Genomic DNA, 115343 nt, shown 5'->3' with positions numbered 1-115343 from the left:
TGGTGAGCGGCTACTGGCCGAGCCCGAGATGGCCGCGTTCGTCCTGGCCCACGAGGCACATCACGCTCGCCGCATGTCACGGACCCTGCGCCGGATGCTGGGCGCGCCGCTCCTGGCCGGATGGCTGGCGCTGGGCCTGACCGTCCCCCCGCACCTGCTGGCCCTGGTCGCGCCCGCCGTGTGGGCGGTCGCCACGGGGGTGCAGTGGGCTGATGAACTCGCCGCCGACGTCGCCGCCGCGCGCGGCACCGGCCCCGACGTCGCCCGCCAGTACTGGGCACTAGTCCGCAGCGCCCGCACACGGCCACACGGGGTGTCCAGGGTCCTGACCGTGGTCGCGCGGTTGTTCTCACCCCATCCGCCCTTCTCCCTGCGGGCGGCGCTGACCGCCCGCATCCCCCGGAAGGCACGTTGACGACGAGCGCTGGCGGGCTGGCCCGGTCGGGATGTGCCGCTGCGCGAGGCCCCGGCCGATCCCTAAGAATCAGCCGGGGTTCCCGGTGTCCGGACGCCGCTCAGTTTGGACTGATCTGAGACGCCACGTCGTCTGGGCCAAGCAGTACCGCAGGTGCTTGTGGCTCACTACTCGGCCAAACCTGGATGAAGTGGGTCTCCAGCGGACTCTCCAGCTTGCTGTGGCGCAGCGCTACGGCCCTGTCACGAACGTGAATCCGCAGGCGTCCACGTCCTGGCGGGAGCTTCATTCCACCAGAACCAGCGCTATAGGTGCTGACTACAGCCAGGCCACCGTCTGCTGTGACGATGTCGCGCTCGACGATCATCTCCCAGCCCGTCTCAAGATCAGTTGACCGCTCGGGCAGGCTTTGAAGTCGGAGGGTAACAGGACCCCACTGGGTGCCCGTGAAGATCGCCACCCAATTGGACTGCCCAGTGGTGAGACCGTCTTGTGGATCCAGCCAGTCACCTCCGCGTCCGCCCGATGCTTCGATGTAGTACTGGCCGTCCTGCACTGGAACGACATACGTTCGCGGATCTTGATGTGGAGACGTCATGTCACCAGGATTGCCTACCGTCGTTCAAGACAGCTCGTACCCAGAAAGGATCTCCGCCGAGGATTCGGTTCTGGTTGTAGAAGGTACTAGTCAGCCCCCTGCGAGTTGTTGGACGACAGTGGGACTGTTCTCCACTTCTCACGGCCGCAACCACGGGGATGGTTCGTAGAGGTCGTGGAGGTCCACGCGCGGGAACTCTCGTCGGCCCCGCACGCGGGAATGGTTCAGCTGAGTGACCGTCCGCGTGTTCCGACGGTTGTCGTCGTATATGCACTCTCGCCAGGCCGCGCGGGGTCTGTGCTCGTGAGCGGCGCCGGTTCTGCGGTGTATAAATCGACGCCTGCTTCGCCGTTTCAGCAAGGATGCCTCAGATGTCATGGCAAGCTCGACGCCCCTAATCCCTGGCATCTCGCTGGCCCAACGCCTTTGCGGCAGAGAACCGTGAGTACCGGTCCGTTGCGTGATTGACGAGGTCGTTCGCTCCGGTCACCTCGGCTTTGTCGTCCACCTATGCGTCCGTGCTATCAAAGGCGCCTTCCTGGAACACTTCTATTCGTAGGCTTGACATATCAATTGGAGCTGTTCCTTGATGGTGGCCGGTTCGCTGCGATTGGTTCGCCGCTAATGGGAACGCGGCGACGGAGCGGCCGGTAGGGGGAATTCAAGGAATGCCCAGACTCAGTCTCGAACCCACGATCACAGGGGTGAGCACGTCGCAGTCCTGGCATCGCGTCTTCGCGGGACGGGCAGATCAGGTTCCGCTCGCGCGGATGTTCACGGTGTTCCTGTTCGCCGATTTCGAGATCGACAGCACGGTGGGTTTCGTGGTGACCGAATTGGCCACCAATGCCGTGCGTCACACTCGGTCAGGCGAACACAAGGGCAGCTTCGCCGTCGAGTTGCTGGTCGGCGACCTGGTTTACATCGGTGTCAGTGACCTCGGCGGTCACGGGTATCCCGTAGTGCGGGAGCACCCGCGCGAGGTCTCGCTGTCGGAGAGTGAGGGTGGGCGTGGCCTGTGGGCGGTCGCGCAAATGGCCACGCTGTTCGGTATCTACGGAAGCCCGGCCGAAGGCCACACCGTCTGGGCGGGCCTGGACTCCACCGGCCAGCCCCGCGACAAGCCGCCCGAGGCCATACAGAAGCTCCCTGCCGTGGGACCGACCCGCCCTTAACGGCCGGTTCCGCCCTCAAGGCCAAGGCTGAAGAGGCCCCGCCCGCGCATCAGGCTAGACGCGGGCGGGGCCTTCGCATACTCGCGAGGTCAAGGCAAGGGGGCAACCGGGGGCGAGAGCGGGGGAGCAACCGGGGGGTTGCCTATGGGCGCCCCCCGTCCTGGCCGATGTCGCCGCAGGTCAATGCGCGTCTCGGGTGGGGCGATGGTGCACCCGGATATCCCTCAAGAGGAACATACATAGGGTCGGTTCGTTCGTGTGAAGAAACATTCTCCGATCACTCGCTCCAAAGTATTCACCGACTTCCAACATGAAGGGCCTTTTTCCTTGTGTCGCGCCAACTGTTGAGAGCATAAGTGCCGGTGGCATTGTCTCGTCTGAAGGTGGAGCGAGGCACACGCGCCGCACCGTCCGAGTCGAGATCGCCGCGACAGGGTGAATCCGGAACGCGCGAGCATGATGGGCTGGCGACTCGGAATGCCCGCACCCGTAGCGGTAGCCGAACTTGGCCCGATCATTAAATTAATGTTTACCGAGGTAAGTCTGTTCAGCCGTTACGGTGACGCAATTGGTCGGCGCTCCGTGTTGCTTTCGCCGCACGGTCGAGAAATGGTCGTGATGGCGGACGACGCCGGGCGGGAAAGTCCCGCCCAATTCGGCCGCCATTCTGGAGGTAGTGAAAATGGCGAACATCAACACCACCGTGACCGCAGGAACGGCCACCACCGCCCCGGCGGACAGTGCGACGGACGGCGCGGCGGGGGGACGTCCGACCGGGGCGGCTGAGGCCGTGTGGGACGCGCTGAACGCCGCGCCGGACGGTGTGACGGTGGCGGCGTTGGCTGAGGCGTCCGGGGTCAGCCGCGCGACCGTGACCAAAGCCCTGACGGCGTTTGCGGACGCCGGGCTCGCCGTCCGATCGCCCGGTCAGGGCACCGGTCGGGGCCGCACACCGGACGTGTGGGCCCCGGTCGCCCCCACGGCCGCCACCGGCACCAGCGACAACCACGCGGCCGCCCCGGCGGACGACAGCGGCACCGACGCCCCAACGGCACCGGACGCCACCACCGGGACGGACGCCACTAGCGGGACGGGCGTCATCTCACCGGACACCCTCGCGACCGCCATGCGGGTGCTGTCGGACGAGGCCGACCGGCGGGCAGCGGCGGCCGAATCGCTGCGCAAAGCTCAGGAAGAGGAGGCCGAACGGCGCGCACGGGTCGACGCCGAACTCCGCAAGGTGGAACAACGCGAAACCGCGCGCGTGATCCTCACCGACCTGCTGGGCACGGTCACCACCACCCTCGCCGCGATAGCGGCTGACGACGACGAGCGAATCACGCGCGGCATGGAGGACATAGCGCGCTACGCCGGTAGCGTCCGCCGCACCCAACGCGGCACCGGGACGCGCACGGCGCGCGCGACCGGAGACCGTAGCGCCCCGTCGCCGCTGCGGCCCCTGGTCGCCGGACATCTGAGCACCTACCCGGACAAAGAATTCACGCCCGGCGAGATCGCCAAAGTCCTGGACCGGTCATCCGGCGCCATCGCTAACGCGCTCGACACCCTCGTCGGGTGCGGCGAGGCCGTCCTGACCTGTGAGCGCCCCCGCCGGTTCCGCGCCGCCAACCCGGCCACCACCGAAACCGGCGACGTCGCCAACACCACGGAGTGACCGTAGGCGGGGTGGACGGGTCAGGGCCCGTCCGCCCCGTCATGACCCGGGTCTCACGACCCCACCCCAACGTGAAAGAGGCGGTCATGACGAGGGAGACGCTACATGTCCGGTGACGCGACCGGCACGACCTCGCACGACACCGAACGCGACGCCTATGACCAGGTGTTCGTCCTACTCGGCTGGGCATGGGATGTCGCGGCTGCCGCGCCAGAACGCGAAGTGTTCACCATGAGCACGTCTGAGATGGCCTCGATCGTCAAGATCCAGCAGGTGTTCAAAATCGCTGTGACCTGTGTGAACGCGGGGGCGGAGCGTGAACGCGCAAAGGGTGATCAAAACTGTGGAGCGTCCTCTTGCGGGACCACCTCACAGCTGAGATGTCCCTCCTGCGGCCGTCGTGATCACGGCTGCTCGGACTCCCGCTGTCGCGCCTTCCCGTCGCGTGACCTTCGCCGGTGGTGTGACCGGGTGAGAGGTGAGAGACCTTCGTTGTCCAAATCGTCGACGCGTTGGGTCTTTTACTTAGTGAGACAGGGGACCGGGTGACCATCACGGGTCACCCACTATGAACAGCACCAACGGACCGGCTCCGACACCCGCCACCCACGCACGACAACTCCTGCCGCTGACCGTCTGGCTATGCCCCGACGACACCACCGGCAAGCCCACCCAACCCACCGCCCAGCCACGCCCGGCACCAGCCCGCCGCGCCGCGCTCACCAGAATCTGCGACCACCGCGAACACGGCATCCCCGCCATGGCCACCGCCCACGAGGATCTCCTGTTCTTCTCCCGTGCGGACGAGACCGGTCCCGTGGGCAGCGAGGTGTCCGGACTTGATCTTCATGGCAGAGGTGTGCGGTCATACCCGGACCGGCTTGACACCGCGACCACCAGCGCCAACGCCCGGCGGCCGGGGACACGGTGACCGGGCCGCGCAAGCAATCGCGGAGCGATGGCGAGCAGCCGACGCTGACCTGGCGACTGGTCCCGGCGGACCCGTCCGTCCAGGAACAACTAGCCCGAGCCCAGGCACGCCTAATCAAGGAGGCACTCACGTGGTGGAGCAATCAGGAAGCCCAGTCCCTATCGAGGTGTTCGCGGCGGGATCGCGAAGCGTCCGTTCCCGAGGTCTGACCGGTCCGGGTGGTGGCCTCCGGTTGTCGGGGCCGCTGCGGGTGGCGTTCGCGGGGCGGACCTCGACCGAGGACAAGCAGGACCCGACCCTGTCGCTGCCGCGTCAGCTCGCCAGTAGCCAGACCGCGCTGCACACGGCGCTTCCTGGACAGGCCGTGATCGTCGCGCACTTCTATGACATCGAGTCGGGGCGCAAGGATCTCGACGCGCGGGGATTCGGGCGCGGGCACGAGCGCTTCAACATCCCCGTGCCGCGCGATGGCGGCATCCAGGACCTGCTACTTGAGGCGACCCAGCCTGACCGGCGATTCGATGCGGTGATCTGCGAGTCCGTCGACCGGATCGCGCGCCGCACCTATGTCGGAACCCAGATCGAGAACCGGTTGGAGCAGGTCGGCATCCCGCTGTGGGCAGCCGATGAACCGATCAGCCTCGGCGGTAAGCGCTCGTCGCAGGTGTTGACCCGGCGCGTCAAGCAGGGTGTTGCCGAGTGGTATGTCCTGGAGATGCTGGAGAAGTCCTGGGGCGGGTTCGAGGTCCACACCCGGCAGGGCTTCAACGTCGGGCGGCCACCCTACGGATACGCGGCCAAGAAGGTCCCTCACCCGGTGGCGGCGCGTCGAGAACAGGGAGCCACCAAACACGTGCTGATTCCCGACGAGGTGCGGGGACCGGTCGTCCAGGCGATCTTCGAGATTCGGATCGGTGAACGTGTGGGGTACCAGGAGATCGCTGACCGTCTGAACACCGATCTGGAGCGGAATCCGGCACCGGTCGCCACGGCCAAGTCCCGGACGGTGGGCAGGTGGACCTACTCCTCGGTCCGCGACGTCCTGTGCAATCCCAAGTACACCGGCTACATGGTGTGGAATCGCAAAGCGACCTCTTCGGCGGGTGGGAGAAGCAACCCGCCCGAGGTGTGGGTGTGGTCTGGGGAGCCAACCCACCCTGGCCTGGTGACGATCGAGGTCTTCACCGAGGCGCAACGGGTCGCCCGCGACAACGCGCGGGCCCGTGGTTGCCCAAGTGGTCGGAGCAAGCCCGAGAAGCCTCGGCGGACCTTTGTGTTGAGGTCCTACATGACGTGCGGCCTGTGTGGGCGGCGGATGTTCGGCAAGGAGGACTCCGGCAACACCTACTACGTTTGCAGCCCGAAGCGCTCCTACCTGCCCGAAGGGCATCCCGCCGTGATCAGGGTGCGGGAGAAACCGCTGATGGAGGGGCTGAACGAGTTCTTCAACCGTGAGATCTTCGGCGCCCACCGCCGCGAACGTTTGCAGGTGCTTCTCGCTCGGCTCGACGATGATCACCTGGATGAGCATGAGACGCAGGTCGCGATGGCCAAAGCCAAGATCAAGGACCTGGGCCGGCGGCAAGCGCGTGTACTCGATCCGCTGGAGAATCTGGAGGAGCCGACCCCGGCGCTCGTTCAGCGGGTCAACGAGCGCGCCGCCGAGATCGCCGCCGATCTGAAGGCGGAGCACGGCAGGCTGCGGGAACTCCAGGAGGCGGCGCCCGTCCGCCCGGCGCCCGAACTGCTGGATCTGCTGCCGAGCGGTCCGGTCGACCTGGAACTACTTCCCGAGCCGACGCTGCGGCGGCTGCTGGATGTCTTCGGGTTGAAGATGCACCATGACCGGGAGAAGCGCCTCGTGAAATGCGAGGTGACAATCACGTCCGAAATCGTCGATATGCAGCGGGATGTCGCGAACGTGGTGGTCGGTTCCGGTCAAGCCGGTTCCGTGTGTACCCCCTACCGGATTCGAACCGGCGCTACCGCCTTGAAAGGGCGGCGTCCTAGGCCGCTAGACGAAGGGGGCCCGTGGTGGCGGGGTGACCGCCACTCAACCTGGTCAAGTGTAGGGGACAACAGGGGGTCGCGGGTAAACGGTTAGCGGCGGCGCGGGGAGGTGCTGGTCGGGGGCTCGCCGGACGGGAAAGGGGACGTGGGGGTCGGGGGCGGAGAGGGGGGTGGGGGCTTGATGGGGCGGTCGGGGTCGGGTTCGAGGTGGCGTTCGATCTGGGCGGAGGTGAGGCCGAGGCCGCCGAGGCGGAGGTCGTCCCAGCCCTGGAGGCGGTGGGTGGCGCGGCTGAAGTACAAGACGGACAGCTCGATGGGGGTGGGCTGTTCGCGTTCGAGGCCGCGGAGGCCGGCGCCGCCGGTGGAGCCCTGGACGAACAGGCGGGTGCCGGTGGGCAGGAGTTTGGTGGAGCGGCTGTGGGCGTGGCCGGACAGGATCAGCGGGGTGATGCCGGAGAACGCCTCGCTCTCCGCGGGGTCGTGGGCCACGACGATGTCGGGGAGCTTGCCGGTCTTGCGGAGTTTGTCGGCGAGGGTGAGGCCTTCGGCGCGGAGCTGGTCGGCGCCGACGAAGTCGTCGCGGGTGCTCTTGTCGGGGGTGTAGCGGGGGTCTCCGACGCCGTAGATGCGCAGGCCCTCGATGTCTCGGGTGGTGTCGTCCAGGACGATGGCGTTCTTCTGCCGGGCGACGGCCTTCTGTGTGCCCTGGGAGTCGTGGTTCCCGCGGACGTAGACGTAGGGGACCTTGAGGTCGGAGATGGCGTTGGCGAACTTGTCCTCGGCCTTGGTGCCGTGGTCCATGAGGTCGCCGCTGTCGATGATCAGGTCGGCCTGGAACTGGGCGCTGACGGAGCGGATCACGTTCCAGGCGGCGGGGTTGATGTGGATGTCGGAGACGTGCAGGACGCGGAGGGTGGACGGGTCGGGTTCGTAGGTCGGGAGGGTGGAGGTCGCGGCGTACAGCTTGGAGACGTTGCCGACGAGGTGGGCGAGCTGGGCGCGGTAGACGGAGAAGCGGGCGGCGACGCTCTGGGCGTCGCCGACGACCTGGGGGGCGTTGGCGAGCAGGCCGGTGTAGCGGGGCTCGGCGACGGATTGGGGGTTGAAGGTGAGCAGGCCCGTGAGGGTGAGGGCGACGAGGCCCGTCGCGGACGCGGCGAGGCCGAGGAGCGCGCGGCGCCAGGAGCGGAAGAGGACCAGGGTCGTCAGGAAGGCGAGGAGCAGGGAGAGAGCGAGGGCGCGGGCGAGCATGACGGTCACGCCGTGCCGCATCTGCTCGGCGATCTGGTCGGTGACGCGGTCGAGTTCGGCGTCGTTCTCGATCAGCTTGCGGGCCTCGTCCGGACGCAGGTCGATGACGCGGGCCTCAAGGGAGATCGGGCCCCAGTGGGTGTCGAGGTGCAGGGCGCCGAGTGGGGGGAGCTTGAGGGTGGTGCCGCCGCCCCAGGACGGGGTGAGCGCGAGCTGGACGTCGGTGGGGCCGACGGGGGTCGTGGCGTGGCCGCCGAGGAGCAGACCCGCGTAGCCGCCGGCGGCGCCCACGGCCAGGACGAGGGCGAGTCTCGCCCATCGGCCGGTGAGGACGGCGCGGACCCGGCGGCCGGCGGGGGCCAGGCGGCGGGCGGCGGTGACGGGCTTGTCCACGGTGTTACGGACCCACGTCCGCGGCACAGGGTCTCCTTCGAGCAGAATGACGTTGTGATCGAGATGTCGCGCGAGGCGTTCGAGGACCTGGTCGGTACGGCCCTCGACACCATCCCATCCGAGCTGACCGCCCACATGCGCAACGTCGTCATCGTCGTTGAGGACGACGCGCCCGAGCGGGGGCTGCTCGGTCTCTATCAGGGCGTACCCCTCACCGAGCGGGGTGACTGGTACGGCGGGGTCCTGCCCGATCACATTTCGATCTACCGCAACGAGATCCTGCGGATCTGTGACACCCCGGACGACGTGGTGACGGAGGTCCGGATCACGGTGGTCCACGAGATCGCGCATCATTTCGGAATCGACGACCACAGGCTGGACGAACTCGGGTACTGACTTCCGTCGATTGCGCACTGTAGGTCACGCGAACGCCACGCAGCGTGAGTTAATGGGGAGGGACGCGCAACCCAGGGAGCGTGCGTGGCGGGAAGGCAGAGCGGTAGGCATCGGCGCCCGCCGGAGGCGCAGGCGACCTATCGCGAGGTGTTCGCGGTGGGGGAGTTCCGTGCCCTCTGGTTGGCGCAGGCGCTGTCGTTCGTGGGCGATCAGCTCGCCCAGGTCGCGCTGGCGGTGCTCGTGTACGAGCACACGAACTCGGCGTTGCTGACGGCGCTCACGTACGCGCTGACCTATCTTCCGCCGATCGTGGGCGGGCCCGTGCTGTCCGGGCTCGCGGACCTGTTCCCGCGCCGCACCGTGATGGTGGTGTGCGACGTCGTGCGGGCGGGGCTGGTCGCGTGCATGGCGCTGATGGCGATGCCGTTCTGGGCGCTGTGCGCCTTCGTCTTCGTGACGGTGCTGCTGGGCGCGCCGTTCACCGCTGCCCGTGCCGCGGTGATGCCGGACGTACTCGAAGGTGACAGATATGTGGCCGGCTCAGCGATCAACAACATCACGCACCAGGCCGCGCAGATGCTCGGGTTCCTGGCGGGGGGCGCGACCGTCGCGGTGATCGGGACGTACGGGGCGCTCGCCCTGGACGCGGCGACCTTTGGCCTGTCGGCGGTGGTCCTCGTCGGCGGGCTGCGGCGACGGCCCGCGCCGAGGCAGCGCGAGCGCGAGTCGTTGCGGCTGTGGCGCGGGACGCGGGACGGGGTGCGGCTGGTGTTCGGCGATCCCGCGCTGCGGTCGCTGGTGCTGTTCGCGTGGCTGTGCGCGTTCACCGTGGTGCCCGAGGGGCTGGCCGCTCCGTACGCGGCGACGTTCGGGGACGGTGCGATCACGGTGGGGCTGCTCATGTCGGCGATGCCGATGGGGATGGTGGCCGGGGCGTTCCTGTTCAGCCGGTTCGTCCGTCCGACGAACCGGCTGCGTGTCATGGGCTGGATGTCGATCCTGGCGTGCCTGCCGCTCATCGGGGCGGGAACGTACCCGCCGCTGTGGGGCGTCGTGCTGCTGTGGGCGCTGTCGGGGATGGGCAGCGCCTACCAGCTCGCGGCGAACGCGGCGTTCGTGGCGTCGGTGCCGACCTCCGGACGGGGGCAGGCGTTCGGGCTCGCGCAGTCGGGCATCCTCGCCGTTCAGGGCCTCGGCATCCTCGCCGCCGGTGCCGCCGCGCAGGTCCTCGGGCCCGAGACGGTGGTGGCGCTGTCGGGTGTGCTCGGGCTGTCGGCCGCCGCGATGCTGACCCTGACCTGGAACCAGGTCCGCGGCGGCGTCATCGCCGCCGTGCGCGAGAGTCTCGAACCGCAGGACGCCGCCGCGGGCGTGTCCGTCCAGGCCGCCCGCCGGTCCGCCTCCGCACCGTGATCAGACGCGGTTCTTGTTCATCGCGTCCTTGGTCTTCTGGACGGCGTCCTGGACCTTCGGGTTGTCGCCGGCCTTCTTGAACAGGTCCTCGGCGATCGAGGTGGGCGCGTCCTCCTCGGGGATGAGCAGCCAGCCGATCGCGTAGAGGGCGATGCCGGCGCCGCCGAAGATGGTGAAGACGGCGAGGCCGAGCCGGACGATGTTGGGGTCCACGCCGAGGAACCGGCCGGCGCCTGAGCAGACGCCCGCGATCATGCGTCCCTCGCGGGTGCGGCGCAGTTGTTTGCTCGTGGTGGTGTTCTTCTCCATGTCCATGTCTCGATCATGCCCCGCTCCGGCGGACTCCCACATCGGGATTCGCCCTGATTCGTCCCTGACCCGTCCCCTGAACGGAGGACCTTCGGCCCTGGCCGTACCCTGACGGCGACATCCACCGCCCGCCAGAGCGGATTCCGCGCATGGACGCGCCCGGACGGTGCTCGGTGGCCACGGGCAAGGCCATCGCCGGCCTCGATGCCTTTCGGTGACCGGCCGGCCAGCTCGCCGTCCAGGTCAGGAGAAGGAGCTGGGTGCTCCCCACGAGCCCGGCGGCCGGCTGGAGACGCCGTTCGGTGACGGGCCGGAGGGGGCCGCGCCTGCCGGAGGCAGGCCCGCCGGAGGTGGTCCGGCCGGAGGCGGGGCCGAGGGCGGGAGCGGTCCACGGGCCGGGCCCGGACGGGGCGGCGAGCCGGCGCCGCCCTGGACGTGGCCGTTGCCGGACCCGTTGCCGTTGGACGGCGGCCTCGCGGGCGGCCTCGCGGGCGGTGCCGCATGCGGGTCGACGTGGGGGAACTGGTCGGCGAGCAGGTAGGCGTCGATGTTGGCCGGGACGTTGCGCAGCTCGCGGTTGCGCCACTCGTGCAGGACGGCCTGCGCGATCTCCTCCTCGGCGCGGACGGTCTGCTCGACCATCCGGGGGATGGCGGCGTCGCGCGCCTCGCGGAGCAGGCGCGCCTGGGTGATGATGTCCTCGGCGTCCAGGATCTGCGCGTTCTGCTCGCGGCGGGAGCGCTCCTGCGCGACGCGCCGCTGCCGGTGCTCCTCGATCTCCAGGATCTCCTCGTAGAGGTTCTTCTTGGGGACGAGGGTGAGCAGCAGCTTGACGAAGATCGGCAGGCATTCGATCGAGGTGAACAGCAGGAGCAGCAGGATGTGCGCCCAGAACAGGGTGCCCTGCTGGTCGGTGAGCTCGTCCATGGCCTTCAGCCGCAGGAGCAGGCCGTCGGAGTCGGCGTTCCGGGACGCGAAGCCGTCGTCCAGGCGCGTGCGCTGTCCCTGGGCGGCGGCCAGGTCCCTGCGAACCTGCGGGAGCCGCTGGCGGGCGGTTTCGACGTTGCGTTGCCTGGAGGTGACGCCTTCGCGTTGGAGGACGCTCTGGCGTGCCGCGATCTGGCCGCGGATGCGCTTCAGTTCGGCCTCGGCGTCGTTGAGCTGCCGCTTGCGCTGGGCGGCGAGGGGCCCGTCGCCCGCCTTGCAGTCGCCGCCGCGTCCGCCCAGCTCGCAGACGAGCTGTTCGCGGGCGTCGGTGACGCGCTTCTGCGCCGCGGCCTCCTGCTTGCGCAGGCCGGCGATGGTGGGGTCGGCGTTCAGGTCGGTGCCGGTGTCGCCGTTGCTGCTGATGATCCCTTCGAGCCGCTTGGCCTCGGCGTCCAGCCGCGAGATCCGCAGCCCGAGGTCACCGGACTGCGCCTCCCGCGCGCTGGAGTCGGCGGCCTCGGACTTCATCCGCTCCAGCTGTACCTCGATCTCGGGCTTGAAGATCTGCAGGACGAGCGGGGTGGAGATCACGATGCCGATCAGCAACGCGAAGACCAGCCGCGGCGCGGCGAGGTAGAAGGCGTGCCGCTTGCGCTCCTGGCGCTGGATGGTGGTGACGAGCCAGCGGTCCAGCATCATGATGGCGAGGCCCCACAGGACCGCGAACACCAGCGCGAACACCAGTGGCGCCTTGACCGCCATGGACAGCGCGAACGCCATGGAGACACCCGCCATCACGGCGGTGATCAGCACTGCCGCGCCGATGCCCTGATATTTGCCGCGCTCGGTCGGGCATTGCGCGAGGATTTCCGGCCGCGCGCCGGACAGCCAGATCAGCGGATGAAATCCGACAATTCGCCTATTGATACTCGTCATGGACGCTGCTTTCGGCGGGTGGCGAGAGACGGCGCGCGGAATGGCAATGCGCCAAATGCGGTAGAGCGCGTGAAGGGCACGGCCTGGGCACGCCGGCGGAGGCGCGGCGCGACGGGTGTGGCGGCAACGCGCGGAGGGGCCGTCCGGCGCCGAACGAGGGGACTGGACGCGAACCGTCCGACGCGTGCCCGCAGCCCGCGCAGCAACGGCTCGTGGCGGGCGAGCGCGTCCTCGTCGAGGGTCGCCGCGGGCGGGGTGAGGGCGGTGACCTGTGGCCGCCGGGCCGGCATGTGCGGCGGCATGCGCGGAGGATCCTCATGGGCAGGGACCATGTCGGGTGGCCATTCCTGTTCATTCGGGCGAACGGGGTGATGAGGAAACTCGTGATGACCGGCTGCGGGGGCCGAGAGGGGCAGGATAGCGCGCGAAGTTGGACAACCCTGAGTCACAGTGAAGGCACTCCCCCGAACCTGACCAGATCCGGTCATCACGGCCGAAAATACCCCAGTATCGGCCGAGAGTTTGTGTCACCTGCCATGAGACGGCGCGGGACACTCCCGTACAATCCGGCCCACTGGCAGGTGTGATCCGGTCGCCTATCCCCCCGAACGGTCGAATGCTCAACGTGGCTGAAACATGCGTGGGAACCCGCGCGCTCGGACCCGGCATGCGGTCGGTCGTGTGGGTGCAGGGCTGCCCGTTCCACTGCCCCGAATGCCTAGCGCCCGAATGGATCCCGGACCTTCCCGCGCGGAGCGTCACCCCCGCCGGGCTGGCCGCCGAGCTGCTCGCCGACCCCCGCGTCACCGGCCTGACCTTCTCCGGCGGCGAGCCGATGGCGCAGGCCGCCGGGCTCGCCGAGGTCGCGCGGATCGCCCGCCGGGACCGTTCCGGTCTCACGCTGATCTGTTTCACCGGGTACCGGCTCGAACGGCTGCGCGAGCGCCCGCCCGGCGACGGCGTGGCCGCGCTGCTCGCCGAGGTGGACGTGCTGATCGACGGCCTGTACGTCGCCGCGCGCAACGACGATCGGGGGCTGCGCGGCAGCTCCAACCAGCGCGTCCACCATCTGACCGGCCGGTTGCGGGACGCGGGCGAGGCGCTCTGCACGGCCCCGCGCAAGGTCGAGGTCCGCGTCCGCACCGGCGCGACCCTGTATGTGGGCGTCCCGTCCCGTGCGCTGGCCGCGACCTACCCGCCGGTAGCGCAGGGTGATGAGGCGAACGCGATGGGCCCGTCCGGCGTCCAACGGGAGGGCACCGGTTCGTCCGGCCCACCGAAGCCAGGGAGGAGCACGCGGTGAGCGGAGCGAAGCGGATCACGGTGGACGCCGAGGCGTGGCGGGACGCGCGTGCCGCGGCTGCCCGGCTCGGCCAGGTCCGGCGCGATGTTCCCGAGCTGATCGAGGCCGTCCGGCGGCAGCAGCGCGAGGCGCTCGACCAGGCGTTCGGCGAGGTGGAGGGACGGCAGCGGCGCGTCGAACAGGTCCTCACCGGGCTGAGCGCCGAGGCGCAGCGGTCCGAGCTGCGCACCGCGAAGCGGCTGCGCGAGCAGTCCGACCGGCTGCGCGGGCAGATCGGTTCGGCCGTGGAGCAGGTCCGTGCCGAGCAGGACGAGCGGATCCGCGCCGCGGTCGAGCGCGAGCGGGCCGAGCGGCGCGCCGAGATCCAGGAACTCGGCCGCGAGCTGGACGGCCTGCGCGCCGACCGCGACCGCGCCGCGTCCGCCGCCGAGAGAACCCTCGCCGACGCGCGGCTGATGCGCGACGCGATCCGCGCCGAGCTGCCGCACGAGCGGTTCGCGCCCGGACGGCTCGACCGGCTGGAGCGCCGTATCACGACGGCCGAGTCCAACCTCGCCGCCGGGCTCGCCGCCGAGTCGCTGAGCCTGCTCCAGGAGACGTTCCTCGACCTCGCCGAGCTGCGCGCCGAACTCGTCCTGCTCGACCAGGAGTGGCAGACGGCCCGGCTCACGGCGCTGGACGCGCTGACCGTCGTCGCCGAGCGGGTGCGGTTCTCCGCGCGGCTCCCCGCGCCGGACGGGCACGGCGAGCCGATCGACGGCCTGTCCTTCGACGTGGACCACTGGTCGGGCGGCGGCCTGGCAGCGCTGCGCCGCGACCTCGACGTCCGGATCGGCGACGTCCGCGACGACAGCCCGCTGGGCACCGAGGAGCTGCGCGAGATCGTCCGGCGGGACGCACCCGGCCTGGAGCGCCAACTGACCGACACCGTCACGCGTGCGACCGCCGCCCTCCTCGCCTCGCAGGCCCGCGTCAACGTCGCCGAGCAGGTCGTGGACGCCGTCGAGCACGCCACCGGTTTCGCCTGGACGGAGAACGCCTACGCGGGCGACGACCAGCGCGCGGCCTTCTACAGCAAGCTCCGTCATCTCAACGACAACGAGATCGTCATCGAGGTCGCGCACGAGGAGGAGGATGACGGTCCCGGCACGCTGGCTGTTCGTATCCTGTCCTACGACCGTGACACCGCCTCTGAGGAAGAGCTTGCAGAGCGCGCGCGGGAGATAGCCACGAGCCTTCGTGATCGTGGCCTGCCGGTAGGCGACCCGATGGCGGATGCTCCGCGCGCCGACCCGGCTCTCACCGACTTCGAGACCCTCCGTACCGAGCCCCCCAGTACCGAGTCCCCGAGCACCGAGGCCCTCAGTACCCGGGGCGATCAGTCCAGGCCGGACGTCCGACGGTGAGGGTGGGTCCCGCCGAGCGGCTCGCCGCGCTGCACCTGACCGCCGCCGACGGCGATCCGGTGATGATCGTGCACGGGCCGGGCGCGGACGACGCGTTCGTGGACGGCGCCTACCGCACGTACGGGATCGAGACCGCTCTCTGGGAGGCGCTGCACGCGGCCGGGTACGAGTGCGTCGTCTTCTATTCGCTGCACCGCAAGGTGTACTTCCGGGACGAGGAGTCACGGCGGCGCGCCCGCCCGGAGACGGCTCGGGGACACAAGGCCAGAGAAGGGGACGAGAAGAACCGCTCGGCGCGGCGGATGCGGTCGGGGTTCAGCGGACCGCTCGGCGATCGGGTGGTGGCCCCGGCGTCCACGGCCGTCCTCGACCGGGAGCCGGCGGGGCCGCCGGTGTCCGGCCCGCCGGTGTCCGCTGCACCGGGGGCCGGGATGACCGACGCGCACGCGGTGATGACGCTCGACCACCTCATGCGGCAGGACGGGATGCGCGCGGCGGTCGTGGTGCTGCACGCGGAGGAGGTCCTGAGCCACACGGTCGCCGGGCGTGCGCTCGCGACGGTGTTCGCCGAGTGGGTCGCCTACCGGGGCAGCGCCGGCAACAAGTGCGTGCTCGTCGCGCGGAAGGCATCGCTGGCCGAGATGTACGAGTTCGTGCGGAACGTCCGAGGTTTTCCGGCGCTGGAGGAATGGGCCAAGCAACTCGGCGCACGCGGCAGCGGCCCCGGCCGGGTCGGCGAGCCGGACGAGGCGGAACTGGCGCGGCTCGTCCACGTCCTGCGGCTGACCGGGCGACCGCGGCTGAGCGTCGGCGGCTGGGCGGAGCTGGCGCGGACCGTCCGGGCGATGGCGGCGACGGCCGAACCCGCGCGGACGTGGGAGCAGCGGCTCCGCTCCCTCGCCGCCGCGGACGTGCCCCTGGACGCGACGGTGCTGCGCGAGCGCGGCTGGGTGACGTCCGCAGCGTCCGGACAGCAGGACGTGTGGCGGCGGCTCGACGGCCTGGCCGGGCTGGACGCGGTGAAGGAGCACCTCGCCGGGATGCGGCTGCTGATCGAGGCGGAGAACCGGATGCGCGCGGAGGGGCGCGGCACCGCCGAACCCGCCGCGCACCACCTGGTCTTCACCGGCAACCCGGGGACGGGCAAGACGACCGTGGCGCGACTCGTCGGCGAGATGTACCGGGAGCTCGGGGTGCTGCGGCGCGGCCATCTGGTGGAGGCGACCGCCTCGACGCTCGTCGGCCAGTACGCGGGGGAGACCGCGCAGAAGACCCAGGCGGTGATCGACGGCGCGCTCGACGGCGTGCTGTTCATCGACGAGGCGTACATGCTCGCCGACCAGGCCGACGGGTTCGGCGGCGACGCGATCGGCGCGCTGCTGACCCGGATGGAGAACGACCGGGACCGGCTCGTCGTGATCGTCGCCGGCTACCCCGACCGGATGAAGGACTTCCTGGACGCCAACCCCGGGCTTCGCCGCCGCTTCCCCGAGGCCAACGTCATCGCGTTCCCCGACTACGACGCGGGCACCCTCGCGGGCATCGCGCTCGCGCGGCTCCGCGAGCAGGGCCTGACCTGGACGCCGGAGCTGGAGACGGACCTGCGCCGCGCCGTCGAGGGCATGCACCGCACGCGCGGGCCCGGGTTCGGCAACGCCGGGACGATGCGCGACCTCGCCGACGACGTCAAGCGCCGCTGGGTGGTGCGGACGCGGGCGGCCGTCGACCGTCCGCTGGAGGCGGCGGACGTGCCCACGCGGCTGCGCGCGCACCTGCGCCCGACGGTGCCGGAGCTGCCCGTCCTGCTCGGCGAGCTGGACGGGATGATCGGCCTCGGCCCGGTGAAGAAGGCGATCCGGGACCTGGTCGCGCAGGTCAGGTTGAAGCAGCGGCGCAACCGCGGCGAGGTCGTCGCGCCGCACCTGCTGTTCCTCGGCCCGCCCGGCACCGGCAAGACGTCCGTCGCGCGGATCATCGGACGGATCTTCCGCGACCTCGGGCTGCTCACCAAGGGGCATGTCGTGGACACCGGCCGCGCCGACCTGGTCGGGGAGTACATCGGGCACACGGCGCCGCGCACCCGCGAGAAGGTCCAGGAGGCGCTGGACGGGGTGCTGTTCATCGACGAGGCGTACGCGCTGGCCAGGGGCGACGACGGCCGCGACTTCGGACGCGAGGCACTCGACACCCTCACCCAGGAGATGGAGAACCTGCGCGGCCGCCTCACCGTCATCGCCGCCGGCTACCCGGCGGAGATGCGGACGTTCCTCGCCGCCAACACCGGGCTGCGGTCCCGGTTCAGCGTGCAGGTGGAGTTCCCCGACTACGCGCCGGAGGAACTGGTGCGGATCCTGGAATCGATGGCCGCCGCCGAGGGCTACCGGCTCCCGGTCGAGACCCGTGCCCGCGCCCTCGACTGGCTGGCGGCGGAGCGCCGCGCGCATCCGCGCGACTTCGGCAACGCCCGGACCGTCCGGGAGCAGCTGATGCCCCAGATGGAGGTGCGGCTCGCCGCTCGGACGGCGGACGCGCCCGACGCCGACGTCGACACCTTCCTCCCGGAGGACGTGCCCGATGCCGGCCGCTGACGGGGCCCCCGAGGTGGGGAGGGTACGGCCCGGGTGCCCGGTATGCGGGTGCCCCATCGCGCACGAGGAGGCGCGGTGCGCGGAGTGCCGGTGGCCGCTGCACGGCGAATGGCGGCTCGGCGCGCCCGCCCCGGACGCGCGCCGCGACTTCGAGGAGCGGCTCGCCGCCGCGCGCCGCGAGCGGGACCTGCTGGCGGTCGTCCGCGCGGGTTTCACCGACCACGCGCACGTGCGCGGCGGGACGCCCAGCCCGCAGGAGTGGGCACAGGCGAGGCGGACCGTGGACGCGCCGCCCATGTCGGACGCGCCGCTCCAAGTCGCCCTTGCGAAGGCGCTGGACCGGATGCAGCCCGGCCGCGGGCTGGTCGTCGCCGAGGTCAGCGCGGACCATGCCCTGACGGTGATCCGCGTCGAGCTGGACGAGCTGGCGATCCCGCGCGGGCACGACTCGGCGGAGACCGTCCCGTGGGAGACGGCGGTGCCGATCCTGTCCAGCGACGCCGGCGAGCGGCGGTTCCAGCTCGCGGGCGGGTTCGCCGAACTCGACCGCGACCTGCTCTGGCGGTCGCTGCGGGACGCCCTCCCACAGCGCCTGGACGAACCGGGCGACGAGGTCCTCCTCGTGCACCGGGAACTCGGCTGGCCCGTCCCCGACCGGGCGGCGCGGATCCTGCGCAAGCGCTACCCGAAGGCCACGGTCGTGCCCGCCGGAGGGGCGAGCGCGCGCGACCTGCTCGGCCCGCTGGTCGCCGCGCAGCCCGCGCGGCACGATGTGGGGCTGCTGGCCGCCGAGGTCGAGCCGGGCACCCGCCGCCTCCGGCCCCGGCTGATCCCGCTGTTCCCCGCGGGTACCCCCGCCGGGACGCGGCGCGCGGTGTCGCTGGCCCGGCCGCCCGGTGACGCCGGCGCGACCGTCCTGGCCGCCGTCGCCGCGAGCGCCGGCCACTGGACGCTGCTGGCGGCGGGCGCGGCCCCGCTGCCCGCCGACGTCGAGGTGGTGCTGGACGGGCCGGGCCGGGTGCAGATCACCGAGCCCCCGGGGTTGCGTCCGGTCACCGAGCGGCTGCCGGAGCTGCTGGACGGGCTGCCCGAGCGGCTGGAGATCCTCACCGAGCCCGTCGACCTGATCTGCGCGGTCGAGCTGGGCGGCGTGGACGAGCTGGTCCGCCGCCGGCTGGACCTGCTGCGCGGGCTGGTGTCGGTCCTGGACGCGACCTATCCCGGGATCGGCCCGGGTACCGGCGCAGGCACCGATACCGGCCTGATCCGGGTGGCGGTACTCGGGTACCGCGACCACGCCTACGGGCGCGGCAAGGAGAAGCGCAAGCCGGTCCTCGGCGGCTGGCTCGGCACACCCGCGAACGCCGTCGAGGCGCTGTCGCGGCTCCGGCCCAGCGCGATCGAGTACCCGGAGGCGGCGCCGGTGGAGGACGCCCTGCACGAGATCGCCGAGCGCCTCGCCGGCACCCGTGCCCCCGCCTTCGGCCACCCGCCGCCCCGGACGGTGCTGCTGACGGTGGGCGGCCGTCCGCCGCACCCGCCGATCCAGGGCGACGACGACGTCCTGCCCTGCCAGTTCGAGCGGAGCTGGCAGGCCGCGCTGGCCGGCATCGTCCGCGCAGGCGTCGCCTGCGCCACGGTCCTGGACAGCGACGGGTACCACGACCTGGCGTTCCGCGACCATCCCGCCTGGGACGGCCTCGCCGCGGCGGGGCTCCACGAACTGGACGACATCGACGCCAGACGGCTCGGGGTGGGGCTCGGCCTGCTCCCGTCCGCGCCGCAGACACTCAACCTTCCCCTGGCCGATCTAGAACGAGGTGCCTGGTGACCAATCCATCGCAGTTCTCCCCGCCGCCGCAGAACGCGGCCCCCGGGCCGCAGGCACCGCAGAACCCGAACATCGCCCAACCCAAGCGGGAGATGCGCCGCATCGGGCTGTGGGGCGCGCCGGAGAGCGGCAAGACCACCTTCCTCGCCGCGCTCCAGGTGGCGGTGCTGCGCAGCGCCGGGGACTGGATGCTGTACGGCGTGAACGAGGAGTCCAACGACTTCCTCGACACCCAGACCGGCATGCTGACCCAGCACCGCCAGTTCCCCGCCGCGACGAAACTCTCCAACGCGCTGAGCTGGACGTTGCGGGGGTCCACGACGCTCCCGACCGGGAAACGGTTCGGCAAGAAGTTCGACGTCGTGCCGCTGGAGTTCAACATCGACCTGCTGGACTCGCCCGGCCGGGTGTTCGCGAGCAAGGCCGTCCCGGGGGAGGCGATGGCGTCGGGCGGCGACAACCTCGGGTTCGGGGACGAGCAGGAGGAGCAGCACACCGAGGTCGACGAAGAGCAGATCATCGAGCATCTCGCGGGATGCGACGGGATCGTCTACCTCTTCGACCCGACCCGCGAGCGGCGCAAGGGCGACTCCTACAGCTACTTCCAGCGGACGCTGCTGAAGCTGTCACGGCGGGTGTTCCGCGAGCGGGGCTCGGCGGACGCGAAGCTGCCGCAGCACCTGGCCGTCTGCGTCACGAAGTTCGACGCGCCGGAGGTGTACCGGCAGGCCCGCGTCGGCGGCTACCTCACCTACGACGACACCCCGCAGATGCTGCCGCGGGTCCGCGAGGACTCCGCGGGACACTTCTTCGCCGAGCTGTGCCGCAACTCCAAGGTCGGCAACGCCGACCTGGTGCTCGGCAGCATCCAGAAGTACTTCCACCCCGACCGGGTGCGCTATTTCGCGACGTCCGCCGTGGGGTTCTACCTGGGCGAGGCCGACCGGTTCACCGAGAGCGACTACTGGAACATCAGCAAGAGCGCCGACGGCAGCGTGGAGATCCGCGGCAAGGTGTGGCCGATCAACGTGGTGGAGCCGGTGCTGTGGCTCGGCCGGGAGATGCCGCCATGGTCCAGGTGACCGCGGGCTGGGCGCTGTTCGGCAAGCGGCCCGGCAGCAGCGACGACTACGGGGTCCTGAACAGCAGCCGCGAACCGTTCACCCAGGCCGGGTTCGGCCGCATCCTGCGCCGCTACGGGCTCGGCACCCCGCCCGCGCACCGGACGGGCGAGGGCGCGCTGCCCTGGGTGACGATCAGCTGGGTCGGCGAGGCGCCCGACCGCTATCTCGGCATGTCCATCGAGGACTGGACCGAGCACCGGGACGGCTCCGGCCGCCCGGTCGCCTTCACCAAGTACATCTGCGTTCCTTACCAGGAGGTGGAGGCCGCGCCCGTCTCCTACGGGGCGCTCTACCGCGAACTGCTGCGGCTCGACCTGCCGATGGACGGCGAGCCGGGCGGCGAGCACGGCGGCGCGTCCGGCGGGCGGGTCACGCTCGTCCCGCCGGAGTACTCGCCCGCCGACCTGGCCCGCGACATCGCCCGGTTCGACCGGGGCAAGGTCATGCGGACGGCGGCGCTGCTGCTGGACGGACGGGTCGACGTCGTCCACGCGGGCGAGGCGTCCCTCCAGGACCGGCTGGCGTTCCTGGACGCGGTGGCGGCGCTGCTCCCGTACGGGTACCGGGCCGACTTCACCGGCGCGACCTGGGCGACCGGCTCCGCCGACAAGATCCGGCTGGCGTTCACCCGGCGCGCCCGCGACGGCGCCCGCGAGGTGAGCTGGCGGGGCCCGGCGGAGGCCGCACAGCTGTCCCAGACGGCGCAGGACTACCTGCGGCTGCTGAACGAGCTGCTGCGCCGCAACCGGGACCTGTCCTGGCTCGTCGGCTACCTCGCGGCGGGCGGCGAGCCACGCGACTTCGGCGAACCAGGGCACGCGCTGCGGCGCCTCGCGGACGTGGAGTGGCCGCGTGAGGTCGCACGGCGCGCCGCCACGAACAGCCCCGGTGCCGCGGGCGAGGCGCGCAGGCTGCTGCGCGGCCCCCGGCTCCAGGAGATCGGTCCCGCCGACCAGAGCCGCGTGCTGGCCTGCCTGATCCGCGACGGGCAGCCCGACGACCTGCCGCTGGTCGAGCAGCGCTGGGACCAGGCCGCCGCGACCGGCGGCACCGAGCTGACCGAGGCGCTGGCCGAGGCCGCCGCCGGGCTGCTGTGGCGGGAGGACCCCGACGGGCGGGTCTCCCGGTACGCCACGTTCGCCGCGCGCCGCCGCTTCGCCGACCCGTTCCTGTCCAGCCTGGTGCGGCGCGGGGATGGCGGCCGCTCGTCCCGCGCGGCGCGCGCGCTGGCCGCCGAGCTGATCCGCGACCATGTGGACCCGTCCGACCCGTCCTGGAGCGGGTCGCAGCTGCTCGTCGAGCTGGACCACGACCACGCGCTCGCGGCCGCGCTGCTGGCCTCCGAGCACCGCGGCCGGGACCGGACCGCCGCCTGGGCCGGCTGGCTCAGCGGCCGGCTGCGCGACATGCTGCCGCCGTTCACCGAGCTGCTGGCCGGACGCGAGGTCAACGGCGTGGTGTTCCGCGGCCTGGCGGACGGGCAGCCCGAATGGGCGTCGGCGCTGGTCCGGGTCGCGGGACGGCTCGGCCGCCTGGATCTCGTGCTGCGCGCCCTGATCGGCTGGCTCGGGGAGCGCGCGGAGGTGTCCCCGTCCGCCCGCGACTTCGTCACCGCGACGATGGCGGAGCTACAGACCGACGACCCCGGCGGCCGGGGCGCGTCCGACGCCCTGCTGATGATGGTCGGCTCGTCCCCCCGCTTCCTCGAAGAAGCGCTGGGCCGCGCCGACTCGGGCAAGTACCAGAACGGGCTCCTGTGGGCCTGGGGGAACCGTCCCCGGCAGAGCCGTCTCGGGACGACGCTGGTGAACGAGCTGACCACGGCGCTGCGGCAGCGCCCGTGGGCGGGCAGCCCCGACCGCGCCGACGGGGTCATCAACCTGGTCCGGGCCCTGCTGGCGCAGGGCCCCCAGGACTGGACGCCGCTGATCTGGGTGCTCGACCCCGAGCCGCCCGACCCCGAGCTGGTGGCCCGTCCCGCGTTCGGTGATCTCCGCCGGGGGCTGCGCGACAACCAGGCCGCCTACCAGCCCGTCCCGGCGACGGCGGGCGCCCCCGCGCCGCGGATGGCGTCGCCGGCCCCGGTTCCGGTCGGGGCGGCTTCCGGCGTGGCGGGCCACCTCTCGCCGGACGCCGCGATCGACGAGGTCGCCGACTTCTACGTGCGGGCCGCGACGGAGACCTGGTCGAGCGCGCCCACCGCGCTCAAGGCGGTGGTCGACGCGGGCCGCCCGCTCACCGCCGGGGAGGCGTACCTGGTGATGCGGCGCGTCGAGGACGCCATCGCCCACCGCTACGACCAGACGCAGGCCGACCGGCACGGGCTCCACATGGCCGAGGCGATCGTCGCGGGCGCGCTCGGCGGCGACGTCGCCGCCGAGTTCCGGGAGGTCCTCGCCGAGTTCGCCACCCAGGAGGTCGAGCACCAGCTGAAGCTGCTGGAGACGGTGGGACGCGAGACATGGGAGCCGACCGAGCGGGTCCGCACCCGGATCGAGGAGATCAAGTCGACCGTCGACCGGGTCGCCAAGCAGAGCCGCGGCGGCCGGTTCGGCCGCCGGCGCAGGTCGGACGACGGATGACCGGATGGGTGGCGGTCGCGCTGGACGTCGGGTCGGCGGCGACGAGGCTGGCGCTGTCGGGACCCGGCGGCGCCCCGGTCGTCGCCTCCCGTCCGACGCCCGGCGCGGACCTCGCGGTCTTCCTGTCCAAGCTGCTGGTGGAAGGGCGGGAGAAGGCCCCGGGCGCGATCTCCGGGATGACGGTGACGGTCCCCGAGTCGTGGCTGGACGGGACGGCCGAGGGCGCCCGCGCCTACGAGCGGCTGCGCCGGACCGTCCTGGAGGAGCTGGGCTGGCCGCGCGTCACCTGGCTGAGCCAGGCCGCCTGCGTCGCCGCCGAAGCACTGCACCGCGCGCCCGACCGGCCGGAAGCGGGTCCCGTGCTGGTCTGCGATCTCGGTGCCCGGATGGTCTCCTCCGCGCTCTGCACCGCCGACGGCCGCACCCTGCGCGTGACGTCCGTCGCGGTCGCCGAGGGCGGCGGGCACGCCTTCGACTCCGCCGTCGCCGCGACCTACACGGGCCCGCCCCCCGCCGTGGGCTTCCCCGCCCTGTTCGACGGCGCCAGGACGCGACACGGCCGCCGCGCCGCGGTCGTCCTGCCGCGCGCCTGGACCCACCCCCGCTACCGGGACGCACCCGTCTACCGGATCGGTGACACCGACCTCACCGCCGGAACGCTCATCACCGCCTTCTCCTCCACCGCCACGGCCCTGAAGGACGTCGTCACCCGGGCGCTCTCCGGCTCCACGGCCCCCGCGACCATCGCGGTCGCGGGCCGGTTCGGGGTGTTCCCCCTGGTGAGCCGGGTGCTGCTGGACGAACTGTCCCCATCGGCCCCGCCCCTGGTACTCGGCCCGGCCGCCGCCGTGCGGGGCGCCCTGCGGATCGCCTCCGGCGGCCTGTCGGTCGCCGAGCCCGCACGACCGACCGTGTCCCTGCCCCTGCACCGGATCAGGCACGGGCTGCTGGAGGTGCGGGAGGTGCCGCTCGACCCGTCCGTCGACTTCGCCGTCCAGGACGGCTACCCCGTGCTGGTGGAGGTCTCCGGTCCCCCCACGCCGTTCGGCGTCCGGGTGGACGGGCGGGAGGTGACCGTCCACCTGCCGGAGCTGCCGCCCGGCCCGTACCGCGTCGGGCTCCGCCCGTCCCACGCCTGCCCGGGCGTGCTCGTCCTCGCCCCGGCGGCCGGCGGCGCGGCCCGCCACCACCCGATCGACCCCCCGCCGGACAGGGAGCCGCCCCGATGACCACCGACGACGTCAAGGCCGCGCTCGCCGCCGCGCTCGCCGACGACGGCCCCGCCGCCGCGCTGACCGCCCTGCGCCTCGCGGCGGACTGGTCCGCCCGCGCCCTCGCCGCCGGACCCGGCGACGACGTGGCCGCCTTCCAGACCGTCGTGGCGCTGGACGACGCCCTCGAACCCCTCACCGCCATCGCCCGCGCCGTCCCGGCCCTGCTGGAGGCGGCGTCGCCCGGCCGGCCCGTCCACGACCACCTGCGGGAACGGCAGACGGAGCTGGCCGCCGCCCGGGACCGGCTGGCCGCCGACCGCGCCGCGCTGGACGAGCTGGACCAGGCCGGCCGGGACCTGGCCGAGCAGGCCGCCGAGCACGACCGCCTCCGCGACCGCGTCGCCGAACTCCGCCGCCTGCGCGCCCTCGCCGACGAGGTGGAGGCCCTGCGCGCCCAGGCCGCCGCGTTCGACGGCACGGTGACCCGCCCCGCCGAGGAGGCGGAAAGCGTCCTCGCCGAGAGCGCGGGGAATCTGCTGCGTCTGACCCGCGAGCAGCTCGCCCTGCTGAACCCGAAGGTCCGCGCCGCCGTCGAGGACGCCGTCGCCGCCGACGCCGAACTGGCCGAACTCCGCGGCCGGCTCGACGGCGCCGAGGAGCGCATCGAGGCGTCCCGCGCCGAGCTCGCGTCCGCCACGCAGGGCTTCGAAAGCCTCCGCACCCGCCACGACGAGGTCCTCGTCCCCCTCCGCGCCCACCGCGACGCCGACCGCGAACTCCTCGCCGCCCTCAACGACGGCACCCCGCCCCTGACCAAGGAGACGGGCCTGGAGCGCGCCGACCGTGAGCTGGCCGACATCGGGGAACGCCTCGACGCGATCGACGAGATCCTCGCCCGCGTCCTCGCCGACCACGTCCAGGCGCACGAGCGGGCCCGCGCCGCCCTCGGCTGGACCGGGTGACGGCCGAGCGTTCAGCAGCGCTTAAAGTCGATGCGAAGGGTTATTGATTAGACGTCGTGGACAGACCTGGGCAGACTCGTCGGTGCAGGTCACGTGCAGGTCGAGCACCGTGCAGGTCGAACAACCAAGGGAGCGGCATGAGGATCGGGATCGTCGGGGCCACCGGGCAGGTCGGGAGCGTCATGCGCACCATCCTGGCCGAACGCGGATTCCCGCTGGACGAGCTGCGGCTGTTCGCCTCCGCCCGCTCCGCGGGCCGCACGCTCCCCTATGAGGGCACCGACATCACCGTCGAGGACGCCGCGTCCGCCGACTTCACCGGCCTCGACATCGTCCTGTTCTCCGCGGGGAAGACCTCGTCCAGGGAGCTGGCGCCCAGGGTCGCCGCCGCCGGCGCCGTCGTGATCGACAACTCCTCCGCCTGGCGGATGGACCCGGACGTCCCGCTGGTCGTCTCCGAGGTCAACCCGCACGCCGTCGCGAACCGCCCCAAGGGCATCATCGCCAACCCCAACTGCACCACCATGGCCGCGATGCCCGTCCTGCGGCCCCTGCACGCCGAGGCCGGCCTCACCGCCCTGATCGTCTCCACCTACCAGGCCGTCTCCGGCAGCGGCCTCGCCGGCGTCGCCGAACTGCACGAGCAGGCCGGCAAGGTCGTCCCGTCCGCCGACCGCCTCACCCACGACGGCACCGCGGTCGAGTTCCCCGAACCGCAGGTGTACGTCCGCCCCATCGCCTTCAACGTCCTGCCGATGGCCGGCGCCATCGTCGACGACGGCCTCGCCGAGACCGACGAGGAGCAGAAGCTCCGCAACGAGAGCCGCAAGATCCTGGAGATCCCGTCCCTGAAGGTCTCCGGCACCTGCGTCCGCGTCCCGGTCTTCACCGGCCACTCCCTCCAGATCAACGCCCGCTTCGAGCGCCCCCTCGGCCCCGAGCGCGCCAGCGAACTGCTCTCCGGCGCCCCCGGCGTCGTCCTCTCCGACGTCCCCACCCCCCTCCAGGCCGCCGGCCAGGACCCCACCTACGTGGGCCGCATCCGCCGCGACGAGACGGTCGACAACGGCCTCGCCCTCTTCTGCTCCGGTGACAACCTCCGCAAGGGCGCCGCCCTCAACGCCGTCCAGATAGCCGAACTCGTCGCCGCCGAGTAACCATCCATGGCCGGCCCACCGCCGACCCCGGCCAGGGCGGCGACGCGTCGTCTCCACCGGTCATCGACCGGGGTGCGCTACTGAGGCTCCCGCCGCGAGGGTGTGGAGTTCCCGGGCGGCGGGGAGTGTCCGCGCCTGGCCGGGGAGGGCACGCAGGATCTGTTCTGTCAGATGGCGTTGCGTGGCGGGATCGGTGCCGGTGACGGCGTTTCCCGGCTGCACCGCAGTGAGAGCGTGCTCAAGGCCGTTCTCTATCTCATGCGCCTTGACGAGCCGCAGCCCGCGGATCAACTCAAGGCAGCGGGCCGCTGCCCGGCCGGTGGTCGCGAGCGACATCAGTGCGATGCCCGACTCCAAGGCGTCATCAGCCCTGGGGTCGCGGAGGAGGGAATAGACGTAGGACTCGTGCCACTTCAGGTACACCGCCCCCACGTGCCCGGAGGGGTCGGCGGTCATGCCGTCTTGTACGCCCTCCAAGGCGGCGGCGAGGTCCTGCAAGGCGGCGCGTGCCGTGGCCTTGTCTCCTCGTTCTGCCGCGAGGTCGGCGCGGACGGTGTGCGCCCTGACGAGTGCGTAAGAGGGACGGCCCCTGGAGACTTCGACGGCTTCGTCGGCCAAAGAGGCGGCGATCGATCGAGGAAGCCCTGACCAGAGAGCCCCATCCGCCTCCTTGGCTCGCACCCAGGCCGCGAGATCGGGGTCTCCGGAACGGTCAGCGGCGCGTGTGGCCTTTCCCCAGGCGACCCGTGCGGACCGTCGGTCGCCCAAGGAGTTGAACTCCATGGCCAGCAGACCGGAGAGCCCGGCACTGACCCTCAGAAGCCTGGCACGTTCGAGGGGGTGGTCATGGTGTCGTTCGAGGACTCGGCCTAGTTCGACGAGGTCGGAGACCAGGTCGTTGATCAGCGTTCCTGCATTCTGGTGGCTGTAGACATGGCCGTACTCCCAGACGGCACCCTCCCACCGGTCGATGTCCGCGCGGTCGTCGCCCAACGCGTGGTCGAGGCTCGCGAAGATCCCATCCAGGGCACCGGGGGGAATAGCAGTCCCTGCCCCTAGCGCGGTGATCAGTTGAAGTGCGGCCCGGCGTTTCACGTCGTCCCCCTCCTCGGAAGCAGGACTCCAATTCACCGTACCTGCCAGAGGGCAGGCAGGCCCTTGCCGAGGCCCGTTCTCTACGCGCGGTTTCACGACTGGAGGGGGCGGGGCGAGTGCGACGAGTTCTCCCTGGGCGTCCAGAGCATCGTCCAGAATATGGATCATCTCGCGGGAAGGCTGCCTGATGCCGTTGAAGATCCTGGAGATGTACCCGGAGTCGTAGTGGGTTCTTCTGGAGAGTTCTCCTTGGGAGATTCCGCGTTCGGCCATGAGCGCGCGTAGCTTCTCCTGGAAGATCATGGTATCTGCCCGTTCCTCGCCCACACCGATCGTCACTCCTGGCGCTCTCAACGGAGCGGAGAGTCACTGATTCCACGGTAGCTGCGACGTCGTCGCCGGGGGCGGGAACGCGGAGACGGCAGTCCCCAAGGCGGCAGGGTGAAGGGGTTCGAGTTGTCTTTCGAAGCCAGGCCATCCGCGTAGGTGGGTGGCCTGGCCTTGGGCAGTGTGGTCCGCAGCTGTGCGCTCGAGATCGTTGCTCTACCTGGACGGGTAAGCCTGTAGCGGCTGGCGTGGGTGGCGCCCAGACAATGCGCTAGCAGCGTTGCCCCCGTCCGGCGCCGGTGCCGCTTGTGGTGGCGCCATCGACCGCCCGCGAGCCCTCCGGGCGGCGTCGGCGAGGTCGATCGTGTGTCCTGCGAGCCGTGCGGGACGTTGTCGCGGTCGTGTTGCTGCTCCTTCACTCCTCGGGGAGGGATGTCGATAGATCGATGAGTTGGTCCAGCACTTGTTCCGCGGTTGTGCTTTTGTCGGGACTCTTCTCCAGCACGGACCTGATAATTGCAAGAAGGTCAGGATCGAAGTCTTTCGGCGCAGGGATGTTCGAAATTTCACGGATCGCGTCACCGGTACCGCCGCTCGCACGGTCGGGTGCCCGAATACCCGTGGCGGCGTAGAGCAGTATATTTCCCCACGCAATCAGGTCGTTCGCAAACTCATCGTCTTTACGTGATTTGTTCAGCGACTCGTCGATGATTGCGGAACCGCTGAACCCGGTGAGCCGTGGCCCGTCCGGGCTCAGCAATATCTTGTCGGCCTTGAGGTCCCGTAGCGCGATGTTCGCGTGATGTGCCGCGACAAGCAGAGTGGCCAATCCCATTGCGAGGCGGCGCACGGCGAAGCGGTCCATTGCGCCATGACGGGAAATAAAGTATTCGAGGGTGTCGCCTTCGATGTACTCGACTACCGAGTATGCTCCCGTTTTCGTCTCGGCATGATCGAGCAGGTTGCCGGCGATCATTGGCGCGGCATGTCGGGCGAGTTCTGCCTCTGCCTTGAGTTGGTCAGCCTTCCGATGGCCTTGCTCCGAACGGTCAGTTGGCAGGAATTTCACAACCACATGATTCCCGCTCGGCTGCTGGGATAAAAAGTGGAAGACCCCGTCTTCGATCCTGAGGACCTTGATGAGTACATATGGTCCCAGGGCCCGCAATCCATGAGGCAGATGCGGAACGTCCACCATGATGCATTCCCTCGTTCGGTCGCGTCTCGTAGGCCGTCCATGGACGGCCTACGTGACATACATTACCGGAGGCCGAGCGGCCGGGGGCTGACGGGGATTCCGCTCGCGGCGCAGCCGGGGGCCCGAACGTAGGTGGTGCTCAACGCGCTATTCTTGCCCACCAGCGCTGGCTGCCGCGGCTACCGCAGGTCCACTGAATGAGTCGCACACCGTTTCGCCTGCTCTGCTGAGCGATATCGAGGCACAGCGGCCTTCCGTTTTGCAGGCTGTGGACGCTGTAGATTTGATAGTATCCGTGGCCGAGGTTTCTGAGTCGCCACAGACTGTTCGCCTTCTCGTTGCAGGACCACTGAACTATCCGTGCGCCTTTCTTGAGCGAGTTGTGCTCCACGTTCATGCAGCGGCCGCTGTTCAGATTGACGAGGTGGATGAAGCCACTCCGGTGGGTTCTGCTGAGGTACCAGTACTCGTTCGCCTGATACCTACAGGCCCACTGGTCTATGGGGACTCCGTTCTTCTTGCTCCATCCGGGGACCTCGGCACAGATCCCGGAGTATCCGTTGACGAGCCAGTAATAGGGGATCGCCCGCGGCGCGCTGACAACATTGGAAGCCGGCCTGCTCGAAGGAGTCGACCTGCTGTCCGCTATTGCCGTTCCAACTGTTGGGCCCCCGTAGAAGAGGGCGCCGAGGACCGCCGCGACGATTGTCGACGAGAGCGCCCTTCGTGATCGCAAGATCTATCCTTTCTTCGCTTCTTGTCAGATTTGGGGCGGGGTCGTGCAGGCCCTCTGGCGATCTGTCCCGCCGCCACGGACCAAGTAAGTGTTCTCCACGATGGTCATCTGCCGCGCCGTGTCAGTAGATTCGCCTCACTCCCTCACGGTTATCACCTGCTTCTCCCCTATACACGCGACGCCGGGACCGTTCCGCTGCACGCCGAACCAAGATCCTTTATGACCGCCGGGTGGAGGTGCCCTGTGACCTCACAGCACGACAGTGGCTTCGTTGAGTACGTGGAAGAGGCCCGGACCGAGCTGCGCCGCAGAGCCTTCCTGCTCTGCGGCGACTGGTTCGAGGCAGATGATCTGACCCAGAAGACCTTGATGAACCTCTTACGCCGGTGGCCTCATCTAGATCATGACGGTGAGCTGGGAAGCTATACGCGTACGGTTTTGGTCCACACCTTCGTCAGCGAGCGCAGGCGGGCCAGGTGGTCTCGGGAGATTCCCTCGGACCACTCTCCGGAAGCGCCTTCCAGCGCTGATGACCAGCAACAACTCGAGAACCGGATCGTTCTCCTCGACGCGCTCTCGTCGCTCGGCGACCGGCAACGAGCGGTCATCGTCCTGCGCTATCTGGAAGATCTCACCGTCGGTGAGGCCGCCGATGCCCTTGGGTGCTCGCAATCCACCGTCCGGAGTCAGACCACCCGGGGTCTTGCGGCCCTCCGGAAGCGTCTGTGGCCCGATCAGCACCGCCAGGGTGGCGGGACCCGAGGCCGGACTTCAGGTGCTGGAGGTCGTTGAACGCCGGTCACGTCTGGCGGAGTGCTGGACGGGGCGCGCACCCGGGATGCGCCGCTCTCTCGTGACAGGCATCGTCTCTGCGGCAGTGCCGTGGAATGGGTGGGTTGGCCGGGTCTGGGACGATCGGGCACGGTGAGCATGCCCCGCAGCCCGGCGTCGACCAGCTCACCGAACCGGTCGAGCAGATCCGCTCGACCGGGCTGCCGGTGGATCTCTCGATCGAGGGGACGCCGCCGGAGATGCCCGCGGCGCTGCAACTGGCGATCTACCGGATCATCCAGGAGGCGCTCACCAACGCCCGCAACGGGAAGATCGCGAAGCGATGTCGCGCTCGCCCAGGCACGGTCAAGGGCGAGCCGCCAGGCGAGCCCTTGGGCCGGGACTAAGAAATGGAGCTAAGAGGCTCGGCGGCCGCGGACCTCCAGGGAGTCCAGGAGGGTGGCCGTGGTGCGGGCGATCTCCTCGACGGCGCGGTCGAAGGCTTCGGCGTTGTGGGACGCGGGGGCGCGGAACCCGGAGATCTTGCGGACGTACTGGAGCGCGGCGGCCCGGACGTCCTGGTCGGTCACATCCTCGGCGAAGGGTGGGCGGAGCGTTTTGATACTGCGGCACATATCCCCATTGTTACTCCTGGCACCGACAGTGCCGGGAGGGGCCCCGGGAACGGTGAAGGCCCTCGGCGCCGAGGACAGGTGGCGCCGAGGGCCCGGCGGGGGGCGGGTCCCCGGTTCTGGATGGCGGCCGTACGGGACGGGCCGAGATCGTCCCGTACGGCCGCTGCGGTCAGCCCGTACAGGTGGTGGGCTCGCCGCTGGCCGCGGGAACGCTTACCGCGTTCCACGCGTCCTTGGTGGCGGTGAAGTCGGCGCAGGTCGCCTTGCCGGCCTTCACCAGGTTGAGAGCGGCCGTGAGGGACGTCCGGCGGACGGCGCTGTGCGTCCAGCCGGAGGTCTTCATGTTGAGGGTCTCCATGAAGATCCGTCCGGCCTTCTGGATCCCGACTCCCGTGACCTTGGAGTTGTTGCAGGTCGGGCTGTTCGGCCGGCCGTTGTCCGGGTCGTTGGCGTTGGAACCCTCGGCGAGCAGGTAGAACCAGTGGTTCTGGACACCCGCGGCCGCGTGGACCTCCATGGTCGGGACGGCCGAGCTGAAGCAGCCCGGGTTGTTGCTGATCTTGGACGGGTCGGACATGTTACGGATCGGGCCGCGGCCGACCAGGTCGAGCTCCTCGCCCACCTCGTAGTCCGGCGGGTCGAAGTTGAGGACGGCGGTGGCGCCGTTGACCTGCTCGGTGACCTTCGGCTCCTTCAGGAACCACTCGGTGAGGGCGCCGAAGATGTCGCCGGTGGACTCGTTCAGGCCGCCGGCCTCGTTGCCGCCGCCGGAGCCGCCGGGGGTGTGCTGGAAGATGCCGTGGCCGAGTTCGTGCGCGACGACGTCGGTGGGGGTGGCCTGCTTGTTGTTGCCCTGGTTACGGCCGAAGTTAGCGAACTGACCGTTCCAGAACGCGTTGGCCTGGTTGAGGCCGACTCGCATGGGCCAGCCGCCCCCGTTGCCGTCCAGGCCGTTGCGCTCCAGCCAGGACTTGACCATGTCCCACTCGGCCTGCGCGCCCTTCATGGCGTCCACGCAGGCGGTCTCGAGGTCGGTGCCGACGGCACTGCCCCAGGCGTCGTCCGTGCCCGTGAAGACCGTTCCGCTCTGGTTGCCGCAGCTGACGCCGGGACGGGAGGCGTCCTTCATGGTGAACGAGGTGCCGGAGCCCGAGGTGGTGATGCTGGTCGGCTTGCTGCTGCCGCCGTGGTAGAAGCTCTGGTCGTCGTCGGCGTCGACGACCTCGTCCCACGTGCGGACGACCTTGCCGGTCCTGGCGTCGACCAGTACGTGCGTCTTGGACGGCCGCTCGGGGGCCGCGAAGCCGTACGAGCCGCCCGGGCCGAGGCCGTAGGAGCCGTCCGGCGGCGCCATCCCGTACGAGCCGTCCGGCGGAGCGATCCCGTAGGAACCGTCGGGCGGAGCGATCCCGTACGAGCCGTCCGGCGGAGCGATCCCGTAGGAACCGTCGGGCGGGGCGATGCCGTACGAGCCGCCGGGGCCAGCCAGGCCGTAGGAGCCCGGGGGACGGTGGAGTCCCTGCACCACGCTCTCGTAGACGAGGCGGCCGGTGCCCTCGGCGAGGACGGTCAGCTGCGGCGTCGAGACGCTGACGGGCTTGTCGATCTGCTTGCGCGCGATGGCCTCGGCTCGGGCGGCCGTCAGCCTCGGCGTGGTCCCCACCTTCAGTTCGGCGGTCTGGTTGACCGAAGTGCTGAGCACCTTGCCGGCGCTGTCGGTGGCGACGACGAAGTCACCGCCCCGGACGGGTAGCCCGGCGTACGTGCGCTCGTAGGAGACGTATTGGAGTCCTCCTGCCCCGGCCATCACCCCCTGCCGGATGATCTTGTCCTTGGGCGAGGTGTGGACGGGTGCCTGGCCGGCCGACACGAGCCGGTCGGCGGAGGCCGCCGCCGCCTTGGGCGACGGTGCGGGAGGCGCGGCGGGCGAAGCGTTCGCGCCAGTGATCGGGGCGGACATCGCCACGGCGAGGCCGGCGGTGATCGCCGCCGCCCCGAGCGCGGTCTGGTGTCTCACAGCGGTGCTCCTTACATGGGCCGAGGGCTCGGGCCCGCGGGGGTCCGTGCGGGAGGTTGCCGCGGGCGCCGCTGCCGCCCGGCGTTGACTGAGGAGATGACCCGCGATGTCGGTTATCGCGGATGCGGCCGGGCGGGGACGGCCGCATCCGCGAGCGTCCGTTGCGGGGGGCACGGGACGCTTGGCGCGGGTCTGGGGCCCCACGCCGTGATGGACGCTGGTGGACGTTGAACTCAACCGGGTGAGCTGGTTTCAGAAGGACACCGTGACTGCCGGTCTATGTCAACAAATCCATTTGGTACTGGAATTTCAATAGTTGTCGGTTGAGGTCTGAATGCCGCTGAAATCAAGCAATGAGCTGGGCGAACGCCGTCTCATGTGGTGATCTTGATGGTGTCCAGCCCCGCCTCGACGAGGCTCGCGGTGCCGTTGTCGGCGGCCTCGACGAGAATGCGGACCGATTGGCCCGCGTACGCGGAGACGTCGGCAGTCTGCGTCTGCCAGGCGCCCGCGCGGTCGGTGGCCGCGCCTTTCTGGTCCAGGACGGTCGTCGACCCGTTCGGCCCGACCAGCTGCACCCGCAGGTAGTCATCGGTGCCGCTGTTGTTGAGGTGGGCAAGGAACCACGAGAACGACAGGCCCTGCGCCGTCGCGGGCAGCGCGATCGGGGCGGACTGGATGCTGGTCGTGCCGCCGTCGAGGTCGTTGGTCCCCGCGTCGGAGCCGGCCGAGGCGCCGGTCACCAGCGTGTTGTTGCCGCCCGCCGCGGCCAGTTGCAGGCTCGTCCCGCTGTAGGAGGTCGCCTGCGGGGTGGCCCGCTCGAAGCCGCCGGCGGTGGCGGTGTCGGTGCCGTTCGGGTTCGCCGTCCAGCCCTGGTCGGACTCGAGGTCGTCGGAGAAGACGGTGTCGCCGCCCGGCTCCTGCCCGGCGGTGCCCGCCAGCGTCCAGATGGTGTAGGCGATCGCGTCGGAGTTGCGGTCCAGCGCGGTGTCGTTGATGTTGGACGAGGTGTCGCAGCGCGCGTGGTAGCAGCGGTCGTAGGCCTGGCCGGCCTGCCCGCCCCACTTCTGCGCCTGCGCGGAGGACTTGATCCCCTCGGCGCCGGTGAACATGCCGCCGGCGGGGATGCCGACGTCGATGAAGGGCCCGTAGTCGGAGCGCCCGTCGAAGTCGGTGTCCTCGACCTGCACCTTGATCGAGGTGAAGTAGTCGCGCAGCACCTTCTCGATCTGCGCGGAGCCCGCCGGGCCCGCCGGGCCGCTGGAGCCGTCGCCGTCGTAGGCGAGGTAGGCGGGGTTCGGGGAGCCGATCATGTCGAAGTTCAGGTATCCCTTGATCTTCGTCCGCTCGGCGGCGCCCAGGGTGTCGACGTAGTGCGACGAGCCGATCAGCCCGAGCTCCTCGGCGCCCCACCAGCCGAACCGCAGGTGCTGCTTCGGCTGGTACTTCTCGCGGGCGACCGCGAGCGCGACCTCCAGGTTCCCGGCCGAGCCGGACCCGTTGTCGTTGATGCCCGGCCCGGCGGTCACGCTGTCGAGGTGCGCGCCGGTCATCAGGACGCTGTTGGCGTCGCCGCCGGGCCAGTCGGCGATGAGGTTGTAGCCGGTGGCGCCGTTGTAGCTGAACGACTGCACCTTGGTCTGGTAGCCGGCGGCGTCCAGCTTGCCCTTCACGTAGTCGATCGAGGCCTTGAAGCCGGCGCGCCCGTGCGCCCGGTTGCCGCCGTTGGCGGTGGCGATGGACTGGAGCTGTGAGAGGTGCGCCTTGACGTTCGCGAGCGGGATGTCGGGCGCGGCGGCCTTCGCGGCTGGGGCCGCGGGCGTGGCCGGGGCCGCGGACGCGGCGCCGGGCAGGAAGCTGGACAGCGCGAGGACGGCCGTCCCGACGGCCACCGTGATGCGGGGTCTCATGAGTTCCTCCGGGAGGTCGCACGTCTGCTGGGGCAGGGTGCGGCTAGGTAGGGGTGCGGCCCGTGACGGGGAGAGCGGGCCCCGTCACGGGCCGCGAGAGGGAACGGTCAGGCGCCGGTGGTCACCGCGCGGGGCTCCGTGCGCCACATGGACGCGCCCCTGGCGACGGCCGTCGGCTCGCGTGAGCCGTCAGGCGCTCCGACTGGGACCTCAAAGGTCATCCACGACCCTTGGCCGGGCACGCGGCCTCACCGCTCTGCGCCGGGACGCTCACGGCGGCCCAGGCGGCCTTCACCGCGGTGCACTCGGCCGCCGAGCTCGGGAACAGCTCGACCGCGGCGGCGATCGTCGCGGTACGCGCACGCGCGTGGGTCCACGCCGACACCTTCTTGTTGAGGCCGCCCATGAAGATCTGGCCGGCCTTCTTGATGCCGATGCCCGCGACCGTGGAGTTGTTGCAGGTCGGGCTCTTCGGGCTGCCGTTCGTCGGCGACGAACCCTCGGCCAGCAGGTAGAACCAGTGGTTCTGCGGGCCGGCTGCCTTGTGCACCTCGGTGTTCGGGATCGAGGACGAGTAGCAGTTCGGGTCGCCCTTGGCGCTCGGGTCGTACATGTTGCGGATCGGGCCCTGACCGACCAGGTCGATCTCCTCGCCCACCAGGTAGTCCGGCGGGTCCAGGTTCGCGGGCTCGTTCAGGTAGTGCTCGACCAGCGCGCCGAAGATGTCGCCGGCCGACTCGTTCATGCCGCCCTTCTCGTTGCCGCCGCTGTCGCCACCGGGGGTGTTGGTGAAGACCGCGTGGCCGTTCTCGTGGCCGACGACGTCGAGGGAGGTGGCCTGCTTGTTGTTGGCCTGGTTGTGGCCGAAGTTGGTGTAGCTGCCGTTCCAGAACGCGTTGACCTGGTTGAGGCCGACGCGCGACGGGAACCCACGGCCGTTGCCGTTGGTGCCGTTACGGCCCAGCCACTCCTTCAGCATGTCCCACTCTTTTTGCACCGCGTACAGGGTGTCGACGCAGGCGGTCTCCAGGTTGGTGCCGCTGCCGTCGCCCCACGCGCTGTCGGTGCCGGTGAACGCGGAACCGTTCTGGCCGCCGCACTGGTGGCCGGGCCGCGTCGAGTCGGTCATCGACGTCGCGGCGGTGGCCACGTCGACCGTGCCGTGGAAGTGGCTCTTGTCGTCGGCGGCCTTGGCGTCCCGGACCTCGTCCCAGGTCTGGACGACCTTGCCGGTCTTGGCGTCGACGAGGACGTGCAGCTTCGTCTCGGCCTGCTTCTGGTGACCGCTGACGACCGTCTCGTAGACCAGGCGTCCGGAGCCTTCGGCCAGGACCATGAGGCGGGTGGTGGCCGTGTCGACCTTGCCGACCTTGGCGCGCGACGTCTTGGCCGCCTGCGCCGCGGTGATGGTGGCCTTGGTGCCCACCTTGAGCTCCTTGGTCTGGTTGACCGAGGTGCTCAGCACGCTGCCACCGGAGTTGGTGGTCACGACGAAGTCGCCGCCGTGGACGGGCAGGCCGTCATAGGTGCGCTGGTACTCGACGTACTGCAGGCCACGGAGGCCGGACGTGATGTTGGTGCGGTAGATCTTGTCCTTGGGAGCTGCGTGGAACGTCGCCGGCTGGGCGGCGACCATGCGGTCGGCCGAGGAGGCGGCGAGGGTGCGGGCTTCCGGTCCGGCCGGAGCCGCTGGCGCGGTGCGGGTCGCACCTGTGGCGGGGGCGGACATCGCCACGGCGAAGCCGACGGCCATGACGGCCGCCGCCCCGATCGCGGTCTGGTGTCTCACAGGGGTGCTCCTTCCACGGGCCCGGACAGGGCAGGGCGAATGGAGGTCCTGGGGGGAGCGCTCCGCGACACCCTTGTCTGGCCGGGCGAGGACTGGGGGTACTCATCCGGATGAGCTGTCCCGAAGTGCACCCCGCTGTGTGAAAGGTGTCAATGAATCCATTTGGTTCTGGATTTTCAATATTTACGAACTGGTTGATGGAAGTTCGGGAAACGTCTGCCTGGACAGCGGGGACGGCCCGGACCGATCCACGGCCCGGACCGTCCCGGCAGCGGAACCTTCAGTTCGTTCGACGCGTTGAAATCCCGCTGCGCACCGGCCTCACGGGGCGCGGCGATCCCGCCCGCCCGCCCGCCCCCGCGGACCCCGCGGACCCCGCGCCGGGGGGACGTCAGGGGGCGATGCGGCGGCAGAGCCAGGCGAGGGCGAGCGGGTAGCGGTAGTCGATGCCGCCGTGCCCCGCCTCGAACAGCTCGAACCGGATCACGTCCTCGGCCACCCCGACGTCCAGCAGCGCCTGCCGGAACGCCTGCGCCCCCACGTCCAGGAACCACTCGTCGCGCGTGCCGCCGTCGATCCAGATCGCCCGCTGCGACCGCATCGCCTCGGCGTGGCCCGGCACCATCCGCACCGGGTCCCACGCCAGCCAGCGCTCCCACACGTCCTGGCGCATGACCCCGGTGACCGGGTCGAACGGCAGATCCGGCGTGCCGTCCTCGCGCGCGGAGTAGCAGACGGCCATGCCGAGGACGTTGAGCAACTCCATGTCCTCGGGCTTGGTGAAGGACGTCCGGCTGTGGAAGTCGTCCCACCACCGCCAGATGTCGCCGCCGTACCTGCGCAGGTGCCGGACGCACTTCGGGAACTCGGGCAGGTAGCAGTACTCGAACAGCGCGTCGCCCGCGTGCGTCGCGAGCGCCCCGAACAGGTCCGGACGCAGCATCGGCGTGATCATCGCGCCGTAGCCGCCGCTGGACTTGCCGCTGATCGCCCGGTGCTCCGGCGCGTCCAACGTCCGGTAGTGCCCGTCCACCCACGGGACGAGTTCGTCGCAGATATAGGAGTGGTAGCGGCCCGTGCCCGGGGAGTCGACGTACTGGCTGCCGCCGTGCGCCGTCCAGGCGTCCACGAACACCACCAGCGCGGGCGGCGCCTCACCGGAGGCGAACACCGCGTCCGCGGTCTCGGTGAACGGCTGGCGGTACGGCATCCGGTTCCGCCAGATCCCGACATGCCCGGTGAAGCCGGTGATCACGTACACGGTGGGGTAGCGGCGGCCGGGATCGTCGTCGTAGCCCGGCGGCACGTAGACCAGCAGCGGGCGCTCATGCGGGTCCTTCAGCGGGTTGTCGCGCAGCAGCTCGCTGCTGACGATGTGCTCTTCCAGGCGTCCGGCGAGCTCGGCGGACCACGGCAGCATGCGCACTCCCTCATCAGAAGTTCGATGATCACCTTGACGCTAACCCAGCCCGTCACGGGGCGCCATGGCGAGCCACTACCCCTGGTCGCGCCCATTTCCCCGGAGCTTCGTCGGGTTTTGCCACTATCCCGGCAGCAAGGTGATCACTACCTTGGCCGATATGAGACCGCGCTGGACCGCCACCGCCCTGGCCGTCGCCTGCACCGCCGCGCTCGTCCCGGTGGGGGCCGCCCAAGCGTCCCCGTCCTCTCCGTCCACCGCGGCGGGAGGCGGGCACAAGGTCCGGTGCGTGTTCACCCCCACGCCCGACAACCCGCCCGCGAAGCGGGTGCACCCGCCCCGCTCCAAGGCCCGCGCCCACGGGAAGGTCGACGTCGTCCTCGTCACCAACTTCGGCGACGTCCGCATCCGGATGGACCGGGGGAACGCGCCGTGCGCGGTGCACAACTTCGTCAGCCTGACCCGGCAGCGGTTCTACAACCGCACCCGGTGCTGGCGGCTGACCAACTCACCCCGGCTCGGCGTCCTCCAGTGCGGCGACATCTACGCGGCGGAGAAGGGCGGCCCCGGCTACAAGTTCGACGACGAGCTCACCGGCAAGGAGACCTACCCGCGCGGGACGGTCGCCATGGGCAACTGGGGTCCGGACACCAACGGCAGCCAGTTCTTCCTGGTCCACTCCCGCGCGAACATCCCGCCCGCCTACACCGTCCTGGGTGAGGTCACCCGGGGCCTGCCGGTCCTCGACCGGATTGTGGCGGGCGGCATCATCCCCGGCGAGAACGGCCCCGAGGACGGCGAGCCTGCCCGGCCCGTCAAGATTCACCGCGTCTACGCACGCGGCTGACCAGGGGGTTCTTCGCACCGTCCCCATGGACGGGGAGGACGATGTCACAAAGGACCGTCCTGTCCTGTCCACCTAGAGGATGGAAGGAGAACCATGACCGACAACGCCAAGCGCCTTCGCGAGCTCCACAAGCCCGGTGACCCGCTGCTCCTGCCGAACGTCTGGGACGCGGGGAGTGCCAAGATCGTTCAGGAGGCCGGCTTCCCCGCCCTGGCCACCGCCAGCGCGGCCGTCGCCGCGATGCTCGGATACGCCGACCACGAGGGGGCGCCCGCCGAGGAGATGTTCGCCGCCGCGGGCCGCGTCATCCGCGTCGCGACCGTCCCGGTCACCGTGGACGCCGAGGCCGGGTACGGCCTCCAGCCCGCCGAACTCGTCGAGCGGCTCCTCGCGATCGGTGCCGCGGGCTGCAACCTGGAGGACACCTACGCGGGCGAGCTCGCCGCCCCCGAGACGCAGGCCGAGTTCATCGCCGCCGTCCGCGACGCGGCCGGCGACGCGTTGGTGATCAACGCCCGCGCCGACACCTTCGTCGCCCGAACCGCCGAGCCGGTGGACGGCGCGATCGCCCGGGGCCGCCTCTACCTGGAGGCGGGCGCCGACTGCATCTACCCGATCATGGCTCCCTTCGAGGCCGTCCCGGCCCTGGTGAAGGGAATCCCGGGACCGGTCAACGCGAACAACGGCCCCGACTCGACGCTCGCGGACCTCGCCGCCGCCGGCGTGGCCCGCGTCTCCTACGGACCGATGCCGTACCTGCGAGCCCTGGACGCGCTCAAGGAGTTCGCCGGCCGGGTGCTGGAGAAGGAGAACCCGTACGGCTAGTTGTTGCGTTGCCAGGTTCGGGGGCGACGGGCGGCTGCGTGGACGGCGGTGACCTGTTCGGGGGTGAGGACACGTCCGCGTCTGCGCAGCCAGCGCCGTAGCGCCTTGACGTCCTGGAGCACGGCGACGTCCGTGGGGCCGCCGCCGCGGACGGTCCAGCTCGTGGCCCCCACGAAGACGATGACCGGCCTCACCGGCACATGGTGCCCGCACGCGATGGCCAGGAGGTCCCGCGCCCGCTGGGCCTCGTGCCGCGAGTTGCGCAGGTGGTCGACCTTGACCCCGCTGACCATCATGGCGTTCTCGGCCACCCACACCTTTCCCCGCGTGGTCTTGGTGTTGACCGTGACCACTCCGAAGGGGCCGATGAGCACGTGGTCGATGTCCGCGCCGTTGCGTCCGACGGGGACGGCGTGCAGCACGTGCCACCCCTGCCTGCGCGCCCACTTCTCGATCTTGCGTCCGATGAACCGCTCGCCCTTCGCCCCCACGGCGAAGTCCCGCGCCTCGGTCCGCACGCCGAAGAGCGCCTTCGTCCGCGTCCGCCAGCTCCGTAATTCGATCGCACGGGCGCGTGCGGCGGCTCCCGGCCGGTTGAGGCCGAGGTCGATCTCCGGCGCGACCGGGTCAGTGGGGAAGGCGGTGGGAGGCGGTTCGGGGGGCTTCCTATCGTCCACGGGCGGAGCCTCTCTGTATGCTGTTACGCAAGGTGATCAAGTGACCGCACGCTGTTCTTGTGTCCTGATTCACGCGAGTTCCGGCCAGTTCACGGTAGAGCGCGGAGCACCGGACGGGCGGGGTCTCTGAGAGATCATCAACGGATGAGGTGCCTTCGGTGACACGCGTGGTGACAGGCGGTGCCGGCTTCGTGGGCCTGCACCTGGTGCGGGAGCAGCTCTTTCAGGGGCGGCACGTCACGGTGCTCTCGCATGTCCGCGGCGGGCGGGACCGGATCGAGGGGTTCCTCGCCGCGACCGGCGAACTCGACCAGCTTCCGGTGCCGCTCAAGAAGTCGCTGACCGTACTTCCGGTCGACCTTGAGCAGCCGATGCTCGGGATGTCCCGGATCGACTACCGCAGGCTCGCCGCGACCACGGCGGAGATCTGGCATGTCGCGGGCGCCGTCGATCTGCACGGCAAGGACGCGCACGTGTGGCGGACGAACGTCCACGGCACCGAGAACCTCCTGCGGCTGGCGAGCCTCTCCCCAGGCGGGACGCCGCTTCGCCATATCAGCACCGCGTTCGTCGCCGGGACGCGGCAGGGACACGTTCGCGAGGACGACGGTGAGCCGACCGAGGCGTTCGAGAACGCCTACGAGCACGCGAAGCACGAGGCGGAGGCCCTGGTCCGCGACTGGGCCGATCGCGAGGGCAGACGCGCCCTGATCTTCCGGCCCGGCCTGCTCGTCCCGCCCGGCCCGCGTACCGTCCCGGACCTTCCCGCGCACGCCCTGAGCACGCTGTACGAGGCGACGCGGCAGCTGGCCGGGACCGATGGCCGGACGGAGTTGAGGGTCGCCGCAGACCCGCGGGCCCAACTGAACCTCCTGCCCGTCGACTGGGCCGCGCGCGCGATGGAGCACCTCGCGTCCAATGATGAGGTCACGGGGGTGTCGGTCGTTCACGTGGTGCATTCCGGCAATGTGCCGGTACGGGTGATCGCCGCGGCATTGGAGGACGTGTGTTCGGTGCGGATCCGGATGACGCCGGCGATGCCCGCCGAACCCACGATTCTCGAACGAGACTTCCATCGCCAGATAGCGGGGTTCCTGCCCTACTTCCGTCATCGGCGGCATTTTGACGACACGGCTTTGCGGGAGCGTGTCACCGCGCTCGTTCCGCCGCCGAACATCGACCGGCCCTACTTGCGTTTCTGCTTCGGCGCCCCGGTCACCGCCCCCCGCACGACCGAGGCTTAACCGGCTACCGCTACCGGCCACCGCTGATTGACCTGCGGCTCGCCGGGTGATCGGGGTGGTCGTCGGGGTCCAGCTCATGCCGTCGGTGTTCCGGCAACCTCAGCTGGTCCGCTGCCCTGCTTTCGCCGCTCTGCCGTTGGCGGACGCGCAGGACTCGATCGACTGCTTGGTGTATTCGAGGAGTCGATGAAGCTCGTCCGGGTCGTCGAACAGCGTGTTCGGCGGGAGCGGGGTCTCACGGACGTACTCGATCGACTCGATCACGTAGGCGCCCCCTGGAGGCGGTCTGTCGGATCGGTCGTTCGGCACGGGTGCCGTCCCCTCTCTACTCCAGCCGGTGTTGTCCAGTGTGGGCAGCATCGTTCTCCCTCCGCAAGAGCAGTCGTCTGTAGGACCACGAGCGGACGACAAGTTGGGCAGCTATTGACAGTACGTTGACCAGGGCGATGACAAACAGCAAACCCCACCAGGACGGCAGGTGCATGCCGAATACGTCAGGTTGTACGGACGGGATGGGCTTGTCGGGTCGTTTGGTCACAAGAAACAGGCTTCCCGCCACCAGCGCGGCAATCGCGCTGCAGAACAGGGAGCAGCGGGCGGCCAGCGAGGACCGCAGGACGGCCTCCCCGTCGGCGTTGAACCCGAACCAGGACGCGGCGACCGCGGGCAGCGCCAGCAGCAGCGGCGGGATGTCGCTGTCGTTGGCGATCCCGGTCGCCTCGGCGTGCCCGATCGCACCGATGAGCAGACAGGTGACCGCGGCGGTGATCGTGGCGCTGGCCAGCGTGCCCGGCGGTGTCTCCCCGAAGGACGCCGACAGGACGAGGTTCTCCCCGCGGACCGCGGCGAAGCCCCGCATGTACAGGTGCGCGTACGACTGGCCGCGCTTGCCGCGCATCTCGAAGTAGGGCCGTCCCCAACCGGACTGGAACCGCTTGTGGTGTACCGGACATGTCCGGCCTGGGGGCAGGACCACTCCGGCGCGCGTCAGGTGGGTGCCGCAGGTGGGGCAGCGCAGCGTCTGCTCCATCAGGTACTGGGTGCCGGGGCCGTCGATCTGGAGGTGGTACGACTTGGAATTGTGCGCCAGCGCGGTGGCGACGCCCACCTTCAGTGGACGGAGCCCGAGCGCGAGGCGGAGCCGTCCCCGGGGATTGGCGATCGAGAGGGACGGGATCAGCGTCCGCTTGTAGGAGATCACGGCCCGGCCGTGGTCCTGGTGCGGTAGCACCGCGATGACGGGATATGCCTGGCTGAGCATCTGCACGAATTCCCGAAGCCAGGTCACCCGTTCGGTTCCGGCGTTTCCCGGCAGTCCCAGCAGCGCGAACGCCTCGGTGATCACCTTGTCGACGTCCGCGCGGTTACTGAAACCATAGATCAGTTCCAACAGCAGGGCCTCGGCCTGCCAGGATTTCTCCAGCTCGCGCTGCGTCCGCGGGGACTGGTCGTCCTCCCGCCGGGGCGCCGTGCAGGTGATCACCAGGAAATGCAGGGTCACCGCCATGAGTTCGGCGGTCTCCTCGAAGGACAGCACGGTGATCGTCTGTCCCTGGGAATCGGTGATCGCGAGATTGTCGATCAATTCGGGTTTGCGTACCAGCAGGGCCGGGACGTAGATCTCACCGGCGCCGTTGTCTCGTTCCTGGCCGCCGGCCGGGGGAGTGGGGAGCTGGAACTCGATAGTGACCTGCTGGCTGATGACCCGCCCCTGGAGGGAGACGGACTCGACCGTCCGCGTCCGGAAGTGCGCCGGATCGATGATCATTCTGACCAGCGAGGGCACCGACCCCAGGTTGTCCTTGCGTAGCGCCGCCCGCTGCTTCTCGAACAGTCCGGGCAGGTCGGCCTTGCCGTCATGGCCGCCGCGCTGCTCCGGTGGCGATCCCACGGCCGCCCTCTTGTGCCGCAGATTCAGCAGGAAGAGATAGAGAATGTAGATCGCCACCCCGACGGCGATTCCGATCCGCCACCCCGGCCCGTTCCAGGAAAGGCCCGCTGTCAACAGGCCGCAGGCCAGGAGTAACAGTGCGGCAGGCCAGGCCATCGCCCATGCCGTCCGCTTGTCCAGCCCCCGCGTGATCAATACGCCTCTCTCCGGGCGGCGGTACCCCGCGATCGAAGGATCAAAGGACTCCGGCGCCCTTTGAATCACGATGTCGGACAACTCATGTAGGGATGACGGCTTTCCAGCGGTCCAGGTTCACCGGAGAGAATCTCGAACGGATATCGGCGGCTGCTCAGCGCACCAGTAAACCGTGCAAAACACCTTATTTAGGGGTGGGTTCCTCGTGGCGTGCCGGTTCCGGGCTGCCCGCCTCCGGCTCCCAGCCGTGCGTCTCCAGCGCCCGTAGGAACGCCTCGACCATGACCGGGTCGAACTGGGTCCCCGCGCAGCGGCGCAGCTCCCGCTTCGCGTCACCGATCGAGCGCGGCTTCTGGTAGGGGCGCGCGGACGTCATGACGTCGAAGGCGTCGGCCACCCCGATCACCCGGGCGAACTCGGGGATCTCGTCGCCGACGAGGCCCATCGGGTAGCCGCGGCCGTTCATCTTCTCGTGGTGGTGCAGGATCCCCGAGAGCGCCTCGTCCAGGAACCCGATGTCCCGGACGATCTCCAGCCCGCGCATCGGGTGCAGCTGGACCTCGGCGAACTCCTCGTCGGTCAGCTTCCCGTCCTTGCGCAGGATCCGGGTGGGAACGCCGATCTTGCCGATGTCGTGCAGCATCCCGGCGTAGCGGATGGCCTCCACCCGTTCAGGGCGCATCCCGATCTGCCGGGCGATCATCACCGCGCCGCGCGAGACCCGGTCGGAGTGCCCGCGGGTGTTGACGTCCTTGGTCTCCACGGCCTGGCACAGCGCCGCCAGCGTCGCGTCGTAGGCGCGGCGCTGGCCGAACGCCTGCTCCAGCGCCCACCGCGCGACGTACAGCGGCAGCATCACCAGGACCGCGACGAACGGCCCGAGGTCGTCCCACAGACCCGCGATCAGCAGCCCGAACATGCCGTAGCCGACGCACACCCCGGCGAGCTCGCCGCTCTCACGCGAGAGTTCACCGGGGGCGGCCTGCCCGGCCAGCAGCAGCACCCCGGCCATGAGCGCCAGGTTGACCAGCACGAACGTGACGAGCGCCAGCGTGAAGGGCCCGATGACACCCGCGACCCAGTGGACCTGCCAGGGGCGGACCCGGTCACCGTGCGACAGGCCGAAGACGACCCCGGCCGCATAGCCGCTCACCGCGAACTGCGCGCCGTTGAACACCCGCTTCACCGGCGCGATGCCCCGCTGGACGGTGGCCACGGCGCTGGAGCCCACCAGCGCGGCGCCGACCGGGCCGAGCAGCACCACCGACGCCAGGCACACCGCGAAACTCAGCGACACCCGCGCGCCGTCGACGTGCAGGCGGGCCGGCAGGGAGTCGCAGACCAGGAACAGCACGATCAGCGCCACCAGGACGCCCGGATCGACCCCGTCGAAGGACGAGGCGGCGACGAGGCCACCGGCCAAGGCGACGACGAGACAGATGTAGAGCCATGCAGCGCGGGGGAGTCCAGGCATGCCCGATCCAGGTGAGTCGGCCCGACGGACGCGCTGAGCGTCCGTTCCATTACCGACAGTACTCCAGCCGATGGCCCCCGGCAGGCCGAACGGTCGCCTCTGCCACCTGGGGTTTCCGGTGGAGCGCGGTGGGCACGTCCCAAACCGTCGCGACGAACCGCATGGGGAACGGGGGAGGTTCTCGCAGATGACCGAGGGATGGTACGGGTCCGGGGGCATGGACCCGTTCGAGGAGATGCTCGCCCGCTTCTTCGGCGCCGGGGCGCACCGGCGGCCGGTGGAGCGGATCGGCATCGCGCGGTTGATGAGCGAGCCCGCACGCGAGCTGGTCCGGGACGCGGCGGCGCAGGCGGCGCGATGGGGCAGTGTCGATCTTGACGCCGACCACCTGCTGTGGGCGGCGACCCGGCAGCAGCGGACGCGGCAGTGGCTGGAGCGGGCGGGCGCCGACCCCGACGCCATCGCCCGCGAGATCGAGGCGACCGCCCGCCGGGGCGAACCGAGGGACGTGCCGCCCGAGCTGACCCCCGCGGCGAAGCGCGCGCTGCTGGACTCGCACCAGATCTCGCGCGCCCTCGGCTCGTCCTACATCGGGCCCGAGCATCTGCTGTTCGCGCTGGCGCTCGACCGGGGGTCCAGCGCGGGCCGGATCCTGGACGCGGCGCACGTCACCCCGGACACGCTCCAGTCCGCGGCGGGTGGCGGCGGCCAGCCGCCCGGCGGGACGGGAGGGGCGGGCGGCGGCCCGTCGTCCAGCACGCCCACGCTGGACGAGTTCGGCCGCGACCTGACCGAACTCGCCCGGGAGGGGCGGATCGACCCGGTGATCGGCCGCGAGGCCGAGATCGAGGAGACCATCGAGGTGCTGTCGCGGCGCACCAAGAACAACCCGGTGCTGATCGGCGACCCGGGGGTGGGCAAGACGGCCATCGCCGAGGGGCTCGCGCAGCGGATCGTGGACGACGAGGTGCCGGAGACGCTGCGCGGCAAGCGGATCGTCCAGCTCGACCTGAGCGGGGTCGTCGCCGGGACCCGCTACCGGGGAGATTTCGAGGAGCGGCTGAAGAAGGTCGTGGACGAGATCCGCGAGAACGCCGACGGGCTGGTGGTGTTCATCGACGAGATCCACACGCTGGTGGGCGCCGGCGCCGCCGAGGGCGCGATGACCGCCGGGAACATGCTGAAGCCCGCGCTGGCCCGCGGTGAACTCCATGTGGTCGGCGCGACCACCATCGACGAGTACCGCCGCAACATCGAGAAGGACGCCGCGCTGGAGCGCCGGTTCCAGCCGATCCTGGTGCCCGAGCCGAACACCGAGGACAGCGTCGAGATCCTGCGGGGGCTCCGCGACCGTTACGAGGCGCACCACCAGGTGCGGTTCACCGACGAGGCGCTTGTCGCGGCGGTGGACCTGTCCAGCCGCTACCTCACCGACCGGTTCCTGCCGGACAAGGCGATCGACCTGATCGACCAGGCGGGTGCCCGCGTCCGGCTGCGGTCGGGCGCCCGGGACGGCAGCCGCCGCGAGAAGGAGGAGCGGCTCGACCAGCGGCGCCGGGAGAAGGACCAGGCCGTCGCCGACGAGGACTACGAGCGCGCGACGGAGCTGCGCGACGAGATCGGCCGCCTGGAGATCGACCTGGACGCGGCGCGCGACGAGGGCGCACCCTCGGCGGTGCCCGAGGTGACGCCCGCCGACATCGCCGAGGTCGTCTCCCGGATCTCCGGGGTCCCGGTCACGCAGCTGACCCAGGCCGAACGGGAGCGGCTGCGCGAGCTGGAAGAGCACCTGCACCAGCATGTGGTCGGGCAGGAGGACGCGGTGGCGGCGGTCGCGCGGGCGGTCCGCCGGTCCCGCGCGGGCATGGGCGACCCGGACCGTCCGATCGGCGGGTTCCTGTTCCTCGGCCCGACCGGTGTCGGCAAGACCGAGCTGGCCAAGGCCCTCGCGGAGGCGCTGTTCGGCAGCCGCGACCGCATGATCCGGTTCGACATGAGCGAGTTCCAGGAGCGGCACACGGTGAGCCGCCTGATGGGCGCGCCGCCCGGATATGTCGGCTACGGCGAGGCCGGCCAGCTCACCGAGGCGGTGCGACGGCGTCCCTACGCGGTGATCCTGCTGGACGAGATCGAGAAGGCGCACCAGGACGTCTTCAACGTCCTGCTCCAACTGCTCGACGACGGCCGCCTGACCGACGCGCAGGGCCGCACCGTCGACTTCCGCAACACGGTGGTCATCATGACCAGCAATCTCGGCTCCGACCTGATCACCGGGCAGGTCGGGATGGGCTTCGGCGCGGAGGGGACCGGCGACGCCGGGCCGGACGCCGCGCTCCGCGACCGGATCATGCGCCGGCTGCGCGAGTCGTTCCGTCCCGAGTTCCTCAACCGGATCGACGAGATCATCGTGTTCCGGCGCCTAGAGGAGGGCCAGCTCCGCCAGATCACCGACCTGCTGCTGGACGAGACGCGCCGCCGCCTGCGCGCCCAGGAGGTCACCGTCGCCTTCACGACCGAGGCCGTGGACCTGCTGGCGCGGCGCGGCTACCAGCCCGAGTTCGGCGCCCGCCCGCTGCGCCGCACGATCCAGCGCGAGGTGGACGACCGCCTCTCGGACCTGCTGCTGTCGGGCGAACTGGAGGGCGGCTCGCACGTGGACGTCACCGCCGCAGGCGACACCCTGGAGTTCCACGTCTCCGCGAACGCGGGAGCAGGGGGCGCTGGGCTCACGACCGGTTGAGGACGAGCCGCGATCCGACCCGGTTCCTTTGATCCGTCGGGGCCGGGTTTCACGTGCAAGGGGTATGGGAGTCCTTCTTCGTGTTCTCGTGGCCGCGGGGCTCGCGGCCGACGCCTTCGTGCATTGGCGTTTCGCACCCGACATGGCCCCCGGGCCCAACGCCGCCAGCGGCACCATTCCCGGCGATGACCTTTTCCGCGCGCAGGCGCTCCTCGCCGTCGTGGCGGGGCTGCTCGTCCTGGTCTGGGCGCGCCGGTGGACGTACGCGGTGGCGTTCCTCGTCGCGGCGAGCGCCGTCGGCGCCCTCGTCCTCTACTACTCCGTCGACGTCGGACGGCTGGGGCCGATCCCGGCCATGTACGACCCGCACTGGTACGGCGACAAGACCATCAGCCTCATCGGGGAGGGGCTCGCCACGCTGGCCGCGCTGGTCGGCTTCTTCACGGTCCGGACCGCGGATCGGGCGCCGGCCCACACCGGTCCCGCCCTGTCCCGCTGACCTATCGGGGGAGCGTGTGTGCCACGGGGGCGGGGTCCGAGACGGTGAGGTCCTCGCCGTCCCGGACCCCCATGCGCCGCACGAACGGGGTGAGTAGGAGCGTGACGGCCAGGTTGACCAGGACCGCGAGGACGCCCGCGTAGACGGTCAGGTCCGTGGGGACGCCGAGGTGGCTCAGCGCGAACTGGGCGTTGCCCCAGTGGTGGTGGAGGACGCGGCCGGTCGCCGCCTCGACGGACGGCGTGACGTACAGCATCCAGAGGCCGCAGGCCATCCCGGCCGCCCACCCGGCGATCAGCGCCCAGCGGTGCAGCACGCGGGTGTAGAGGCCGAGGACGACGGAGGGCAGCGTCTGGAGGACGATGACGCCGCCGATCAGCTGGAGGTCGATGGAGAACTGCGGGTCCAGCAGGATGATCACGGCGACGGCGCCCGCCTTGACCGTCAGGGACGTGACGCGGGCGGCACGGGCTTCGGCGGCGGGGGAGGCGTCGCGGCGCAGGTACTCCTTGTAGATGTTGCGGGTGAACAGGTTCGCCGCGGCGATCGACATGATGGCCGCCGGGACGAGGGCACTGACGCCGATGGCGGTGAAGGCGATCCCCGCGAACCAGTCCGGGAACATCTTGTCGTACAGCAGCGGGACGACGGTGTTCGGGTCGGGGCGTCCGCCGGAGGTCATCGGCTGGACGCCGGCGGCTATCGCCATGTAGCCGAGGAGTGCGAGCAGCCCGAGGAGCAGGGAGTACGCGGGGAGCGCGGCGGTGGTGCGGCGTACCGCGCCGCGGTCGCGGGCCGCCAGGACCCCGGTGACCGAGTGCGGGTAGAGGAACAGGGCGGCGGCGGAGCCGAGGGCGAGCGTCGAGTAGCCGAGCCCGGCCGAGGGGCCCAGCAGGGTGCCGTCGGCGGCGCCGGGCGTCCCGGCGTACTTGCGGTCGGCGGCGGCGAAGACGGTGTCCCAGCCGCCGAGCCGGATCGGGACGTAGATCACCGCGGCGAGCACCACCACGAAGATCAGGACGTCCTTGACGAAGGCGATCAGCGCGGGCGCCCGGAGCCCGGACCGGTAGGTGTAGGCGGCGAGGACGGCGAACGCGATGATGATCGGCCACTCGCCGTGGAGGCCCGTGGCCTTCAGGACGGCCTGGATGCCCACGAGCTGGAGGGCGATGTAGGGCATCGTCGCGACGATGCCGGTGAGGGCCACGAGCAGGGCCAGGGTGCTGGAGCCGTGCCGCGCCCGGACGAAGTCGGCGGTGGTGACGTGCCCGTGCCGGCGCGCGACCGTCCAGAGCCGGGGCAGCACGAGCAGCACCAGCGGGTAGACGATGATCGAGTACGGCAGCGGGAAGAACCCGACCGCGCCGGTCGCGAACAGCAGCGCGGGCACGGACACGAACGTGTAGGCGGTGTAGAAGTCACCGCCGATGAGGAACCAGGACAGCCAGGACCCGAAGTCGCGCCCGCCGAGCCCCCATTCGTCCAGATGCTCGGGGTCCCCGGCGCGCCGCCACCGGGACGCGGCGAAACCCAGCACGGTGACCAGGGTGAAGGCGACGATGAGGATCGTCAGTTCGGTCCATTTCATCGCTCGTCCCTCGTGGCGCGGTAGACCAGGACGAGCAGCGCGACCGTGATCGGCACCCAGGCGAGCTGGTACCAGTAGAAGAACGGGACGGAGAACAGCTCCGGCGACCGGTGATCGTAGAACGCCGGGACGAGCAGGCCGATCGGCGGTAGCAAAAGCAAGGACTTCATAGGGCTGGGGCATTCCCGTACCGGGCCGCCGTGCACCCGGATTTCGTCGTCGTGGTGATGAACCGGGAACGCCGAATTTGGCCGTCACGCTACATCGGCACAGAGCCGTGCGGTTGACGATGGTGTTCTGGGAGATGCCTTTCGCGGACGGACGGAATTGACGATGAACGGCGCTGAAAGCCTGATGAGGACGGCCGCCGCGGCGGACGCGGACGTGTGCTTCGCCAACCTGGGGACGAGCGAGGTGCCGCTCGCCGGCGCGCTCGACCGGGTGCCCGCCATCAGGCCGGTGCTCGGGCCGCACGAGGCGGTCTGCACCGGCGCCGCCGACGGCTACGGGCGGATGGCGGGCAGGCCGGCGCTGGCCGTGCTGCACCTCGGGCCGGGCCTGGCGAACGGGCTGGCGTACCTGCACAACGCGCGCCGGGCGGGCACCCCCGCGGTGGTCGTCGTCGGCGACCAGGCCACCTGGCACGCGCCCGCGGACCCGCCGCTGACCACCGACATCGCCGCGGTGGCGGCCCCGTTCTTCGCGTCGGTGGCCGTGTGCCGGTCGGCGGAGGGGATGGGCCGGGACATGGCGGGCGCCATCGAGGAGTCGGCCCGGGGCCCGGCGTGCGTCGTCGTCCCGCAGGACCTCGCGCGCGAGGGCATCCAGGGGGCGGGTGCCGAGACCACGCCCGGACGGCGCCGTCCCGTGGACGAGGACCGCGTCGCGGAGGCCGCGGACGCGCTGCGCCGTGCGGGCCCGGCGGTGCTCTTTCTCGGCGGTGGTGCCCTCTCCCGTGCGGGCCTGCTCGCCGCCGACGCGGTGGCCCGCGCCACGGGCTGCCGCCTCGTCCACGAGACGTTCCCCGCCCGGATCGAGCGCGGTGGCGCGCTGCCCGCGCCGGAGCGGCTCCCCCACCCCTACGACCAGGCCGCCGCGATGCTGGAGGGCGCGGCGACGGTGGTCCTCGCGGGCGCGCGTGAGCCGGTCAGCTCGTTCGGCTATGCGGGACGGCCGAGCAGCTTCGTCCCCGCCGGCGCGGACCTGCGGACGCTCGCCGCCGCCCCGCAGGACTCCCTCGACGACGCCGTGGACGCGCTGGAGCGGCTCGCCGACCGGGTCGGCGGGCGGCCCGCGGAGCGGACACGGCCGACGGTGCCGCCCGCCGGTGTGTCGGGGCCGCTGACCCCGGAGACGTTCGCCGCCGCCGTGGCGGCCGCGCAGCCCGCGGACGCGATCGTCGTGGACGAATCGCTCACGTCGGGGTTCGGGTACCACCAGGAGGCGGCGGCGGCTCCCCCGCACACCTGCCTGGTGGCTCCGACGGGCGGCGCCATCGGGCACGGGCTGCCGCTGGCGACGGGGGCGGCCGTCGCCTGCCCCGACCGGCCCGTCCTGCTGATCGAGGGGGACGGCAGCGCCCTGTACACCCTCCAGTCGCTGTGGACGCAGGCCCGCGAGAATCTGGACGTCACCACGGTCGTGTGCGACAACGCCGGGTACGAGATCGTCAGGTGGGAGGTCGGCAAGGCCGAGGGGGTCGGTGCCTCCTCCGACGCGCTGCTGGCCCTGGACCGGCCGGGCCCGGACTGGGTCGGTGTGGCCGAGGGGCTCGGCGTCGCCGCCTCGCGCGCCACCACCGCCGAGGAACTGGACGGGGCGCTGCGGGCCGCGCTGGCCGAGCCCGGCCCGCACCTCGTCCAGGCCAAGATCCAGCGGGCGGGGTCGTAGGACCGACCGCATGCCCGCCCCGAGCCGGGGTAGGGCGAGGTCCTGACGGCCATCGTCGGCACGAGCGTCGACCGCGGAGGGGCGGACCATGCCGAAGCGCCGCACAGTCACCGCGACACGGAGGCCGGAGCCCGGGGAGCCCGGCCGGTCACCGACCGGGTGGCTCCGGCGGGTGACGACGCGCCGCCCGGTACCCTCGCTGGTCGCGGGTGCGGTGTGCGTCGCGCTGTCGTCGGTGTTCATCCCGCTCGCCGCGACCTCGACCGGGACCATCACGTTCTTCCGCGGCCTGCTGTCGATGCCGGTGCTGATCCCGTTGGCGGTCTCCGAGCGCCGCCGCCTCCAGCCGCCGCGCCCCCGCCGGTCCCGGCCGATGGCGCTGCTGGCCGGGGTGCTGCTCGCGGGCGACATCCTGCTGTGGAACGAGGGGATCGCGGCCAGTGGCGCCGGGATCGCGACCGTCATCGTGAACGCGCAGGTCGTGCTCGTCCCGCTGCTGGGCTGGGTCTTCCTGCGGGAACGGCCGGGCCGGATGTTCGCGGCGATCGTCCCGGTGATGCTCGCCGGAGTGGCGCTCGCCGGGGGACTGGTGGGGAGCGGCGCGTCCGGCGAGGACCCCGTGCTGGGCGCGCTCTTCTCCGCAGCGGCGGCGCTGTGCTACGCGGCGTTCCTGTTCCTGCTGCGCCAGGCCGGGGACGCGGACCGGATCATCGTGCCGGTCACGGAGTCGGCGGCCGTGTCCGGGCTGGTCGCCCTGCTGGTCGGGCCGTTCTGGCACGGCCTGGACCTCACGCCGGGCTGGGCGTCGTTCGGGTGGCTGCTGGGCATCGCGCTGACCGGGCAGGTCGCCAGCTACCTGCTCATCGGTGGGGCGCTGCCGAACCTGCCCGCCGAGGTGGGCGCGGCGCTGCTGCTCATCCAGCCGGTCGGGTCGGTGCTGCTCGGCGCGCTCATCCTCGGGGAGCGGCCGGCGCCGCTGCAATTGCTGGGCTGCGCCGTCGTTCTGCTCGCTCTCTATTTGGCGACGGTCACCTCCGGACGGGATGACAAAAGCGGCCGCCCGGAAAAGGATGCGTCACGCCGCTGACGGCATCGTCGTCAGGAGAATGAGATCTGGCCGGCGAATTCAGAATCACATGGCTAGGCGGCCATGGCTCCGCTCGGTGTAATGAACACGCACCCTTGGCTACCCGAATCGGAGGCTTTTCATGAGGGGCGTGACACGGAGGTCCTTTCTTGAAGCCGTCGGCACGACGGGCGGTTCCGGTGCCCTTTTCGGGGTGATGGGAGCGCTGGGGCTCGCGCCGACCGCGGCGGCGAACCCGGCGCCCTTCGAGCCGCCCTCGCCCGGCGACCTCGCGCGTCTGGGCGGGCCCACGCCGCGGGTGGTGGTGCTCGGCGGCGGCGTCACCGGACTGGCCACGGCCCACGAGCTGCGCAAGGCGGGCTACGAGTGCCTCGTCCTGGAGGCCAAGGACCGGCCGGGCGGACGGAACTGGACGGTGCGCGGCGGCACCGCCGAGAAGGAGATCACCGGGTACCGGCAGCGGGCCCGCTTCGCCGAGGGCGAGTACATGAACGCGGGCCCGGCCCGCATCGCGCAGTTCATGGTGACGCTCGACTACTGCCGCGAGCTGGGCATCCCGATCGAGCCGTTCACCATCGACAACTGCGACGCCTGCGTCTACTACGAGGACGCCGGGCCGCTGTCACGGCGCCGGATCGAGAACCGGAAGGTCAAGGCGGACGTGTTCGGGCACGTCTCCGAACTGCTCGCCAAGGCCACCGACCAGGGCGCCCTGGACAAGGAACTGGACCGCGATGACAGGGAACGGCTCCTGGCGTTCCTGGAGGACTTCGGCGCGCTGACCCGCGAGGGCGACCGGCTCGCCTACACCGGGACGAACCGTCGGGGGTACCGGGTGCTGCCGAACACCGGCGATCCGCCCGGCGTGATCGACGGGCCGCCGCCGTCCGTGCACGACGTCCTCGCGAGCGGGATCGGCCGCGACCTGGCGTTCGAGATCGAGTGGCCGTTCCAGATGGTCATGTTCCAGCCGGTGGGCGGCATGGACCGTATCCCCTACGCCCTCGCCCGGCGCATCGGCGCCGACCGGATCCGGTACGGCGCCCAGGTGCTGGAGGTGACCGACCTGCCGTCCGGGGTGGAGGTCCTCTACACCGACGGCGGCGGCCGTGAGCGCCGGGAGCACGCCGACTACTGCGTGGCGACCCTCCCGCCGTACATCATGGCCAGGATCCCGACGAACCTCGGCGCGGACGTGACCGCGGCCCTGGAGCGGCCGTCACGCGTCCCGGTCAGCAAGATCGGGCTGGAGTACCGGCGCCGCTGGTGGGAGGAGGACGAGCGGATCTACGGCGGCCTCACGCACACCGACATGGACATCGGCCAGATCTGGTATCCCTGCCACGGATACCACGGCCGGCGCGGCGTGCTCATCGGCGCCTACACCGAGGGCCCGTCCACCGAGGGGCTGGACGCGATGGCGCCGGCGGACCGGATCAGGCGCGCCGTCGCCCAGGGAGTGAAGATCCACGGCCCTGCGTACGCGCGGGAGCTGGTCTCGGGGTTCGCGGTGAACTGGGACCGCGTCCCGCACATCGAGACCGGCTGGGTCCGGTGGCCGTCCTGGACGGACGGCGCCTACGACCTGCTGAACAGGCCGCATGGGCGGGTGTACTTCGCGGGGGAGTGGCTGACCGGCTTCATCGGCTGGCAGGCCGGGGCGATCGAGTCGGCGCGCCGGGCGGTCACCCAGATCCACTGGCGGACGCTGGTGGCCGGCGGGCCGTGACCCGCCCGGGGCCGGCGGCCACCGGACGGGGCCTGTCGAGCAGGCCATCGTCAGTGGAGCTCAGCCGTCAGTGGAGCTCAGCCGTCAGTGGAGCTCAGCCGTCAGTGGAGCTCAGCCGTCAGTGGAGCTCAGCCGTCAGTGGAGCTCAGGCGTCGGTGGAGCTCAGGCGTAGACGTGATCGAGGCAGACCGCCGGGCCGGACGGCTCGGCGGTCAGGTACGCGGCGGCCTCCGCGCGGTGCCGGTCGGGGCTGCCGAGGAAGACCGCGTCGATCGCCGCGCGCCGGTAGAACAGCTGGGCGTCGTGGTCGTCGGTCATCCCGGCGGCGCCGTGGATCTGGACGGCCTCGGCGGCGGCCCGGCGGGCGACGTCCCCGGCCATCGCGACCGCCTCCAGGCTCGCCATCGCCGCGCCGCCGTGGCCCTCGTCCGCGCGCGACGCGGCGTGGCCGGTCAGCATCCGCGCGGCCTCGACGTCGGTCGCGAGGCCGGCGAGACGGAACGCGAGCGCCTGGAAGCGCCCGATGCTCTGGCCGAACTGGCGCCGGGTGCGGGCGTGCTCGACGGTGAGGTCGAGCGCGGCCTGGGACAGCCCCACGAGGTAGGCGGCGTGCCGGGTCCGCGCCCCGGTGAGAGCGGCGGCCCAGGCCTCCGCCAGCGGGGATCCGCCGATCCACGCCGAGCGCGGGACCGCCTCCACCGTCACGGTGGACAGGTCACCGCAGGCGAGGTCCTCGTGGCGGTCGGCATGCACGCCCGGGTGGTCGGTGGGCAGGAGCGCGCACCGGAGCCCGTCCGGCGCCGTCCCGGCGATCAGCAGGAGGTCGGCTTCGGCCGCGAAGGCGACGTGGCGGCGCACGATCCGGAGGTCCCCGCCATCGAGGGCGGGCAGCGGCGCCGGGCGCGTGAGGGTCCGGTCGCCGCGGTCGCGGGCGGCGACGGCCACGGTCGCGCCCTCGGCGATCGTCCGCGCCTCCGGGTGCCCGCGCAGCAGGTCGAGCGCGAAGAGCGTGTCGGGCAGCGGGCTCTGGTACAGCGCGCGGCCGGTCAGCTCGGCCAGGACCGTGGAGTCGGCCAGGCCGCCGTCCTCGCCGCCGGACGCGGCGGGTACCGCGAGGCGCACGGCGCCGAGCCGCTCCATCGCCCACCAGGTCAGCCGGCGCGCCTCGGCGTCCGCGGGGCACGGGGGAATCCCGGCCGGACGCGTGGACAGGCGCCGGACGGCGGGTGCCAGCTCGTCGCCGAGCAGCGGCGTGAACCGCTCGGCGATCTCCCGTTGCCGCTCGCTCGGTGTGAACCGCACGATTCCTCCTCTGGACAGGGTGAGACGGTGGGACCCCGGGCGCGCTCAGGTGAGCAGGCCCAGGCCGGTGGACGCGATGAGGTACTGCATGATCTCCGACGTCCCGGCGGACAGGGTGTAGCCGGGGGCGTCGCGGTGGCCGCTCTCCAGCACCCCCGCGCACGGGGCGCGCCGGTCGCGGGCGGTCAGCGTCGCGTCCAGCCCGAGCAGGTCGATCCCGGTGTGGGTCAGCTCCTTGAAGAGCTCGGTCGCGTACCACTTGGCCATCGCCGCGTGGACACCGTCGATCCGCCCGTCGCGCAGCTCGGTGATGACCCGCCACGACAGCAGCTCGGCGGCGCGGGCGCGCGCGTGCAGCCGGACGAGCCGCTGCCCGGTGCCCGGCTCGTCCAGCCCGCCCGTCTCGTCCAGCCGGCGGACGATCAGGTCGAGCAGCCGGCGGGCCTTGGCCTGGAACTCAAGGCCGGTCCGCTCGACGGGGATGACCTCGGTGATGACCTGGTAGCCCTCGTCCACCGGGCCGAGCACGTCGTCGCGCGTCAGCCGGACGCCCTCCAGCGTGACGTCGCCGAACGCGTCGTCGGACAGGCTCGGCAGCGGCCGGACGGTGACGCCCGGCGTCCGCAGCGGGACGACGAACAGCGTGATGCCGTACGCGGCCGCCTCGGACTCGCTGGTCCGGGCGGCGCACAGTGCCCAGTCGGCGAACTGCGACTTCAGGCTGTAGACCTTGCGCCCGTACAGGCGCCAGGCGCCGTCGCCGTCCGGTTCGGCGCGGGTGCGCAGCGCGGCGAGGTCCGAGCCGGCGCCGGGCTCGCTGTACAGGACCGACGCCGAGCTCTCGCCGCGGGCGAGCGGCGGCAGCAGCCGGCGCCGCTGCTCCGGCGTGCCGGCCAGCTGGATGATCAGGCCGACGATGTCGACGCTGACGACATGGACGAGATCGGGCACGCCGTGCCGGATCAGCTCCTCGGTGAGGATCGACTTCTCGACGACGCCGCGGCCGAGCCCGCCGTACTCCGCCGGCCAGTTCACCGCGAGCCAGCGGCGCTCGCCGAGCCTGCGGTACACCTCCAGCATCCCCGGTTCGGCGCCGGGCGGCCGGAGCCGAACCTCCTCGGCCTCCGCGCGGACGCCGTCCTCGGAGAGGAGGTCGCAGACCTCCTTGCGGAACGCCTCCTGTTCCGGGGTGAGTGAGTAGTCCACGGGTTCGCCTCAGCCCTTCGTTTCGGTGCGGTCTTGCGCTTCGGTGCGGTCGCGCGCCGCGTCCCGCAGGACGCGGTCCAGCTCGCGCGCCAGCCTGGTCACCTGGGGCCGCTGGAGCATGGTGTAGTGATCGCCGGGGACGGAGATCTCCACGACGCCCTCGGCGTGCGGCTCCCAGCCGCCCGCGTACTGCCCCTCGGCCGCGCCCAGCGAGGTGAGGACGCCGTCGTGGCGTCCGGGCCGGTAGGTCAGGGCGGTGGCGGCGTTGGCCATGAACACCCGGATGCGCCGGCCCAGCTCGTCGCGGATGTCGGGGGGCACCCGGCCGGAGCGTTCGAGCGCGTCCACCACCTCGGCGGTCTGCTCGTCCGGTTCCAGCCCGGTCAGCCGGTCCCAGTCCAGTTCCGGCGGCTCCTTGCCCTGCAACCCGGACAGGTCGCGGGCGAAGGACGCCAGCATCTCGGTGTGCGTCGGCGGCTCGTCCAGGGCGGGCGGCGCGGCGGAGTCCAGCAGCGCCACCAGCGCGACGCGCTCCCCCTGCCCGCGGAGCTGCCGGGCCATCTCGAACGCGAGCGTCCCGCCGATCGACCAGCCGCCGAGCAGGTACGGGCCGACGGGCCGGGTGGCGCGGACGGCCTCCAGGTAGCGGGCGGCCATCGCGGGCACGTCCGGCGGGTCGGCCTCGCCGTGCAGGCCGACCGCCTCGATGCCGTAGAACGGTTGCCGCTCGTCCAGGAGCCCGGCGAGGTCGAGGTAGGGCACGGCGGACCCGCCGGACGGGTGGACGCAGAAGAAGGGCGTGCGCTCGCCCTCGGCGCGGATCGGCACGAGCCACGGTGTCGAGCCGCGTTCCTCGGCGGCGCCCCCGCCCGTGCCGCGCTCGTCGATGGCCGCGGCGATCCGCCGGACGAGGGGGTTGAGCAGCACGTCCCGGGGTTCCAGCTCGACGCCGAACTCCTCGGCGACGCGATCGAGGAGCTGGACGAGGTTGAGGGAGTTGCCGCCGACGGTGAAGTAGTTGTCGCCCGGCCCCACGGCGGTGTCGCCGAGATCGAGCGTGTCGCGCAGCAGGCCGATGAGCCGCCGCTCGGTGCCGGTCGGCTCGCCGTCCCGCCCGCGCGGCGCCGTCGCGTCCCGCCCGCCCGGCCCCTTCGCGTCGGGTTCCGGGAGCCGCGACCGGTCGAGCTTCCCGCTGGGGTTGCGGGGGATCGCGTCCAGCTCGATCAGCTCGGACGGCACCATGTGCGCGGGCACCTCCGCCGCGAGCGCCTCGCGGACCGCGCCGGCGTCGAATGGGCCGTTCCCACCGGCTGCCGGCCCGGACGCCGCGACGTACCCGACCAGCCGGGGGCCGCCCGGCCCCTCCTGCGCGGTGACGGCGGCGTCGGCCACGTCCGGCCGCGCGGTGAGGGCGTGCTCGACCTCGCCGGGCTCGATCCGCAGCCCCCGGATCTTGATCTGGCCGTCCGCCCGCCCGACGAACTCCAGGTTCCCGTCCGGCCGCCACCGCACCAGGTCTCCGGTGCGGTACATCCGCTCGCCCGGGTCCGGCTGGAAGGGGTCGTCCAGGAACCGCTCGGCCGTCAGCTCGTGCCGGTTCAGGTAGCCGCGGGCGAGCCCGGTGCCCGCGATGAACAGCTCGCCGGGCACTCCGATCGGGACCGGCGCGAAGTGCTCGTCGAGGACGTACGCGCGGTGGTTGCCCATCGGGCGGCCGATCGGCGGCATGGCCGTGAGCGGCTCGTCCGGGCAGCGGTAGTCGACGCAGGCGACGGTCGCCTCGGTGGGCCCGTAGCCGTTGTGGAACTGCCGTCCCCCGGTGTTCCACCGGTTCACGAGCTCGCCGGGGAACGGCTCCAGCCCGACGAACAGCGCCCGCAGGTCCGGCAGGTCGTCGGGATCGAGCTGCTTCAGGACGGCCGGCGGCAGGTCCGCGAGCGTGACCCGCTCGTCCCGCATCAGCGCGGTGAGGCGCCCCGGGTCCAGCAGCGCCTGCCGCGGCGCGGTGACCAGCAGCGCACCGTGGCACAGCGCCGCGTAGACGTCGAAGACGCTGACGTCGAAGGCGAGGTTCGCGAACTGCAGGACCCGGTCGTGCGGGGTGATGCCGAACAGGTCGCGGCAGTTGGCGATGAAGTTCACCACCGCGCGGTGGCTCACCATCACCCCCTTCGGGGTCCCGGTGGAGCCCGAGGTGTAGATGACGTAGGCGAGGTCGTCCGGACCGGCGTCGGACGGCGGCGGGCCCGGAGGGAGCGCGGCGAGCCGCTCGCGGGTCTCCCGGGCGTCCAGCAGCAGCTTCGGCGTCTCCTCCGGGAGCCGGTCGGCGAGGTCGGAGGTGGTGACGACCAGTCCGGCTCGGGAGTCCTCCAGCTGGAACGCGAGCCGTCTCGGCGGGTAGTCGGGGTCGAGCGGGAGCCAGGCGGCGCCGGTCTTCAGGACGGCGAGCTGCGTGGCCGGCGCGTCCGGGCCGCGCTCCAGCAGCATCGCCACCAGCCGCCCCGGCTCCGCGCCGTGTTCGTCCGCCAGCAGCCGCGCGAGGCGGTCGGAGCGGCCGTCCAGCTCGCCGTAGGTGACGGTCGTCCCCTCGTGCCGGACGGCGGGCGCGTCCGGATGGTCGAGGGCGTGCTCGCTGACGAGCCGGTGCAGCAACCGCCCGTCGGTCTCGTGCGGGCGCGGCTCGGGATTCCCCCAAGCGAGCACCTTGCGGCGCTCCTCGTCGCCGACGATCGGCACCGCGCCCGCGGGCCGCCCGGGATCGGCGGGCCCGGCACGAAGCGCGGTGAGCAGGTGCCCGGCGGTCCGCGCGATCCGGCCCGGCTCGAAGAGCTCGGCGGCGTACTCGATGCGCAGCCGTGCCGCGCCGTCCGGCTCCTCGATCACCTGGACGAACAGCTCGAAGTCCGAGCCGCCGTGCGGGACCGGGACCTCGCCGGGCGCCGCCTCGACCCTGGACAGGGCGGCCTGGAGCGGCGTCCCGCCGAGGTCGAGCGCGCCGAGCGGCACGTCCTGGTGGGCGCGGGCGTCGGTGAGCGCCCGGGCGGCCCGGTCGGTCAGTTCCCCGAAGCCCTCGTCACCGGGGACGTCCACGCGCAGGACGAGGGGCCGCGCGAGCGGCCCGGCCAGCGGGCGCAGCGCTTCCCGGGCGCGGCCGTCGGTGAACGCGCCGACGACCAGGTCGTCCTGCCGGGTGTAGCGGGCCAGGACGACCAGCAGCGCCGCCAGCAGCGTGCCGTCGTCCACGTCGCGGAGCCCGTCCGGGATGGTCTCCTCGTGGACGCCGCCGGACCGGGGCCGGCCCGCGGTGCGGCGGAAGTCGACCGGCAGGTCCAGTGCGGGCAGCCCGGTCAGCCGCTCCGACCAGAACGCCAGCCCGCGTTCGAGGCGCTCACCGCCCAGGACGGCGCGCTCCCACCGGGCGGCGTCGGTGAGCCGCACGCCCGGCTCACCGCCACCACCGGACACCAGCTCACGGGCGACCATCCGCAGCGTGTGCGCGTCGGCGACGGTCCGGTGGGCCGTCAGGACCAGGAGCCCCGCCGCCACGTCCCCGCCGTCCCCGCCGTCCCCGCCGTCCCCGCCGTCCCCGCCGGGCGGCAGTAGCAGCCGCGCCCGGAAGAGCGGGCCCTCGGCGAGGTCGAACCGGGACGCGGCGGCGTCCCGGGGCACGTCCTCGCGGCTGCGCCGGTCGAGGTCGCCCACCGTGAGCGGGACCTCGCCCGGCGGGTCCACGATCTGGTACGGGACGCCGTGGGCCGTGCCGAAGCGGGTCCTCAGCGCCTCGTGCCGCGTGGCCGCGGCGGTCAGCGCGCGCCGCACCGACGGCACGTCCACCGGGCCGTCCAGCCGGATGGCGAGCGTCTCGGCGGACACCTCGGGGGCGGGGCCGGTCAGCTCGGCGAACCACAACCGTTCCTGCTCGAAGGTGAGCGGCGGCGGCCCGGCGCGGCCGGCACCGGTGATCGGCGTGGCTTCGCGGCGGGCGGCCAGGCTCCGCCGCCGGGCCAGGTCCAGCAGGGCACGCCGGACGTCCTCCACGCCGTTCTCCACGCCGTTCTCCACGCCGTTCTCCACGTCGTTGCTCTGCGTCTGCGTCATCCCGGTCCGTCCTCCCGTCGGGCGTCGCCGAGCACCTCGCGTACCTCGTCCACCACCGCGTCCGGTCTGATCCCGGTCCGGTCCAGCAGATAGGGGTGGTCACCGGCCATCGAGACGAACTCGTCGGACACCGCCACCCGGCGCACCTGGACCGGCAGGCGCGGGGCCAGCGCCTCGCTCACGGCGGCGCCGAGGCCGCCGGTCTCCCAGTGCTCCTCGACCGTGACCACCAGCCGGGACCGGCGGGCGAACTCCAGCAGCGTCGCCACGTCCAGCGGCTTGACCGTGTGCAAGTTCAGCACGGCGGCGTCGAGGCCGAGATCGGCGAGCCGCTCGGCGGCCAGCAGCGCCGCGTCCACCGGGTACGGGCCGCAGGCGGCGAGCGTCACGTCGTCGCCGTGCCGCAGCACCTGCGCCTCGCCGATCCGCACCGGCGGCGCGTCCTCGGGCAACTGCGGCGTCGCGCCCCGGCCGAGCCGCAGGTAGACGGGACCGGGCAGGTCCACGCACTGCCGGAACAGGGTCTCGGTCGTCGCGCCGCCCGCCGGGACCAGCACCGTCATGTTCGGCAGCGTCCGCATCACGGCGAGGTCCTCCAGGCTGTGGTGGGTCGGCCCGAGGCTCCCGGCGGACAGCCCGCTGTGCGTCGCGGCGATCCGCACCGGCACCGCGTTGTACGCGATGTCGATCTTGACGAACTCCAGCGCGCGGGTGCTGGCGAAGGTGGCCATCGTGTTCACCACCGGGACCCGGCCGCTCTTGGCGAGCCCCGCGGCCACCCCCATGAGGTCCTGCTCGGCGATGCCCAGGTTGATGTACCGGTCGACGGCCGGCCCGAAGTCGACGCCGGAGTACAGGCCGGTGTCGCTGTCCAGGCAGACCAGGCGGGAGTCCTCGGCCATCATCGGGACGAGCGTGTCGCGGAAGATGGTGCGGTCCGCAGGAACCTCCTCTGTCATGACCGGTCCCCCGTCCCGTCCGTCTCGTGCACGCCGTGTCCGTCGGCGTCGCGGAGGGTCGCCTTGGCGCGCCGGTGCATCCGGTCGTTCAGCTTCACGAAGTGGCTCTTCACCTTGTCCTCGACATAGGGCAGACCGCGGCCCTTCCGGGTCCGCGCGATGATCACGGTGGGGCGGCCCGGCTCCGGGGCCGCGGTGAACGCCTCCAGCAGGGCGGCCAGGTCATGCCCGTCCACCTCGCGGACGGTCCAGCCGAAGGACCGCCAGCGGTCGGCGAGCGGCTCCAGCTCGACGATCGACTCGGTGCGTCCGGTGATCTGGAGCCGGTTGCGGTCCACCACCGCGGTGAGCCGCTCCAGGCCCAGGGTCCCGGCCGCCATCGCGCCCTCCCAGACCGAGCCCTCCTGCAACTCGCCGTCCCCCATGATCACGACGCAGCGGCGGTCCGACCCGTCCAGCCGGGCGGCGAGCGAGAAGCCGATCGCCAGCGGCAGGCCGTGGCCGAGCGCGCCCGACGGCATCTCGACACCCGGTAGCGCGCTGTTGGGGTGGGCCATGAACTGCGCGCCCGGCGCGCCGTAGTCCGCGAGCCGTTCCGGGGGGAAGAAGCCGTACTCGCCGAGCGCGGCGTACAGGCCGATCGCCCCGTGCCCCTTGCTGAGGACCAGGACGTCCCGGCCGGGGTCGTCGGGCTCGCCCGGGTCGATCCGCAGCACCCGCGAGTACAGGCTCACCATGATCTCCACGAGCGACATCGAGCCGCCGAGATGGCCCCCGTTCTTGGTCGCGCACATGTCGACGATCCGCTCCCGGATGCTTCTCGCCCGCGCCCGCAACTCGTCGAGGTCGTCCACCTGCGGGCGGGGCCGGGGCACCGGCCGTTCGGCCGGACGTTCGACCGGGCGCGGTGCCGGACGCGGTGCCGGGGGCGCGGACTCGGCGCCGGGGGGCAGCGCCGCGAGGCGGTCGAGCGCGGTGGTCAGCACCGAGATGCCGCGCAGGTAGCCGGCGATGTCGATCGACTCGTCCGGTGTGTGGTCGAGTTCGCTGTCGCCGGGCCCGTAGGTGGCCATCGGCATCCGCCACTTCTCGGCCAGCACGTTGAGGTCCGCCGTCGCCGTCTTCAGCTTGGCGGCCGGGCGGACGCCGTGCTCGCGGATGCCCGCGTGGAGTGCGCGGACCACCGGGTCGGCGCGGCCCACCCGGTGCGCGCCCACGTTGCCGATCACGCTGAGGTGCCCGTGCGGAGTCCGCGCCCGCAACCGCTCGACGAGGCCGTCCGCGTCGAACCCGGGCGGTGTGCGGACGCTGAACTCGGCCTCGGCGCGGACGAGGTCGCCGGTGAACGACACCAGGTTAGGGCCCGGCCGGTCGAACGCGTCGTGCCCCTCGCCCGGCCCGGCGCCGGGCCCGAGCAGGTCCAGCAGGTTCGCCCAGCACGTCCAGGCGTGCTCGGCCGCCTTCATGCCGGGCCGCGTGGGGTGCGCGGGCTCGCACTCCACCTCGTAGCGCAGGTCAAGCTTGCCCTTGTAGCCGAGGACGACCGTGGACCAGCCGCTCGGCTCCCCGACGATCAGCGCGTCGGGCGGCGGCAGCGTGTCGCGGACGGCCGTCGCGCCGCGCGACAGCGCCGTCTCCTCCTCCACCGCGCCGACCACGACGACGCGTCCGCCGGAGCCGCCCGCCCGCGCCGCCGCGCAGATCATCGCGGCCAGCGGGCCCTTCGCGTCGGACGCGCCCCGGCCGTACAGGCGGCCGGACTCGGCGCGGACGGGGACGTCGCCGGGGACGGTGTCCAGGTGGCCCAGCAGCATCACGGTCGGGCCGTCCCCGGCGCCGATCTCGCCGATGACGTTGCCCGCGCCGTCCACGTGCGTCGTGAAGCCCAGCGCGCCCATCTCCCGCGCCAGGAACGCCGCGAGGTCGCCCTCCGCGTACGACGGGGACGGGATCTCCAGCATGTCGCGCAGCAGCCCGACGGCGCGGTCCTCGGTGATCGGTTCGGCGTTGATCGGTTCGGCGGTCATGTCAGTCGCTCTCCTCGCTCAGGACGATCCGGGTCGCCTCGCCGGACAGCGCCGCCAGCACCGGGTGCGGGCGCCGGCCGTCGGCGACCAGCACCCGCGACACCCCGGCCCGCAGTGCCTCGCGGGCGGCGACGAGCTTGAGGCGCATCCCACCCGAGACGTCGGCGGGCGCGCCGGTGCCGGGCACGCGGTAGACCGGCAGGACGCTCCGTTCGTCGGTGGCGTCGGCGAGCACGCCGGGCGCCCCGGTCAGCAGCAGCAGCGTTCCGGCCTTCAGCGCCGCCGCGACCGCGGCCGCGGCCCGGTCGGCGTCGGTGTTGACGGGCTCGCCGTCCTCGGCGAGCGCGGGCGGCGACACCACCGGCACGCGGCCCGCCTCCAGCAGCACCGTCAGCAGCTCGTGGTCGACGGAGGTCACCCGCCCGCTGTGGTCGTCGCGGACGAGGACCTGCCGCCCGTCCACCACGGCCCGGTGCACCGGCTTGCGGCGGGCCCGCAGGACACCGCCGTCCAGGCCGGTCAGCCCGACGCCGGGGACGCCGAGCGCCGCCAGCGTGGTGCTGAGCCGGGGTTTGACCCCGCCGGCCAGCGCCATCGTGACGACCTTCAGCGTCGCCGCGTCGGTGTAGCGGGCGGACACCCCGTCCGGTGAGACCAGGCGGCGCAGCGTGATGCCCAGCCGCCCGGCCAGTTCCTCGATCTCGGCGGAGCCGCCGTGCGCCAGGACGACGCGGCGTTCCGCCTGGTACAGCTCGGCCACGTCGGCGCAGATGGCGGCCGGGTCGACGGCCGCGTGGCCACCGCATTTGATCACTGTGATGCCGGTCATGGACGACGCCTCGCTCAGATCGGGTGCAGGCCGGGAAACTCCAGGCCGGTCCGCTCGGGCCAGCCGAACCGGACGTTCATGCACTGGACGGCGTTGCCGGCCCCGCCCTTGACGAGGTTGTCCAGCGCACCGACGAGCAGGATCCGACCGCCGTCCGGGTCGGCCGCGAATCCCACGTCACAGAAGTTGGAGCCGGCCAGGATCTTCGGCTCGGGCAGCCGGTAGGCGCCGCGGCGCCGCGCGACGATCCGCGTGAACGGCTCCTCGCCGTAGCACTCCCGGTAGACCTCGCGCAGCCGCGCGTCGTCCACGGGCTCGCGCAGGCGCCCCCGGCACAGCACCTGCACGCCGCGGACGGCCTCGATCCCGGTGGCGGTCATGGTCACGCCGAGCCCGGTCTCCTGGGAGATCTCGGCCTCGTGCCGGTGGCCGGACGGTGCGAACACGCGCAGCGAGCCCGACCGCTCGGAGTGGGAGTCGGCGGGGCCGCTCGACCGGCCCGACCCGCTCGATCCCGTGCGCGCGTCCACGGACACGGCGGGCTTCAGCAGCCCGGCGTCCGCGGCGGGGTGCAGCGCGAGGATCGCGGCGGTGGCCATGCAGCCCGGGACGCTGATCCGGTCGGCGTCGCGCAGCTCCTTGCGGTGGGTCTCCGGCAGGCCGAACACGAACTCCCCGAGCAGCTCCCGCGCCTCGTGCGGGACGCCGTAGTAGCGCTCGAACGTCGCCGCGTCCGGCAGCCGGAAGTCGGCGGTCAGGTCGATGAGGACGTGCCCGCGCTCCAGCAGCAGGCCCGCCTGCCGCATGCTCTCCCGATGCGGGATGGCGGCGAACAGCACGTCATGGGCGGTGAGGTCGTCGGGATGGGTGAAGGAGAGGTCACAGACCGACCGCAGGTTCGGGTGGACGGAGTCGACGCGCCGGCCCGCGAGCCGGGCCGACGCCGCGGCGCCCACCTCGACGTGGGGATGGCCGGTCAGCAGACGCAGCAGCTCGCCCCCGATGTAGCCGGAGGCGCCGAGGACCGCGGCCCGGATCACGCTCGCACCCCTTCCCTGCGGGCGGCGACGTGCCCGGCGATCCGGTCGGCGACGTCCACCGCGTCCCCCATCGCCTCCTGGAAGCCGGAGAACTCCACCCCGGAGTTGACCTCCAGGACGAGCAGCCGCTCGCCGCGTTCCTCCAGCAGGTCCACGCCGGCGATGTCGGCGCCGACCGCGCGCGCGGCCTCCTCCGCCAGCTCGGCGAGCTCGGCGGTGACCGCGCACCGCTCGGTCGTGGCGCCGAGCGCGACGTTCGCCCGCCACCCGCCGGCCTCCTCGCCGGCGCTGCGGTGGACGGCCCCGACGAGCCGCCCGCCGATCACGATGGCCCGGACGTCGCGGCCGGGGGTCTCGACCATCTCCTGGACGTAGACGACATGCGACTGCGGCGACGGCAGCGCCGCGACGTGCTCCAGCACGGCCGCGGCGGCGTGGCGGTCCCGGACGGCCGTGACCAGCCGCCCCCACGAGCCCTGGAGGGGTTTGATGACGGCGGGGTAGCCGATCCGCTCGATCGTGTCGAGCGCCGCCTCGGGGGTGAGGGCCAGCGCCGTGCGGGGGACGGGCAGCCCGGCGCGGCGCAACGCCACCGACGTGCGCCACTTGTCGCCGCACAGCTCGGTCGCGGCAGCGCTGTTGATGACGGTGCCGCCGGCGGCCTCCAGGCCGCGCGCCGCGTACGCGGCGCGCACCTGGCCGATCTCGCGGTTCAGCACCAGCGGCCAGCGGGGCGGCCCGGCGTCCAGCTCGTACCGGCAGGCCCGCCCGTCCAGCCGCTCGTAGGGGACCGCGCGGCGGTCGAGGGCGGCCAGGATGCGTTTCTCGTCCAGCCGGACGCGCGAGGCGATGACGCCGACCGGCCCGGCCGCCCCGGGCTCGGCCGCCCGGGGCCCGGCCGTGGCACCGGTCTGCACGGGTGGGCTCACTCGCCCCAGTCCTCCTCCACATCGGGTGCGGGTGCGAGACCGACCGGGGCCGTCCTGACGACCTCCAACTCGGTGCCGCACTCGGCGCACTGGACGATCTCGTTCTCCTGCGCGCCGTCCTCGACGGCGACGTCGGCGGAGCATTCAGAGCACTTCGGCATGACGTATCTCTTTCGATCGGGACAATGCCAAACGTAGGTTCGCCCCGCCGCTCGCACATCGATCCACCGTTGATGTCGCCGGGCCCGGTTTCGTCGTGGTGATTACGCGGCCCCGCGTTTCGGCGGGGAAGGCTCGGAAACGTTCCGGTCACGGCGCGCCGCGCCTTGTGGTGGAGGTCCCATGCCCGATCGAAAAGCGTCGCCGTCCCTGCTCATCCTGTGGAGCGCACCGCGTAGCAGGTCCACCGCGTTCTTCCGCATGATGGCCGAGCGCGGCGATTTCAACGCCGTCCACGAACCATTCTCCTATCTGGCCGAATTCGGCTACGTCGAGCTGGGCGGAGCGCGCCTGACCACCGAGGCGGAGCTGATCGGGCGGCTGCGCGGGCGGTCCCGCGAGCAGCCGGTGTTCGTGAAGGACACCACCGACGAGCGGTATCCCGGCGTCCTCGCCGACGAGGCGTTCCTCGCGCGGGACGCCGAGCACGCCTTCCTCATCCGGCACCCGAGCGAGACGATCGCCTCCTACCAGCGGCTGAACCCCGACGTCGAGCGGCACCAGATCGGCTTCGAGGCGCAGCACGAGATCTTCGCCGCCGTCCGGCGGCTGACCGGACGCGAACCCGTCGTCGTCGACGCCGCCGACCTGGTCGCCCGCCCCGAGGCGACGGTCGAGTCGTTCTGCGCGCGGGTCGGCATCGGGTTCCGCCCGGAGGCGCTGACCTGGCGTGCGGAGCAGCGCGAGGAATGGACGCCGTCACGGCGCTGGCACGCGGACGCGGCGGCGAGCACCGGGTTCCAGCGGGGCGGTACCGAGCGCGACGGCGAGGACGTGGCGTCCCACCCGGTGCTCGGCGAGTATCTCCGCCACCATCTGCCGTACTACGAGGAGTTGCATGCTCACCGCCTCACGGTCTGACGTCACCCTCGACGGGACGCCGCGGCAGCGGCTGCTGAGCGGGATGTGGAGCGGGCTGGGGCTCGCCTCGGCGTCGTTCGCGCTGGCCGTCACCTTCGGGGCGACCGCGCGCACACTCGGCTGGGACCCGCTCCCGACGATCGTGTGCTCGCTCGTGGTGTTCTCCGGTTCGGCGCAGTTCGCGCTCGCGACCGCGCTGGCCGGAGGCGGCGGGATGCTCCCCGCCGTCGCCGCCGCCGCGCTCATCAACGCCCGGTTCATCCCCATGTCGGTGGCCATCGCGCCGAGCCTGCGCGGCGGGCCGCTGCGCCGGGCGCTGGTCGGCCAGGCGGTGGTCGACGGCTCGTGGGTGATATCGCACCTGGGGCGCGGCCGTTTCGACCTCGAACGGATGGTCGGGGCGACGCTGCCGCAGTGGCCGGCGTGGGTGACCGGCACGGCCATCGGCGTGTTCCTGCACCCGTCCCCGGAGGTGGTGGACCGGTTCGGCCTCGATGTGATCTTCCCCGCCTTCTTCCTGGTGCTGCTGCTGGAGGAGCTGCGCAGGTCGGCGGCCGCGCGGCGGGCGGCGGCGCTGGCGGCCGTGCTGGCGGGCCTGCTGGTCATGGTGGTGCCGGTCGGCGTGGCGCTGCTCGGCGCGTCCCTCGCGGCGCTGCTGGGCCTGCTCGGCGGTGCCGGCGATCCGGTGGAGGACGGGGCGGCGGAGACCGGCGCCGCGAAGAAGCCGGCACCGGACGAGACGGCCGCGGACGAGACGACGGAGGAACGATCATGATGCTCTGGCCCGCCATCGCGGCCGTCGCGGCGATCAACGTGCTGTTCAAGGCCGCCGGCCCGACCACGCTCGGCGGCCGCGAGCTGCCGCGCCCCGTCCTGCGGATGATCGCCATGCTGGCGCCCGCCCTGCTGACCGCCCTGATCGTCGTGGAGGTGGCCGGGCCGCGCTGGGACGACTTCGACTGGACGATCGCGGCCGGGCTCGGCGGCGCGCTCGGCGCCCGCCTGCTGCGCGCCCCCGAACTCCCCGCCATCCTGTGCGGCGTCGCGGTCACCGCCGCGCTCCGCCTGGTCCTCTGACCCCAGCACGGGAGGGCAGCACGGGAGGGCAGCACGGGAGGGCGGCCGGCGCGGGAGGGTGGTCAGCACGGAAACTCGCCGGCGGCGATGTCCTCGGCCTCCTCCCACGGGGGCCGGTAGTCCAGCTCGCGTGCCTCCCGCGCGATCGCCTCGCGGTGCTCCCACACCTTGGCCGCCGCGTCCGCGTACAGGTCGAGCATCGGTCGGGCCTTCGGGCTGAGGTGCGCCTTCTGGATGGTGAAGGAACCGTCGATCACCGCCAGCGTGTTCGGCCAGTCGGAGGCGCGGTAGTGGTCGACCGCGGCGATCGGGGGCCGCCGGAACAGCCGCTGCCCGGGAAGCGGCATCAACTGGTAGTGCGTCGCCGGGACGCCCTCGGCGCGCAGGGCCTTCATCACGGTCGCGCGGACCGCTCCGGCGTGCGCGGGGCCGAGCCCGAACGCCTCCGGGTCGACCATGAAGCGCAGGATGTGCCAGGCGTGCGTCCGGTCGTCGGGGGCATCGGGGCCACGCAGCCAGGGCAGCTCCGCCAGCCGCCCGAGGAACCGGCGGACGTTCTCGTCGCGGATCCGGTTCTCGTCGTGGAAGCGGACCAGCCTGCTGCGGGTGAACGCGCACTGGATGGCGTTGGGCTTGTCGTTCCAGCCGAGCATGTGCGAGACGTAGCTACGCGGTCCGGTGCCGTCCAGCACCTCGCCGAACTGCCGCATCATCCGCACGCGCCGGTGCAGATCGTCGTCGTCGGTGGTGACGAGGCCGCCCTCGCCGCAGGTCGGCAGGTTCTTGCTGACGTTCAGGCTGAAGGTGTTCACGCGGCCGTACGATCCGGCGGCCCGTCCGCGATAGCGCGCGCCGTGCGCCTGGGCGGCGTCCTCGACGAGGACGAGGCCGTGCCGGTCGGCGGTCGCGGCCAGCTCGTCGAGGTCGGCGGGCAGCCCGTGCAGGTGTACCACGACGATCGCCCTGGTGCGCGGCGTCACCGCGGCCTCGACGGCCTTGGGGGTGACGTTGAAGCTGACGGGGTCCACATCGGCGAACACCGGGACCGCCGACAGGTGCAGCGGCGTGATGGCGGTCGCGATGAAGCTCAGCGCGGGCACGATCACCTCGTCGCCGGGGCCCACGCCCGCGGCGGCCAGGGCCAGCGACAGCGCGGTGGTGCCGTTGCTGACGGCCACGCAGTGCCGGGTCCCGACCTCCTCCGCCCAGGCCCGTTCGAGGCCAGTGATCTCCTTCTCGCCCGCGGAGGCCGCGGTGTAGCGGCCGCTCGCGACGACCCGGCGCACCGCCTCCTCGTCCTCGGGGGCGATGTCGGGCCAGCGGGGGATCCGGCGGTCGCGCGGGACGGTCCGCGGCCCGCCGTGCAGGGCGAGCTCACTCATGGTCATCTCCGGTCGTGGTTCGGGAACGGGTCGGGTGGAGGAGCGGCCGGGGCGCCCGGGGGATCGGGTTCGGCGTCGAGGGCGGGCAGCGCGGACTCGATCCGCAGCAGCGCCCGTTCGGTGTCGCCGAGCAGCGCGTCGTGCCGCCGCCGCAGGCGCTCGGCCGTCACGTCGCCGTCCCGGGTGAGCGCGGCGAGGATGCGCAGCGCCGTCCAGTGGTGCGCCACCCGCGCGACCGTCCGGCCGAGCTCGCCGAGGACGGGTATGCCGGACGTGCGGCCGACGTGCGCGAGCAGGTCGGCGTGCAGCGCGGTCGTGGCCAGCGCCCCGCCCGCCACGACGAACAGCTCGTCGGCGATCTTCTCGCCGGCGGCCAGCCGCGCCTCGGTGTCGCGCAGGAACGCGGTGAGCCCGGACAGGCCCTCGTAGGCCTCGCCGTCGTCCGGCGCCGCGAACCCGTCGAGGTTGCGGCGTAGCCGGCGGGCGAGGACGCCGGGGTCCGGGGGCCCGGGGGTCCCGCCGTCGACGGTCGCCTCCAGCCAGCGGTGGCCGATGGCGCTGTCGGCGAAGAACATGTCGCGTTCGTGCCGGGCCTCGTTGCCGGAGCCCCGCGCGGCGGCGAGCACCTCCAGGGGCAGGTCTCCGTCGAAGCGGGGCGGCACCGCGTCCAGGACCCGGGCCGTCCCCGCCGCGTCGTCGAAGCCGTACACGATCACCAGATGGTTGGCGTGAACGTCCTGATGGGCGGGCCGGAACGGCAGCTCGAAGTTGTCCACGGCGACGGCGACGGGCGTTCCGGACGCGACGCGCTCGCGGACGTCCGCCCAGCCCTGCCGGGCGTCGGCCGGCTCGTGCCAGCGGGAGGACACGCGATGGAAGGGCGCCAGCGCGGACAGCAGCGGGACGCCCGGCGGGCACGGGAGGTAGTACTCCTCCTGCCGGAAGTCGCCCGGCGGGTAGTAGAAGCCCCACCGGGACCCGAGCGCCTCCAGAGCGGGCACCCCCCGGTGTTCCAGCAGCGTGGCGGCGCAGCTGTGCAGGCAGCCTGCGAGGTCGTGCCGCCAGGCCCGTACGCCGGGCACGATCGTCCTCATGCGGGCGCCACCTCCCCGGCGGGCAGGAGCGTGACGGCGAAGACGTGCACCGCCGGGTTGTCCGGCAGCCGCAGCGCGGCGAGCGGCATCTCGCGGGGGACGGGTATGCGTTCCCGCCACAGTGCCGGGCCCATCGGGCGCTGTACGTGCCGGGGGTAGTGCAGGCTCCGGCAGCGGATCGCCTCGCGCTCGCCGAACCACGCCTGCGTCTCAGGCCAGAAGTCGGAGACGCGCAGCCATTCGGGATCGACCGTCCCGTCCGCATAGTGCAGGTGGACGGGGTCCTCGGTGCGGCGCTCGGCCGCCGCGAGGAGGTAGAGCCAGTCGTAGCGTCCCTCGGGCAGCGGGATCAGGCCGCCGCCGCACCGCAGGTTGTCGGCGCCGCCGGGCCCCCGGTCGGGGAACCGGAACGGGACGCCGCCGAGCGTCGTCGGGGACCGCTCGGGCAGTTCCTCGGCCGGGAACGTGTTCCCCCAGATGTTGAAGGCGCCGCTGGACAGGTCGCCGGCCGGGGTGATGCCGACGTTGTCGAAGAACGGTGCCAGATCCACCGGTACCGCGGTGGACGTCACGGATCTCACCTCCGCAGGCGCGCCGCGAACGGCACGTGGGTCTCATGGCCGGGGACCGGCCGCCAGAACGCGAGCAGGTCGGGATGCAGGACGCGGGGCATCAGATGGGAGGGCGCCGCCGTGCGGCCGGCGGCGACGAGCCGGACGCCGGACGTCGCGTCGCCGACGTCCGCGAGCACCCCCGCGGGGTCGTGCGGGAACAGGTCGACTCCGGCGAGCCGGGCGGCGGGCGCCCCGGCGGCCGCGACGCGGTCGGCGGCCGCGCCGACGGCCGCCCGCAGGTCGCCCCGGAAGTCGGCGCAGCTCGAACAGGCGAGCCGGAGCCCGCCCCCGCCGAGGAACCAGCAGACGGCGGTGTGGTCTCCGGACGGCCAGGGCGGCTCGGGCCAGGGCAGTTCCTCGGGCGTCGCGAGTTCCCGGGGGACGCGGGCCATGGTGACCTCGCTGAGCGGCTTGTCCGGGCTGGGGAAGTGGTCGACGACCCGGTATCCGAGCGCCGCGTAGTAGGGCGGCAGGCAGCGTTCGACGACGGCGTCGAGCCAGATCCGGGGCACGCCCGCCTCCGCGGCGGCGCGCTCCACCTCGGCCAGGATCCGCCTCGCGACGCCCCGGCGCTTTCCCCGCCGGACGGTCGCGACCCGGCGGATCTCCCAGCCGCGCGGTCCGTGGTCGCGGACGCGCGCGGCGCCGACGGGTGTGCCGTGCGGCCCGAGGGCCAACCAGGCCGTGGTCCCGGCGCGCAGGTCGGCCGCCACGTCCCGCGCGGTGTCGTGCGCGCCGTCCGGCGGCGGGAGCCCGGGGACGGGGTCGGACCCGGTGTAGGCGAGCCGGGTCGTCGTCGCGATCGGGCCCGCCCAGCGCCGGATCGCGGTGGCGTCGCCCGCCAGCCGGACGACCGGCATCCGGGCCGCCCCGGCGCGGGCCGCCCGTCCGGACACCCTCTGCGTGGCCGTCATCGGTATCCGCGCAGGAGATCGGTGAAGCAGGACGCGCCGAAGCGCAGGGCCTCGGCCGGGACCCGCTCGTCGGGGCGGTGCAGCAGGCCCCGGTAGCCGGTACCCGCGGGCAGCAGCAGCGGCAGCCAGCCGTAACAGGCGATGCCGAGGCCGCGGAACAGCCGGGCGTCGGTGGACGCGGTGGTCATCATCGGCACCGGCAGGCCGTCGGGGTCGGCCGCGCGCAGCACCGAGACCAGGTCGTCGTAGAACGTGCCGAACTCCGGGCCGGGCATCGCCTCGCCCTCGACGAGGACCTCGGCGGACAGTTCCGTCCCGGTCCGCGCGGACAGTTCCGCGACGAAGTCGGCGGCGCCGAACCCGCCGGGCAGCGCCCGGCCGTCCAGTGTCACCGAGATCTCGTCGGGCAGGACGTTCGGCGCCGTGCCGCCCTCGATCACCGTCGCGTTCACCGAGGGGCGGAGCACCGAGCGCAGGTACTGGGCGTCCGCCTCGGGCAGGGCGTTCAGTGCGTCCTCGTCGCCGGGGTCGGTGCGGAGCCGCGCGAACGCGCCGGCAAGCGGTTCGTCGAGGACGGCGGCGAGTTCGCGGAGCATCCGATCCACCGCCGGCGTGACGACCGGCTCCAGGCCTCCGGGCTCGATCGCGCGCAGTAGCCGGGTGAGCTGCCGCACCGCACTCGTGGGCGGGGCCGTCCGCGAGGAGTGGCCGCCCGGACCGCGCAGGGTGACGCGCAGCCAGCAGGCGCGCTTCTCCGCCACGACGACCGGGTGCGGGCGGACGGTTCCGCCGAGGTCCAGGTCCGCGCCGCCGTCCTCGCCGACGGCGTGGCGCACGCCGGCGAACAGGCCGGGATGCTCGCGGACGAGGTGGCCCGCGCCCACGGCGCTGCCCGCCTCCTCGTCCGGGACGACGGCGAGCAGGACGTCGCCCGCCGGTGGCGTGTCCGCGGCGCGCAGGCGGAGCATCGCCGTGAGCATCATCGCCAGCCCGCCCTTCATGTCGAGCGAGCCGCGGCCCCAGACGTGGCCGTCGCGGAGCGCGCCGTCGAAGGGCGGATGGGTCCAGCGCTGCCCCCCGGTGGGGACGACGTCGACGTGCGCGTGGAGTAGCAGCGGGGGAGCGTCGCCCCGCCCGGGGAGGCGGACGAGCAGGTTCGGCCGCCGCGGGTCGGCCGCGATGACGCGGGTCTCCAGCCCCGCCCCGGCGGCGATGCTCTCGACGTAGCCGACGCAGGCGGCCTCGTCGCCCGGTGGGTTGGTCGTGTCGTAGCGGACGAGCCGCTGGGTCAGGGGCACCGGATCGAGCGCCGGCCCCGTGCGGGCGTCGATCGTTCGGTCGGGCACGCGGACCTCCCGTGCTGGACGGATGTGCCGGACTGCATCGAACGTAACCGCGCCTCCCCGACCGGCAGATCAGCCGTAGCGTGCCATCGGGCGCCGGTCATTTCGTTCTCCTGATGACGCCCGGTCGCCGCGTCCGGGGTTATATTGCCGCCATTAAATGATCATTCTTTGTGGTCGCCGCCGCTTTCGGTGACATGCCCTGGGCGTCGCTGGTAAATGGACGGTAAAGCTGCATGTGAAGCGCCCTTTCTTTGGGAACGATCCTGCATTTCTTGACAGTTGCGTTACCTGTCTGATGATTCGGGTAAGGGCTGCGAGATCCCTGGTCCCCGCTCTGGAGGTTGGCGTTCATGCCTGCCCATGACCTGCAGATCTCGCACCTTGAGGTACTCGAATCCCAGGCCGTCCATGTGATCCGTGAGACCGCCGGGACGCTCGGCCGTCCGGCGTTGCTGTTCTCGGGCGGTAAGGACTCGACGGTGCTCGCCCACCTGGCCCGCCGGGCGTTCTGGCCCGCCCCCGTGCCGTTCCCCGCCGTCCATGTCGACACCGGTCACAACTTCCCCGAGGTGATCGAATTCCGGGACGCCTTTCTCGGCCGGCTCGGGATGCGGTTGATCACCGTCTCGCTGCCGGAGATGATCCGCGCGGGCCGGCTGAGCGAGCCGCCCGGCACCGTCGGCCGCAACCGTCTCCAGGCCGACGCGCTGCTCCAGGCCGTCGAGGAACACGGTTTCGACGCCCTGCTCGGCGGTGCCCGGCGCGACGAGGAGAAGGCCCGCGCCAAGGAGCGCGTGTTCTCGCTGCGCGACGAGTTCGGGCAGTGGGAGCCGCGCGACCAGCGGGCCGAGCTGTGGTCCAACTACAACACCGCGCTCGTCGAGGGGCACAGCCTCCGCGTGTTCCCGCTGTCGAACTGGACCGAGGCGGACGTGTGGTCCTACGTCGAGCGCCACGACGTCGCGTTGCCGCCGCTCTACTACGCGCACCACCGGACGGTCTTCGCCCGCGACGGCATGTACTTCGCCGACAACCCGTTCGCCCCGCCCGGTGACGGCGAGGAGCCGCGCGAGCTGCGGGTCCGCTTCCGGACGGTCGGGGACATGCTCTCGACCGGCGCCATCGAGTCGGCCGCCACCACACCCGCCGAGGTCCTGCGGGAGATGGCGGAGTCCCGGCTCAGCGAGCGCGGCGCGACGCGCGCCGACGACCGCTTCTCCGAGTCGGCCATGGAGGAACGCAAGCGGGAGGGGTACTTCTGATGGAACTGCTGACGTTCGTCACCGCCGGGTCGGTGGACGACGGGAAGAGCACGCTGATCGGCAGGCTGCTGCACGACACCGGCTCGATCCCCGACGATCAGATCGAGGCCGTCGCGCGCTCCAGCGAGCGGATGGGCCTCGACGAGACCAACCTCGCGCTGCTCACCGACGGCCTGCGCGCCGAACGCGAGCAGGGCATCACCATCGACGTCGCGCACCGCTACTTCGCCACGCCCCGCCGCAAGTTCATCATCGCCGACGCCCCCGGCCACGAGCAGTACACGCGCAACATGGTGTGCGGCGCGTCGGTGTCCGACCTCGGGCTGCTGCTCGTCGACGCCCGTACCGGCCTCACGGAGCAGACCCGGCGGCACGCCTTCCTGCTGTCGCTCCTCGGCGTCCCGCACCTGCTGGTCGCGGTGAACAAGATGGACCTCGTCTGCCACTCCCGTGCCGCCTTCGAGCGGGTGAGCGCAGAGGTCTCGGACTTCATGACGCGGATGCGGGTGCCCGACCTCACCTTCGTCCCGATCTCCGCGCTGAACGGCGACAACGTCGTCCGCCCGTCCGAGCGGATGGACTGGTACGGCGGCGGGACCGTCCTGCACCATCTGGAGACGGTCCACATCCGCTCCGACCGCAACCTCGTCGACGCCCGATTCCCCGTCCAGTACGTGCTGCGCCCGAGGTCGGACGAGTACCACGACTACCGCGCCTACGCGGGGCAGGTCGCCGGCGGCGTCTTCCGCCCCGGCGACGAGGTCATGGTGATGCCCAGCGGCATGACCAGCACCGTCGCGTCGGTGGACGGCCCGGACGGTCCGCTGGACCGGGCGTTCGCGCCGATGTCGGTGGCGCTGCGGCTCGCCGACGACCTCGACGTCTCGCGCGGCGACCTGATCTGCCGTCCCGGCAACCGGCCCGAACCGCTCCAGGACATCGACGCGATGATCTGCTGGATGGACGGCACCCGTGTCGCCCCGCGCGCCAGGCTCCAGCTGAAGCACACCGGCCGCGACGTCCGCGCGCAACTCCGCGAGATCGTCTACCGGGTGGACGTGAACACCCTGCACCGCGCCGAGGCCGGTTCGCTCGGCGCCAACGACATCGCCCGGGTCCGGCTGCGCACCGCGCAGCCGATCATGTGCGACGACTACACCCGCAACCGGACGACCGGCAGCTTCATCCTCATCGACCCGAACACCAAGCGGACCGTCGCCGGGGGCATGGTGAACCCGTCCCGCCGCTGACCGCCGCCACGACCGAGGAACCCCCCATGCGCGTGCTCGTTTGCGAACGTCTCCCGATCGTCCGGCACGGGCTCTCGGCCCTGCTGGAGGGGGAGACCGACATCGACCTCATCGACACCACCGCCAGCGGCATCGAGGCCATGGTCCTGACCCGGCGCCACCGCCCGCACGTGGTCGTGACCGGCCTCTCCCTTGAGGGCATGCCGGGTCTGGAACTGGTCCGGCGCCTCAACGACGAGGACCTCGAACCGGTGCCCCGCGTCGTCGTGTTCTCCCGGACCCAGAACGAGGACACCATCGACAACCTCCTGCACGAGGGTGTCAGCGGCCTCCTGGTGGAGGAGGTGACCAGGGAGCAGCTCCGTACCGCCGTGCACGCCGCGGCGGACGGTCACACGATGCTCGCCCCGCAGGTCGCGACCCGCCTGGTGGACTGGTACCGGCAGCAGGACGCCGGGACCGAGGCGCCGCTGCGCTCGGACCTGGACTCCATCACCGCGCGGGAGCGGGAGGTGCTGACCCTCTTCGCCCGCGGCATGTCGGTCGAGGAGGTCGCCGCCACCCTGTTCATCGGCATCACCACCGTCCGGACGCACGTCTACCGGCTGCGCTGCAAGCTTCGGCTCAAGGACCGCGCCCAGCTCGTCTCGTTCGCCTACCGTGCCGGCCTCATGCACGGCGGCACCCTCTTCGACAAGGCGACCGCCGCCCCTCACTGACGGCGGCCGGGGCCCCGGCGGGACGTCACCGACGGCGGTCGGGGCACCCGCCGGACGTCACCCGCCGGACGTCACCCGCCGGACGGCCCGAAGACGTAGAACCTCCGCGCCATGGTCGCCCAGTCGGCCTGATAGCCGTTCCCCCAGTAGACCAGCCCGCCCGCCACGGCGGGCCCCGCCATGGACGTCCCCTCACCGGGAAGATCCTTCAGCACCTTCCCGGTGGCGGCGTCCACCGCGTACATGTGACCGGTCGTGGAACCCGCGTACAGCACCCCGTTGGCGACGGTGACGGCGGCCATCATCCACCCCCGGGACGGGTCGGGCGTCTGCCACAGCACCCTGCCGGTCGAGACGTCCAGGGCGGCGAGCGACCCGTAGTCGATCCGCCGCCCGTCCGGCAGGGTGTAGGGCCGCTTGTCGAAGTTCGCCTCGGCGACGTAGACCCGGCGGCCGTCGGCGGCGCTGCCCCACTGGATGCCGCCCTTCTGGCCGCTCGGGCCCGGCGCCGACCGCCAGACGACCTTGCCCGTCGCCGCGTCGAGCTGCCAGTACATCCCGCTCTTCTGCCCGGCTCCGACGAGCACCCGTTCGTTCCCGGGGCGTCCGGTCCGCACAACGTGCGCACCGTCGCCGAAGTCGGCGTCCGGGCTCTTGCCCGGCGGGCAGTTCTGCGGCGGCGCGCCGGGCAGGCAGCCCGAGGTCCAGGTGTCCCAGATGCGGTGGCCCGTCGCCCAGCGGACCGCGCCGGTGCGCCGGTCCAGCGCGACGATGGAGTCGATGTAGTTGTCGCGGGGGAAACAGTCCTCCGGCGACCTGCCCGCCTTGCGGCACTTCTCGGCGCTTGCGGGAATCGAATAGTTGTTACCCGTCGTCACGATGACCGTCCCATGCACCGGGTCGATCGCGGGCGTCCCGCTCCACACCGCGGCGCCGCTGTAACCGCCGCTGCGGCCCTTGTTCTCGGGGACGAAATAGGTCCGCCAGAGCACCTTGTGCGTGCGGACGCTGACGGCGACCAGGCTGCCCCGGAATTTGCAGCAGTCGTACTTCGGCCCGGCCGCCTGGTCCTCCTCCCCGGACGCGATGCCCTGGTAGACGACGCCGTCGTGCACCATCGGCGACTGGGTGACCCAGCTCGCGAACTGCGTGTCGAGTACCGTGCTCCACTTGAGCGCGCCCGTCCGGACGTCCACGGCGAGCAGCCGGGACGCCGTGGAGGTGACCTTCGGAACCTTGCCGGTGGCGTGCAGCCCGTAATGATCCCCGATATAGACGGTGTCGCCGTCGACCGCGGGGCTGGTGCGCGAGTAACTGCCCTGCTCCCCGGTGTACTCGGTGACGCGGCGGGACCAGATGACCCTGCCGGTCCGGGCGTCGAACTTCGTGAAATAGCCGCCGTCGTCCGGGACGTAGACGGCGTCGTCCACGACGGCGGGGGTGGCCGACACGGCGCCGTGCGTCTTCGCGCTCCACCGTGTGGTGAGGCGGCCGGCGTTGGACGGGCCGATCGTGCGCTCGTCCGGATTGTTCCGCGTGGCCGCGCTGTTCTGCCCGCCCACCGGCCACTCACCGGACGACTGGACGGACCGTGTCTGCGGTGAGCACGCCGTCCCGAGGAACAGGACGGCGGCGAACGCGATCGGGCGAAAGAACTCCATGACATTCCTTACGTCGCCTTTCGCCCGAGTCAACCACCCTTCGTATTTCCCGCTCGCCATCACCATGAGGAGCGGGTGTCATCACCACGATGAAATCCGCGCCGCGGCGTGCGCGGTCATGGTCAGTTCTTCTTCGCGACACCACCCCATGCGTCGCTCTGGTTCGGGGACTCGAACGGGCTGGGTTCCGGACGCCACAACTGGATCTCGACGAGGCCGGGAGGGACGCTCTCGAATCCGTCCAGCAAACGGTCGAGTTGTGCCGGGCTGCGGAGCTGGTACGGCACCGAGCCGCCCTCGTTGTAGATGCGGGTCGCCTCGACGTAGGCCGGGTTCGTGTTGGTGCCGTCATACAGGGAGAGGAAACTCCCGGCGGGCAGAGCGTCCTTCAGGGGTTCGACGATGGAACGCACCAGCTCGTCATCCTCGGTGATCCGGATGTGCCCCAGAACGCCCATGAGCATCAGCGCGACGGGACGGGTGAAGTCCAGTTTCGTGCGGGCGGCCTCCAGGATCGAGCCGGGGTCGTGGAGGTCGGCGTCGATGTAGTCGGTCCCGCCGGTGTTCTTGCTCGTCAGGAGTGCGTGGGCGTGCGCGAGCACGAGGGGGTCGTTGTCGACGTAGACGGTGCGGGCCTCGGGCGCGACGCGCTGGGCGACCTCGTGGGTGTTGTCGTGGCTGGGCAGGCCCGTCCCGATGTCCAGGAACTGCCGTACGCCCTGCTCCTCGGCGAGGTAGCGGACGACGCGCATAATGAAATAGCGGGATGTTCGGGCCATGTCGATGATGCCCGGATAGATTGCGGCGAACTGGTCTCCGGCCTCCCGGTCCACGGGATAGTTGTCCTTACCGTCCATCCAGTAGTTCCAGATCCTCGCCGAGTGCGGGATCGACGTGTCGATCTCCGACATAAGATCTTTCTCGGCCTCGTGCCAGGAGAATGATTCATCGCCGGTCACGGCTACCTCCAGCCAACGGGTGATTCCCGTGCGAGCCCGCGTTACTTCGGAGAACGCGGCCTGAATGTAGGTAAGCAAACATCGAAGGTCACGACAACCGGATCAAAGGCGAATGAAGCCTATTCTTGTCGGCCGGGCCGCCGGGTACGAGCGAGGCGGAGTAAGCGTCCGCTATGCGCCGGCGACACGCTTCCCGTCCGGAACATCTTCCGGGCTCGCGCCGGTCCGGGACTCGATCGCGCGAAGGACCGCGACCATGTCCGACCGGCCGTGCCCGAGCGCGAGGGTCTCGCGGTAGAGGGCGTGGCAGACGTCCAGCAGGGGGGAGGCGACGCCGGACGCGCGGGCGGCCTCGGCGACCAGGCGGTTGTTGTCCAGGACGTTCGAGATCGACGCCTGGACGTCGAAGTCCCGATCGACGATCTTGTGGGCCTTCGCGCGGGACACGGTGCTCGCCATCGGGCCCGCGTCCAGCACCTCCAGGAGCCGCCGCCCGTCCAGCCCCTGCCGCTCGGCGAAGTGGAACGCCTCCGCCAGCCCGGTGACCATCGTGATCAGGAACAGGTTGACCGAGAGCTTCATGAGCAGCGCGCCGGGCACCGGCCCGCACGCGAACGTCTCCTGGCACATCGGGCCGACCAGCGGACGGACCACGTCCACGGCCGCCTGCTCGCCGGCCAGCATCACCACCAGCCGCCCCGCCTCGGCGGGGCCGCGCGACCCGGACACCGGCGCCTCGACGTAACGGCCTCCCGCCGCGCGGACGTCGGCTTCGAGCCCGCGGGAGTAGCCGGGCGCCGTCGTCCCCATGTGGACGACCACGCGCCCCTCGACGTTCGCGGCGAACGCGGGGGTACCGCGTCCGAGCGTGCCGTCGATCGCCGCGCCGTCCGCCAGCATGAGGAACACCACGTCCGCCCGCCGGAACACCTCGCCGGGGGTGGCCGCCACCATCGCGCCGGCCGCGCGCAGCGCCTCGCTCTTGGCGGCCGTGCGGTTCCAGACGACCAGCCCGGTTCCGGCGCGGACGAGGTTGAGCGCCATGGGCAGCCCCATGACCCCGAGACCGATGAAACCGATGCCCACGCGCACGACCGCCTCCACCGACCTTGCGGACTATGACAGTGGTCATGATAATGATCCAGGTAGAAACGGCAATAGAGAGGAAAGACTTTGACGGCTTCCGAGCGGGGCCCGCGGGAGCGGATGGTCTTCAGCGCCGCGCAGCTCATCCGCCGCGACGGGGTCACGGCGACGGGGCTCCGGGAGGTCGCCGAGCGCGCCGGGGCGCCGCGCGGCTCGCTCCAGCACTACTTTCCCGGCGGCAAGGAGCAGGTGGTGAACGAGGCGGTGGAATGGGCGGGCCGCTACGCGAGCGGGCGCGTCGCCCGGTTCATGTCCACGATGTCGCGTCCCACGCCGTCCAGGTTGTTCGCGGCGATGGTCCGCCAGTGGAGCGAGGAGTTCTCGTCGGCGGGCTTCGCCGGGGGCTGCCCGGTCGCCGCGGCGACGGTCGACTGCGCGGACTCTGTCGAGTCCACCCGTACCGCGTCCGCGGCGGCGTTCGCCGCCTGGCGGCGCCCGGTCGCCCGGGAACTGGCCGGGATGGGCGTCCCGCCCCGGCGGGCCGACGCGCTCGCCACCCTGATGATCAGTGCGCTGGAGGGTGCGATCCTGATGGCCAGGGCCGAGCGGAACGTCCGCCCCCTCCGGGCCGTGGCCCGCGAGCTGGGCCCCTACCTCGACTCCGCCACCGTCCAGCAGGGCGGACGGGCCGACCTCTGAGGTGACGATGCGTCCCCCGCGCGAGGGACAGATCGCCCCGTGAATTGGCTTGGCCGGGGGACGACCGCACACGATGATCTCCGTACCGTAATGGCGCATGAAGGCAACCCTCCGCTCCGTCGGCCTGACCGCGGTCGCCCTGCTGAGCACCGTCACCGCATGTGGAGCCGGTCCCGCCTCCGGCGCGGCTCTCCAGAACGGCGGCCGTCCGCTCGCGACGCCGGCCGGCGAGCGCACCGCCCCCGCCATTCAGAATTTCCTGGACGCGACGCTGCCCGCGGGACCCGGCGGCACCGTCGTGGCCGCACGCGACGGCAGGCTTCTGCACTGCAAGGGCTTCGGTCTCGCCGACCGGGAGAAGGGCATCCCCGCCCGCTGTGACACCGCCTACGACATCATGTCGATGACCAAGCAGTTCACCGCCGCCGCCATTATGAGAATGGAGGCGATGGGAAGGCTGCGGGTGACCGACCCGATCAGCACGTTCCTCGGCCCGGTGCCCGCCGACAAACGCGGCATCACCCTGCACCATCTGCTGAGCCACACGGCGGGCCTGAACGACGAGATCGGGATCGACGACTACACCCCGATCTCCCGCGACGGGATGCTCGGCATCGTCCTGAAGTCCCGGCTGCAATCCGCGCCCGGGGCCGAGTTCCACTACTCCAACCTGGGATACAGCGTCCTGGCGGCGATCATCGAGAAGGTCTCCGGCACCGGCTTCGAACGTTTCCTCGCCCAGCACCTGTTCGCTCCGGCGGGCATGACGCGGACCGGATATGTGCTGCCGCGCTGGGACCGTGACCAGATCGCGGTGGAATACGACGAGGACGGCAAGCGGCAGGGAAGGCCGTTCGAGCATCCGTGGGCCTCCGACGGGCCCTACTGGGGGCTGCGCGGTAACGGCGGCATCATCTCGACTCCCCGCGACATGTTCCGCTGGCACCGTGCCCTGGAACGCGACACGATCCTTCCCGCAAGCGCCAAGCGCAGGATGTTCCACCCGCACGTGCACATCGGCGAGCACAACGGTCTCGACCTCTACTACGGCTACGGCTGGGCCGTCACCCGAAGCGGCGGCAACAAGCTCGTCAGGCACGACGGCGGCAACGACTGGTCCTACGGCGAGTTCTCCCGCTACCTCGACGACCGCGTGCTGGTGTTCTGGATCACCAACCACGCCTACCAGAAGAACAGGTGGAACTTCGAGGAGCTGAACCCGAAACTGACCCTGGGCATCATGACCCGGGCCCGCACGGCGCGCTAGTCGGTGACGCGCAGGACGCGCAGCTGGGCGGCGATCAGACGGTAGTAGCCGACGAGGGTGATCAGTTCGTAGAGGCGGGTGAGGCCGAGGGCTCCGGCGGCTACGGCGAAGGCGTCGTCGGTGAGGTCGCCGGTGGCGGTGAGCTCGCGGGTGGCGGCGAGGACGGCGGCTTCGGCGGGATCGTCGAGTGGGCAGGGGGCGCCGGTGTGGACGGCGCTGATCTGGTCCTCGGTGAGACCCGCCTGGAGGGCGGCGTGGTGGTGGACGGCCCATTCGTAGTCGGAGCGCTCGTGCGCCGCTACCGCGAGGATGGCAAGTTCCTTCTGGCGGGTGGTGAAGCCGGTGCGGTAGCGGACGACGTTGCCGAGTTCCTGGAGGGCGTTGCCGAGTTCGGGGCTGAGGAGCATGCCGTTGAAGGGGCCGCGCAGCCGCCCCTCACCGTCGGCGAGGGGGAAGGGGCGGGAACCGGTGGCGCGGGTGCTGTCGAGGAGCCGGTCGTAGAGCTCGCGTTGTTCTGCGGTCAGGTCCGCGGGCCGGAGCGCGTCGACGCGGGCTGGCATAGGTGTTCCCCCGGGAAGTAGGCGGTGTTTCGTAGGCGGTGTGGCGTCGGTGATTCAGCGGGTGGCCTCGGCGGCGTGCGTGCCGCCGGGGTGGAAGGTGGCGTGGTGGGTGAAGAGGCGGCGTTCGTCGGCGGTGGCGTGCCGCATGACCTCGGTGCGCCAGGGTGTGCTGGTCGCGGTGCGGTAGGCGTCGGTGTCGAAGGCGTCGAGGTGGTCGAGTTCGTGCAGGGCCAGGAAACGGGGTGCGTCGCCGTCCTGGAGGACGTAGCGGCGGGTGCGGCGCCATCCGGGGAGCCTGTGCAGGGCGGGGATGTGCTCCTGGGTGTACCAGGTGTCGAAGTCGTGTTCGCGGGCCGGTTCGATCGTGATGGACCTGGCCAGCAGGAAGGGCGGGGGTGAGGCGGCGGGGGTGCCGTGGTCGCCGCGGAGTACGTAGACGCGGCGTTGGAGGATCTCCAGGGCGGCCATGACGGCGGCCTCGCGGGCGCTTCGGTTTTCGCGCAGGCGGCGGTAGCCGGATGTGTGGAGAACGTCCAGGTCAAGGTCGTACCATGCGAGCCAGGCCGGTACGGCGCCGTCGTCGGCGTGGTACCGGTGGCCGTGGCGGACGCCGGGGAGGGCGAGGCGGGCCGGGCCGTGTTCGGTGTCGTACCAGTCGTGGAACTGTGCCGCGTCGCCGTCGCGCGGATGGGACAGGACGAAGAGCAGGCCGTCCGCCACGGTGGAGCCTTCCTGCGATGCCGGGTGTGCCAGTAATGTTCTACGGACGAACATTCGTTCGTCTGTAGATTACCTTGAAGTCGGGAGTCAGGGATGTCAAGGCAGGACCCGGATGTGATCGACTCGGTCGAGAAGGCGTTCCGCGTGCTGGAGGCGTTCTCGGCCGAGCACTCGTCCCTGACCGTGAGCGAGGCGGCGGAGCTGACCGGCCTGTCACGGGCGACCGCCCGGCGCATCCTGCTCACCTGCGTGCGGCTGGGGTACGCGGAGGTGGACGATCGCCGGTTCCGGCTGCTGCCGCGCGTCCTGCGCCTGGGGTACGGCTATCTGGCGTCGCTGCCGATGTGGGAGCGGGCGCAGCCGCACATGCGGCTGCTGGCCGACGAGGTGCGCGAGTCGTGCTCGGCGGCCACCCTGGACGGCGAGGAGATCGTCTACGTGGCCCGGGTGCCGGCCAAGCGCAGTATGTCGATCGTCCTCAACGTGGGTTCGCGGCTGCCCGCCTACCCCACGTCCATGGGGCGCGTCCTGCTGGCGGCCCTGCCCGAGGACGGGCTGCGCGGCTACCTCGGCGCGGTGCGGCTGGAGCGGCTCACCTCGCACACGATCACCGATCCCGGCGCGCTGGTCGAGGAGCTCGGCAAGGTCCGCGAGCAGGGGTTCGCGCTGGTGGACGGTGAGCGCGAGGAGGGCGTGCGGTCGGCGGCGGCCCCGGTGCGCGACAGTTCGGGCGCCGTGATCGCGGCCATCAACGTCTCGGCCAACGCGGGCCGGGTCAGCGTGGCGGAGTTGCGCGAGCACCAGGTCCCGCTGCTGGTGCGGACGGCGGAGGCGATCTCGCGGGACATCGGCTACGTCCCCCGCTGAGCCGCAGTCCCGGCGTGGTTCGACACCCGCGAGACCCGACGCGGCAGCGCCGTCTCCGGGGATCCCTCTTGACCTGGTCGGAGACGTCGGTCACACTCACCTTCTAACCGACGTACAACCGTGCGACAGGCGAACAGGGGTTGTGTGATGTCCAGAGCCGCTTCCGTCCTCCGGACCGCCTTCACCACCCGGCTCTGGCTGACGGTCCTGGTCGCCCTCGCCCTCGGCGCCGCGCTCGGGCTCGCGGCACCGGACGCCGGCGCGTCCCTGCAACCGCTCGGCGACGGCTTCATCTCGCTGATCCGGATGCTCGTCGGACCGGTGATCTTCTGCACCATCGTCACCGGCATCGTCTCGGCGGGCGCGCTCGCCGGTATGGGCCGGATCGGCGTCAAGGCCCTCGTCTACTTCGAGGTCATCACCACCATCGCGCTGGTCATGGGCCTGGTGGTGATGGACGTGCTGCGGCCCGGGGACGGCGTCCACGCCGACCCCGCCGCCATCAAGCTCGCCGGCAAGGCGAGCGAGTACGCCACCGAGGGCGAGCACCAGCACTGGTACGACTTCCTGGTCAACACCATCCCCGACAGCGTGGTCGGCGCCTTCGTCGACGGGAACGTGCTCCAGATCCTGCTGGTCTCGGTGCTGTTCGCCATCGCCGTCAAGATGATGGGCGAGCGCGGCGCCCCCATCGGACGCGGCGTGGAGCGGATCGGCGAGGCCGTGTTCGGGATCGTCCGGCTGGTGATGTACCTGGCACCGGTCGGCGCGTTCGGCGCGATGGCCTACACCACCGGCAAGTTCGGGACCAAGACGCTGACCAGCCTCGGCACCTTCGTCGGCCTGTTCTGGCTGACCGGGATCGTCTTCTGCCTCGTCGTGCTCGGCGTGGTCGCCCGGATCTGCGGCATCCGCATCCTGCCCCTGTACCGCTACTTCAAGGACGAGCTGCTCATCACCCTCGGCACCGCCAACTACGAGGCGGTCATGCCCCAGCTCATCGAGAAGCTGGAGCGGCTCGGCTGCCCCAAGCCCATCGTCGGGCTGGTGGTGCCGTCCGGCTACGCCTTCAACTCCGACGGCGTCTGCCTGTACATGGGATTCGCCGGCCTCTACATCGCGCAGGCGTTCGACATCCATCTGTCGATCTGGCAGCAACTCGGCTTGCTCGCGGTGTTCCTGCTCACCTCCAAGGGCGGCGCGGGCATCGCCGGCGCGGGGTTCGTGCTGCTCGCCGCCACCCTGTCCACCACGGGCACCGTCCCCGTCGCCGGCATCATGCTGATCTTCGGCGTCGACCGGTTCCTGTCGATGATGCGCGGCATCGTGAGCCTGTGCGGGCAGATGGTGGCCAGCATCGTCGTCAGCGCCTGGGAGGGCGTCTTCGACCGCGAACGTGCCCTGCTGGTCCTGTCCGGCCGGGCCCCCGCCGAAGACGAGGGCGTCCTTGTTGACGCCGAAAACCCCGAGTCCGTCCCGGCCGACGCGGCGCCCGCCGTCCAGGGAAAGGCGTGACCGCGACCGCGACGTTGAACCGCCGGTCTCCATCCAATTCATCGACCATTGAAATATGATCCGGAAATAGAGACCGGCGGTGCCCCCGTTCCTTGCGTGCCGGTCGCTCCCTTCGGTCGGTGGAAAAGTCAGATCAACTCGGTGGTGGCCAGGTAGACGCCGAGTTCCAGGCGGCTCCGCGCGCCGAGCTGTTCCATCACATGGCTGACCTGGCGCTGGACGGTGCGGGAGGAGATCTGGAGGGCGTTCGCCGTGGCCTGGTCGGTCATTCCGGTCGCCAGTTGCCGGAGGATGGTCAGCTGGAGTTCGCTGAGCCGGGCGGGGATCGGAGTGATCGGGTAGGAACGGTCCCAGTGGTCCTCGAAAGAGGCGATGAGCTGGTCGAGATCGGACGCGCGGACCACCGGCGGGCCGAGCGGGCCGTCACCGTTGATCACCAGCGCCTTCTTGCGGTCGACCACGAGGACGAAGGTGGAGAGCAGGTCGCCGAGGCGTACCTCCGAGGTTCCGGGTTTGGTGGCGCCTTGGATACGGCAGGACCGGGAGAGGACGATCCGTGTCCGTGTCCTGGCGCGGAGATAGGCGCTGCGAAGTGGTGCCTGCCATCCGGGAACGAGCGAGAGGATCTCGTATCGGGCGGCGGCGAGGAGTGCGGTTATCTGCTTCTGGTCATGTGCCGACAGGTGCATGCGTTGCCTCGTCTGGGAGCTTGGCTATCACCGACTCGGCATTGCAGCGGGGGTATGAGAAATGCAATGCGCTTGAAACGCTACCCACGTCGGCCTTACAGCGCGCTAACCGTTGCCGCCGCGGACTTGTCGAGTTTTCCTACCTTGTCGGTTGGGAATTTGTGAGCTCGTCGGCCTCGGCGCGCGCAGCGCGGGCCCGGTCGTGGTCGGCGGCGGCCTCGTAGGCGTCGGCCAGGGTGTGGAGCGTCCTGGCGAGGAACCAGACCCAGCCGCGGGTGCGCCAGACCCGGACGGACCTCTCCAGGCAGGCGACGGCGGAGGGGGCGTCACCCGCGGCGAGGTTCAGCTCCCCGAGAAGGGCGAGGGACTCGGCGAGATGGTGCCCGAAGTTGCCCGCGTGGCTGTAGGTGAGCGCGAGCTCGATGGTCGGACGGGCCCGCTCGTCGCCCAGCGCCGCGAACAGCTTGGCAAGATAGATCAGGGAGAATGTCTCCAGGTAACGGTCATCCAGCTCACGGGCCACACTGATCGATCGGTTGAGCAGCCGCTCGCCGGTGCCGACATCGCCGGTGAGCGCGTGCGCGGCCCCGAGGAACTGGATGATCGTGGCCTCCAGACGCCGGTTCCCCAGCATGTCCGCGACGTGGAGGGCCTTCTCCAGGCACGGGATCGCCTGCTCGGCGTTCCCCTCCCCGTACGCGACGGCCTTCATCTGGTGGGCCCGTGCCTGGCCGCCCAGGTAGTCGGCGGTCTCGGCGAGCCGGATGGCCTCGTCGGCGGCGGCGAGCGCCTCCCCGGCGGCGCCCTCGGCCACCCGTCCCCAGCCGATGGCGGTCAGGGCGTCGACCATCCCGCGCGGCTCGTCCAGCTCGGTGAACAGGCGCAGGACCCGCTCGGCGGTCTCGCGCATCGTCACCATCGCGGGCCCGCCCTGTTCCGGCGACGTCCACGTGGTGACCTCGACGAGCCCCCGCAGCAGGACGGCCTCGCCCCGCTTGTTCTTGGTGGCCCGGCACAGCCGCAGCGCGCGCTCGTGCGTCTGCCGCCAGTCGTCGTACATGCCCCGGACGTCGCAGTACTTCTCCAGGCACGCCGCCAGGTCCCAGGCGAACTCGTCCAGCCGCAGGTCGCACGCCTGCCGGGTGGCGGCGACCAGTGCCGGCAGCTCGGCGGTGAACCAGAGCGTGGGGTCGGCCAGCAGCCGCGCGGCGGTCGCCGGGGGCAGCGGACGGCGGGGGGCGTCGCCGTGGAGGGCGATGTAGGCCGGGCCCGGGACGAGGTCGGCGGCGCGCTCGGCCAGCCACAGCCAGCCGCCGAGCGCCCGGCTGAGGGCGGCGGTCCGCTGCCGGGACGCGTCCTCGGCCTCCGAGCACATGCGCGCGTAAAGCCGGACCAGTTCGTGCATCCGGTAGCGCAGCTCGCCGACGGCGTCCGGACCGACCACGTTCACCAGCTGCGCGTCGATCAGCGTCTCCAGGTGCGGGCGCGCCTCGTTCAGCGGGACGCCGAGCAGCGCGGCGACCGTCCACGCGGCGACGTCGGGTGCCTCCAGCAGGCCGATGATCCGGAACGCCCGCTGCGTCGCGGGCGGCAGCGGGCGGTAGCTCAGCTCGAAGCTGGCCCTGACCGCGAGGTCGCCGACGGCCAGCTCGTCCAGCCGGCCGCGCTCGTCGCGGAGCATGTCGGCGAGGTAGGCCAGGGTCCAGTCGGGGCGTCCGACCAGCCGACCGGCGGCGATGCGCACGGCCAGCGGGACGTGCCCGCACAGCAGCGCGATCTCCACCGCGCTGTGCGGCTCGGCCGCGACGCGCGGGGAGCCGACGACCCGGGCGAGCAGCTCGACGGCCTGCTGCGGGGAGAGGACCTCCAGGTCCAGGAGTGTCGCGCCCTCCAACCCGGTGAGCCGGTTGCGGCTGGTGATGAGGACGGCGGCGTCCGGCGCGCCCGGCAGCAGCGGCCGCACCTGCTCCTCGTTCGCGGCGCCGTCCAGGACGATGAGGACCTTGCGGCCGGCGACCCGGCTGCGAAACAGCGCGGTGCGTTCGGCGAGGGACGGGGGGACGCCCGCGCCGGTCATTCCCAGCGCGCGCAGGAACCGGTCGAGCACCTCGGCGGGCTCGACCGGGACGCCGTCGCCGTGCAGGTCGGCGTAGAGCTGGCCGCCGGGGAAGGCCGCCGTCAGCATGTGCGCGACGTGCACGGCGAGGGCCGTCTTGCCGATGCCGCCCATGCCCGCGACGGTGGTGACCGCGACGGACCGTCCCGGGCGTCCGGCGGGGCCGGCGAGGCTGTCGGCGATGCGCGCCGCCTCGTCCGCGCGGCCCGTGAAGTCGGGGATGCCGGGCGGGAGCTGCGCGGGGATCGGGACGGGGACGATCGGGGCGGCGTCCTCGATCCTGTCGAACGTTCCGACGAACGGCCGGGTGTGGGTGAGGATGCGCAGATGCGCCTCCTGGACCTGCCGGCTGGGCTCGACGCCCAGCTCGTCGGTGAGCCGCTCGCTGAGGCGGCGGTAGGTGTCCAGCGCGGTGGCGGGCTGGCCGCCCGCCGCCAGCAGGTCGATGAGCGCGGCGTGCAGCGGCTCGTCGAACGGCAGCTCCTCGGCGAGGGTGCGTACCGCGCGGATGGCGGGCTCGATCCGTTCGGCGCGCGGGGCGATGGACGCCAGGCTCATCACCGCCTCGCGGACGTCCTGCGCGACCGACCGGACGAGGATGTCGTCGCGGTCGAGGTACTCCAGCCCGGCGAGGGCGGGGCCGCGGCGCAGCTCCAGCGCGGAGAGCAGGAACGAGCTGCGCAGCTCCGGCTGCTCGACCGCATGGGCACGTCCGAGCAGCGCGCGGAAGCGGTGCAGGTCGAGGTCGGGCGCGGGGACGAGGAGCCGGTACCCGTCCTGGTAGTCGATGGACAGTTTGCCGTCCCCGAGCTGCTTGAGCCATTTGCGCAGGCGCGACATCGCGACGTGGACGGCTTCGCGGCTGGTCATCTCGGCCCGGTCGGCCCACACCAGCCGGGTGAGCCGTTCGGTGCGCAGCGGCTCGCCCTGTGCCAGGAGCAGGACGCCGAGCAGACCCTGGAGGATCTGGGACCGGGGCGGCTTCACCACCTCGTGCCCGGCGCGGATCGACAGCCGTCCGAGCACGTGGAACGTGACGTGGGCCGCGGGTCGCGGACCGGTCGAAGTTCTGATCGCCAAGGGTCGGGGTACCTCTCTCGAACCGTCGGGCTTCAACGAACCGATCGGATCGGCTGGATGGAGAGGCCCCCGACGACCGCCAGCCCGGCGGCGAGGGTGAAGAGCAGAGAGTAGCCGCCGTGCAGCACCGCCTGGGCGGCGAAGAGCGGGGCGACCGCGACCGCGCTGCTGCCGGCCATGTTGACGAGCCCGAGGTCTTTGGCACGGTCCCGCGCCTCGGGCAGGACCTGGGTGACCAACGCCTGGTCGATGGCGACGTAGACGCCGTAGCCGGCGCCGATGACGGCCGCCGACACGAGCACGACCGACCAGCTGGGCGCCAGCGACATGCAGATCAGGGCCGCGGCCATCAGCAGCGTCGCGGCGAGGATGAACACCTTGCGGCGGCCCGTCCGGTCGGACAGGCGGCCCGCCGCGACGGCCGACGCGATGGCGCCCACCGTGTAGAGGAGGCTGAGTACCGCGACGCCGCCGTCCGGGTCGTTCAATCCCACCTCGTCTCGCAGGAAGTACAGGAGGTAGAGCGTCGCCAGGGACGTGGCGAGCTGCGCGAAGAATCGTCCGCCCAACGCCCACGCGAAGTCGGGGTGCTGCCGTGGGCTGACGTACAGGTCGGCCACGAACCTCCCGGGCGAGCGCCTGCGCGTGCGCCCTCCCAACGGCGCGTCGGTGTCGTGGGCGTGCGGTTCGGGGTCGTCGGCTTGCAGGAGGTAAGGGACGGTGAGGCCCCCCACGACGGCGCCGACGAGCACGTAACCGGCCCAGATGGGGATGCCCGAGACGAGCAGCGTGCCGAGGACGAGCCCGAGTGGCATGGCCAGCCCGGCCACGGCCGAGACCATGCCGCGCTGGCTCACCGGGACGCGGTCGGGGATGGCGGCGCACAGGGCGGCGTGCATCGAGTTCACGCTGCCGTGCACCAGGATCCAGCAGAGGGCGACGGCGATGATGGACGTCTGCGACGGCAGCGCGAGCAGCGCGGCGGCGCAGACCGCGGCGCTGGCGGCGACCCAGGGGCGCCGCCGTCCGAAGCGCGAGGCGGTGCGGTCCGACAGGGCGCCGGCGACCGGGGAGGAGATGACGGCGGCGACGGCGCCGAGGGCGGTCACCATGCTGAGGTTCCAGACCTTGTTCGCCGGGTCGAGTGACTCGATCTGGCCGGGCAGCAGGATCTGGGCGGCGCCGAGCAGCCCCGCCCACATGCCGAGGGTGACAAGGAAGAGGGCGAGGACCCACAGTCGTGATATCGGCTGAACGGGAGCGTGCGGGAGCGTCGAGGACCGTGCCGTGGGGGAGCTGTCCATTCCTAACCTTGCCCTGGGAGCGAGAGCAGAGTGCAGGCCACCTGGCGAACACTACGGCAGCGTGCGCACAGGTGGGCCGCCCGGTCGTGGTCTGTCTGGTCACACCAGTGTAATCAGTCGCGACATAACGTGATGACGGGTATGAGCAGTCTGACCAGCAGTGGTCAGGAGTGTGGACGAGGGGACAGTTGCGCGTGTGGACGGAAGACGCCCCTGTCAGTGCCCGAGGCTCCTCAGTGCCCGAGGCTCCCGCCCCCGTCGATGGTGAGCACCTGCCCGGTCACCGACGCGGCCGGTTCCGAGGCGAGCCAGAGCGCCGCCGCCGCGACCTCCTCCAGCGTGGCGACGCGGCCGAGCGGCACCTCGGCGAGGATCTGATCCTTGAACTTCGTGATGACCTCGCTGGTCATGTCGGTGTCCAGCAGACCGGGCGCGATCACGTTCGCGGTGACGCCGCGCGTGGCCACCTCGCGCGCCAGCGACCGGGCCAGCCCGATGAGCCCGGCCTTGCTCGCGGCGTAGTTGGTCTGGCCCGCGTGTCCCTTGAGCCCGGACACAGACGAGATGAAGATCATCCGCCCGCGGCGCATCCGGATCATGTCGGACACCGCGGCCCTGGCGACCCGGTACGCCCCGGTCAGATTGGTGTCGATGACCCGGCTGAACGCCTCCTCGCGCATCCGCAGCAGGAGCGCGTCGTCACTGATCCCGGCATTGGAGATCAGTACCTCCACCGGCCCGTGCGCCTCCTTGACCTCCTTGAACGCCTGCGCGACCGACTCGGAGTCGGTGACGTCGCAGGTGACGCCGAACAGGCCGTCCGGCGCACCGGACCCGCGGTGCGTCACCGCGACGGCGTCGCCCCCCGCCGCGAACGCCCGCGCTATCGCCAGGCCGAGGCCACGGTTCCCGCCGGTGACGAGGACGGAGCGGCTCATGAACTTCCTCCAGGGGTCGGTCCGATCGGGTGGTTCCACCAGAAGCGCCCGGTGGCGGCGAACCCGTACGGGGTGAGCCGGTGCCGGACGCGCTGGCCGGGCTCGTACAGCTCGTCCCAGTCGGGGTCGAGGCCGTCCCGGTAGAGCCGTGCGACGACGTCGAGCAGGCCCTCGCCGGACGGCGGGACGGCGGCGGACGGAAGCTCGATGACCTCGGCCGGCGTCGCCTCCACGGCGTCCGCACGGCTGGAGTACAGGGAGATCTTCCGCTGCGGCCGGACGGGATCGGCGGCGACCTCGGCGAGCGCCTCCGAGGCGTTCTCCGGGCTGTTCTCCGGGACGTGTCGCGAGGAGTACCGCGCGGCGACGAGGCGGCAGACGTCGTCGAGCCCGGCGGTCCCGGCCAGCGCCGCCGCCGCGTACTCGCCGACTCCCTCTCCGACCACCCATGCCGGGGTGACGCCCACGTCCAGCAGCGTCTGGCCCAGCGCCCAGGTGACCGCGAAGGCGACCGGTCCGGTGGCGGGCGGCTCGTCCTCGGAAAGCGAGGCCTCGCGCACGGACCAGCCGAGGTGCGGCAGGAACGCCGCGTCGACCGCGGCGAGCGCGCACCGGTAGGCGTGGAAGCGATCATGCAGGTCCGCCGACATCCCGGGCCGCCACGCCGACTCCCCGGCGAGCACCCACCCGATCTTCTGCTTCGCCCCGGCCCGGCCGGAGTGCGCGGCGAGCGCGGTGTCGTCCTCGGCGGCCTCCATCAGGACGGCCACGGCGCGGTCGCGGTCGAACGCGGGCAGCGCGAAGCGGACCGGCCCCGAGGCCTTGACCCGGTTCGTCGTCCAGCTCACTTCCGCGAGCTGCTCGGCGGGCCGGGACGCGACGTCCGCGGCCAGCCGCCGGACGGCGCCGCGCAGACCTGCGACGTCGCGGGCCGAGACGGTCAGCACCCCCGCACCCCGCCCGCCGCCCGGCCGCCGCGCCTGCTCCGGCGCGGTCGCGAGGACGATGTGCGCGTTGGTGCCGCCGAGACCGAAGCCGCTGACCCCCGCGAGGACCTCGCCGTCCGGCAACCGCTCCGGCTCCTTGACGAGCCGCAGCCCGTTCGCCGCCAGCCGGAGCCGCGGGTTCTCGCTGTCGGAGTGGCGGCTCAGCGGGAGGACGCGGTGGTGCAGCGCCAGCGTCGTCTTGATCAGGCCCGCGATCCCGGCCGCGCCCTCGGCATGCCCGATGTTGCCCTTGATCGACCCGATCGCGCACGGCCGTTCCCGGGACACGCCGTGCACCTTGCCGAGGGCCCTGACCTCCAGGCGGTCGCCCAGCAGCGTTCCGGTGCCGTGCGCCTCGACGTAGGTGACGTCCTGCGCCCGGACGCCCGCGCGCTCGTACGCCTCGGCGATCACGGCCTGCTGCGCGTGCGGGTTCGGCGCGGTGACCGTCGTGCTGCGGCCCCCGTGGTTGACGGCCCCGCCCTTGATGACGGCGTAGACGGGCAGCCCGTCGGCGACGGCGTCGGCCAGCCGCCGCAGCACGAGCACCGCCACGCCCTCGGCGCGCCCGAACCCGTCGGCCTTGGAGCTGAACGGTTTGCACCGCCCGTCCGGCGCGGACACCTTGGCCTGCGCGAAGTAGATGTTGGACGCCGGTGTGACGAACATGTTCACCGACCCGACGAGGGCCTGGTCGCAGACGCCGGAGCGGAGCGCGGCGCACGCCTCCTCGGTCGCGACGAGCGAGGACGAGCAGGCGGTGTCGATCGCCATGCTCGGGCCCCGCAGGTCGAGCTGGTAGGAGATCCGGTTGGCCGCGATGGCGTAGCCGTTCCCGGAGCCGACATGCCCGGTGATGGTGTGGAAATGGGTCATGAGCAGGCTCATCCACTCCGAACCCATGATCCCGACGTAGACGCCCGTCCTGCTGCCCGCGAGCGAGCGCGGGTCGAGCGTCGCGTCCTCCACCGCGCGCCAGGCGGTCTGGAGCAGCAGCCGCACCTGCGGGTCGGCGACCTCGGCCTCCTCCTTGGAGAACTCGAAGAAGTCGTGGTCGAAGGCGTCGGCGTCGTCGATGAACCCCGCGTACCGGGTGTTGACCTTGCCCGGCCCGCCGTCCGGGTCGTAGTAGACGTCGGCGTTCCACCGCGCCTTGGGGACCTCGATCACCCCCTCCTCGCCGCGGACGAGCAGGTCCCACAGCGCGGCCGGGTCCGGTGCCTTGGGGAAGCGGCAGTCGATGCCGACGATGGCGATGTCCGTCATGCTCCTGGTTCTCCTTCGTCGGTCTGCACGGCGCTGCCCGTCGCGGGATCCGTCCGCAGCAGGCAGCACGCGGCATGGCCGTCGGGGTCGATGCTGGTGACCAGCGCCGGGCCGTCCCCGGCGAGGTCACCGCCGATGATCGCGGCGGCGATCTGGAACGCCGACATCGCGCCGAACACGTCGCCGATGAGGTCCGCGGTGCGTACGACCCGGGCGTGCGCGAGGTCCGGCAGGTCGGTGTCCTCGGTACCGGCGGGGACGATCAGCCCGACGTCGCCGGGGGCGGTCGCCGCAGCGTCCAGTGCGCGGTCCACGGCGGCGGCGAGCACGCCCGCCGCGTCGCGGGGTTCGGCGAACACGCCGCTCTCCAGCGCGAGGATCTCCGCGCGGACCGGACGTCCGGCCGAGAGCGCGCGCTCCGCGGGCTCGACGAGGAACACGCAACTCCCCTCGGACGCGGTGGCCTTGAGTCCCGCGGCCTCGGCGATGGCGATGCGCCGTTCGTTCAGGTCGTCGTACGCGCCGCAGACCACGGCGTCGGCGCGGTCCCGCGCGAGCAGCAGCCGCGCGTACCGCAGCGCCGCGAGCCCGCCGGCCCGGCCCGCCGTCACGGTCGCGTTCGGCCCGCGCAGGTCGTGGGCGATGGCCGCCTGCCCGCTCGCGTAGTTCATCACGCACGCCGGGACGAGCGCGGGGTTGACGTTGTCGGGCCGGGGGCGGGTCAGCGAGTCGCGGGTGAGGGTCATCGACTGGTCGATCCCGGCCGCGCCGCTGGCGAGGACGAGTCCGCGCCGCGCGGGCGGCCACCCGGCGAGGACGTCCTCGCCGAGCAGCGTCCCGATCGTCGCGAGCGCCATCGCCGAGGGCCGGTCGATCAGGCGGACGGGACGTCCCGACCCGGCGGGCGGCTCGGTGCGGAAGTCCTCCACGCGCCCGCCGGGTGACGGGCGGCCCGTCAGGACCGCCTCCCGGAAGGGCTCGACCCCGATCCCGGCGGGCGACATCAAGGACATGGCCGAGATGACGGCTCTCGTGGCGCTCATGCCGCCGCCTCGCTGCTCGACGAGGGGCGGGCCGCGAGAGCCTCCGCATGGCGCAGCACGACCGCGGCGTTGTTGCCGCCGACGCCCAGCGAGTTGACCAGCGCCGTCCGGACGCTGGCCGGGCGCGCCCGGTTCGGGACGCAGTCGACGGGGCACTCGGGGTCCGGTGTGGTGAAGTTGACGGTCGGCGGGATGAAGTCGTGCTCCATCCCCAGGACCGCCGCGATGCACGCGTGCGCGCCCGCCGCCCCCTGCGTGTGGCCGATCATCGACTTCAGGGCCGTGACCGGGGGCGGCCCGGCGCCGAAGACGTCGCCGAGCACCGCGGACTCCATCGCGTCGTTGATCTTCGTTCCGGTGCCGTGCGCGAAGACCACGTCCACCTCGTCCGGCGGCGTGCCGGCGTCGCGCAGCGCCGCGGTGAGGCACTGGGCGACGCGCTCGCGCTCCGGTCTCGTCGGGTGCGCCGCATCGCAGTTGAGCGCGAACCCGGCGACCTCGGCGCGGATCGCCGCGCCCCGGCGGCGCGCGTGGTCGAGCGTCTCCAGGACGAGCATCCCGGCCCCTTCGCCGAACATGAACCCGTCCCGGTCGAGGTCGAACGGGCTGCACCGTTGCGAGGCCCAGGCCCGCAGGCGGTAGAACCCGGCGAACGCCATCCGGCTCACCGAGTCGGCGCCGCCGCAGACGGCGTACTCGGCCTCCCCGTCCCGCAGGGCGTCGAGGGCGTGGCCGATCGCGTAGTTGCCCGCGGCGCAGACGGTCGGGATGGTCACCGCCGCCACGTTCGACAGCCCGAGTTCGGTGGCCACCGCGACCGGCAGCCGTCCGGGGTGGACGCGCCTCGCCAGCGCGGCCGGGAGCCGGCCGAGGCCGCCCGCGACCTCGGCCGCGGCGAGCGCGTCCACGTCGAGCGACTCGCCGCAGGTCGTGCCGACGGCGACGACGCCGCGTTCGTCGCGCACCCACGCGGGGTCCAGCCCGGCGTCCGACATCGCCATCCGCGCGGCGGCGGCCGCCTGCGCGCCGACCTTGCCGAAGGCGCCCGGCTCGATCCGGCGCAGGACCGCCCCGGGGTCGAAGCCGGGTACCTCGTAGGCCCGCGCGAACCGGAAGCCGGTGGTGTCGAAGCCGCTGATCGGGGAGGCGCCGCAGGCACCCGCCCGCAGCGCGGCCAGGAAGTCGTCGTGGCCGATCCCGATGCTGGAGATGACGCCGAGCCCGGTGACGACGATCCGGGGCTCGGGGTCAGCCACCGGAACACCTTCCCGAGCCGTTGGTGAGCGCTGGTCCGTGCATCGCTGTCCCTCTCGACGAATTCGGCGGAGAGAAAACGAGCATCGCGAATTAAGCGCGGCCGGCCAAGGGGCGTTAGCACGCCCTAACGTGCTGTTCTCATGGCCATGCCCGAATTGGCATGACCAGCGGCTTGACCTGTAACGACGCCGTCACTCGGCGATCAGGTCGCCGCACTCTCTCCTTTCCCGCCGGGCAGGCTCGCGTCTAGGGTTCTGGGTAAGTCGTGCGGCGATGCCTTTCTCAGTTTGGAACGAGGCGATTAATGTGAGAACGAAACCGGTGAATTCGGAACGCATATTCGCGGAACCGGAAATCGAGGCCCGGCACCGCCCGGACGGCAGCGTGCTGCTGTCGTCGCGCGTCCCGCTGGAGCCCTATGACGCCGATCTGGCGCGGCCGCTCCGCCGGTGGGCGGCGGAGCGGCCCGGCGCGGTGCTGGCCGCCGAGCGGTGGTGCGGCGCGTGGGAGAGGCTGACCTACGCGGACGCGCTAGCGTCGGCCGAAGCACTGGGGGAGGCCCTGCTCCGCCTCGGGCTGGGCCCGGACCGCCCGCTGCTCGTGCTGTCGGGGAACTCGCTGCGGCACCTCCAGCTCACGCTCGCCGGATACGTGGCCGGGATCCCCGTGGTGTCGCTCGGCACCGCGTACTCGCTGAGCGGCGGGCCCGAGCGGCTGCGGACGGTCGCCGGCATCGCCCGTCCCGGCGCGGTCTACGCCGAGGACGGACGCGAGTACGGCGCGGCCCTCGCCGCTCTCGCCGACGCGGTGCCGGTCACGATCGTCGGCAAGGGGCGGCGGGACGGCGGGGACCTGATCCTCGACACGCTCCTGTCCACCGAGCCGGGCGAGCGCCTCCGCGCGGCCGGCGCCGCGCTCACCCCGGACTCGGTCGCCCGGATCTTCTTCACCAGCGGCTCCACCGGGCGCCCGAAGGCGGTCCCGAACACGCACCGGATGCTGTGCGCGGTGCAGCAGATGATGCGCCAGGTGTGGCCGTTCCTCGCGACGACCCCGCTCACGCTCGTCGACTGGCTGCCGTGGAGCCACACCTTCGGCGGCAACCACAACCTGCACATGGTGCTGACCAACGGCGGGACCCTGTACATCGACGGCGGCGGCCCGACGCCGGCGCTGTTCCCGCGCAGCCTGCGCAATCTCACCGACGTCTCCCCGAACGTGTACTTCAACGTCCCGGCGGGCTTCGCGCTGCTCGCCGACGAGCTGGAGCGCGACTCGGTGCTCGCCAAGTGCTTCTTCTCCCGGCTCGGGCTGCTGTTCAGCGCGGGCGCGCCGCTGCCGGAGGCGCTGCGGGTGCGGATGCTGCGGCTGGCGAGCCGGTTCCGTACGGGGGAGGTCCGCTTCAGCTCCTCGTGGGGCATGACCGAGACGGCGTCCGCGGTCACCTCCGCGCATCTGGACACCGACCTGCCCGGCGCGATCGGGGTCCCGCTGCCCGGGATCACGCTCAAGCTCGCGCCGGTGGACGGGCGGCTGGAGATGCGGGCCGCGGGCCCGACGGTGATGCCCGGCTACCTGGACGACCCCGTCCGCACCGCCGAGGCGTTCGACGAGGAGGGCTTCTACCGGACGGGCGACGCCGGGTTGCCGGTCGACGCCGCCGACCCCGGCCGCGGGCTGCTGTTCGAAGGGCGCCTCACCGAGGACTTCAAACTCGCGAACGGGACGTGGGTGCGGGTGGGCGCGCTGCGCGCGGCGCTGCTCGCGGCGACCGACGAGCTGACCGAGGCCGTCATCACCGGGTCGGGGCGGGCGCAGGTCGGGGCGCTGGCCTGGGCGCGGGGCGCCGGCGACCCGGCGGCGCTGCGCCGCGTCCTGGCCGAGACGCTGGCGCGGTTCAACGCCGGGCGGCGGACGTCCCGCCGGGTCGACCGGCTGCTGCTGCTCGCCGAGCCGCCGGACCGCGACGCGGGCGAGCTGACCGACAAGGGGGCGGTGAGCCAGCTCCAGGTGCTGCGCAACCGCGCCGCCCAGGTCGAGCTGCTCTACCGCGCCCCGGCCCCGGCGGAGGTGATCCTGCCCGCCGACCATGCCGACTGACCGACCCGTCATCAGCCCTTCACCGGACCCTGATCAGCCGCCGATCAGCCGGGCGACCAGCGGTTGAGCCGGGCATGCCCATCCAGGCAGCGCGTGAGCGCGGCGGCTCAGGGATTTTCCGCCGGCGGGCCCGCTGATCAGATTGCCGGTACCGCTGACGCTTCGAGAATGGGGTTTGCACATGGCGGACACGTTCCCCGCGCCGTATCCAGAACGGACCGAACCATCCCCGCTAGCGCTCGACGGCCACCGGCTGACCCTGCCCGAGACGGTCGCGGTCGCGCGGGGCCCGCACCCGCCGCGGACGGGCCTCGCCGACGACGCCGTCCGGCGGATGCGCACCACCGCCACGGCCAAGGACGACCTCATCGCGGCGGGCGTGCCGATCTACGGGGTCACGGCCGGTTTCGGTGACAGCAACACCCGGCAGGTCCACGGCGACAAGGGTGCCGCGCTCCAGGAGAACCTGCTGCGCTTCCTCAACTGCGGGACGGGGGAGGCGGCGGCGCGCGACGTCACCCGCGCGACCCTGCTGATCCGCGCGAACTGCCTGGCCCGCGGCTACTCCGCGATCAGGCCGGAGGTCGTCGACCTGCTGCTGGACTGCCTCGACCACGACATCCTGCCGATCATTCCCGAGCGGGGCTCGGTCGGTGCGAGCGGCGACCTCGTCCCGCTCAGCTACGTGGCCAGGATGCTGCTCGGTGACGGTGACGTGCTGCACGCCGGTGAGCGCCGGCCGGCCGCCGCCGCGCTGGCCTCCGCCGGGCTGACCCCGGTGGTGCTGGCGTCCAAGGAGGGCCTGGCCCTGGTCAACGGCACGTCCTTCATGGCCGCGTTCGCCGTCCTCGCCCTGCACGACGCCACCGAGCTGGCGTACGCGGCGGAGCTGTGCACGGCGATGGCCAGCCAGGTGCTGCTCGGCAATCCGGGGCACTTCGACGACTTCCTCTTCCAGCAGAAGCCGCACGAAGGGGTGATCACCAGCGCGCGGAACATCCGCGAGCTGCTGGCCGCCGCGCAGCCGGGCGGCCTGCCGGACGCCGACCGCGACCCGGCGGGCGACGACTGGGCGGGCGAGGGCTACCGCCGGCTGGAACGCCCCATCCAGGACCGCTACTCCATCCGCTGCGCGCCGCACGTCATCGGTGCGCTGCGCGACACCGTGCAGTGGGCAGAGCGGATGCTGGAGATCGAGGTCAACTCCTCCAACGACAACCCGCTGTTCCACCCGGACGGCCGCGTCCTGAACGGCGGGAACTTCTACGGCGGGCACGTCGGCCAGGTCATGGACTCGCTGAAGATCGCGGCGGCGAGCGTCGCGGACCTGCTCGACCGGCAGCTCGAACTCGTCGTCGACGAGAAGTTCAACAACGGGCTGACACCCAACCTGATCCCGCGCTACGAGGCCGGGAGCTGGGACGCCGGCCTGCACCACGGTTTCAAGGGGATGCAGATCAGCGCGTCGTCGCTGGTGGCCGAGGCGCTGCGGTGGACGACCCCGGCGACGTCGTTCTCGCGCTCCACCGAGGCGCACAACCAGGACAAGGTCAGCATGGGCACGATCGCCGCCCGCGACGCCCGCTCCATCGTGCAACTGACCCGGGAGGTGACGGCGATTCACCTGATCGCGCTCTGCCAGGCGGCGGACCTGCGCGGGCTGGAGCACCTGAGCCCGGCCACCGCCGCCGCGCACACCCTGGTCCGCAAGATGACCCCGTTCCTGGACGGCGACCGCCCCCTCCAGGACGACATCCAGCGGGTGGCGGAGGCCGTGCAGTCGAGCGAGCTGCGCCGTGCCGTCCGCGCCGAGGAGGCATCGTCCATCGGCTGAGTGAGCGGGAACGCTCGTGGCCCCCGGTCTCCGAAGGAGGAGACCGGGGGCCACTGGTTTCTGACGGTGCGACCCGTGTCAGGCGGGTTCGACCCAGAGCTGACGGCGCTGCCACGGCTGGGCGGGCAGGGGCACGGGCAGCCCGGCCGTCCGGACACGGGACCAGTCCGGGTCGTGTCCCGCGGTGTAGACGGCGCCGAGGGCGGCCATCAGCGTGTCCGGTTCCGGCTGCCGGCGTACCAGCGACGCCACGGCCGCCGCCGCGGCCCCCGTGGCGCTGATCGCGTCGGTGACCGCGGAGACCAGCAGCGGATGCGGACTGATCTCGACGAACAGGACCGGCCCGCCGCCCGACAGCGCGGCCCGGACGGCGGAAGCGAAGCGCACCGGGCGCCGCACGTTCTCCATCCAGTAGCCGCCGTCCAGCTCCGCGCCGTCGACCGGACGGTCCCACACCGTGGAGTGCAGCGGGATCCGCGGCGCGCGGGACCGTACCCCGGCGAGCGCGTCGTGCAGGTCCGCGCGGATCGGCTCGACCTGCGGGCCGTGCGAGGCGTAGCCGACCGCGACCCGGCGGGAGAACACGCCGCGCTCGCGCAGCGGCTCCACGATCCGCTCGATCGCGTCCGGGTCCCCCGACAGCACGGTGAACCGGTCGCTGTTGAGGACCCCGGCGCACACCAGCCCGGCGTCCTCGCCGATCGCCTCCTCGGCCTCCTTCTCGCCGAGCCCCACCGCCCACATGGCGCCGACGGCGCCCAGTTCGGCGAGCAGCACGCCGCGGCGGCAGACCACCGCCGCGGCGTCCGGGAGGTCCAGCGCGCCCGCGACGGTCGCCGCCGCGATCTCCCCCATGCTGTGCCCGATGACGAGGTCCGGTTCGATCCCCCAGTCGAGCCAGACCGACGCCAGCGCCACCTGGAACGCCCACAGCGTCGGCTGGATCTCCGCCACGGCCGACAGCGGGGCATCGTCTTCCAGCCGGCGGCGCGGCGACCAGCCGAGCTCCGCCTCGACGGCGGCGGAGCACGCGTCCAGCGCCTCGGCGAACACAGGGCTGGCCTTCAGCAGGCCCCGCCCCATGCCCACCCACTGCGCGCCCTGACCCGGCAGGACGAACACCAGCCGCGCCGGCCCGTCCACCCGATCGGTGATCCTGACCGCGGTGTCCATCGGCGTCAGCGCCCGCCGGGGTGCCCGGCGGAGTGCTCGCCGGCGGTCCACCGGACGAGCCGCTCCCGCGCGATCTGGTCCGACTCTTGTGCGACCGCGTGCGGCGGCGCCTTGAACAGCCACGCCGACACCCACTCGTCCACGGCGGTGTCACCGCGGTCCATCGCGAGCTTGGCGATCCGGGCGGCGTCGATGACGACGCCCGCCGAGTTCGGCGAGTCCGGGACGGTGAGCTGGATCTCCATCTCGATCGGCGCGCCGCCGAAGCCGCGCCCCTCGCAGCGGATGAACGCCTTCTTGGTGTCGCCGAGGAAGGGGACGAAGTCCGACGGCCCGATGTGGACGTTGTCGCCCGCGAGGTCGCCGTCGTAGGCGTCGGTGACCGCGGAGGTCTTCGACTGCCGCTTGGAGGCCAGCCGCTCCTGCTCCAGCATGTTGTAGAAGTCCATGTTGCCGCCGACGTTCAGCTGGTACGTCCGCTCCAGGCTGATGCCCCGGTCGGAGAACGCCCGGACCAGCGTGCGGTGCAGGTACGTCGCGCCGAGCTGGGACTTGATGTCGTCGCCGATGAGCGGCAGGCCCGCCTCGCGGAACGCCTTGCGCCAGCGGTCCTTGCGGGCGATGAAGACCGGCACGTTGTTGACGAACCCGACGCCCGCCGCGAGCGCGACGTCCGCCCACCACTCGGTGGCGTCCTGCGAGCCCACCGGGAGGTAGTTCAGCAGGACGTCGACCCGCGCGGCCCGGATCTGCTCGATGATCGTCTCGCGGTCGTCGCCGGTGCCGGGCTGGTCGGCGGCCAGCGTGATCCGCTCCCGGTACCGGAACCCGGCGCCGTCGAGCGTCGGGGCCCGCTGCACCCGCACGTCCGCGCCGAGCGGGAGCAGGTCGCCCTGCGGGATGCCGATGTCGAGGTTCTGCCCCGCGGCCCGCGCGGACCACAGGTCCTTGCCGACCTTCTCGACGTCGACGTCCCAGGCGGCGACGGGCTCCAGCGCCCCGGCGCCGTACGGGCCGACCTGGGGGAACATCAGCCCGGCCGTGAGGTCGGGCGAGGAACGGTAGTAGGCCGTCCCCTCCAGCAGGGCGCGGGCACAGTTCCCCACGCCGATGATGCCGACTCGAACGAGTGGAGTATCCATGTTCAGCTTCCCGCCATCGTTTCCAGGATGCGGCAGACCTGCGCTACCTCATCGTCGTTCCAGGTCATCGGGGGAGCGGCCTCCGTGCCGAGGCACACGGTTCCCGCGGCCACGGCCTCCGTCACCGGCAGGCCCCCGCTGCCGGTCACCTTGTCCGGGCCGCCGCCGAAGGCCGGGTGGCGGTGCAGCGGCACCAGCCCCCAGCGGTGCGTCGGTATCCCGGCCTCGTTCAGGGACCGCTCGATCTCGTCGGTCCGTCCGCGGTCCCATCCGGGGGCCCCGAAACGGATCTTGTGCCAGGCGGGACGGGCCGCCCCGCCGGCCGACTGCCGCCACAGGCCCGCCCGGTCCAGGGATCGGTGGACGCGTGCGGCGACCTGCCGGGCACGCGCCGCCCACCGGTCCAGGCGCTCAAGCCGGTGCGCGACCATGGCCATGGTCAGTTCGGTGGGCCGCCAGTTGTGCCCGCCCGCCCACACCACGGCGCCGTTCGAGCGCGACTCCCCGGCCGGGACGCCGTAGTCGCGCAGTTCCCGGAGCCGCCCCGCGATGCCGGCGTCGTCGGTGGTGACGGCGCCGCCGTCGGGCGCGGCGATGAGCTTGGCGGACGAGAACGACCAGGCGTGCGTGCCGGTCGCGCCGACGTGCCGGCCGTCCAGCGTGCTGCCGATCGACTGGCAGGCGTCGGTCAGCACGGGACGGCCCGCCACGCGCGTTCGGTCCAGCTCGTGCGGGACGCCGTGCAGATCGACGGCGAGCACGAGTTCGGTGTCGGGGACGTCCGTCCCGAGCGTGAGGGTGTCGGGGCGCACGTCGGCGAACACCAGGTCCGCGCCGATGTGCGCGGCGCCCGTGGCGGTCCCCGCGAACGTCAGCGCGGGGACCGCCACGCGGGTGCCGCGGACGCAGCCCATCGCGTGCAGTGCCGCGTGCAGTGCCGAGGTGCAGCTGTTGAACGCCACCGCGTGCGGTGCGCCCGTCAGCCGCTCCATACGGCGTTCGACCTCGGCGGTCCAGGGGCCGTCCGTCCAGAGGCGGGACCGCGCCACCTCGGTGAGGAGCTTCAGCTCCCCCTCATCGGGTTCGGGCGGCCAGCGCCGCTGCCCGAGGTCCACGGGTCAGTGCTCCTCGGCGGCCGTCTTGACCAGGAACTCCGCCAGCTCGTCGATCGTCGGGTGGTCCCAGGCCAGGGTGGGTTCCACGACGAGGCCCATCTGGTCCTCGATGTCGTCGCAGAGGGTCAGCGCGGCCATCGAGTCCAGGCCCTGCGCCTCGAACGTCGCCTCGGTGTCGATCTCGGCGGGGTCCTTCTCCAGGTACTCGGCGATCCGCTGGATCAGCCAGGTCCGCAGTTCGCCGGTGGACGTGGTCAGGGTCGACTCCGTCATCGGGCCTCCTCGCTCACTTCGCTCGTCTGGGGAGGCGGCCAGTGTCATCTCCGGTCCGGCGGTGACGTCACCCCTGACCCGCCGCGCTTGTGCACTGCCTGGATGGGCATGCCCGGCGTTAACGTGACCGGATGGCGCTTCCAGAAGACCAGAACGTGACCGCGGCGGCCCTGGTGGAGGTGGCGGCGCGGGCGGCCCGGAGGGCGGGCCGGGAGCTGATGTCCGTCTTCGGGAACACCGAAGCCGGCAAGGACGGCGCAGACGGCGCAGCCAGCAAGGACGGCGTGGGCGCGCGGGCGAAGGCGGGCACGCACGCGCACGACGTCGTCACCGACGTCGACGCCGCCGCCGAGGCGATGATCAGGGCGGACCTGGGCGAGGCCTTCCCGGACTCCGTCGTCATCGGCGAGGAGAACGGGACGGACGGGGCCGCGGGGTCCGGCGAGGCGGACGTGTGCTGGTACGTCGATCCGATCGACGGCACCCACAACTTCCTCAGAGGGCTGCCGCTGTTCTGCGTCTCGATCGGGGTGACCGTCCGCGGGGAGCCGGTCGGGGGCTGCGTCCACGAGCCCGCCCGCGACGAGACGTACACCGCTTTCAGCGGGCGGCTGCTGCGCAACGGGCGTCCGGTCGCGCCCCCGCCGCCGCGGCCGGTCCCGCTGGTGCTGACCGATCTGCCCCGCCCCGGTTTTCCGCCCGAGCCCGCCGAGCTGGACCTGTTCGCCGAACTGGTGACCGCCGCCGACGTGCGCCGGATCGGTTCGGCGGCGCTCGCGCTCGCCTACGTCGCGACCGGACGGGCGGACATGGCCGTCACGCCCGACGCGTACGCGTGGGACTGCGCCGCGGGCCGCGTCCTCGTCACCGCGTCCGGGGGCTCCTTCACCGCGGTGCCCGCCCCGTCCACCCGCCGGCCTGGGGCGTTCGCCGCCTGGCGGCCCGAAATGGCGGACCTCGGGACGGCGGTCGTTGGTGCGCTCGAAAGGTTGTCCTATCTCGACGGATGGCTGGAAGGCGACAACCCTCTGGCCTGACCGTTCGCCGGTGTCCTTTCATGACAGAGCGCCCCAGAACAAGGGCACCCCGCCCGTCATGAGAAGGAGAACGCGAGCGCGATGCCAGAGAACACGATTACCGACCACCTGAACGTCGTGATCTATGTGAAGAACGTGGTCGTCGGGCGCGGGCTGGAGGCCGTGCTGCACCTGCTGCCCCGCATCCGGTCGGTCAGCCACTGTACGACGCGGCCCTCGGCGGAGACGGCCGTCGCCGGGGGTGACGTGGACGTCCTCGTCGTGACGAGCATCGAGGGCGGCGTCGCCGCCGAGCTCGCCGCGGCGTGCCCGCGCACGAAGGTGCTGCTGCTGCTCGACGAGCTGGAGGCCGCGTCCGGCGCCTCGTTCGGCGGCGCCGCGATCGCCGACGGGTTCCTGATCCAGCAGGACCTGACCGCCCCGGCCCTCGGCGAGGCGCTGGACCGGATGATGCTCGGCGAGATGCCGATGCCCGCCAGGGTGGGACGGGAGTTGCTGGCCCGCGCCGGATCACCGGTGCCCGCCGGGTCCGTGCGGCCCGCCGTCCTCACCCCCCGCGAGACCGAGACGCTCATGCTGCTGGCCGAGGGGATGAGCAACAAGCAGATCGCGCGCCGCCTGTCGATCTCCGACCACGGGGCGAAGCGGCTGGTCACCAGCGTCATGCTGAAGCTCGGCGCGCCCAACCGGACGGCCGCGGTGGTGATCGCGATCAAGCAGGGCATGGTGTCGGCGGTCTGAGTGGGCCCGGCCATCCGGATATGCACTTTTGTTCCGGCTGGCCGCGCGGCCATCGGTGGCTTCCCCGCGCCCTCCTCCAGCCGCGAGCGTGGGCCGGGCCGGGCGGATGATCCGCCCGGCCCTGCGAACCGGAGGAAGGCGTCATGCTCGAAGTCATCGGTGCCGGGTTCGGCCGAACCGGCACGTTCTCGCTCAAGGCCGCCCTTGAGACCCTCGGCTTCGGCCCGTGTCACCACATGCTGGGAATGCTGGAACGCCCCGAGGAGATCCCGCTGTGGCAGCGCGCCGGAGAAGGCGCCCCCACCGACTGGGACCGGCTCTACAGCGGCTACCGGTCGAGCGTCGACTGGCCCGGCGTCCGCTTCTGGCGGGAGCTGACCACCCGCTACCCGAAGGCGAAGGTCGTCCTCACCGTCCGTGACCCGCAGCGCTGGTACGACAGCGCGCGCGCCACCATTCACCGCGCCGCCATGGACCCCGCTCCCGCGCCCACACCCGTGATCAGGGACATGAAGACGATGTCCCGCGCGGTCGTGTGGGACGGGCAGTTCGGCGGCCGGTTCACCGACCCCGACCACGCCATGCGCGTCTTCACCGAGCACAACGCGGCGGTGCGCCGCGAGATCGACCCGGACCGGCTGCTGGTCTTCGAGGTCGCCCAGGGGTGGGAGCCGCTGTGCCGGTTCCTGGACGTCCCCGTCCCCGACGCGCCCTTCCCCCGCTCGAACGACAAGGACGAGTTCGACTCGCTGCTACGCGAACACGTCACCGACGCCATGACGCCCACGACCTGATGACCGACTTCCGGCGGCAGCTCACCCGCCTCGCGGTGCCGATGGCGACCGCGCAGCTCCTCGCCATCATGGTCCCGATCATCATCGTCGCCATGCTGGGCTGGATGGACGAGCGGGCCATCCAGCTCCGCTCGCTCTACTTCCCCCTCGCGTTCCTGTTCTTCGCCGTCCAGATGGCCTTCGACGTCACCGGCCAGACGGTCACCGCGCGGCGGTCGGGACGCGGCGAGCACGACGTGGCGGCGACGGTGCTGACGGTGGGCGCCCTGTGGCTCGTCGCGGGCGTCGTGCTCGGCGGCGGCCTGAGCCTGGGCGCGTCCGCGCTCGGCGACGTCCTCGGCACCAGCGAGCAGTACAAGGGCGACTTCGCCCGGTTCCTGCGGGAGATGTCGCTGGCCAACCTCACCCTCGCGTGGCCGGTGGTGTGCTCGTCGGTGCTGCGCGGCAGCGGACGCGCCGGCGCCGCCGCGGTCATCATGGCGGTGAGCACCACCGTGGAGATCGGGGGGTTGGCGGTGCTGGGCTTCGGCCTGGACCTCGGCGCCACCGCGTTGCCGCTGGCCACCGGACTGAACGGCCTGGTCGCCGGCGCGTACGGCACGGTCGCGCTGGCGCGGCGCGGGCTGCTGAAGGAGTGGGGCTGGCGGCCGGAGGCCCTGAAGGTCCTGCTGAACGCGGGGCTGCCGGTGAGCCTGCTCAACCTCGTGATGTTCGGGATGAACTTCGCGTTCGTCATGATGCTGACGCCGTTCGGGCCCGACGTGGTCACCGGCTTCGCCACCGCCACCACCGTCCAGAACCTGGTCATCATGCCCGCGATGGTGCTCGGCTCCGCGTCGGCGATCCTGATGAACCAGCGGCTCGGCGCGGGCGGCGGCGCCCGGCTCACCCCGGTGCTGACCGCGGCGCTCCAGATCACCGCGCTGGTCTACGCGGTGATCGTCCCGATCCTCTGGCTGCTGCGCGGTGTGCTCGGCCATCTGACCGCCGAGAGCGACCGGGTCGCGCACGAGACCGCGCACTACATCGCGATCGTCGGCCCGAGCTATCTGGCGCTCGGCCTGGTGATCACCGCGTTGATGGCGCTGGAGCAGACCGGCGGCGCGCTGGTCTCGCTCGCCGGCGGCGTGATCTACGTGTTCGGGTCCGTCGCGTTCGGCGCGCTCGCCAGCTCCGGCGCCAGCGGCCCCACCCCGCTCTACCTGACGATGAGCGCCATGAACGCCTGCGGGGTCCTGGCCATGATCGCGGCGCTGGCGTACACGCGCCGCCAGGACGGGCGCAGGCGCACACGGGGGCCGGACCCCGTCCAGGGCGCCGTCGCACAACCCGTGGCGGGGCTGGACTGACCCCGCTTTCCCTGCCCACGTCCGCCTCCCCGCACGAACTCTGTCTCTCCGCACAATGAGAGGTCCCGTCATGCCCACAGCCCGGATCACCAGCATCGCGTTCACCTCTCCGCCGCAGGTCAAGATGGAGGAGTTCGCCGAGCTCCTCGCCGGTGACCCCGGCGGCGAGCATGTCGCCGAGATCGTCCGCAACTCGGCGATCGACGCCAAGGGGATGGCCGTCAACCCTTTCGCAGACGACCCGCGCCGCTGGGGCACGGCCCGCCGGATGGCGGTGAGCCTCGCCGAGGCCCGGTCGCTCGGCCGGGAGGCGATCGAGCAGGCTTTGGAACGTGACGGCCTGCCGGTCGAGGAGGTCGGCCTGCTGGCCACCGCCACCACCACGACGCACTCGGCGCCCGGCCTGGACGCGCTGGTGCACGAGACCGGGATGCGGTCCGGCACCGAGTTCCAGTCGCTCGGGCCCATGGGCTGCTACGCCGCGCTGCCCGCGCTGTCCACGGTCCGCAACTGGGTCGAGGTCCACGGCCGTCCGGCCGTGCTGCTCTGCGTGGACCTGTTCTCCCCGCACCTCCAGCCCCCGCCCTACGACAAGGAGGGCGCGGTGGTGTTGACCCTCTTCGGCGACGCGGCCTGCGCCGTCGTCGTGCGTCCCGGGGCGGCGGGAAGGCCGGGCCTGGACGTCATCGGCACCGAGATGCTCTACGTCCCCGAGTTCGCCGACGACCTCCAGGTCCACCTGGGGGAGCGGGGCCTGCACATCAGGCTCGCGCCGACCATGCCCGACGTGACCGCGTCGGCGGTGGCCGTCCCGACCGACCGCATGCTCGCCCGGCACGGTCTCGGACGTGCGGACGTCCGCTGGTGGGCGCTGCACCCCGGCGGGCGCCGCATCATCGACCGGGTCAGCGAGGAACTGGACCTGCCCGCCGACTCGGTGGAGGTGTCGCGTGCGCTGATGCGCGAGTACGGCAACACCGCCGCGCCCGCCGTCCTCGGCGTCCTCGGGCGCCTTCAGGACTCGCTGCCGCTCGGCGCGGGCGAGCACGGCGTCGCGCTGGCCTTCGGGCCCGGTGCCACCATCTGGGCCGTCCTCCTGCGCGGCGCGTGACCCGTGGCCACCGCATCCAGAACAGCTGGCACGACCGGCACGACTGGCACGACCGGTACCGGGTGGTTCCGCCGCTTCCATCCGGCCGGCGCGGACGCGCCCCGGCTGCTCTGCTTCCCGCACGCCGGCGGCGCGGCGAACACCTACCACCGGCTGTCGGCGGCGCTGAGCCCGGACGTCGAGGTCGTCGCCGTCCAGTACCCCGGCAGGCAGGACCGTCACCGTGAACCGGTACGCACCGACCTGCGGGAGCTCGCCGGGCAGATCCACGCGGAACTGCCCGGCCTCGGCGCCGCCCCCGCCTCCTACTTCGGCCACAGCATGGGGGCGGTGGTCGCCTTCGAGGTCGCGCGGCGGCTGACGGTGACGCCGCCGGTGCTGTTCGCCGCCGGACGGAAGGCCCCGTCGCGCAGCGCCCAGGAGCGCGTCCACCCGATGTCGGACGAGGAGATCCTCGCCGACGTCGAGCGGCTCGGCGGCATGGACGCCCGGCAGCTCCAGAGCAGGGCGCTCACCCGGATGGTCCTGCCCGTGCTGCGCGGCGACTACCAGGCGATCGACACCTACACCTACGAGCCCGGACCGCCGCTGGCCTGCCCGGTGGTCGTCCTCGCCGGCGACGACGACCCGATGACCCCGGTCGAGGACGCGCTCGCCTGGCAGGCCCACGGCGCGGAGGGCGGCGAACACCACGTCCTGCCCGGCGGCCACTTCTTCCTCGACGCCCACCACGACCGGATCGTCCAGATCATCCGCGACCGGCTCCGGTGATCTTCAGGACACCCATCCGTCCATGCACATCCCGCCGACCGTTCGCCCGTCCATCCGAGACTGCCGACACGCCGCCCGCGCCTTCGACGATGGCCTGAGCCCCGATCGCGGGGACCGCCCGACAGCCCAGAGGAGAGCCACGCGTGATCCCGACGAACGAGCGCCTCGCCCCCGGCGAGGCGGCGACGCGGACGGCCCCGGCCCGTCCCGTGCCCCTTCCGGACCCGCCCCGGTTCGAGGTGCGGCGGAACCGGCCGGGGGCCGCGCCCGGGGTGTACCTCACCACGCCGCAGAGCCCGCACGCCCTCACCGCCCCGCACGGCCCGCTGATCATCGACGGTGCCGGCCGGCCGGTGTGGTTCCATCCCGTCCCGGACGGTGAGCTGGCCGCCGACCTGCGCGTGCAGCAGTACCAGGGCCGTCCGGTGCTGACCTGGTGGCAGGGCACCTTCCACGACATGAGCCACGGCCGGGGCGTCTGCCACGTCGCCGACGAGCAGTACCGGATCATCGCCACGGTCTCCGGGTCGGCGCCCGCCGACCTGCACGAGTTCAAGCTCACCCCGCGCGGCACCGCGCTGCTCATGCAGTACGTGCCGCGCGAGACGGACCTGAGCGCGGTCGGTGGGCCCCCGTCCGCGACCATCCTGGACGGCGTCGTCGAGGAGGTCGACGTCGCCACCGGCGAGGTCGTCTGGCGGTGGAGCAGCCTCGACCACATCCCGGTGACCGAGTCGGACCTGCCGTACGGCCTGCTGCCGGAGCCGTACGACTACCTGCACCTCAACTCCGTCGACGAGGACGCCGACGGCGACCTGCTGATCTCCGCGCGCTACACCTCCGCGCTCTACAAGGTGGACCGGCGGACCGGCGAGATCGTCTGGCGGCTCGGCGGCCGGCAGAGCAGCTTCCCGCTCGGCGCCGGCGTGCGGTTCGGCTGGCAGCACGACGCGACCTGGTCCGCGCCGGACGTCGTCAAGCTCTTCGACAACGCGACCGTGGACATGTGGCCGGGCTGGGAGTCGCGCGTCGCCTGGGTGCGGGTCGACGCCGCACGCGGGGAGACCGAGCTCGTCCGGCAGGTCGTGCACCCCGAGCACCTGTGCACGACGCGCGAGGGCGCCGCGCAGGAGCTGCCGGGCGGCGGCACGGTCGTGGCGTGGGGACCGATCGGCCGCATGTCGGAGTTCTCCCCGGACGGGGAACTGCTGTTCGACGCCGCGCTGCCTGAAGGGGAGTGGAGCTCGTACCGGGTCTACAAGTCGCCCTGGGAGGGGCATCCGGAGGAGCCGCCGTCCGCGTTCGTCCGGGACGGATCGGTGCACGCGGTCTGGAACGGCGCGACGGGCATCGCCCGCTGGCGCGTCGCCGCCGGCAGGTCCGCCGACACCTTGGAGCCGGTGGCCGAGGCGCCGTGGGACGGGCTGGACACCGCCGTCCCGCTGCCCGTGAACGCCCGCGAGGCGACGCATGTGCGGGTCGATGCGCTCGACGCCCGCGGCGCCGTCGTCGACTCGTCCGCCGTCGTGGCCACGGGGGCGGGACGATGACCGAGATCACCCGGCACCGCGTCCCGTTCCACGGCACGCGCGCCACGACCGGCCCGCTCACCTGGGGACAGCTGGAGATGTGGTCCGAGGCCGTGATCGGCCAGGAGGGCGTCCCCACCTTCGCCAACATGATCAACGGTGGGCCGTTGCCGCCCGGCACGACCGTCGAGGCGGTGCTCGCCGCGCTCGGCCGGCTGATCGAGCGGCACGAGTCGCTGCGCACCCGCTACCGGCTCGACCCGTCCGGCGACCCCGTCCAGGAGGTCGTGCAGGCGGGCGAGGCGGAGTTCGAGGTCGTCGCCATCGCACCGGACGCGAGCGCCGCCGAGATCACCGGCAGCTGGTGGCCGTACCTGGACCAGCCCTACGACCTGGCGGACGGCCTGCCGTTCCGCGCCCGGATCGGGACGGTCGAGGGCGAACCCGTCTCGATCCTGTTCGGCATGTCGCACCTGTCGTCGGACTTCCTCGGCGCGAGCGTCCTGTACGGCGAGCTGGCCGGGATGCTGGACGGGCAGGAGCCCACGGGCCCCGCCCTCCAGCCGGTCGACCTCGCCGAACTGGAGGGCTCCGACCAGGGGCGGCGCGTCCTGGAGCGGGCGATGGGCCACTGGAGGGACGAGCTGTCCAAGGCGCCGTCCACGATGTTCCACACGCCGGGCGGCGCGCCGGAGGAGCCGCGCTACTGGCGCGGCGGGATCCGCTCGCAGGTCGCCGCGCGGATGCTGGTGAAGGCGGCCGAGCGGACGGGCATCGGCACGTCCTACATCCTGCTCGCGGCGATGGCGGTCCTCGTCGGGCGGCTCACCGGCCGGGACCGCTGCTCGGTCCGCGCCGTCGCCAGCAACCGCGGCAGGCCCGAGTTCCGCCGCGCGGTCGGGAACCTGAGCCAGGAGACGCCGCTGGTCGTCGACCTCGGCGCCGACACCTTCCAGGAGGTGCTGGAAGGGGCCCGGGTGGCGTCGCTGAACGCCGTCCGGCACGGCCGCTACGACCCGCGACGGGTGGCGGCGATCGTCGACGCGCACGCGGTGGAGCTGGACGTCTGCTTCAACGACCTGTGGACGCCCGCCCGGGGCCCGGTGGGTCCCGAGGAGGTGCCGCCCGCGCTCACCTCGTTCGAGTGGGAGGAGAAGGTCGACCGGGCGAGTGTCTCGTTCTTCCTGGAGGCGTTCACGGTCCCCGACGACCCGGCGGCGATCCGGCTCAGCCTGTTCGCCGACACGGCGCACCTGCCGCCGGACGGCATCCGCGCCTACCTGGACACTCTCGAAAGGCTGCTGACCGTGCTCGCCGAACGCGACGTCCGGCTCGACGAGATCGACCCCGGCGCGCTCGACCCCGGCGCGACGGGCCCGGGCGCCGTGTGGCCCCTGCCCCACCCGGTCGCATGATGGGCGACAGCGATGTGACGACCGCGGTCCTGCCCTACCGGGACGCGACCCTGCCGGTCGAGGACCGCGTCGAGGACCTCCTCGCCCGGATGAGCCTGGACGACAAGATCGGGCAGATGACGCAGGCGGAACGGCTGGAGAGCGACGAGGCCGACGTCACCGCCTACCGCCTCGGCTCGGTCCTGTCGGGCGGCGGGTCGGTGCCGGAGCCCAACGTCCCCGAGGCGTGGGCCGACATGTACGACGCCCTTCAGCGCGCGGCGCTGCGGACCCCGCTCGGCATCCCCATCCTGTACGGGGTGGACGCGGTCCACGGCCACGCCAACGTGGTCGGCGCGACGGTCTTCCCGCACAACATCGGGCTCGGCGCCACCCGCGATCCCGATCTCGTCCGGGAGATCGGGGCGGCGGTGGCCCGCGAGGTCGCCGGCACCGGGATCACCTGGAACTTCGCGCCGTGCCTCGGGGTCGTCCGCAACCCCAGATGGGGCCGGACGTACGAGTCGTTCGGCGAGCTGTCGGAGCTCCCGGTGGCCATGGCGTCCTACATCACCGGGCTCCAGGGCGGCCCGCGCGTCGGCCCGCCGCCGTCGGTGATGGCGACCGCCAAGCACTTCCTCGGCGACGGCGGTACCGAC

At 72.0% G+C, this 115343-nt stretch carries 96 protein-coding genes, 1 tRNA gene and 1 pseudogene (2 of these 98 only partly in view); 47 read left to right on the top strand and 51 right to left on the bottom strand.

Annotation, left to right across the window (positions count from 1 at the left end):
• Positions 1 to 415, top strand: the 3' portion of a protein-coding gene (locus tag AMA02S_RS19800) for a M48 family metallopeptidase (protein WP_067460703.1). Its footprint begins 467 nt before the window's first position; 415 of the gene's 882 nt are visible here — the last part of the coding sequence; its start codon lies beyond the left edge, outside the window; the stop codon is at positions 413 to 415.
• Positions 416 to 515: 100 nt separating this feature from the next.
• Here AMA02S_RS19800 and AMA02S_RS41970 read toward each other — a convergent pair whose 3' ends face one another.
• Positions 516 to 1013, bottom strand: a complete 498-nt coding sequence (locus AMA02S_RS41970) for a hypothetical protein (RefSeq protein WP_157430709.1) — start codon at positions 1011 to 1013, stop codon at positions 516 to 518.
• Between the two features lie 704 nt (positions 1014 to 1717).
• Here AMA02S_RS41970 and AMA02S_RS19795 point away from each other — a divergent pair.
• From AMA02S_RS19795 to AMA02S_RS45050, 4 genes and pseudogenes are all read left to right on the top strand, one after another.
• Positions 1718 to 2188, top strand: a complete 471-nt coding sequence (locus AMA02S_RS19795; RefSeq protein ID WP_067460700.1) for an ATP-binding protein — start codon at positions 1718 to 1720, stop codon at positions 2186 to 2188.
• 682 nt (positions 2189 to 2870) lie between these two features.
• Positions 2871 to 3863: a MarR family transcriptional regulator gene (locus AMA02S_RS19790; protein WP_067460697.1), complete on the top strand. Its 993-nt coding sequence runs from the start codon at positions 2871 to 2873 to the stop codon at positions 3861 to 3863.
• 568 nt (positions 3864 to 4431) lie between these two features.
• On the top strand, positions 4432 to 4794 hold the full coding sequence (locus tag AMA02S_RS19785) for a hypothetical protein (RefSeq protein ID WP_067460694.1): 363 nt from the start codon (positions 4432 to 4434) through the stop codon (positions 4792 to 4794).
• Positions 4712 to 5944: pseudogene (locus tag AMA02S_RS45050) on the top strand (recombinase family protein); the annotation flags it as partial. The gene AMA02S_RS19785 and the pseudogene AMA02S_RS45050, both read left to right, overlap by 83 nt.
• A gap of 633 nt (positions 5945 to 6577) precedes the next feature.
• On the opposite strand, the gene AMA02S_RS41960 reads toward AMA02S_RS45050, so the two are convergent.
• From AMA02S_RS41960 to AMA02S_RS19775, 3 genes are all read right to left on the bottom strand, one after another.
• On the bottom strand, positions 6578 to 6736 hold the full coding sequence (locus AMA02S_RS41960; RefSeq protein WP_157430708.1) for a hypothetical protein: 159 nt from the start codon (positions 6734 to 6736) through the stop codon (positions 6578 to 6580).
• A gap of 14 nt (positions 6737 to 6750) precedes the next feature.
• Positions 6751 to 6823 (bottom strand) — tRNA-Glu (locus AMA02S_RS19780).
• A gap of 71 nt (positions 6824 to 6894) precedes the next feature.
• Positions 6895 to 8475, bottom strand: coding sequence for a metallophosphoesterase family protein (locus tag AMA02S_RS19775; protein ID WP_245667655.1), 1581 nt, complete (start codon positions 8473 to 8475; stop codon positions 6895 to 6897).
• Between the two features lie 27 nt (positions 8476 to 8502).
• Here AMA02S_RS19775 and AMA02S_RS41955 point away from each other — a divergent pair, with 27 nt between their 5' ends.
• Entirely contained in the window at positions 8503 to 8844 is a 342-nt protein-coding gene (locus tag AMA02S_RS41955) for a metallopeptidase family protein (protein ID WP_067460691.1), read from the top strand.
• Positions 8845 to 8928: 84 nt separating this feature from the next.
• A complete protein-coding gene (locus AMA02S_RS19765) occupies positions 8929 to 10257 on the top strand; it encodes an MFS transporter (RefSeq protein WP_067460688.1) in 1329 nt (442 codons plus the stop codon).
• On the opposite strand, the gene AMA02S_RS19760 is transcribed toward AMA02S_RS19765, so the two are convergent.
• The 3 genes from AMA02S_RS19760 to AMA02S_RS43575 form a co-directional block, all read right to left on the bottom strand.
• Positions 10258 to 10572, bottom strand: a complete 315-nt coding sequence (locus AMA02S_RS19760; RefSeq protein ID WP_067460685.1) for a PspC domain-containing protein — start codon at positions 10570 to 10572, stop codon at positions 10258 to 10260. It abuts the gene before it with no gap.
• A 237-nt stretch (positions 10573 to 10809) separates the two neighbouring features.
• On the bottom strand, positions 10810 to 12429 hold the full coding sequence (locus tag AMA02S_RS19755) for a DUF4407 domain-containing protein (protein ID WP_084265335.1): 1620 nt from the start codon (positions 12427 to 12429) through the stop codon (positions 10810 to 10812).
• Positions 12426 to 12731 (bottom strand): hypothetical protein, encoded by a 306-nt coding sequence (locus AMA02S_RS43575; protein WP_157430707.1) that lies wholly within the window; start codon positions 12729 to 12731, stop codon positions 12426 to 12428. Before AMA02S_RS43575 ends, AMA02S_RS19755 begins: the two co-directional genes overlap by 4 nt.
• Positions 12732 to 13054: 323 nt before the next feature.
• On the opposite strand from AMA02S_RS43575, the gene AMA02S_RS19750 reads away from it, so the two are divergent.
• The 9 genes from AMA02S_RS19750 to AMA02S_RS19710 all read left to right on the top strand — a co-directional run bounded on the left by AMA02S_RS19750 (position 13055) and on the right by AMA02S_RS19710 (position 26596).
• A complete protein-coding gene (locus tag AMA02S_RS19750; RefSeq protein WP_218005035.1) occupies positions 13055 to 13732 on the top strand; it encodes a 4Fe-4S single cluster domain-containing protein in 678 nt (225 codons plus the stop codon).
• The gene (locus AMA02S_RS19745) at positions 13729 to 15138 is read left to right on the top strand and encodes a coiled-coil domain-containing protein (RefSeq protein ID WP_067460679.1); all 1410 of its coding nucleotides are present in this window, start codon (positions 13729 to 13731) and stop codon (positions 15136 to 15138) included. Before AMA02S_RS19750 ends, AMA02S_RS19745 begins: the two co-directional genes overlap by 4 nt.
• A complete protein-coding gene (locus tag AMA02S_RS19740; protein ID WP_067460677.1) occupies positions 15135 to 17726 on the top strand; it encodes an AAA family ATPase in 2592 nt (863 codons plus the stop codon). The genes AMA02S_RS19745 and AMA02S_RS19740 overlap by 4 nt, the downstream gene beginning before the upstream one ends.
• The gene (locus AMA02S_RS19735; RefSeq protein ID WP_067460674.1) at positions 17713 to 19557 is read left to right on the top strand and encodes a hypothetical protein; all 1845 of its coding nucleotides are present in this window, start codon (positions 17713 to 17715) and stop codon (positions 19555 to 19557) included. The genes AMA02S_RS19740 and AMA02S_RS19735 overlap by 14 nt, the downstream gene beginning before the upstream one ends.
• On the top strand, positions 19554 to 20639 hold the full coding sequence (locus AMA02S_RS19730; protein WP_067460671.1) for a hypothetical protein: 1086 nt from the start codon (positions 19554 to 19556) through the stop codon (positions 20637 to 20639). The genes AMA02S_RS19735 and AMA02S_RS19730 overlap by 4 nt, the downstream gene beginning before the upstream one ends.
• Positions 20627 to 23263: a hypothetical protein gene (locus tag AMA02S_RS19725; protein WP_067460668.1), complete on the top strand. Its 2637-nt coding sequence runs from the start codon at positions 20627 to 20629 to the stop codon at positions 23261 to 23263. Before AMA02S_RS19730 ends, AMA02S_RS19725 begins: the two co-directional genes overlap by 13 nt.
• Positions 23260 to 24492, top strand: coding sequence for an acetate and sugar kinases/Hsc70/actin family protein (locus AMA02S_RS19720; RefSeq protein ID WP_067460666.1), 1233 nt, complete (start codon positions 23260 to 23262; stop codon positions 24490 to 24492). The genes AMA02S_RS19725 and AMA02S_RS19720 overlap by 4 nt, the downstream gene beginning before the upstream one ends.
• On the top strand, positions 24489 to 25439 hold the full coding sequence (locus AMA02S_RS19715) for a coiled-coil domain-containing protein (protein WP_067460663.1): 951 nt from the start codon (positions 24489 to 24491) through the stop codon (positions 25437 to 25439). Before AMA02S_RS19720 ends, AMA02S_RS19715 begins: the two co-directional genes overlap by 4 nt.
• Positions 25440 to 25576: 137 nt before the next feature.
• Positions 25577 to 26596: an aspartate-semialdehyde dehydrogenase gene (locus tag AMA02S_RS19710; protein WP_067460660.1), complete on the top strand. Its 1020-nt coding sequence runs from the start codon at positions 25577 to 25579 to the stop codon at positions 26594 to 26596.
• 60 nt (positions 26597 to 26656) lie between these two features.
• On the opposite strand, the gene AMA02S_RS19705 is transcribed toward AMA02S_RS19710, so the two are convergent.
• From AMA02S_RS19705 to AMA02S_RS40485, 3 genes are all read right to left on the bottom strand, one after another.
• Positions 26657 to 27994: a helix-turn-helix domain-containing protein gene (locus tag AMA02S_RS19705; RefSeq protein ID WP_169806857.1), complete on the bottom strand. Its 1338-nt coding sequence runs from the start codon at positions 27992 to 27994 to the stop codon at positions 26657 to 26659.
• 439 nt (positions 27995 to 28433) lie between these two features.
• Positions 28434 to 29216 (bottom strand): protein kinase domain-containing protein, encoded by a 783-nt coding sequence (locus tag AMA02S_RS19700; RefSeq protein WP_084265333.1) that lies wholly within the window; start codon positions 29214 to 29216, stop codon positions 28434 to 28436.
• A gap of 139 nt (positions 29217 to 29355) precedes the next feature.
• On the bottom strand, positions 29356 to 29952 hold the full coding sequence (locus AMA02S_RS40485) for an RICIN domain-containing protein (RefSeq protein WP_169806856.1): 597 nt from the start codon (positions 29950 to 29952) through the stop codon (positions 29356 to 29358).
• Positions 29953 to 30195: 243 nt separating this feature from the next.
• Between AMA02S_RS40485 and AMA02S_RS19695 the strand changes: the two genes are divergently transcribed.
• Together AMA02S_RS19695 and AMA02S_RS19690 are read left to right on the top strand one after the other, a co-directional pair.
• A complete protein-coding gene (locus AMA02S_RS19695; protein ID WP_067460651.1) occupies positions 30196 to 30744 on the top strand; it encodes a SigE family RNA polymerase sigma factor in 549 nt (182 codons plus the stop codon).
• Between the two features lie 104 nt (positions 30745 to 30848).
• Positions 30849 to 31130: a hypothetical protein gene (locus AMA02S_RS19690; protein ID WP_067460648.1), complete on the top strand. Its 282-nt coding sequence runs from the start codon at positions 30849 to 30851 to the stop codon at positions 31128 to 31130.
• Between the two features lie 9 nt (positions 31131 to 31139).
• Here the strand turns inward: AMA02S_RS19690 and AMA02S_RS19685 are convergent, their stop codons facing one another.
• The 5 genes from AMA02S_RS19685 to AMA02S_RS19665 form a co-directional block, all read right to left on the bottom strand.
• The gene (locus AMA02S_RS19685) at positions 31140 to 31358 is read right to left on the bottom strand and encodes a DUF2277 domain-containing protein (RefSeq protein ID WP_067460645.1); all 219 of its coding nucleotides are present in this window, start codon (positions 31356 to 31358) and stop codon (positions 31140 to 31142) included.
• Positions 31359 to 31527: 169 nt separating this feature from the next.
• The gene (locus AMA02S_RS19680) at positions 31528 to 33375 is read right to left on the bottom strand and encodes a M4 family metallopeptidase (protein WP_067460643.1); all 1848 of its coding nucleotides are present in this window, start codon (positions 33373 to 33375) and stop codon (positions 31528 to 31530) included.
• A gap of 374 nt (positions 33376 to 33749) precedes the next feature.
• Entirely contained in the window at positions 33750 to 35285 is a 1536-nt protein-coding gene (locus tag AMA02S_RS19675) for a M28 family metallopeptidase (protein ID WP_067460640.1), read from the bottom strand.
• A 217-nt stretch (positions 35286 to 35502) separates the two neighbouring features.
• Positions 35503 to 37074 (bottom strand): M4 family metallopeptidase, encoded by a 1572-nt coding sequence (locus AMA02S_RS19670; RefSeq protein ID WP_245667653.1) that lies wholly within the window; start codon positions 37072 to 37074, stop codon positions 35503 to 35505.
• A 391-nt stretch (positions 37075 to 37465) separates the two neighbouring features.
• Positions 37466 to 38494 (bottom strand): alpha/beta hydrolase-fold protein, encoded by a 1029-nt coding sequence (locus AMA02S_RS19665; RefSeq protein WP_067460637.1) that lies wholly within the window; start codon positions 38492 to 38494, stop codon positions 37466 to 37468.
• Positions 38495 to 38654: 160 nt separating this feature from the next.
• Between AMA02S_RS19665 and AMA02S_RS19660 the strand changes: the two genes are divergently transcribed.
• Both AMA02S_RS19660 and AMA02S_RS19655 read left to right on the top strand, forming a co-directional pair.
• A complete protein-coding gene (locus AMA02S_RS19660) occupies positions 38655 to 39341 on the top strand; it encodes a peptidylprolyl isomerase (protein ID WP_067460634.1) in 687 nt (228 codons plus the stop codon).
• A gap of 93 nt (positions 39342 to 39434) precedes the next feature.
• A complete protein-coding gene (locus tag AMA02S_RS19655) occupies positions 39435 to 40166 on the top strand; it encodes an isocitrate lyase/PEP mutase family protein (protein ID WP_067460631.1) in 732 nt (243 codons plus the stop codon).
• Here AMA02S_RS19655 and AMA02S_RS19650 read toward each other — a convergent pair.
• Positions 40163 to 40843: a nuclease-related domain-containing protein gene (locus AMA02S_RS19650; RefSeq protein ID WP_084265330.1), complete on the bottom strand. Its 681-nt coding sequence runs from the start codon at positions 40841 to 40843 to the stop codon at positions 40163 to 40165. The two genes, AMA02S_RS19655 and AMA02S_RS19650, sit on opposite strands and share 4 nt — an antisense overlap.
• 158 nt (positions 40844 to 41001) lie before the next feature.
• On the opposite strand from AMA02S_RS19650, the gene AMA02S_RS19645 reads away from it, so the two are divergent.
• Positions 41002 to 42087, top strand: coding sequence for an SDR family oxidoreductase (locus AMA02S_RS19645; RefSeq protein ID WP_067460627.1), 1086 nt, complete (start codon positions 41002 to 41004; stop codon positions 42085 to 42087).
• 99 nt (positions 42088 to 42186) lie between these two features.
• Here the strand turns inward: AMA02S_RS19645 and AMA02S_RS43570 are convergent, their stop codons facing one another.
• From AMA02S_RS43570 to AMA02S_RS19635, 3 genes are all read right to left on the bottom strand, one after another.
• Positions 42187 to 42447: a hypothetical protein gene (locus AMA02S_RS43570; RefSeq protein WP_218005034.1), complete on the bottom strand. Its 261-nt coding sequence runs from the start codon at positions 42445 to 42447 to the stop codon at positions 42187 to 42189.
• Complete coding sequence (locus tag AMA02S_RS19640; protein ID WP_067460624.1) at positions 42413 to 44173, bottom strand: hypothetical protein; 1761 nt, start codon at positions 44171 to 44173, stop codon at positions 42413 to 42415. Before AMA02S_RS19640 ends, AMA02S_RS43570 begins: the two co-directional genes overlap by 35 nt.
• 184 nt (positions 44174 to 44357) lie before the next feature.
• Positions 44358 to 45647 (bottom strand): HD-GYP domain-containing protein, encoded by a 1290-nt coding sequence (locus AMA02S_RS19635; RefSeq protein ID WP_067460621.1) that lies wholly within the window; start codon positions 45645 to 45647, stop codon positions 44358 to 44360.
• A 187-nt stretch (positions 45648 to 45834) separates the two neighbouring features.
• On the opposite strand from AMA02S_RS19635, the gene AMA02S_RS19630 reads away from it, so the two are divergent.
• Together AMA02S_RS19630 and AMA02S_RS19625 are read left to right on the top strand one after the other, a co-directional pair.
• Positions 45835 to 48387, top strand: coding sequence for an ATP-dependent Clp protease ATP-binding subunit (locus tag AMA02S_RS19630; protein WP_067460617.1), 2553 nt, complete (start codon positions 45835 to 45837; stop codon positions 48385 to 48387).
• A 64-nt stretch (positions 48388 to 48451) separates the two neighbouring features.
• Positions 48452 to 48886, top strand: coding sequence for a hypothetical protein (locus tag AMA02S_RS19625; protein ID WP_067460614.1), 435 nt, complete (start codon positions 48452 to 48454; stop codon positions 48884 to 48886).
• Between the two features lies 1 nt (position 48887).
• Here AMA02S_RS19625 and mctP read toward each other — a convergent pair whose 3' ends face one another.
• On the bottom strand, positions 48888 to 50474 hold the full coding sequence (gene mctP / locus AMA02S_RS19620) for a monocarboxylate uptake permease MctP (RefSeq protein ID WP_067460611.1): 1587 nt from the start codon (positions 50472 to 50474) through the stop codon (positions 48888 to 48890).
• Complete coding sequence (locus AMA02S_RS40480) at positions 50471 to 50644, bottom strand: DUF3311 domain-containing protein (protein ID WP_084265327.1); 174 nt, start codon at positions 50642 to 50644, stop codon at positions 50471 to 50473. The genes mctP and AMA02S_RS40480 overlap by 4 nt, the downstream gene beginning before the upstream one ends.
• A gap of 163 nt (positions 50645 to 50807) precedes the next feature.
• Here AMA02S_RS40480 and AMA02S_RS19615 point away from each other — a divergent pair, with 163 nt between their 5' ends.
• From AMA02S_RS19615 to AMA02S_RS19605, 3 genes are all read left to right on the top strand, one after another.
• The gene (locus AMA02S_RS19615) at positions 50808 to 52364 is read left to right on the top strand and encodes an acetolactate synthase large subunit (RefSeq protein ID WP_157430705.1); all 1557 of its coding nucleotides are present in this window, start codon (positions 50808 to 50810) and stop codon (positions 52362 to 52364) included.
• An 88-nt stretch (positions 52365 to 52452) separates the two neighbouring features.
• On the top strand, positions 52453 to 53451 hold the full coding sequence (locus AMA02S_RS19610; protein ID WP_084265326.1) for a DMT family transporter: 999 nt from the start codon (positions 52453 to 52455) through the stop codon (positions 53449 to 53451).
• A 121-nt stretch (positions 53452 to 53572) separates the two neighbouring features.
• The gene (locus AMA02S_RS19605) at positions 53573 to 55180 is read left to right on the top strand and encodes a flavin monoamine oxidase family protein (protein WP_067460605.1); all 1608 of its coding nucleotides are present in this window, start codon (positions 53573 to 53575) and stop codon (positions 55178 to 55180) included.
• A gap of 162 nt (positions 55181 to 55342) precedes the next feature.
• Here AMA02S_RS19605 and AMA02S_RS19600 read toward each other — a convergent pair whose 3' ends face one another.
• From AMA02S_RS19600 to AMA02S_RS43565, 9 genes are read right to left on the bottom strand one after another with little or no spacing between them, the layout of a single operon-like run.
• Positions 55343 to 56482, bottom strand: coding sequence for an acyl-CoA dehydrogenase family protein (locus tag AMA02S_RS19600; protein WP_067460602.1), 1140 nt, complete (start codon positions 56480 to 56482; stop codon positions 55343 to 55345).
• Between the two features lie 45 nt (positions 56483 to 56527).
• Positions 56528 to 57688, bottom strand: coding sequence for an acyl-CoA dehydrogenase family protein (locus AMA02S_RS19595; protein ID WP_067460599.1), 1161 nt, complete (start codon positions 57686 to 57688; stop codon positions 56528 to 56530).
• Between the two features lie 9 nt (positions 57689 to 57697).
• Complete coding sequence (locus AMA02S_RS19590) at positions 57698 to 61786, bottom strand: non-ribosomal peptide synthetase (RefSeq protein WP_067460596.1); 4089 nt, start codon at positions 61784 to 61786, stop codon at positions 57698 to 57700.
• Positions 61783 to 62745 carry a transketolase family protein gene (locus tag AMA02S_RS19585; protein ID WP_067460593.1) on the bottom strand — a complete coding sequence of 321 codons (963 nt, stop codon included), beginning with the start codon at positions 62743 to 62745 and terminating at the stop codon, positions 61783 to 61785. Before AMA02S_RS19585 ends, AMA02S_RS19590 begins: the two co-directional genes overlap by 4 nt.
• Positions 62742 to 64772 (bottom strand): M20/M25/M40 family metallo-hydrolase, encoded by a 2031-nt coding sequence (locus tag AMA02S_RS44270; protein ID WP_084265325.1) that lies wholly within the window; start codon positions 64770 to 64772, stop codon positions 62742 to 62744. The genes AMA02S_RS19585 and AMA02S_RS44270 overlap by 4 nt, the downstream gene beginning before the upstream one ends.
• A gap of 1 nt (position 64773) precedes the next feature.
• A complete protein-coding gene (locus tag AMA02S_RS19575) occupies positions 64774 to 65601 on the bottom strand; it encodes a [LysW]-aminoadipate kinase (protein WP_067460590.1) in 828 nt (275 codons plus the stop codon).
• 14 nt (positions 65602 to 65615) lie between these two features.
• Positions 65616 to 66641: an N-acetyl-gamma-glutamyl-phosphate reductase gene (gene argC, locus AMA02S_RS19570; RefSeq protein WP_067460587.1), complete on the bottom strand. Its 1026-nt coding sequence runs from the start codon at positions 66639 to 66641 to the stop codon at positions 65616 to 65618.
• Positions 66638 to 67570, bottom strand: a complete 933-nt coding sequence (locus AMA02S_RS19565) for a RimK family alpha-L-glutamate ligase (RefSeq protein ID WP_218005033.1) — start codon at positions 67568 to 67570, stop codon at positions 66638 to 66640. Before AMA02S_RS19565 ends, argC begins: the two co-directional genes overlap by 4 nt.
• Positions 67567 to 67731 (bottom strand): lysine biosynthesis protein LysW, encoded by a 165-nt coding sequence (locus AMA02S_RS43565; RefSeq protein WP_067460580.1) that lies wholly within the window; start codon positions 67729 to 67731, stop codon positions 67567 to 67569. The genes AMA02S_RS19565 and AMA02S_RS43565 overlap by 4 nt, the downstream gene beginning before the upstream one ends.
• 181 nt (positions 67732 to 67912) lie before the next feature.
• Here AMA02S_RS43565 and AMA02S_RS19555 point away from each other — a divergent pair, with 181 nt between their 5' ends.
• From AMA02S_RS19555 to AMA02S_RS19545, 3 genes are read left to right on the top strand one after another with little or no spacing between them, the layout of a single operon-like run.
• Positions 67913 to 68650, top strand: a complete 738-nt coding sequence (locus AMA02S_RS19555) for a sulfotransferase-like domain-containing protein (RefSeq protein WP_067460576.1) — start codon at positions 67913 to 67915, stop codon at positions 68648 to 68650.
• Complete coding sequence (locus AMA02S_RS19550) at positions 68628 to 69425, top strand: AzlC family ABC transporter permease (protein ID WP_067460573.1); 798 nt, start codon at positions 68628 to 68630, stop codon at positions 69423 to 69425. The genes AMA02S_RS19555 and AMA02S_RS19550 overlap by 23 nt, the downstream gene beginning before the upstream one ends.
• The gene (locus AMA02S_RS19545) at positions 69422 to 69727 is read left to right on the top strand and encodes an AzlD domain-containing protein (RefSeq protein WP_067460570.1); all 306 of its coding nucleotides are present in this window, start codon (positions 69422 to 69424) and stop codon (positions 69725 to 69727) included. Before AMA02S_RS19550 ends, AMA02S_RS19545 begins: the two co-directional genes overlap by 4 nt.
• Before the next feature lie 62 nt (positions 69728 to 69789).
• Here the strand turns inward: AMA02S_RS19545 and AMA02S_RS19540 are convergent, their stop codons facing one another.
• Genes AMA02S_RS19540 through AMA02S_RS19520 form a run of 5 tightly spaced genes read right to left on the bottom strand, consistent with a single transcriptional unit; the run spans position 69790 to position 75077 of the window.
• On the bottom strand, positions 69790 to 71109 hold the full coding sequence (locus AMA02S_RS19540; protein ID WP_067460568.1) for a DegT/DnrJ/EryC1/StrS family aminotransferase: 1320 nt from the start codon (positions 71107 to 71109) through the stop codon (positions 69790 to 69792).
• Positions 71110 to 71111: 2 nt separating this feature from the next.
• Positions 71112 to 72203 carry a BtrH N-terminal domain-containing protein gene (locus tag AMA02S_RS19535; RefSeq protein ID WP_067460566.1) on the bottom strand — a complete coding sequence of 364 codons (1092 nt, stop codon included), beginning with the start codon at positions 72201 to 72203 and terminating at the stop codon, positions 71112 to 71114.
• Positions 72200 to 72775, bottom strand: a complete 576-nt coding sequence (locus AMA02S_RS19530) for a beta-sandwich domain-containing protein (RefSeq protein WP_218005032.1) — start codon at positions 72773 to 72775, stop codon at positions 72200 to 72202. Before AMA02S_RS19530 ends, AMA02S_RS19535 begins: the two co-directional genes overlap by 4 nt.
• 5 nt (positions 72776 to 72780) lie before the next feature.
• The gene (locus AMA02S_RS19525) at positions 72781 to 73731 is read right to left on the bottom strand and encodes a GNAT family N-acetyltransferase (protein WP_067460562.1); all 951 of its coding nucleotides are present in this window, start codon (positions 73729 to 73731) and stop codon (positions 72781 to 72783) included.
• On the bottom strand, positions 73728 to 75077 hold the full coding sequence (locus tag AMA02S_RS19520; protein WP_169806854.1) for a M20/M25/M40 family metallo-hydrolase: 1350 nt from the start codon (positions 75075 to 75077) through the stop codon (positions 73728 to 73730). Before AMA02S_RS19520 ends, AMA02S_RS19525 begins: the two co-directional genes overlap by 4 nt.
• Before the next feature lie 350 nt (positions 75078 to 75427).
• Between AMA02S_RS19520 and cysD the strand changes: the two genes are divergently transcribed.
• The 3 genes from cysD to AMA02S_RS19505 are packed head-to-tail and all read left to right on the top strand — an operon-like array spanning position 75428 to position 78308.
• Positions 75428 to 76339, top strand: coding sequence for a sulfate adenylyltransferase subunit CysD (gene cysD / locus AMA02S_RS19515; protein ID WP_067460560.1), 912 nt, complete (start codon positions 75428 to 75430; stop codon positions 76337 to 76339).
• Positions 76339 to 77589: a sulfate adenylyltransferase subunit 1 gene (locus tag AMA02S_RS19510; protein ID WP_067460557.1), complete on the top strand. Its 1251-nt coding sequence runs from the start codon at positions 76339 to 76341 to the stop codon at positions 77587 to 77589. The genes cysD and AMA02S_RS19510 overlap by 1 nt, the downstream gene beginning before the upstream one ends.
• A gap of 26 nt (positions 77590 to 77615) precedes the next feature.
• Complete coding sequence (locus tag AMA02S_RS19505; protein ID WP_067460554.1) at positions 77616 to 78308, top strand: response regulator; 693 nt, start codon at positions 77616 to 77618, stop codon at positions 78306 to 78308.
• Between the two features lie 71 nt (positions 78309 to 78379).
• On the opposite strand, the gene AMA02S_RS19500 is transcribed toward AMA02S_RS19505, so the two are convergent.
• The 3 genes from AMA02S_RS19500 to AMA02S_RS19490 form a co-directional block, all read right to left on the bottom strand.
• A complete protein-coding gene (locus tag AMA02S_RS19500; protein ID WP_067460551.1) occupies positions 78380 to 79969 on the bottom strand; it encodes an outer membrane protein assembly factor BamB family protein in 1590 nt (529 codons plus the stop codon).
• Positions 79970 to 80091: 122 nt separating this feature from the next.
• On the bottom strand, positions 80092 to 80880 hold the full coding sequence (locus tag AMA02S_RS19495; RefSeq protein WP_067460548.1) for an SAM-dependent methyltransferase: 789 nt from the start codon (positions 80878 to 80880) through the stop codon (positions 80092 to 80094).
• Between the two features lie 219 nt (positions 80881 to 81099).
• The gene (locus AMA02S_RS19490; RefSeq protein ID WP_245667652.1) at positions 81100 to 82020 is read right to left on the bottom strand and encodes an NAD(P)-dependent oxidoreductase; all 921 of its coding nucleotides are present in this window, start codon (positions 82018 to 82020) and stop codon (positions 81100 to 81102) included.
• Positions 82021 to 82101: 81 nt separating this feature from the next.
• On the opposite strand from AMA02S_RS19490, the gene AMA02S_RS19485 reads away from it, so the two are divergent.
• Together AMA02S_RS19485 and AMA02S_RS19480 are read left to right on the top strand one after the other, a co-directional pair.
• Positions 82102 to 82713 (top strand): TetR/AcrR family transcriptional regulator, encoded by a 612-nt coding sequence (locus AMA02S_RS19485; RefSeq protein WP_067460545.1) that lies wholly within the window; start codon positions 82102 to 82104, stop codon positions 82711 to 82713.
• Positions 82714 to 82810: 97 nt separating this feature from the next.
• Positions 82811 to 83980 (top strand): serine hydrolase domain-containing protein, encoded by a 1170-nt coding sequence (locus AMA02S_RS19480; RefSeq protein ID WP_084265323.1) that lies wholly within the window; start codon positions 82811 to 82813, stop codon positions 83978 to 83980.
• On the opposite strand, the gene AMA02S_RS19475 is transcribed toward AMA02S_RS19480, so the two are convergent.
• Together AMA02S_RS19475 and AMA02S_RS19470 are read right to left on the bottom strand one after the other, a co-directional pair.
• Positions 83977 to 84540 (bottom strand): carboxymuconolactone decarboxylase family protein, encoded by a 564-nt coding sequence (locus tag AMA02S_RS19475; protein ID WP_067460542.1) that lies wholly within the window; start codon positions 84538 to 84540, stop codon positions 83977 to 83979. The genes AMA02S_RS19480 and AMA02S_RS19475 overlap by 4 nt on opposite strands.
• A gap of 54 nt (positions 84541 to 84594) precedes the next feature.
• Positions 84595 to 85314, bottom strand: coding sequence for a DUF4286 family protein (locus AMA02S_RS19470; protein WP_157430704.1), 720 nt, complete (start codon positions 85312 to 85314; stop codon positions 84595 to 84597).
• Positions 85315 to 85353: 39 nt separating this feature from the next.
• Here AMA02S_RS19470 and AMA02S_RS19465 point away from each other — a divergent pair, with 39 nt between their 5' ends.
• Complete coding sequence (locus tag AMA02S_RS19465; protein WP_067460536.1) at positions 85354 to 86127, top strand: IclR family transcriptional regulator domain-containing protein; 774 nt, start codon at positions 85354 to 85356, stop codon at positions 86125 to 86127.
• A 147-nt stretch (positions 86128 to 86274) separates the two neighbouring features.
• Positions 86275 to 87642 carry a cation:dicarboxylate symporter family transporter gene (locus AMA02S_RS19460; protein ID WP_067460533.1) on the top strand — a complete coding sequence of 456 codons (1368 nt, stop codon included), beginning with the start codon at positions 86275 to 86277 and terminating at the stop codon, positions 87640 to 87642.
• 128 nt (positions 87643 to 87770) lie between these two features.
• Here the strand turns inward: AMA02S_RS19460 and AMA02S_RS19455 are convergent, their stop codons facing one another.
• The 7 genes from AMA02S_RS19455 to AMA02S_RS19425 all read right to left on the bottom strand — a co-directional run bounded on the left by AMA02S_RS19455 (position 87771) and on the right by AMA02S_RS19425 (position 98320).
• The gene (locus AMA02S_RS19455) at positions 87771 to 88331 is read right to left on the bottom strand and encodes a helix-turn-helix transcriptional regulator (RefSeq protein ID WP_067460530.1); all 561 of its coding nucleotides are present in this window, start codon (positions 88329 to 88331) and stop codon (positions 87771 to 87773) included.
• 139 nt (positions 88332 to 88470) lie between these two features.
• Positions 88471 to 91527 (bottom strand): AfsR/SARP family transcriptional regulator, encoded by a 3057-nt coding sequence (locus AMA02S_RS19450; protein ID WP_169806853.1) that lies wholly within the window; start codon positions 91525 to 91527, stop codon positions 88471 to 88473.
• A gap of 32 nt (positions 91528 to 91559) precedes the next feature.
• Positions 91560 to 92831 carry an MFS transporter gene (locus tag AMA02S_RS19445; RefSeq protein WP_067460527.1) on the bottom strand — a complete coding sequence of 424 codons (1272 nt, stop codon included), beginning with the start codon at positions 92829 to 92831 and terminating at the stop codon, positions 91560 to 91562.
• A gap of 233 nt (positions 92832 to 93064) precedes the next feature.
• Positions 93065 to 93769 (bottom strand): 3-oxoacyl-ACP reductase FabG, encoded by a 705-nt coding sequence (gene fabG / locus AMA02S_RS19440; RefSeq protein WP_067460524.1) that lies wholly within the window; start codon positions 93767 to 93769, stop codon positions 93065 to 93067.
• Positions 93766 to 96021: a type I polyketide synthase gene (locus AMA02S_RS19435; RefSeq protein WP_067460521.1), complete on the bottom strand. Its 2256-nt coding sequence runs from the start codon at positions 96019 to 96021 to the stop codon at positions 93766 to 93768. The genes fabG and AMA02S_RS19435 overlap by 4 nt, the downstream gene beginning before the upstream one ends.
• Positions 96018 to 97064, bottom strand: a complete 1047-nt coding sequence (locus AMA02S_RS19430) for a beta-ketoacyl synthase N-terminal-like domain-containing protein (protein ID WP_084265322.1) — start codon at positions 97062 to 97064, stop codon at positions 96018 to 96020. Before AMA02S_RS19430 ends, AMA02S_RS19435 begins: the two co-directional genes overlap by 4 nt.
• Positions 97061 to 98320 (bottom strand): beta-ketoacyl-[acyl-carrier-protein] synthase family protein, encoded by a 1260-nt coding sequence (locus AMA02S_RS19425; protein WP_067460516.1) that lies wholly within the window; start codon positions 98318 to 98320, stop codon positions 97061 to 97063. Before AMA02S_RS19425 ends, AMA02S_RS19430 begins: the two co-directional genes overlap by 4 nt.
• Before the next feature lie 322 nt (positions 98321 to 98642).
• On the opposite strand from AMA02S_RS19425, the gene AMA02S_RS19420 reads away from it, so the two are divergent.
• Positions 98643 to 100421: an AMP-binding protein gene (locus AMA02S_RS19420; RefSeq protein ID WP_067460513.1), complete on the top strand. Its 1779-nt coding sequence runs from the start codon at positions 98643 to 98645 to the stop codon at positions 100419 to 100421.
• Between the two features lie 181 nt (positions 100422 to 100602).
• The gene (locus AMA02S_RS19415) at positions 100603 to 102255 is read left to right on the top strand and encodes an HAL/PAL/TAL family ammonia-lyase (RefSeq protein ID WP_067460510.1); all 1653 of its coding nucleotides are present in this window, start codon (positions 100603 to 100605) and stop codon (positions 102253 to 102255) included.
• A gap of 78 nt (positions 102256 to 102333) precedes the next feature.
• Here AMA02S_RS19415 and AMA02S_RS19410 read toward each other — a convergent pair whose 3' ends face one another.
• The 4 genes from AMA02S_RS19410 to AMA02S_RS19395 are packed head-to-tail and all read right to left on the bottom strand — an operon-like array spanning position 102334 to position 105958.
• Positions 102334 to 103428, bottom strand: a complete 1095-nt coding sequence (locus AMA02S_RS19410; RefSeq protein WP_157430702.1) for an acyltransferase domain-containing protein — start codon at positions 103426 to 103428, stop codon at positions 102334 to 102336.
• Between the two features lie 5 nt (positions 103429 to 103433).
• Positions 103434 to 104570, bottom strand: a complete 1137-nt coding sequence (locus tag AMA02S_RS19405) for an inositol-3-phosphate synthase (RefSeq protein WP_067460503.1) — start codon at positions 104568 to 104570, stop codon at positions 103434 to 103436.
• Positions 104571 to 104572: 2 nt separating this feature from the next.
• Positions 104573 to 105685: a DegT/DnrJ/EryC1/StrS family aminotransferase gene (locus AMA02S_RS19400; protein ID WP_067460500.1), complete on the bottom strand. Its 1113-nt coding sequence runs from the start codon at positions 105683 to 105685 to the stop codon at positions 104573 to 104575.
• A gap of 3 nt (positions 105686 to 105688) precedes the next feature.
• The gene (locus AMA02S_RS19395) at positions 105689 to 105958 is read right to left on the bottom strand and encodes an acyl carrier protein (RefSeq protein WP_067460497.1); all 270 of its coding nucleotides are present in this window, start codon (positions 105956 to 105958) and stop codon (positions 105689 to 105691) included.
• Positions 105959 to 106089: 131 nt separating this feature from the next.
• On the opposite strand from AMA02S_RS19395, the gene AMA02S_RS19390 reads away from it, so the two are divergent.
• The 9 genes from AMA02S_RS19390 to AMA02S_RS19350 form a co-directional block, all read left to right on the top strand.
• Positions 106090 to 106995: an inositol monophosphatase family protein gene (locus AMA02S_RS19390; protein WP_067460494.1), complete on the top strand. Its 906-nt coding sequence runs from the start codon at positions 106090 to 106092 to the stop codon at positions 106993 to 106995.
• Positions 106996 to 107076: 81 nt separating this feature from the next.
• Positions 107077 to 107736: a response regulator transcription factor gene (locus AMA02S_RS19385; RefSeq protein WP_067460491.1), complete on the top strand. Its 660-nt coding sequence runs from the start codon at positions 107077 to 107079 to the stop codon at positions 107734 to 107736.
• A gap of 143 nt (positions 107737 to 107879) precedes the next feature.
• Complete coding sequence (locus AMA02S_RS19380) at positions 107880 to 108530, top strand: sulfotransferase family protein (RefSeq protein WP_067460488.1); 651 nt, start codon at positions 107880 to 107882, stop codon at positions 108528 to 108530.
• Entirely contained in the window at positions 108530 to 109879 is a 1350-nt protein-coding gene (locus tag AMA02S_RS19375; protein WP_067460485.1) for an MATE family efflux transporter, read from the top strand. The genes AMA02S_RS19380 and AMA02S_RS19375 overlap by 1 nt, the downstream gene beginning before the upstream one ends.
• 70 nt (positions 109880 to 109949) lie before the next feature.
• The gene (locus AMA02S_RS19370) at positions 109950 to 110990 is read left to right on the top strand and encodes a type III polyketide synthase (RefSeq protein WP_067460482.1); all 1041 of its coding nucleotides are present in this window, start codon (positions 109950 to 109952) and stop codon (positions 110988 to 110990) included.
• Between the two features lie 3 nt (positions 110991 to 110993).
• Entirely contained in the window at positions 110994 to 111761 is a 768-nt protein-coding gene (locus AMA02S_RS19365; protein ID WP_067460479.1) for a thioesterase II family protein, read from the top strand.
• A 143-nt stretch (positions 111762 to 111904) separates the two neighbouring features.
• Positions 111905 to 113311, top strand: a complete 1407-nt coding sequence (locus AMA02S_RS19360) for an arylsulfotransferase family protein (protein WP_169806852.1) — start codon at positions 111905 to 111907, stop codon at positions 113309 to 113311.
• Positions 113308 to 114705: a condensation domain-containing protein gene (locus AMA02S_RS19355; protein WP_067460473.1), complete on the top strand. Its 1398-nt coding sequence runs from the start codon at positions 113308 to 113310 to the stop codon at positions 114703 to 114705. The genes AMA02S_RS19360 and AMA02S_RS19355 overlap by 4 nt, the downstream gene beginning before the upstream one ends.
• Positions 114702 to 115343, top strand: the start of a protein-coding gene (locus AMA02S_RS19350; RefSeq protein WP_157430701.1) for a glycoside hydrolase family 3 protein. The gene runs 1155 nt beyond the window's last position; only the first 642 of its 1797 coding nucleotides appear in the window; its start codon is at positions 114702 to 114704; its stop codon lies off the right edge, out of view. The genes AMA02S_RS19355 and AMA02S_RS19350 overlap by 4 nt, the downstream gene beginning before the upstream one ends.

It is taken from the genome of Actinomadura macra NBRC 14102 (genome assembly GCF_001552215.1).
Lineage (GTDB): Bacteria > Actinomycetota > Actinomycetes > Streptosporangiales > Streptosporangiaceae > Spirillospora > Spirillospora macra.
Note: the sequence above shows the minus strand (reverse complement) of the source record. Positions and strands in the feature narration are given on the sequence as shown.

Excerpts from the sequence above, each read along its gene's own strand:
- AMA02S_RS41970 (WP_157430709.1), bottom strand. The coding sequence starts at position 1,013 with ATGACGTCTCCACATCAAGATCCGCGAACGTATGTCGTTCCAGTGCAG.
- AMA02S_RS19790 (WP_067460697.1), top strand. The coding sequence starts at position 2,871 with ATGGCGAACATCAACACCACCGTGACCGCAGGAACGGCCACCACCGCC.
- AMA02S_RS19785 (WP_067460694.1), top strand. The coding sequence starts at position 4,432 with ATGAACAGCACCAACGGACCGGCTCCGACACCCGCCACCCACGCACGA.
- AMA02S_RS19760 (WP_067460685.1), bottom strand. The coding sequence starts at position 10,572 with ATGGACATGGAGAAGAACACCACCACGAGCAAACAACTGCGCCGCACC.
- AMA02S_RS19755 (WP_084265335.1), bottom strand. The coding sequence starts at position 12,429 with ATGACGAGTATCAATAGGCGAATTGTCGGATTTCATCCGCTGATCTGG.
- AMA02S_RS43575 (WP_157430707.1), bottom strand. The coding sequence starts at position 12,731 with ATGCCGCCGCACATGCCGGCCCGGCGGCCACAGGTCACCGCCCTCACC.
- AMA02S_RS19735 (WP_067460674.1), top strand. The coding sequence starts at position 17,713 with ATGCCGGCCGCTGACGGGGCCCCCGAGGTGGGGAGGGTACGGCCCGGG.
- AMA02S_RS19725 (WP_067460668.1), top strand. The coding sequence starts at position 20,627 with ATGGTCCAGGTGACCGCGGGCTGGGCGCTGTTCGGCAAGCGGCCCGGC.
- AMA02S_RS19720 (WP_067460666.1), top strand. The coding sequence starts at position 23,260 with ATGACCGGATGGGTGGCGGTCGCGCTGGACGTCGGGTCGGCGGCGACG.
- AMA02S_RS19715 (WP_067460663.1), top strand. The coding sequence starts at position 24,489 with ATGACCACCGACGACGTCAAGGCCGCGCTCGCCGCCGCGCTCGCCGAC.
- AMA02S_RS19710 (WP_067460660.1), top strand. The coding sequence starts at position 25,577 with ATGAGGATCGGGATCGTCGGGGCCACCGGGCAGGTCGGGAGCGTCATG.
- AMA02S_RS19705 (WP_169806857.1), bottom strand. The coding sequence starts at position 27,994 with ATGATCTTCCAGGAGAAGCTACGCGCGCTCATGGCCGAACGCGGAATC.
- AMA02S_RS19700 (WP_084265333.1), bottom strand. The coding sequence starts at position 29,216 with ATGGTGGACGTTCCGCATCTGCCTCATGGATTGCGGGCCCTGGGACCA.
- AMA02S_RS19685 (WP_067460645.1), bottom strand. The coding sequence starts at position 31,358 with ATGTGCCGCAGTATCAAAACGCTCCGCCCACCCTTCGCCGAGGATGTG.
- AMA02S_RS19675 (WP_067460640.1), bottom strand. The coding sequence starts at position 35,285 with ATGAGACCCCGCATCACGGTGGCCGTCGGGACGGCCGTCCTCGCGCTG.
- AMA02S_RS19665 (WP_067460637.1), bottom strand. The coding sequence starts at position 38,494 with ATGCTGCCGTGGTCCGCCGAGCTCGCCGGACGCCTGGAAGAGCACATC.
- AMA02S_RS19660 (WP_067460634.1), top strand. The coding sequence starts at position 38,655 with ATGAGACCGCGCTGGACCGCCACCGCCCTGGCCGTCGCCTGCACCGCC.
- AMA02S_RS19655 (WP_067460631.1), top strand. The coding sequence starts at position 39,435 with ATGACCGACAACGCCAAGCGCCTTCGCGAGCTCCACAAGCCCGGTGAC.
- AMA02S_RS43570 (WP_218005034.1), bottom strand. The coding sequence starts at position 42,447 with ATGCTGCCCACACTGGACAACACCGGCTGGAGTAGAGAGGGGACGGCA.
- AMA02S_RS19635 (WP_067460621.1), bottom strand. The coding sequence starts at position 45,647 with ATGCCTGGACTCCCCCGCGCTGCATGGCTCTACATCTGTCTCGTCGTC.
- AMA02S_RS19630 (WP_067460617.1), top strand. The coding sequence starts at position 45,835 with ATGACCGAGGGATGGTACGGGTCCGGGGGCATGGACCCGTTCGAGGAG.
- AMA02S_RS19625 (WP_067460614.1), top strand. The coding sequence starts at position 48,452 with ATGGGAGTCCTTCTTCGTGTTCTCGTGGCCGCGGGGCTCGCGGCCGAC.
- mctP (WP_067460611.1), bottom strand. The coding sequence starts at position 50,474 with ATGAAATGGACCGAACTGACGATCCTCATCGTCGCCTTCACCCTGGTC.
- AMA02S_RS40480 (WP_084265327.1), bottom strand. The coding sequence starts at position 50,644 with ATGAAGTCCTTGCTTTTGCTACCGCCGATCGGCCTGCTCGTCCCGGCG.
- AMA02S_RS19615 (WP_157430705.1), top strand. The coding sequence starts at position 50,808 with ATGAACGGCGCTGAAAGCCTGATGAGGACGGCCGCCGCGGCGGACGCG.
- AMA02S_RS19610 (WP_084265326.1), top strand. The coding sequence starts at position 52,453 with ATGCCGAAGCGCCGCACAGTCACCGCGACACGGAGGCCGGAGCCCGGG.
- AMA02S_RS19605 (WP_067460605.1), top strand. The coding sequence starts at position 53,573 with ATGAGGGGCGTGACACGGAGGTCCTTTCTTGAAGCCGTCGGCACGACG.
- AMA02S_RS19590 (WP_067460596.1), bottom strand. The coding sequence starts at position 61,786 with ATGACGCAGACGCAGAGCAACGACGTGGAGAACGGCGTGGAGAACGGC.
- AMA02S_RS19585 (WP_067460593.1), bottom strand. The coding sequence starts at position 62,745 with ATGACAGAGGAGGTTCCTGCGGACCGCACCATCTTCCGCGACACGCTC.
- AMA02S_RS44270 (WP_084265325.1), bottom strand. The coding sequence starts at position 64,772 with ATGACCGCCGAACCGATCAACGCCGAACCGATCACCGAGGACCGCGCC.
- AMA02S_RS19575 (WP_067460590.1), bottom strand. The coding sequence starts at position 65,601 with ATGACCGGCATCACAGTGATCAAATGCGGTGGCCACGCGGCCGTCGAC.
- AMA02S_RS43565 (WP_067460580.1), bottom strand. The coding sequence starts at position 67,731 with ATGCCGAAGTGCTCTGAATGCTCCGCCGACGTCGCCGTCGAGGACGGC.
- AMA02S_RS19555 (WP_067460576.1), top strand. The coding sequence starts at position 67,913 with ATGCCCGATCGAAAAGCGTCGCCGTCCCTGCTCATCCTGTGGAGCGCA.
- AMA02S_RS19550 (WP_067460573.1), top strand. The coding sequence starts at position 68,628 with ATGCTCACCGCCTCACGGTCTGACGTCACCCTCGACGGGACGCCGCGG.
- AMA02S_RS19545 (WP_067460570.1), top strand. The coding sequence starts at position 69,422 with ATGATGCTCTGGCCCGCCATCGCGGCCGTCGCGGCGATCAACGTGCTG.
- AMA02S_RS19540 (WP_067460568.1), bottom strand. The coding sequence starts at position 71,109 with ATGAGTGAGCTCGCCCTGCACGGCGGGCCGCGGACCGTCCCGCGCGAC.
- AMA02S_RS19535 (WP_067460566.1), bottom strand. The coding sequence starts at position 72,203 with ATGAGGACGATCGTGCCCGGCGTACGGGCCTGGCGGCACGACCTCGCA.
- AMA02S_RS19525 (WP_067460562.1), bottom strand. The coding sequence starts at position 73,731 with ATGACGGCCACGCAGAGGGTGTCCGGACGGGCGGCCCGCGCCGGGGCG.
- cysD (WP_067460560.1), top strand. The coding sequence starts at position 75,428 with ATGCCTGCCCATGACCTGCAGATCTCGCACCTTGAGGTACTCGAATCC.
- AMA02S_RS19510 (WP_067460557.1), top strand. The coding sequence starts at position 76,339 with ATGGAACTGCTGACGTTCGTCACCGCCGGGTCGGTGGACGACGGGAAG.
- AMA02S_RS19505 (WP_067460554.1), top strand. The coding sequence starts at position 77,616 with ATGCGCGTGCTCGTTTGCGAACGTCTCCCGATCGTCCGGCACGGGCTC.
- AMA02S_RS19500 (WP_067460551.1), bottom strand. The coding sequence starts at position 79,969 with ATGGAGTTCTTTCGCCCGATCGCGTTCGCCGCCGTCCTGTTCCTCGGG.
- AMA02S_RS19495 (WP_067460548.1), bottom strand. The coding sequence starts at position 80,880 with ATGTCGGAGATCGACACGTCGATCCCGCACTCGGCGAGGATCTGGAAC.
- AMA02S_RS19480 (WP_084265323.1), top strand. The coding sequence starts at position 82,811 with ATGAAGGCAACCCTCCGCTCCGTCGGCCTGACCGCGGTCGCCCTGCTG.
- AMA02S_RS19475 (WP_067460542.1), bottom strand. The coding sequence starts at position 84,540 with ATGCCAGCCCGCGTCGACGCGCTCCGGCCCGCGGACCTGACCGCAGAA.
- AMA02S_RS19470 (WP_157430704.1), bottom strand. The coding sequence starts at position 85,314 with ATGTTCGTCCGTAGAACATTACTGGCACACCCGGCATCGCAGGAAGGC.
- AMA02S_RS19465 (WP_067460536.1), top strand. The coding sequence starts at position 85,354 with ATGTCAAGGCAGGACCCGGATGTGATCGACTCGGTCGAGAAGGCGTTC.
- AMA02S_RS19460 (WP_067460533.1), top strand. The coding sequence starts at position 86,275 with ATGTCCAGAGCCGCTTCCGTCCTCCGGACCGCCTTCACCACCCGGCTC.
- AMA02S_RS19455 (WP_067460530.1), bottom strand. The coding sequence starts at position 88,331 with ATGCACCTGTCGGCACATGACCAGAAGCAGATAACCGCACTCCTCGCC.
- AMA02S_RS19445 (WP_067460527.1), bottom strand. The coding sequence starts at position 92,831 with ATGGACAGCTCCCCCACGGCACGGTCCTCGACGCTCCCGCACGCTCCC.
- fabG (WP_067460524.1), bottom strand. The coding sequence starts at position 93,769 with ATGAGCCGCTCCGTCCTCGTCACCGGCGGGAACCGTGGCCTCGGCCTG.
- AMA02S_RS19435 (WP_067460521.1), bottom strand. The coding sequence starts at position 96,021 with ATGACGGACATCGCCATCGTCGGCATCGACTGCCGCTTCCCCAAGGCA.
- AMA02S_RS19430 (WP_084265322.1), bottom strand. The coding sequence starts at position 97,064 with ATGAGCGCCACGAGAGCCGTCATCTCGGCCATGTCCTTGATGTCGCCC.
- AMA02S_RS19415 (WP_067460510.1), top strand. The coding sequence starts at position 100,603 with ATGGCGGACACGTTCCCCGCGCCGTATCCAGAACGGACCGAACCATCC.
- AMA02S_RS19410 (WP_157430702.1), bottom strand. The coding sequence starts at position 103,428 with ATGGACACCGCGGTCAGGATCACCGATCGGGTGGACGGGCCGGCGCGG.
- AMA02S_RS19405 (WP_067460503.1), bottom strand. The coding sequence starts at position 104,570 with ATGGATACTCCACTCGTTCGAGTCGGCATCATCGGCGTGGGGAACTGT.
- AMA02S_RS19395 (WP_067460497.1), bottom strand. The coding sequence starts at position 105,958 with ATGACGGAGTCGACCCTGACCACGTCCACCGGCGAACTGCGGACCTGG.
- AMA02S_RS19390 (WP_067460494.1), top strand. The coding sequence starts at position 106,090 with ATGGCGCTTCCAGAAGACCAGAACGTGACCGCGGCGGCCCTGGTGGAG.
- AMA02S_RS19385 (WP_067460491.1), top strand. The coding sequence starts at position 107,077 with ATGCCAGAGAACACGATTACCGACCACCTGAACGTCGTGATCTATGTG.
- AMA02S_RS19380 (WP_067460488.1), top strand. The coding sequence starts at position 107,880 with ATGCTCGAAGTCATCGGTGCCGGGTTCGGCCGAACCGGCACGTTCTCG.
- AMA02S_RS19375 (WP_067460485.1), top strand. The coding sequence starts at position 108,530 with ATGACCGACTTCCGGCGGCAGCTCACCCGCCTCGCGGTGCCGATGGCG.
- AMA02S_RS19370 (WP_067460482.1), top strand. The coding sequence starts at position 109,950 with ATGCCCACAGCCCGGATCACCAGCATCGCGTTCACCTCTCCGCCGCAG.
- AMA02S_RS19355 (WP_067460473.1), top strand. The coding sequence starts at position 113,308 with ATGACCGAGATCACCCGGCACCGCGTCCCGTTCCACGGCACGCGCGCC.